Below are 114,792 nucleotides of genomic sequence, written 5' to 3'. Positions count from 1 at the left end.
ACAGCCTTCACATAACCGGCATTCTCTTTGTTCTCAACAAGGATGATATCGGGGTACCTGAGGGATATCGCCTCCTGAGAGCCGTCACTTGAGGCGTTGTCAATGACCATTACCTTATACCTGTCCCCGGGATAATCAATGCCGGTTATCGAGTCGAGGCACTCAAGCAGAAGGCCGTCCCTGCCGTTCCAGTTTATGATCACTGCAAGAACTGATGGAAATGAATTCAGCATCTTATCCCTTAAAGAGAAACTTCCTCACATCGCCTATTCGCATCGTTATCCTGTTGCTGTCGAGATACTCAAGAAAAGGAAGCGCGTACTTTCTTGATGTATCAAGAATATCACGGAACTCGCCTACAGTCATATCCGGTTTTTTAGAGTAAAACTCCTTCAGTTTATCCATCATCTTCGCATGGTTTGACTTTGAGATATAGACAGCGTCCTTTATCCTTACGAGGCTTCCCTCTTTTGCCATTATCTTTAAAAGCTCAACAGCCTGTTTGCTGTCCACCTTTACCGATGCCGCAAGCTCGTCAATTGCAGGAGGCTGAAAAAGAGAATCATCGATTGCCTTTAATATCTTATCTTTAACAGCCTTATTGTCATCGCTCAAAGAGAGATTAAATGCGCTTGACCTAACGATATCTTTATCAACCGTTATCCCTTTAACAAGCGCAAGCAGTCCGTCGAAAAATCTCTGGTCAGCCCCGCTGTAAGATGACCTCAGCTCCTCTTTTAACATGCCCGGCCTGAGCGGATTCTTAATGTGAAATTCTTTAAGGGATGACCTGATCCCTTCGGAAAAATCATCGAAGACATCCTTATGTATCAGCCTGTCTTCGCACCTTCTCACCTCACCGTTCTTTATCAGTGTTTCAATAGCTGATTTTATATTGGGCAGTTCAGCCTTTATCCACCCCTCAAGCTCTTCGCGCGCAATGCCGTAGATCCCCTTCTGATGCACCTTTGCAGCTATCTTCTCGCCAAGGCTCCCCTCCCAGAATATATTCTGCTCCTCAATATCCCCAAGCTTCTTCCTGCGCTTTGGCGAAGGGTCAAGCACCTCGCCTCCGCCGATCGTCTGCAGAGGTGAGAATCGCCTGATAATATATCTGTCCCCTGCAAGCAGGGCGACAGGTGTCGGGAACCTGAACTGGCAGAAGGCGCTGTCGCCGGGCTTAAGTGACTCGTTCTCATAGATAATTATCCTTGCAGTCATCTCAGAGGAACCAGCGTGAAAGTGGACAAGGCTCCTGTTCTTGAGCGCGGTTATGGAGGTATCTTTTAAGAGTTTCAACTCTGCATCAACGATGTAAGATGTCTTAACCTTTCCAGGCGTTGCCAGCACATCGCCTCTCTGTATCTCATCCTTTGAAACACCCTGAAGGTTCACAGCCACCCTCTGGCCTGCGTATGCGCTTTTGATAGTTTCGCCATGGCTCTGAAGCCCTCTGATCTTGCTTATCATCCCGCTGGGAAGTATCTCTATCGGCTCATCAACATTAATGCTCCCTGAGATAGAAGTGCCTGTGACAACTGTGCCGAATCCTTTGAGCGTAAAGACCCTGTCAACAGGCAGCCTGAATATAGCCTTCTCATGTTTGGGTTCAATACCTGAAGCAGCATCCTTTATCTTATCCTTAAGCCCCTCTATATTCTCACCTGTCTTTGATGAAACAGATATTATCCCGGCATCCTCAAGAAATGTCCCCTTAACAAAATCCCTCACCTCTTCTGTGACAAGCGCAAGCCAGTCCTTATCCACAAGGTCAGACTTTGTGATAACGATGATCCCCCTCTTCACCTTCAAAAGGTCGCAGATCGCAAGATGCTCCCTGCTCTGCGGCATTATCCCTTCATCAGCAGCTATCACCATGAGCACGATATCGATCCCGCCTGCGCCCGCAAGCATATTTTTGATAAGCCGCTCATGTCCCGGCACATCAATGATGCCCACCTTAAGCCCGTCAGGATATGAAAGGTCAGCAAAGCCGAGGTCGATCGTGATGCCACGTTCCTTCTCTTCCTTCAGCCTGTCAGGGTCTGTGCCTGTAAGCGCCTTTACAAGCGCGCTCTTTCCGTGGTCAATATGTCCGGCTGTGCCGAGGATAATGTATCTCATAAAATAAAGTTAATAATTAAAAGCAAAAAACTGCAGGCCTGTTATTTAGTTCAAGATAAAGCGGAAACAATACAGCTGACCAAACTCTTTATCTCCCTATCCAGCACCGTCCTTGCGTCGACAAGAAGCGCGCCGTCCTGTATCCTTGCGATCACAGGGGTGGTACTCTCTCTCAGCTTCTTTTCAAACTTATTGACAGACATCTTTAGAGGTTTAATAGATACGACAAAGGTTGGAAAGTCGGTCTCAGGGAGAGAGCCGCCGCCGGCGCGGGACTGATCAGAGATGATAGTGATATCGGCATGGTCAGAGAGAGGTTTCTTTAAAGATGTGAGTATCTTCTGCGCCCTCTTTTTGATGATATCCTTTTTCTCTGTAAGCATCCTGAGCGTCGGAATATCCCTGACAGCCTTCTCCTCGTCAAGGAACTGCATAAAGGTCGCCTCAAGTGACGCAAGCGTCAGTTTGTCGATCCTCAGAGCCCTGAGCATCGGATTCTTCTGTATCATTTGTATGTACTTTTTCTTTCCTATGATTATGCCAGCCTGAGGGCCGCCGAGGAGCTTGTCACCGCTGAATGTGACGATATCAACTCCTGACTTGATGACGCTCTGGACTGTAGGCTCGCCATAGACGCCGTACTTTTCAAGGTCTATCATGCAGCCGCTTCCGAGGTCTGCCATCACAGGCACCCTGAACTCTCTTCCTAAACCGGCGAGCTCCTCCATAGAAACCTCTTCTGTAAAACCTATAACCTTGTAATTGCTCGGATGGACCTTGAGCAGGAGGGCCGTATCGCCGCAGACTGCATTTTCATAATCCCTCAAATGCGCCTTATTTGTTGAGCCTACTTCCCTTAGCACTGCGCCGCTTGCCTCCATCACCTCAGGTATCCTGAATGACCCGCCGATCTCTACAAGCTCGCCTCTTGATACAACAACTTCCCTGCCCCTTGCAAATGTATTCAGGCAGACGAGCACAGCTGCCGCGTTGTTATTGACAACTATCGCATCCTCTGCTCCTGTCAGCTCAAGCACGATATCATTCAGATGTGAATACCTCTTGCCCCTTTTCGCGCTTGAGAGGTCATATTCAAGGTTTGAGTAGCTTGCTGCAACATTTGTTATATTCTTAATCGCCTCGTCAGAAAGTATCGCCCTGCCGAGGTTCGTATGTATGACGACGCCTGTTGCATTGATAACAGGCCTGAGTTTATAAGCTGAGAGTTCTTTTAATACTCTTTCAATGTCAGGAGAGAGAGCATCAAGGGAGAGGACCGGCGTGAGGCCGCTCAATATCTCTTTTCTTTTCAGGTCGAGAATATTCCTGACGGCTTTAAGAACAGACTTTCTCGGATAAGAGTCAAGCCATTTCAAGCCGTAAGAACTCTTGAGACATTCATCAACAGAAGGTATATCTTTAAGAGGATTAGGTTTATTCATCTGTGTTTTTAACACAAGGAAGGCAGTATGGTCAAGTGAGAGAGATACGTGAATTATTATTTATGTTTCAGCCTGACCCTGACCGAATTGCCGTGCGCCTCAAGCCCCTCGTTGTCTGCTATCTCGGCAACGGTCTTTGAAAGTGCGATAAATCCCTCTTTGCTCGCGTTTATCAGGCTTGTGCGTTTGATAAAGTCATATACCCCAAGCGGTGAGGAAAACCTTGAAGAGCCGCATGTGGGAAGGGTGTGGTTCGGGCCTGCTGAATAATCGCCGAGGCTTTCAGGGGTCCATTCTCCAAGAAAGATCGCTCCTGCATTCTTTATACTTGATAAAAGTTTCTCAGGTTTTTTTGTCATGACCTCAAGATGCTCAGGCGCTATGCGGTTTGCAATGCCTATCGCCTCAGCAATATCCGCTGTAATAATTATTGCGCCGTACTTAGTTATCGAATTCTCAGCGATCTTTTTTCTGCTGAGCTTTGCAAGCTGAAGCGCCAGCACTTTTTGAACTTCTCCGGCAAGTTCCTCTGAGTCGGTGAGCAGGATAGATGAAGCCATCTCATCATGCTCTGCCTGTCCGAGGAGGTCTGCTGCAATGAATGAGGGGTTGGCTGTCTTGTCAGCGATTATCAGGATCTCGCTCGGCCCTGCGATCATATCAATGCCAACATCGCCGAATACCATCTTCTTGGCGGTCGCAACAAATATATTTCCCGGCCCGACTATCTTATCAACCCTCTTTATCGTCTCAGTGCCGTAAGCCATGGCAGCGATAGCCTGTGCGCCTCCGATAGCATAGACTTCGCTTATCTTCAGCAGGCTGACAGCAGCAGCAACAGCCGGGTTGATCTTGCCGTCAGGGGTCGGCACGCAAAGGGCTATCTCTTTTACGCCTGCAACCTGCGCGGGTATCACATTCATCAGGACAGTTGACGGATAAGCGGCCTTTCCTCCGGGCACATAGACGCCCACCCTTTCAATAGGCCTTATCACATGGCCAAGCGTTATGCCTTTATCAGAGATGTACCAGGACTCTTCTTTCTGAAGGTCATGATATGCTTTTATTCTTCTGGCAGACTCCTTAAGCGCTTTGATCAGGTCTTTGCCTGCCATAGCCGCGGCGGATTCTATCTCTTCCCTGCTTACAGCGATGCTCTTCGGCTTTACTGAATCAAACTTCTCTGTATATTTTTTAACAGCGCTGTCGCCGTTCGTCCTGACATCATTTATGATCTTCTTAACAATAGATTCAAAATCTTCCCTGCCGTCTGAACCTGTAGTTGCCCTCAGGCTCAGTTCCTTTATGAAGATATCAACATCAGCACTCCTGATTATCCTCACTTCACCCTCCTGACATCTGCCCCAAGGTATCTCAACTTCTCCTCGATCTTCTCATAACCTCTGTCAAGATGATAGACCCTGTCTATGATCGTCTCGCCTTCAGCCGCAAGCCCTGCTATCACAAGAGAAGCGCTCGCCCTGAGATCAGTTGCCATGACAGGAGCGCCTGTAAGAGATCTGACGCCTTCCACAGTTGCGGTAGAATCTGACACCTTTATCTTTGCGCCCATCCTCCTCATCTCAGCAACATGCATGAACCTGTTCTCAAATATATTCTCAGTCACAATGCTTGTACCCTCGGCTACTGACATAAGCGCCATGAACTGCGCCTGCATGTCTGTGGGAAAACCCGGATAAGGCATCGTTCTTATATCAACAGCCTTCAACCTCTCAGGCCCCTTGACCTTAAGTACCCCGCCATGATATGCCATCTTTATCCCGGTCTCCTCAAGTTTCACTATCACAGGCTCAATATGCTCCATGCTGCAGCCCTGTATCTCAATCTCACCGCCGGTGATCCCGGCTGCTGCTATAAATGTTCCTGTCTCTATCCTATCAGGTATTACTCTATAGTCAAGCGGGGAAAGTGAGGACACCCCGTTTATCCTTATCATTCCGGTGCCTGCACCCTGTATGGATGCGCCCATTGATATCAATGCGTTTGCAAGGTCAACCACCTCAGGCTCGCATGCCGCATTCTCAAGCACAGTCTCTCCGTCAGCCAGGGACGCAGCCATCATAAGATTCTCTGTGCCTGTGACCGTCGGGATATCAAAGCAGATATGCGCGCCTCTTAACCTGCCTGACCTCGCATTGATATAACCGTCTGAAAGTGATATCTCCGCGCCCATCTTTTCAAGCCCCATTACATGAAGGTTTATCGGCCTTGCGCCTATTGCGCAGCCGCCCGGCAGAGAGACCCTTGCCTGCCCCATCCTCGCAAGCAGCGGGCCGAGCACAAGCACTGAAGCCCGCATCGTCTTGACAAGGTCATAGGATGCCTCGACATGATCTATATTCTCCGCCCTGAGCGAGACCTTTTTGTCCTGACGCTCAAAACCGATGCCGAGGCTCTTAAGCAGCTTGCCCATTGTGGATATGTCCTTCAGTTCTGGAACATTATCGATAAGGCTTTCACCCGAACTGAGAATAGATGCCACCATGATCGGAAGTGCGGCATTCTTTGCGCCGCTAATTGTTACGCTTCCCATTAATTTATTTCTGCCCTTAACTATTATCTTGTCCATTGCGCGCTCACTATCCTCTCTATGCCTGAATAATCCTTTATGGTTTCAATATTAATATATCCTGATTCTTTCATTATATGAACTACCTCATCAGCGCATCCGTCGCCAAGCTCAAATATGAGAATGCCGCTGTCATTCAAAAAAACCCGTGCAGCGGGAATTATCTTTTTATAAAAATCCAGCCCGTCCTCTCCTCCGTCAAGCGCGCTTAAAGGCTCCCATTCCCTTATCTCAGGCTGAAGCCCCTCAATATCGCTGGTCTTTATGTAAGGCGGGTTTGAGATGATAAGGTCGAAATATCGTCCTTCTTTAATAGGCTCAAAGAGATCGCCCTTGATAAATATGACATTATTTATCCCGTTCATCACGGAATTATTTTTTGCATAGGCGATAGCTTTATCTGAAATATCAACTCCGCAAACATCTGCGTCTTTGAATTCTTTAGCAACAGCCAAAGCGATACAGCCGCTTCCTGTGCATAGGTCAAGAATGGCCAACTGTTTTGTATCAACTTTATTTTGTAAGGTGTGAAGCCTCTTTATCGCTTCTTCCGCCAAAAGCTCCGTCTCAGGCCTCGGTATTAAAACACCCTCTCCTACTGATATCTTAAGCCCTAAAAATTCTTCTGAACCAAGTATATACTGAAGCGGCTCGCGCATTGATCTGCGTTCGGCAATTTCAGAAATGAGGTCATCCTCTTTATCCATCAATACAGGATCATCCCTGTATATCTTAACCGTGTCTATCCCAAGCCCATGCTTTAAGATAAGCTCAGCCTCTTTGCCTGCGGATTCCAGCCCGCGTGAGCTTAAAAGGTCTGTGATATCTTTTATTTTATTGACAGCCCTCATATCTTCTTTACGCCTCTTTTAACTTTTCAGCCTGATAATAATCATGAAGGTTCTCAACGACCTCATCAAGATCGCCCTCCATAATGATCGCAAGTTTATGAAGGGTAAGCCCTATCCTGTGGTCAGTGAGCCTGTTCTGCGGGAAGTTGTATGTCCTTACCTTCTCGCTCCGGTCGCCTGAGCCGACCTGTGATTTCCTGTCCTCTGCCCTCTCGGCGTCGACCTTCTGGCACTCAAGTTCATAGAGCCTCGCCCTGAGTACCTTCATCGCCTTCTCCCTGTTCTTTATCTGAGATCGGCTGTCCTGGCACTGAACGGTCAGCCCTGTGGGCACATGAACTATCCTGACTGCGGAATACGTCGTATTTACGCCCTGCCCTCCCGGGCCTGATGCGCAGTATGTATCAACCCTGAGATCGCTCTCCACTATCTTCAGGTCAACCTCTTCAGCCTCCGGAAGCACCGCTACGGTCACTGCTGATGTATGCACCCTGCCGGACGTCTCTGTCGCAGGTACACGCTGTACACGATGTGTGCCGCTCTCATATTTAAGCCGGCTGTAGACCTCTTTGCCCTGTACGGATGCCACAACTTCTTTTATCCCGCCGATGCCTGTGGCGTTGATATCCATTATCTCGACCTTCCACCTCATGCGCTCGGCATATTTGCTGTACATTCTGAAGAGCTCCGCCGCAAAGAGCGCGGCCTCATCCCCTCCTGTGCCTGCGCGGATCTCAAGGATAATATTCTTCTCATCCCTCGGATCTTTGGGGACCAGCATGATCTTTATCTGATTCTCAATCGCAATTTTTTCCTGCCTGAGTTCGGCAAGTTCGGCATCTGCAAGCTCCTTCATCTCATCGTCCTCGGATGAAGCGAGGATCTCCTCAGCCTCAGCGATACCCAAGAGGCATTTCTTGTATCTCTTTATCTGCTCCACAACTGCAGAGATTGCAGACTTCTCTTTAGAGTATGTCTGGCTCTTTGTGAAGTCTGAGAAGATATCAGGGTCTGACAATATCTCTGTTAACTCGGCATCCCTCTTCTCTATCTCTTCAAGTTTATCAAGTAACATTTCTAAAACATCTCCTGTTTAAAAAGGGTTTTGGGCATAAAAAAAGGAAACCCGCCTGAATAAATACAGAACGGGTTTCCTCTTATCGGTATCGTTACTTTTTTGCGTATTTCTTTCTGAACTTCTCAACCCTTCCTTCAGCATCCAGCAGCTTCTGCTTGCCTGTAAAGAAAGGATGACACTTTGAGCAGACATCTACATGAATAGTCGGTTGAGTGGACATAGTGGCAAACTTTTCGCCGCATGCGCAAACCGCTTTAGCCTCTTTGTATTCCGGATGAATTTCCTGTTTCAATGTAACCTCCATAAATAAAAACTTAGGTATAAACTATAACAAAGACAAAGACAATTTTGCAACATTAGCCCTGAAAACCGTTATCTTTCATATGAGTAGGTCTGATTTTTTCTTCATATGAGCTATCCGCTATCCATTTTTTAATTTATCTTTAATGCTTGCCATTACTTCTTCGTAAGAAAAAGTTTTAAGCTTGCCCTCTTTAGTATCTTTGGCCTGCCTCGTTAGCGCGGCCAAACTGCTTCTGATCTTGCTCTGAGTAAAACCCATAAAGGTCATCTCCCAAAGGCAGTGCGCTACTATTTCTTCCGTGGGCATCTTTTTAAGAACTTTTTTATCCACTTCATATCCAAGCCACTTTGACCATGGAGTATACTCGAGTGCGTATAATTGTTGAGCACCTTTTTCTGTGCACACTCCACTGACATCCAAATATGCGTTCTTCCCCCTGCCGACCTTCTTTATATCAATAACCATTCCTTCTTTGCTATATCTATGCCTCATATGTTTTAGAGTTTTAAAAACATACTCGTATCCCTTGATAATCTTTACCTGGTCTGGATAAAGCCTCAGCAGCGTCTCTTTAACATCTTTAACGGTGCATGCCTTTAGTATATCTTTGAACAACACTTTCTCTGTTTTGTTCTTTATCAATGCCCTCTCCTTTTCTTATGTTATATACCACATTATAACATTCAACTTTTCGCATCTTCTAATAGAGGCTTTTTTAGCTTGATTGTTTACATTATCAATCCCTATAATGATTAATGATTGAGGGAATACGACCGGCAGTATTAATTGTTAAACAAGAGAACAGATGAGAGATTTACCATCACCTTTTCAATTCAATGTATCCGAACTTGTCGGCAAGGCTCGACGTCACCTCAACAAGCGAGTCGATGGCATCATTATAAACCTTCCCTTTGTGAGCTTTGCAGTCAAACCAGACGATGTAGAGAAGAAAGTCGCCCGCGAAGTCGTTATCCGTCTCGCTGACAAACGGGTCTTAAACTCCTTTGAGTGTTGCGACAGTTGTGTTGAAAAAGCACTGACGTCCCTTCAAGACATTCGATCTCTCCTCGTTGATAAGCAGGTTGAACTTTTGGCCCAGACCGACGGAGGACTCTATCTAGTTATCGAGTTGATGCTTGACGGCATCCGGCAGTTTTTCACATTTGAAGAGAAACTGCGTACAATTAATCCCCATTCCCCAAGTAACATCCACACGAGATTCACGAGGCATGAACTCCAGCCTTACTTCGACGCATTGGAAATGCTCCGTGGCCATTTGTATCGCTGCCTTGCACAGGTAGCTGCTATTGCAGATACCAATATCCCGAAAATCTCAGATCACATGCGTTACGAAGATGCTTGGCAGCTTAATGCCTACAAAAAACCTGAACCCGTTGAACAATCCGACACCCAAAGCTATAGATAGCTAAATTACTTGAGCGGCCGGATATAACGACGCAGGGCGAAACTCTGAATGAACTTGAAGAAAATATGAACGAGGCGCACAACTTATCGTGAGAACTTAAAAATTAAAAACTGAAAATCATTTAAAGGAGTTTATGTTCAACAAAGACAAAAACAAGAAGCAACACCAAAGCACTTGGTCACTCAGTATGATTGAGGAGTTAAAAAAATACTTAAGTTACGGCCTCCAGCCTGGAGAAATATTATTTCTTATAAAAGAAAGAGAGACTTCAATATCATTTAATGTCACTACCATAGAAGAACATACTATTTATCGTGGGGGCATTCCTTATAAAGACCTTGAAGATATTTATGTTGGCTTAAGCACATGGGAGAACGAAGATTTAAAAGAAGAATACCAGAATTATCTTGGTTATATTGAAATATTAAATGGCGTATCATTCTTAAAGCAAGAGGAAAAGAATGTACCAATGATAAGGGGGTTTATTAAGAAAGATTTTTCTTTCTTTGAATCTATTAATAAAATGCTGATTGAATCCAGACTATTTAATAAGCAGCTAGCATTGAGCGTTATTATTGATTTTTCGGGGATAGATAATATCCCTTCTGATGAAATATATAATACGATTTGCGCAGAAAGAATATTAAATATAAAGTTGCCTATAAAGGAAATCGAAATCACTCAACGAGTTTCTTTTGATTGATCGAGCAATATGGCGACATAAATGACTATAAGTGACTAGCTTACAATGTACGCTGCAGTGCTTACACAAGATGAGCAATTGGAGGATGAACAATGACTGACAATAGCTTGGCCATTTTTGAGAGTAAAAAAATCCGCCGTCATTACGATGAGCAAACAGAAACATGGTATTTTTCGGTTATTGATGTTGTAGAAGCGCTTACCGTTTCAATCAATCCGACCGATTACCTGAAAAAGCTCAGAAAAAGGGATATAGAACTTGGCGCCTACATAGGGACAAATTGTCCCCAGGTAGAAATGCTGACAGAAACAGGCAAAAAAAGAAAAACTCTTGGAGGATCTGTTCAACATATCTTGCGGATCTTACGGTCATATTCAAAAGAACCATGGCGCGCCTGAATGCAGTGCTCGGCGGAGTTCAATATAATTTCTTCCTGCATTCACTTCCGCACGGGACAGAGTACTCAGGGAACACGGAGTCCTTTCACTGGCACATCGAGATCTGCCCGCGCACGAGCATACCGACAGGGTTTGAACTTGGTTCAGGCCTTTATGTGAATACGATCTGTCCTGAAACAGCTGCGGAGAAATTGAGGAATGTTGTTCTGCCTTAAAGTTAATGGTGCCGAAGGGAGGACTTAAACCTACCTTTTTAGCCTTCCTCAGAAAATATATATCTAATCAAATCAGTTCGTTAAGTCCCTGACATGTCTCAAAATCACTCGTTTTTACTTACTGTGAATTGTTTTTTTATTATATTTATCATCACATGTTAAAAAGTACTGTTGACTGTTTTGCTCTCAATAGGTTATTTTTTCTCTAACAATATATTTATTAAATCATCATGCTTAAAGTTAGACCTTTTAATTTATTAGTGATTGAATTAAAACTAGTATCAAGTGGATAAACTTTGGAGACTAACAATGAAAGAAAAAGTTAAGCCCGGAATTTCTAGCCTATTCGAATTTCATCATTATTCTCCAGATGAACAAAAAATCATTAAGAATGTAAGTTCTGAATGGTTAGTAACTAGTGGGGATAAAATTGCAGTAGGCAAAAGAAAGTATAGTTTCTTTATAGTAAAACCTACGGATATCTACATCGAGACTTTTAATTTACAAAAAGAACTTATTGTCGTATTCAGTCCAGATGATGTTTTTCTACCTAGAATACTTGATTCATTTGATAACATATACGATAAATTTCAAAGATTAAGGCTAGAAAAAATATGTACCATTTTGATTAGTAAAGATAAGAATATAGTTTCGAAACTTCAAAAGTTACTGACTAATGATATAGAGGCTCAAGCTGTCATTCCCTTTTCTTATGAAGAATTAATCAAAGATGAAAGGGATCCGTACTTCATGAGGGATAGATTCCAGTCATGTTTCTATTCACGTGATCTTTTCGCTTTCGAATCTCCCTTAAGAAAGGATACATTCTTTTTCGGCAGAAATGATCTTGTCTTGAATCTTGTGAATAGACATAGATCCTTCGAAAATTCTGGGTTATTCGGACTTAGAAAAACAGGTAAAACCTCCGTTATATTTGGCGTAGAAAGAGTTCTTCAAAAAATGAATGAAAACTCTATAAGGATTGATTGCCAAAACCCTTCATTTCATCAAAGGCGTTGGAATAAGGCATTGTTTTATATTATTAATGAGATAAAGCAAAAATATGTTATTAGTTCCACACTATCTAAAGAAGATGATTATACAGATGAAAATGCTGCAAGTTTATTTGAAAAAGATCTTAAAAAAATAATTAACAATTTTAAACTAAAAAGCATACTAATCATATTTGATGAAATAGAAAATATTACTTTTGAAATCTCACCATCATCCCATTGGTCTAGTGGGCTTGACTTTATATTTTTTTGGCAATCTTTGAGATCTATTTTTCAAAGAGAAAACAATCTTTTCACTTATCTAATAGTGGGAACAAATCCTATAAGTGTCGAAACTGCCTCAATAAAAGGCAAAGATAATCCTATATTTAATCAGGTTCCTTTTAATTATATATTTGGATTCAAAGTGGATGATACAAAAGAAATGGTAAATAGGATTGGTACGATAATGGGTTTGAGTTTTGACGATATTATTTGCAGTAAATTAACTGACGATTTCGGAGGGCACCCATATTTAATTAGGCATATGTGTAGTTTGATAAATCGCAATGTTTTAAAAAAGCGACCAGCACATGTTAATAAACTGATTTATGAGGACTCAAAAAAGACCTTTATTAATAAATATAGCAGTTATACCGAAATGATTCTGACAGTACTTATTGATTTTTATAAGGATGAATACGAAATGCTGAAGTATTTAGCTATTGGGGAAAACAGAACTTTCTTTGAATTTTCGAATTTGTCTCCTAACTACACAAATCATCTATTAGGTTACGGTATTATCGAAAAGCATGACGACGGTTATTGTTTTAAAATAGAAGCAGTAAAAGATTATCTTATGGGTAAACATAAATATGTAAACCTAGATCTTTCTCAAGAAGATATTTTAAAAGAGATATCAGAAAGAAGAAATAGGCTTGAACCATTAATAAGGCATATTATTCGAACACAGTTTATTGCAAATTATGGCAAAAAAAAGGCTTTGAATAATATTTTAAACATTATAGATACAAACAGAAGGGATAAATTTAAGTTGTTATCTTATGATGAGATATTTGACTCTAAGACTACGCCACTTTATTTCGAGGACTTAAGAAAAATAATAATTGAGCATTGGGACGTTTTTTCTAATATATTCGAGATAGAAAAAAGATACATTGATTCCATGATGAAAGAAGTAAATAAATATAGACCTGATGCACATGCAAAAACAATTGATAAAAATGAGTTGGATAACTTTCGAAAGTCTATCACTCAACTAGAGCAGTTGGTGGATAAATTCTTAGAGTAAAATGTTTTTTGCTAACACTATATTATCTGTCCTATTAAAGGAAGTTGTGATTACTCAACGATTTTCTTTTGATGCGCATTAACATTATTTAGGAGCCTATATATGAATAGTGAAGAACACAAAGCATTAAAAGATGCCCTTGCTTTAATTCAAGAGGAGATAGATAAAGGGAATTTAAGTTTAGAAGAGAAGGAAGCATTTGAAAGTACATCCGCACAAATAGCAGGACTTCTGTGCAGGGCATGGTTTCCCAGAGATCTCGGTAGAAGATTGATAATGTTACTTATTATGATCATAGGATTTATTGGATTAGTTTATGACCATAAATTACTTATGTTATGTTGGTTGGTGTTGCCACTGTTTTCGCCAAGACTGATGGGAGAGGTGCTATTTGCAATTGGTTCTGTTAAGAATAGTGGGAAGGGAGATTTATAATTTATTAACTTTTAAATATATCCAGGGAATCAGGGGCAGGTCTTTCATTTTGCTCTTTTCTTAAATTTATTTCTGAATCTTCTCTCCGTCATACAGAATACGGCTCACGTATCTCATCTTGCAGTAATCGCAAAACCCGTTTATGATAGAATATTCAAAAGGAGGTGCAAGGCAAATGTTCAAGACATTAGACCGAATAACGATTGACCCGGAGATTTTTCAGGGGCAGCCCTGCCTTAGAGGGATGAGGATGCCTGTAACGCTTATTCTTAAGCTTCTTGCTTCCGGCAAAACCCATGCGGAAATAATTGATGATTATCCTGAGATAGAAGATGATGATATAAAACAGTGTATTGAGTATGCGGCCTGGCTTGCAAGCGAAAAAAATGTAGCGATATCCTGTATCCATTAATGAAATTTCTTGCTGATATGCCTGTCTCACCAAAAACGGTCAATTATCTAAGAGATATTGGACATGATATCTATCGTATAAATGAAAAAGGGCTTCCTAAAGCAAAAGATTCTGAAATAGTTGACATTGCAATAAATGAACAGAGAATAATTCTTACAATGGATCTTGATTTCCCTGCAATAATTGCCAAGTCCGGTATGTCAACTCCGTCTGCCATTATCTTCCGGTTATCCGATGAGAGCCATGAGAATATCAATGCACTACTTACAAACATTCTTCCGCAGATCGAAAAAGAAGTTCTCAAGGGAGCTATTGTAATGATAGAAGATGACAGGTTCCGTGTCAGGGAATTGCCAATTGTGTAACCTGCTGTGAGGTGGATTAATATTTAATCATGGTCCAGAAACTCTTTAAGGCATTTAGTCCTTGAGGGGTGCCTGAGTTTTCTGAGGACATTGGCCTCTACCTGCCTGATCCTCTCACGGGTAACATTGAAATTCTTTGCCACCTCTTCCAGTGTTTCCGGATGACCGTTTCCTATGCCGAACCTTCTCTTTATGATATCCGCTTCCTTTGGTGTAAGGGTCAGCATGATCTTTTCGATCTCCTCCTGAAGGTTATGGTGGATTGCACATTCTAAAGGCGACAAGGCTGTCTTATCTTCCATAAGATCCAGAAGGAAGGTGTCTGACCCCTCTCCAACGGGAGTCTCCAGGGAGACAGGCTCCTTGGCTATCTTCATGATCTCCTTGATCTTTTCATCGGTGACGCCCATCTTTTCCGCGATCTCTTCCGTTGAGGGTTCTCTGCCGAGTTCCTGAACAAGCTCCCTTGATGCCTTTGCCAGCGCGCTTAGTGTGCCTACAATATGAACAGGTATCCTGACCGTTCTGGCACAGTCTGCAAGTGAACGCGAAATAGCCTGCTTTATCCACCATGTGGCATAGGTGCTGAACTTGTAGCCCCTTCTGTATTCAAACCTGTCAACCGCCTTCATTAAACCTATATTGCCTTCCTGCACGAGATCAGGCAGGCTTAGTCCACGGCCTATGTACTTCTTTGCCATACTGACAACAAGCCTGAGATTCGCCTCTATAAGCAGCCTCTTTGCTGAAAGGACTTTTCCTTCATGATGCGCAAGCAGCCTCAGAGCCTTTTTAGCCTCAAGATGACCAAGCCCGAGAGAAGACTCTATTACAGCTATCTCCAGTTTAATGTCTTGCGGGTTATTTAAAGGAATGTTTTTCCCCTTTTTGAGAATATCGATCCTGGATAATGCATCACAGAACTGCTCAATGAATATCCGCACCACTTCTTCTTCAAGGCGGAGTTCGGATATTTTTGCAAAGATTAGCCTCTTGTTCTCTTCCAGCTCGTTCTTCAGCGCGGCCCTCTTTTCAGCAAAGAGCCCTTTTTGATTGTATCGGCTGACTATTGTTTCCCTTGTGTCATAAAGGTTCTTAATATTCTCTATCGTCTTTATAAAATGTTCAGTGACGCTTGCCCTGTCTTTGTCTGAGATGTCATCGGCATAAGAGATGAAGTCGTCTATCATCGCCTCATCCTTATTGAATACCTCCTGCAATGCGATGATCTTCTTTATAATAAAGGGTATCGCAAAGACTATGCGCCTTTCTTTCTCCCTCTCTGTCTCTATCTTCTTTGCCGCTTCAGTCTCTTCTTCCTTGCTGAGCAGGGGAAGGGCGCCCATATCCCTCAGATATATTTTTATGAGGTCATCAGTCAAGAGCGCGCTGTTGGAAAAAGAATTATCTATTTCAGCGGACTCTTCTCCCTCATCGCTCTCTTCAGGCAGGTCTGTATCCTCTTCATCATTCGGCAGGAAGATATCAACAAAGTCGCTCATGTCAGATGCCTCCTGATTTCTGGAGGCTGTCCTGCTTCATCTGAAGTTCCCTCAGCAGATTACTGTCTTTTTTCATCTCAGCATCCCTTATTCTTTCCCTCAGCTCCTGTATCAGGAACTTGCGCTTCTTTTCTTTAATTCCGGCGACACAGTCTGACAGCACCTTGTCAGGGTCATCAAACTCAGCCTTAATCATGATCTCACTCAGTAATGCTTTCTCCTCATCATCACATTGTAGCATCAGCTTGTCAAAATCCCTAAGGCCTTTTCTTATCTTTTTAAGTATAGACCCAGTAACTATATCTTTGAAATCATCTTCAGTAATACTGGCGAAGACCACATCAGCTTTTCCAGGGAACTGAAGCAGCAGTTTAATTATATATGCCTCATCTAAAGGCTTGGGCTTTCTTGCCGATTCACGCCCGGCCTTCACATCAGGGCGCACCGGAGAACGCACTGCTTTGTTCTTCATCTTCTGTAACTCCTCAAAGATGAAGACCTCTTTTATGCTGAGCTTTTCTGATAACTCTTTGACATAACCATCCAGGAGAAGGCTGTCTGATATTTTGGAGACGGTATCAATGGCCTCACGTGCTATTGCGCGCTTTTCCTTCTTCTGCCTGACCAGAAAATCTATTATTGATAGAGGCTTCGCAATAAGGTCACTGAAGGCTTGTTTCCCATTTCTCCTTAAGAAACTGTCAGGGTCATCCTTCTCAGGCAGAGAGAGTACCTTTATATCAAGCCCGCATTCAAAGAGTGTCTCCGCAGCGCTTCTGGAAGCCTTAATGCCTGCCTGGTCGCTGTCAAAGACGATTATGACATTGTCAGTAAACCTCTTTATCAGCTTGCCGTGTTCTTGCGTGAGCGCGGTCCCAAGAGGCGCGACCGCGTTCGTGAAGCCGTTCATATGAGCTGCTATAACATCCAGGTATCCCTCCATTAATAAAATACGGTCTGCTTCTTTAATATGTTTTTTTGCGTCATTCAAACCATAAAGCGCTTTGCTCTTATTGAAGACAGGCGTCTCAGGCGAGTTAAGATATTTAGGTTCGGAATCATCCATCACCCTTCCGCCGAATGCTATGACATCGCCCCTTAGATCAAATATCGGGAAGACGATCCTGTGCCTGAACATATCAAAATATCCCTTTGGGGTCTTGCTTGCCAAGCCTGATTTCACTATCATCTCAGGCCTGAAGCCTTTGCCCTCAAGATATTTCTTTAGAGCATCCCAGGACTTCGGGGCATAGCCGAGATAAAAGAGCTTGCGTGCTTCCTCAGTGATGCCTCTTTTTTCAAGGTATGCAGATGCAATTGGACTCTTCTGGAGATTCTGCTGAAAAAAAGCGAGCGCGAGTTTCTGGATCTTCAGGATCGTCTCTTTTTCTCCTGACCTTCCTGCATCCTCACTCGACATCTTAAGTGTGACACCAGCTTTTTTGGCAAGGAATCTGAGCGCTTCCTTGAATTCGATCTTCTCATGCTGCATTACAAAGGTGAAGATATCGCCTCCGTTGCCGCATCCGAAACAGCGGTATATCTGCTTGGCAGGGTTGACTGTGAATGAGGGGGTTTTCTCGGCATGAAAAGGGCAGAGCCCCTTCCAGTTATGACCGGCCTTTTTCAGGGATACATATTCAGATATCATCTCAACGATATCTATCCTGCTCTTTATCTCCTCAAGGCTGCTGTCGTATGAAGGCATTGTCTGAAATTGATCAAAGATCCGGGGGGTCTTCTTTTTAATTGTTTTTTACATTTTGATATATATCGCCGCGTTTTTATTTTTCATTTACTATTTTTTCTTGAGCCTGCTGAATCTCTTAAATCCTGAACATTCGATTATCCTGAGACTGCCCTGCTTCTGTATCTCATCGAACAGAAGGTTCATGCCGAGATTGTCGCTTGATATGTGGCCTGCGATCACAACATTGATATGGTGATCTTCTGCCAGCTTCCGGTGGTCATCTCCTATATGCATTCCGACAACCGTTCCTACGCCTGAGGCTGCAAGCTTTTCATATATCTCCTTCGGCCCGCCTGTCCCGCCTGTCATATCAACAAATATCTTTCCCGCGCTCCTGTTCTTGTTGCCTGTAAAGAGCTTGGGCCCTGCATTGATCTTTGCGGACTCCTGGTATTCCGGTATCTCAAGAAGCAGGTCCAGCACTTCGCCTACGGTCTCAGGTTTTTTTGTGTCGATCATCTTCTGAAGATAGGTGACAACATGGTTGTCAGCCGGTGTGTGTGCAGACATTAATGGTATATCAAGCAGCCTCGCGGCATCTACAGCCTGTGTGTGGTTTGCCGGAGATATCCTTCTCTCGACCTCTTTCATCCTGCCTTCCAAAAGGCCTTCGGCGATATTGATCGGCACGCCGAACTTGTGGAATATATCCGCCTGCATTCCCATTACCTCATAGAGGCTGGCATATGCCCTTCCTCCGGGATGATGAGAAATGACAAGGTCAACCTTCTCACCTTTAGATGAAAGCCTGTCGGCAAGAAGCATCTCGCCTGTCCCTATATCTATGCCTACAAGTGCTGTCTTTATCTCTTCTTTCCCTGTGCCGTAAAGTATCCTGGTGTCGGCATAAGGGTTTGTCAGTCCATCTTTGTCAAAATATTTTTTTTCAGCCTCTTTCATTTCTTTATAACGCTTGTTAACTTTGTCGAGAGACTTTTGTACAGCCTTCCTGCCGCGCGGGTCAGCCTCCATACCCCTGTCTATTATTGCCTCGTATATATTTTTAAGCTTCATCTATGCCTCCTCAAGAAGTTTTTTTACAAGTGCGCTGACTAATTTCCCGTCAGCCTTTCCCTTTGTCTTTACCATCATCGCCTTCATCACATTCCCGAAGTCTTTAGCCCCTGATGCCCCTGTCTCTTTGATAGCCTCTTTGGCCATCTCTTTTATTTGGTCATCGGAAAGCTGTTCCGGCAGATATGACTGAACTATCTCCAACTCTTCACGCTCTTTGGCGGCAAGCTCTTCACGCCCTGCCTGCGCAAACTGTTCAACCGATTCTTTTCCCTTTTTCACAAAAGAGTTGAGAATCGCCATGACCTCATCATCATTTAATACTACATGCCCGTTATCGATCTCTTTGTTCCTGATGGCAGATTTTATCATTCGGAGGATCGACAATCTTGTCTTATCATTTGCTTTCAAAGCAGATTTGATGTCAGATGATATTTGATCAGAAAGAGACATTTCCAGCTATCCTTTTATCCTGTTCTTTTCGTCAAGCAGAATGATCTTTGGTTTGAAGCCTTTTATCTCTTCATCGCTGAGATACTCATATGAAAAGATAATTATCTGGTCGCCCACCTCGCCTTTTCTGGCGGTCGGGCCGTTAAGGCATATCACACCTGAGCCGCTCGGCCCCGGGATCACATAGGTCTCAAACCTCTCGCCATTATTGAGGTTGCTGATCTTGACCTGCTCATATGGAATTATGCCGGTCTCGGCAAGCAGCGACTCGTCAATGGTCAGACTGCCTTCATACTTAATATTCGCCTCTGTGACGGTGGCATTATGGATCTTTGCCCTGAGCATGCATCTATACATGATAACCTCTCAAATTTTACGTTCTGATAAATTTTACTCTATTATCTTGGGCACCCTGAAAAAACCATCCCTGCTTTCAGGCGCGTTCTGTAATATCTTCTCTCTGGGGAGCGAAGCTGAGATCTCATCATCTCTGAAGACATTCTTCAAAGGCAGTACATGCGATGTCGGGGCTACCTTCCCGGTATCCAGCTCATTCAGCGTGTCAATATATCCCATCACCTTATTCAGCTGGCCTTCAAAAAGTCCTTTCTCTTCATCCTTCAGCTTCAGCCTGGCAAGAGAAGAAACATCTTCGATATTCATCTAAACCCTCTCCAGATTCGCGAACTTCAGAGAGAGCCTCTTTATTCCGACAGAAGGGAAGTTGACCATGACCTTGAAATCATTGGTCTCGCCGTAACAGTCCCTGACAACACCCTCGCCAAATTTTGGATGGCGCACTCTGACGCCGGAAACAAAAGGAGATATGCTCCGTGGCTTAACAGGTATGCTGTGACTCTTGCTGAGCGCTCCGGTCCTCGGCCTCTTCTCTATATAACAGCAGCAGTCAGCAGGTATCTCACTCAGAAACCTTGAAGGCTGCTGGTCCTGAAGCGATGCATACAGCCTTCTCCTTTTTGCGCCTGACAGGAAGAGCATATCGCGCGCCCTTGTCATGCCTACATAAAAGAGCCTGCGCTCTTCCTGTATCTCATCATCTTTCTTAATAGAGTAAAAGTGCGGCATAAGCCCGTCCTCAACTCCGGCAATAAATACAACAGGCGATTCAAGCCCTTTAACAGTATGTATCGTCATTAAAGATACAGAGTCTTTATTCCGTGCCTCGTCCTGCGCGCTGAAGAGAGATGCGCTATCTAAAAACTCCTCCAGGCTGCTTCCCTCGGCAGAGCCCACGATATCCATAAGGTTTTTGGCCTTATCCTCTCCGGCAAACTCCAGATAATCGGTCTTTTCAAATACAAGAAAAATAAGCTTGGAGAGCTCCATCTCTTTATTGTCGATCAGACCGTCAATTACAGATATGAAACCCTTTACCTTATCCTTGAATGCAGAAGAGTATCCGTTGCCCTTGGAGACATGCTTCATGATCCCGTAAAGGCTCTTCTCCTTCTTTATTGCTTCATTGTTCAGCCTTGTAAGCGTTGTCTTGCCGATGCCCCTCGGCGGAGAGTTAATGATACGCTTCAGGCTTATCGAATCATGCGGGTTATTGATAACTTTGAGATAGGAGATAATATCCTTGACCTCTTTCCTCTTATAAAAACTGATGGAGCCGACCACCTGATGAGGAATTCCGTTGCTTCTCATTGCATCCTCAAGCACCCTTGCCTGCTGGTTCAGCCTGTAAAGAACCGTGATATCACTGTATGTGTAGCTGCCCTTCAGGTATAGCTCTTTTACGGTCTGTGCGATATAACCTGCCTCTTCCTGTTCATTGTTGGCGATGCAGTAGGATATCTTCTCTCCCTTGCCCCTGTCTGTCCAGAGTTTTTTCGCTTTTCTCAGGTCGTTCTGCGCTATGAGGCTGCCCGCTGCGTCAAGTATGTTCTGTGTCGACCTGTAATTCTGCTCCAGCCTTATCACCTTGGCCTTTAAGAAGTCCTTTTCAAAGTCGAGAATATTCCCGACCTCAGCACCCCTGAACTTGTATATGCTCTGGTCATCGTCGCCGACAACGCAGATATTCTTATGTTTTGAAGCCAGAAGCCTGGCAAACCTGTATTGAGAAATGTTCGTGTCCTGAAACTCATCTATCATCATATGCTCAAATTCTTCCTGATACTTCTTAAGCACTTCAGGATGCTTTTCAAAGAGCTTCACAGCGCACATGATAAGATCATCAAAGTCCAGGGCATTATTCTTTTTAAGGTCATCCTGATACCTGACATAGACCTTGGCAAGTTTTTCATCAAAACCAAAACTGTCCTCATTGGCAAGAAGGGCTTCAGAAGTTACAAGCGCAGCCTTGAGCGAAGATATCCTCGAAGCGATGCCCTTATACAGGGCCTCATGCATCTTGTACTCTTTCAGGATGGTCCTGATGAGGCTGCACGTATCGCCGTCATCATATATGCAGAAGTCCCTGCCGTATCCCAGCTTGTCGATCTCCTTTCTCAGGATCCTGCTGGAAAGTGAATGAAAGGTTCCTATCCACAGGCCCTTCGCGCTCTTTCCCGTGAGCGCCTCGATCCTCTCCTTCATCTCATTGGCAGCCTTGTTAGTAAAGGTCATGGCAAGAATGGATGACGGGGAAACCTTATGAACGCTGGTGAGATAGGCAAATCTGCGGGTAATTACCCTTGTCTTTCCGCTGCCGGCCCCGGCCAGCACGAGCATGGGCCCGCTTTTATGAGAGACAGCCTGCTGCTGCTGAGGATTAAGATCCTCCAGTAAAACATGTTTAGCCATTTTCTACCTCTTGCTTGTACACGATATATGTCATCTGATATTAAAAAAGGAGAATTAGAGGAATAGCCTGTTTTTTTCTTTTAGTACCTTATTATATCAGATTCAGGATAGAAAATTGTAAAGAGAAAGGCTAATCACTCAACAGTAACGCTTTTTGCCAGATTCCTCGGCTGATCCACATTACATTTCTTCAGAACAGCGGTGTGATAGGCAAGCAGCTGCATGGGTACGGAAAAGAGTATCGGAGCGAGGTAACGGTTTGTCTCCGGGACAAATAGAACATGGGATGCGTTGTATAAGACCTTTGTATCTCCCTCTATCGCAACTGCAATGACCTTGCCGCTTCTGCTCTTTACTTCTTCGATATTTGAGAGGATCTTCTCATATACCCTTTCATTGCGCTCAGGAATCAACGCAAGGACCGGCATATCCTTATCAATGAGCGCTATCGGCCCGTGCTTCATCTCGCCGGCAGGATAACCCTCGGCATGGATATATGATATCTCCTTTAATTTCAGGGCGCCTTCAAGCGCTATCGGATAATTTATTCCCCTGCCAAGATAAAGGAAGTCCCTTGCGCTGTAAAACTTTCTGGCGATCTTCAGGACAGAAGCGCTCAATTCAAGCGCCTTTTCAACCTGTTCAGGAAGCAGAAGTATATCCTTCAGCAGTGATTTTGCTTTTTTAGTATCAATGCTCTTCTTGGATTTTGCCAGAGCTATTGCAAATAAATAGAGCGCCGTAAGCTGCGTTGTGAATGCCTTTGTCGAGGCAACGCCTATCTCAGGGCCTGAATGCGTATAAAAGACGCCGTCCGCCTCTCGTGAAGATGTGCTGCCTATCACATTGCATATGCTCAGGACCTTTGCGCCCCGCTTTTTTGCCTCCCGCTGCGCAGCAAGGGTATCTGCCGTCTCACCTGACTGGGTAATAACTATGACAAGGCTGTTTGAAGGCAGGATAGGATCTCTGTACCGGAACTCAGATGCGATATCCACCTCGCATGGTGTTTTTGCCAGGTCCTCGATCATGTATTTCCCCACAAGCGCGGCGTGCCACGAAGTGCCGCATGCCACGAGAAAGACCTTGTTCAATTTGTTTATCTCATTTACGTTCAGCGAGAACTCCGCAAGGTTCACCTCTCCCTTCTCAATAGAGAACCTGCCCCTCAATGTGTCAGCAATCGCCTGCGGCTGTTCATATATCTCTTTTAACATGAAATGTTTGTACCCGCCCTTCTCAGCCATGGCAGGGCTCCATGTGATCTTTGTTATCCTCTTTTTAAAAGATTTATCGCAGACACCTGAGATGGAGATGCCTTTACGCGTGATCACCGCCATTTCATCATTTTCCAGAATGATGACGTCGCGCGTGTATTTTAGGAAAGCGGGCATGTCGGATGCTAAAAAGAATTCATCATTGCCAAGGCCGAGCACAAGGGGGCTGTCTTTTTTCACGGCGATTATCCTGTCCGGTTCAGCCTCGCTTATTATGCCGAGCGCGTACGCTCCATGGACATGCTCCAGCGCCTCTCTCGTCGCTCTTTCAATATCAAGCCCTTTTTTTGAATAACTGTTTATAAGATGGCAGATCACCTCAGTGTCTGTCTCAGACGTGAAGACATGCCCCTGCTTCTTTAATTTCTCTCTGAGTTCATAATAGTTCTCAATGATGCCGTTATGCACTACGACTATGCCGCCTGACCTGTGAGGATGCGCATTGCTCTCTGACGGCTTGCCATGCGTCGCCCACCTTGTATGACCTATCCCGATGGGGCTGCTGAATTTTTTGCCGCTGATGCATTGCTCCAGCTTCTTTATCTTGCCTTCGCAGCGCTGCACTTCTATCTTATCGTCCTTAAGAAAAGCGACTCCGGCTGAATCATATCCCCTGTACTCAAGCTTCTTCAGGGAATCCACAATTACAGGTATCGCATTCCTCTTGCCTATGTATCCGACTATTCCGCACATATTAAGTTATTTCGACCTTCTGCCTTTAGTTTTTAACCTGCTTCTGTTTTCCCAGTCAGCGATATTTTTCTGTTCTGCCCTGCTTATTGCAAGCGCGCCTGCGGGAACATCTTTGGTAACAGTGGCACCTGCTGCCACATATGCCCCTTTGCCTATGGTAACAGGAGCGACTATCTGAGTATCGCTGCCTATAAATACCCCGTTCCCGATAACGGTCTTATGCTTCTTCTTGCCGTCATAGTTGCATGTAATCGTGCCTGCGCCGATATTGACATCGTTGCCGATCACCGCGTCTCCGAGATAACTCAGATGGGATGCCTTTGTCCCGTCTCCGAGTGATGTCTTTTTAATTTCTACAAAATTCCCGACCTTGGCGTTCCTGCCTATGATGCTCTGGGGCCTGATATGCGCTAACGGCCCTATTGAAGCGCCCGTCTTTATCCTGCTCTCCTCGATCAGGGAATTGTCCTTAATGACCACATCCTCTTCTATGAAACTGTCCACGATCCTTGCGCCGGGATAGATAACGCAGTTGCTGCCGATGGATGTCTTGCCTTCGATATAGGTGTTCGGGTAAATGATCGAATCCTTTCCTATGGATACCCCAGGATGAACGACCGACCTGTGAGGGTCAATAAATGTGACGCCTTTTTTCAGCAGTTCTGATATTACCCTGTCCTGAAAAATTCGTGAAACATTATAGAGGTCTGCCCTGCTGTTGACGCCGAGTATCTCTTCCTCCGGGCAGATGTATGTGTCAACCTTCTTTCCCTCTTTTGACAGGATATTTACAAGGTCAGTCAGATAGTACTCTCCTGAAGAAGCATTCTTTTTTATCCTTCCGATGAAGTTAAGAACCTCAGGTTTCATCGCATAAACGCCGCCGTTCAATTCCTTACATTCTGCCTTCTCATGGCTTGACGCATGATTATCTTCAACAATGCCGATGATCATGTTGTCATCGCCCCGAACGGTCCTGCCGTAGCCTGAGACAGCTTCATTAAAGAAAGAGAGGTAAGAGAGACTATTGCCGCTGCGCCTGTGATTTACAAGAAAACCCCGCAGAGTTTTTGTTGTGATAAGGGGGCAATCCCCGTTAAGAACGAGTATAGCGCTACTGCCATTTAAAGCTTTTTTAGCTATGTCAAGCGCGTTTCCTGTGCCGAGGAGCTTCTTCTGTATGACAAAAGACAACCCTCTGTCATTCATCCGTCCCACAACATTATCAGCACCATTGCCGACAACCACTACTATTTTTGCGGGCTTGAGTGGCATTACAGCATCTATGACATGCCGGAGCATCGGCCTTCCGAGAATCTCATGAAGGACCTTCGGCTTAAGAGATTTCATCCTCTTTCCAAGACCTGCCGCCAGAATGACTACAGAAAGACCCATGGACATATATTAATAGTTTGCGCTTATGATTTCAATTTGGGACGGCTCTATCTGTTTCTATGAGATTCAAAAAGGATCTCTTCAACCATCTGGCAAAGGACATGGCCGAGAGTAATGTGGGTTTCCTGGATCCTGGGCGTATCAGAAGAGGGAACAGCAAATACATGATCCGCTATCGCGGCAAGCTTGCCGCCTTTTGCGCCTGTAAAGACTATAGTCCTTATTTTTCTCTTTTTTGCTTCTTCAATCGCCTTGATCACATTTTGGGAATTGCCGCTGGTGCTTATTCCTATCGCAACATCCCCATCCTGGGCATGCGCTTTAATCTGGCGGACGAAGATCTCTGAAAAATCGTAATCATTGGCGATCGCTGTGACAACAGCCATATTGGTATTCAGGTCTATCGCAGGCAGTGCGGGCCTTTCCATCTTAAACCTTCCAACAAACTCCGCTGCAATATGAGCAGCATCCGTAGAGCTGCCGCCATTGCCGAAAACCATGAGCTTGCTCCCGCTGTTAAAAGCCTCGGCAATAAGGTTCGATACTTCAATAACAGCATCGATATTAGCTTTTATGAACTCCCTCTTTACAGACGCGCTATCTTCAAACGCCTTTAATATCTTCTCTCTCATTTGGTTCCCTCACTTTCTTTATGATCGCTAAAAGCGGCTGACTTATCAGATGGTATTATTGGAACAGGATCGCCCTTCCTGCCGCAGGCAGAAGTAACGCTAAACATTATGAGTGCAATAAACAGTGCGAACAGACGATGCTTCACTTCTTCTTTCTCCCTTTTATATTCCTGAGGCACGCAGAGACATTTTTGCCTGATGTGCCGCCGTAAGATGTTTTATTAGCTACAGATGAAGCCACAGTTATATAGCTGAAAATATCATTGCCGATCAGTTTTGAAAAATCTTTCAGTTCCGCAAGCTCCAGTTCATCTATCTTTTTACCGTGCTCTACACAATGCCTTACTATCCTGCCTGTAACACCGTGAGCCTCTCTGAACGGCATGCCTTTTTTAACCAGATACTCGGCAATGTCAGTTGCTGTCAGATAGCCGCCCTCAGTTCCCTTCTCCATTGCCTTCTTGTTGAATATGATCCTGGGCAGCAGCACGGCAAGTATATTAAGGCAGGACTTCGCCGTATCAACTGTATCAAAGAGAGGCTCTTTATCCTCCTGCATGTCCCTGTTGTAGGCAAGAGGCAGCCCTTTCATAACCGTAAGTATTGCCATAAGATCGCCAAAGACCCTGCCGCTTCTGCCCCTGATAAGCTCAAGGATGTCAGGGTTCTTCTTCTGCGGCATTATGCTTGAGCCTGTTGAAAATGCGTCGGGCAGAGTGACAAAAGAGAATTCATCCGTATTCCACAGCACTATCTCTTCTGCAAACCTTGAGAGATGCACCATGATAATGCTTGCGGCAGAGATAAATTCAATCACAAAATCCCTGTCTGATACGGCATCCATGCTATTCTCAGATATCTTTGGGAATTTCAAAAGCCGCGCGACATATTGTCTGTCTATCGGAAGTGTTGTGCCTGCAAGTGCAGCCGAGCCGAGAGGAAGCACATTGACCCTTTCATAACAATCCTCAAGCCTCGTCCTGTCACGCTCAAGCATCTCGTAATAAGCAAGAAGGTGGTGCGAAAGCAGTACAGGCTGGGCCTTCTGCAGGTGTGTATATCCCGGCATCAGGGTTTTGATATGTTTCCCTGCAACAGATACTATCGCTTTCTGAAGGCCTTTTACCAGATTGATTATCTCTTTTATCTCATCTCTAAGAAAGAGCCTAAGGTCAAGCGCGACCTGGTCATTGCGGCTTCTTGCCGTATGAAGCTTGCCACCGACCGGCCCGACCTTTCTGGTAAGCGCGTCCTCGATGTTCATATGCACATCTTCAAAAGTGCTCTTGAACTTCAGCCTGCCGCTCTCTATATCTTCTCTTACACCGTTAAGCCCTTTGAGGATGGTTGCGGCATCTTTAGCGCTGAGTATCTTCTGCTTGCCGAGCATCTTCACATGAGCGATGCTCCCTTCAATGTCATATCTCCACAAACGGACGTCAAAATGCAGCGAGGATGTGAACTGCTCCACTACCTCTTCAGTATCTTCTTTAAATCTTCCTGCCCAGAGCTTTTTCATGAAAATAAGGATAAAACTAAAGCCTGATTGTAGTCAAGCATAGAATTGTTAAAAATCTTGGTTTATTTTTCTATATCTTTCATGCTATTCATAGCGCCATGAATTACAGCAAGAACATCTATTTGATCAGGTTTTATGTAATAAATAATCCTGTAGGATTCTTCTATGACTTCACGGAGTTGCTCAATATCAAATTCTGGAACAACACGGCCGGAAAGAGGAAATAGACTGATTTGTTGGGATCGGCGGGTTAATTTATCTACAACTATTTTTGCGTACTCCAGAGAGTTTCTGGCTATATAATCGTGAATAGCATCAAGATGCCCTTCTGCATTATCCGTCCAGTGAACCTTCATTTTGGGAGACTATATTTTGAACGAATTTCATTCACATCTTTTGTCCGGCCGGCTTTGCTGTCTTCCAATCCTTTTTCTATAGTTTCGCGCACGTAAACCTCATGAATAAAATCGTCCCATGTAGCGCCTTCTGGCATCTTTTCAATAAGTTTATGGGCTTCTTCTTTTGTCATTATCTTTGACATAACCATTCCTCCATTTATCTGTCTGATAATTTACTCTTTTACCTGTTTTATTCTAACACGATAAACCACTCTTTCGCACTCAAAATATCGAGGGGAAGTGTATGGTAGCTTAAAACCGGACATTTCTAAATTGGCTTGAAGGATTCATACTTAATCGCTATAATGGACTCATCAACAAACAAGCCTATTATTTTTCACAATGAATAAAATCTATTTTGGGGAGGGTACAAAAATGAGAAGTTTATGTATGTGCCTTACTGTCTTCTTGCAGTCATTAGTATTTGTTACCTTTTTATCGGGTTGTGCGGGACTTTCTAAACAATACAAAGCTACGACTGAAGGAATATCTGTAAATTACACCGTTAACAAAGAGCAGTTTGTTGATCCTAATGCGAAAGTATCTGTCATATCAAGCGATGAAAGACTTGACAAAGAGATTATCGGGGACGGAGCTAAACCAGCTGTGGGCAACCGGATTATTGGATATATTGCCTTTGGTGTTCTGTATGCTGCAACTGATGTTACTGGACTTAACAAACCAACCATTAAAGATCAAGAAGATCCAGTACGAATTTTTAAAACAGCCACAGAAGAAAGGCTGTCAAAGAATGGTATCACTATTACCGATGACAAAGAGAATGCGATAATCATTGATATACTTGTCAGACAATTCAAGCTTGATTTCAATTTTGGAAAATGGTCTGGAGAAGTGGGATATTTAGCAAAAGTTAAGAAGAATGGAGAGGTTATTTGCGAAAGCAGTATATATGAGAAGGCGAGTGCCTTTAACCTTTATGGATTTGGTTCAGGAGAAAAGGCTATAAACGAAGCTTTTAATAAGGCGATAAATAGCCTGGATATAAACAGTTGCTTTTCGAAATTACAGAAATAGACAAATGGTGTGTAATCACCTACCTCCTCCTTGTCAAGAACATCCTCCGGATAGTAAAGTATTATTATGATGAAAGATATCGACAGGCATGAAGCTTTTGAACTGGCATCACCTTTTCCTTACGTTCTTGCGGTAACGCTTGATGAGAGGGAGAGGCCGAATATCATAGGGCTTTCGTGGTGGACCTTTACATCATGGGATCCGCTGATGATAGCTATTTCAGTAGGGCACAATAGATACTCACACAAATGTCTTGAGGCTAACAAAGAGTTCGTGCTCTGCTTCCCTGCTGAAGATCAGGCAAAGGACGCCTGGTTCTGCGGGACAAAGAGCGGGAAGGATGTTGACAAGTTTCAGGAAACAGGGTTTAAGCCGGTGCATGCAAAAGTGGTGAAGCCGCCGATCATAGCAGGCGTGACTGTCGCGTATGAATGCAGAATAGTTAAAGAGGTCGAGACCGGAGATCACACGCTTTACATCGCTAATGTGGTTGAGATTCACGGCGACCATGACAGGGCAAAGCATCTTTACTCGATACACTACAAGAAGCTGATAGGGATCGACTGCAAAGGGAATGTTGATCTTGACCTGAAGTATTAGTTATGACTTACTAACTACTGCGCTGTCAGCCTTCTTCTCAAAAGCGGCATATATCGAACTAAAGCGGGTGTTCTGTTCTTTTATGTATCTGGATATCGATTCGAGGTTCTCTCCCGGGTAAGGCTCTCTTTTTGCTACCTCTGAACAGAAGTCAATGCTCGCCTCAAAATTCTCTTTAAACTCCTGAAGGCTTTTGATCTCCTTCGGCGTGTAACCGCAGTTGGATACCCTCTTCTCGAATTGGTCAACATACAGCTCTATCTCCTTGGCAAACATGTGCGGACGATCCGAAGATACAAGCGAAGACCCCCTTCCGTAAATATGATCTACCATCTCTTTAAGAGTATATATCTTATTAAACCAGGCTATGTTGGGCCCGGGACAGATGCACTGGGGGGCGTCCTTCTCATCGACAAGTCCAAGGGCGATGAGGCAGCCGTTCCCAAGCTGGTCGCAGATGCATTCTTTGTTAACAACATTTTCGATCATCTTATTTTTTTCTTCATCCGTTATCTCAAGCCCGGCGATCTCCTCAAGCTTCAGCTTTTCGTACTGCCTCGATGAAAGGCATATGGGCTTTTCAGTGAATTCAGTATTGAACTTCAGAAACCCCTTGCCGCAGGGAGAGCCGGCTCTTCCGTCCAGAACCCTCTGCCTGGTCCATATCTCCGCTCCTGTCCCGTGAATATTGCTGAACTGCACCCCAATTGGGGATGAATCACTTATATACAGATCCTTTTCACCGGAGCGCCGCAGCAGTTCAAGTGTTGTATCATCAATGCAGGTTGTTTCAGGAACCAGCAGAAAAGGCGTTCCCCATCCTGTCATGTCCATACCGAAGTCTTCCGTCAGCCTGCGCGTTTCAGCGTATGTGCCTATGCCGCCCTGTACTGTTATCAGAGGCTGCGCGCTTAATGCAGACTCAGGGTAATGCCACCCCATCTTTTCGTAGTATTTCTGTATCGGCAGATGAAAGTCTTTTGTCAGCGTCTCCCGGTTTTCCTTGAACTCCTGCAGAATACTTGGAAGAAGAACGCCGTTTGTCGGGAATACATGCCCGCCGCAGTTGAGGCCCGACTCAATGCGGAACTCGTAAACCTCAAGGCCTTTCTTGGCGAGAAACTTGCCCTGAATGATAGAGGAACGGAAGTCGCTCACCTTGAGTATTATCCTCTTCTTTATCCCGCCTTTTTCATCTCTGTAAAAGTCACGGAATTCTGTCATGTAATGAAAGAGCCGCTGGTTCATGCCTGCTGAAAGCTCTATGCCGGAACTCAAAGTGCTGTTGGCATAGCCCCTCAAGGCTGCCTTGGAGTCGCTGTACTCTTCAGGAAGCAGATCGCCCTTGCTGTCATAGTTTAGATTGTCGAGCTTGACCATTATGTTTACATCAATGGAACCGGGAACCATCCTGGCGGCAAGTTCTTTTTCAAGCGCTTCCCTTTCAGCGCCAGGCTTCATAGCCATAGCCCTTTCATAATCCTGTTTCAAAGGGCTGTAATCAGGGAGGAGTTCAAAATACTTGCACTTCTCGCTTCCCGGAGCAAACGGCTCCTTCCTTATCGCATCAAATTTGATCCTGACTATCTTGTCGACAAGATTAAGATAAGCCGTGGTCCTCTTTGCCCTTCCGTCTTCTTCTTTTACAGTTATTTCAGTGTAGGGCAGGCCGAACTTCTCGCAGTAATATTTGCGTACCGGCTCAAAAAGGATATCGTCAACAAGAGATATAACAGATTGTATCCCAAGATGCGCCACACGTATCGGAGTGTCAATTGAATGTCCGGTACCCATGACCGGGATATGAAATTTGTGATAGTAGTTTGTCATTTGATCTATTATATAAAAAATAAATTCGTTAATTATAGCACAGGAAGTCCAAATTGCGTGAAGGGGTATAATAGCCGGACAGCGGCACTTATTTATTCAAAACACTTGATACAAAAAGGCCCGGCGTTTAGCCGGGCCTTTTCAGATTTCCTTTTCCTTTGCCGCTTAGAGCTACTTAGTTACATCATCCAGCTTCTTCTTAGCATCATCAAGCGCTTTATCTACAGCCTTTCCGGCACGCTCTCCTGCTCCTTCTTTTTTACACCCGAAAACACCGGCTGTTAATGACACAGCAAGCATAAGCATTAAGGCCTTTTTGAATAATGACATTTTTGGTCTCCTTTCTTAAGCAGAGTTAGCCTCAATTATATATAAGTCAAAATATATTTAAAATATCCCCCTTGACAAAACTACTATACGTTTGTATAGTAGTTTCATGGCGCAGAAACTTAGACAGCCGACCGTGAAACAGCTTGCGGTATTTGATTTCATCAAAAAACATATTATTGACAACGGGTTCCCCCCAACTGTGCGGGAGGTGGCAGGCAGCTTCGGCTTTGCAAGCCCCCTCTCTGCGCAGCTCCATATAAACGCCCTTGTAAAGAAAGGCCTGCTCAAAAAATCGCCTTCCAAACAGCGGTCGCTTGAGATCTCAGGATTCAAAGCTAGCGAAGACAGCAAGATACCGCTCCTTGGAACCGTCAGGGCAGGCGCGCCGATACTGGCGGTGGAACACATAGAGGACTACGTAAATATCGATAAGAACCTATTCAAGGTTGAAGGTGGCTTTGCGCTCAGGATAAAGGGCGACAGTATGATAGATGCCGGGATATTAGAGGGCGATATTGCATTGATAGCGCCTGAGTTGGAACCGAAAAACGGCGATATCGTTGTGGCGCTCATCGGGGATGAAGCAACAGTAAAGAGGTTCTTTCTTGCAAAGAGCATAGTCAGGCTTGTGCCTGAGAATAAAGACATGGAGCCTATGGTCTTTTCTGCGGAAGATGTGAGGATCTTAGGCAAGGTCAAGGGGATAATGAGGAGCCTTTAATGCACCGGATAGGAGAGCAGATACGGGTCATAGCGGCGTTCTTGGGGGATTCAAAGTTGAAACCGCTCAGATTCAAATGGTCAAACAGGCAGATACAGGTCAAAGATGTCACATATGAATGGACAACATCAATAGGCAGGAGCAGGCTCTTGCATTTCTCAGTAACAGACGGCAATACGCTGTACGAGCTGAGCTTTAATACCGACTCAATAAACTGGATACTTGAAGGAGTGGAGACAGAGATATGAGAACGATAATGCTTATAGACATGGATTCATACTTCGCATCTGTTGAACAGCAGAGCAACCCCAGCCTGCGCGGAAAGCCGATAGCTGTTATCGGTTCAGGAAAAAGGACTGTGGTGACTACCGCGTCATATGAGGCAAGGGAGTTCGGGGTAAAGACAGGCATGAATATGTGGGAGGCAAAGCAGCTCTGCCCGCAGCTGATACTTGTAGTCGGCAACAACAGCAAATATACAGATACATGCCGGAGGCTGACGGAGATCTACTCACAATATACCTCAGAGGTCGAGGTCTACTCCATTGACGAGGCATTCCTGGACATAACAGACTCTCTGGAACTTTTCGGCAGTCCAATTGAGATAGGAAAGATGATAAAGAGAGAGATAAAGGAGAGGTTCGGACTTAACGCAACAATAGGAATAGGGCCGAATAAACTCATGGCAAAGCTTGCAAGCGATATCTCAAAACCAGACGGGCTCAGATTGGTGAAGCAGGAAGAGATCGCGGGCATACTTGAAGAACTTCCGGTGGATACACTCTGGGGCATAGGCAAAAAGCTTGCGCAAAAACTCGACGCACTCGGCATAAAGACATGCGGCCAACTCGGCAGAGCTCCGGTAAGCATGCTGAGAGACCACTTCGGTATAATCGGCGAGAGGATGAAGCTTATGGGTATGGGCATCGACACTTCGGCTGTAGTCAATAATGATGAGACGGCAAAGTCTGTAGGCCACAGCATGACCCTGCCGAATGATATATGGCATGAGAAAGATATAGAGGCTTATATGCTGAAGCTCTCAGAGATGGTCGGCAGGCGCGCAAGAAGGTACAAGCTGACAGGGGATGTTGTGACAGTGACTATAAGGTACAAGAACTTCAAGACATTCACAAAACAGCTTAAGATAAACAGATGCGTAAATGACACCCACGATATTCATAACACCGCCATGGAGATAATAAGAGGAATCGACCTCAGAGATGCGATACGCCTCCTCGGAGTAACTCTTTCAGGTATCAAAGGCTCAGAGGACCCGGCGCAGCTTAACCTGCTTGGAGACCATGTAAAGAAGGAGAACCTGCTTAAGACAGCAGACAGCATCAATGACAGACACGGCGACTCCACAGTCTCATGGGCAACATACATGTCCCACCGCTCCCGCCCTGCCGTGATCTCGCCCGCATGGCGTCCTGCTGGCGTGCATAGGACGAGTGTGTGAGAGATGGGAATTTTGTGCTTGTAACATTCATAGCAAACTAATATAATTTTCTTATTCCAGCAAATACGGACGGCTGTATTAATTGTTAGCTGAAAACTAAAATGAAAACATTAACGATTCAATGGCAAAGGCTCATAGATGAGGCTGGAGAAACCTGCAACAGATGCAGGGATACCGGTGGCACTGTTGAAGCCGCATTTAAGAAAGTTCAAAACGCGCTGGCAGAACTTGGCATAAGAGCAGAATTGGAATCAAAAGAAATAAGCCTTAAGGCATTTAAAAAAGACCCTCTTCAATCGAACCGGATCTGGATCAGCGGAAGGCCGCTGGAAGAATGGATCGGGGCTGCTGTGGGCCAAAGCCAATGCTGCGATGCCTGCGGCGACTCTGAATGCAGAACGATAACGATCAACAAGGATACGTTTGAAACCATACCGGAAGAATTAATTATCAGGGCCTGTCTTCTGGCAGCAGCAGAACTATTTAAAGATTAAAAAAAGAGTTCTTCTTTTGTTACTTCTTATAACTGCCCTTTGTCATGTAGTCATCCTTTAACTTCCGGACGAGCTTCTCTCGCTTATTAAGAAGTCCTGAATTTGGGCGGGTTTTGGATCTATTCAATATATAGCTGACAAACAAAGGCAGCATGAAGCTGCAGTCACCGTATGAGACTATGGTTTTGGAGAGCGCGCTCGGGTCTATCTTGCCCCATGAAACAGCCTCAGAAGGCGTGGCGCCGCTCAGGCCGCCTGTGTCAGGACGGGCATCGGTAAACTGGATAAAGAAGTCATGGCCTGCCTCCTCTAATCCGAGGACTTCCTGTATATGCGGCTCGGTCTGCAATACAAAGTTCTTGGGGCTGCCGCCGCCAAGAAGGAGCACCGCGCTCTTGCCGCCCTTCTGCTTTATGTCATATACATAGCTTGTCACTTCATTGATATCCAGATGCGTGTCGATATTGATTGCTTTATCTTCAAGCATCAAGGCCGCAACGTTCATGCCTATGCTTGAATCCGCAGGTGATGAGGTATGAATAGGAATGCCGCATTCATATGCAACAGCAAGAACGCTCTGATCCTTCATGGATGGCCTTAATTTCGCTATTTCCCTTCCGAGAACCGCATGTATCTCAGCGCTTGAGCAGGATGAAGCAAGGCCTGAAAATTCACGGCGCAATGTCTCGCGCACAAAATTATCAGTGTCCAAAAGCGCGTCATAGTCAAGAAAGATATCATAGATCCTGATGATCCCGTCATCCCTGAGCTGGGCATCATCAGCAACCGCATGCCCTCTACAGAATTCATAGCCGAGTGACAGATGAATGTCATGATACAGGTTTGCTCCGGTGGATACCATCCAGTCGATCATCCCTGCCTTCATCATGGGGATAAGACAGCTCCGTCCGATCCCGGCGGGCACAAGTGCGCCTGCAAGAGAAACGCCGATCCTTACATTCTTCTTTACTATATGTCCCGCAAAAAGCTCACATGCCTTTCTGAACGATCCGGCATTGAACGAGAACATTGAGCTCTCAATAACCTGATCTGTTGTCATCCCCGGCCTCAGAGGCTTCGGATTAAGCAATGAATGGCATTTAAAATGAGGGCGTTTCTTCTTGCTGTGTTTCATTAAATTCTCTTCCTTTTTAAAAGTTTCCCGGTAATTATATCACACCGCATAAAAACAAAACCGAGGTTATTCGCAACTATATTAATTTTTAACAAGCCGGAAGGTTGATTGTAAATTAAGAGACATTGCCGGGCGGCAATGTCTCTGTCAAAACTAGAAAATATCTTATGGTGGAGGCGCCGGGAATCGAACCCGGGTCCGAAAGCACTACATCGCAGCATCTACATGCTTATCCTGCCATTTGGATCTTCAGTTTCAGAATCGCCGGCAGGAAGGCTGCTCTGTCACCTATCTCTTTTTGTCTCGCCCAAAGCACAAGAGAAAAACACCTCAGGCCAGCCCGCTATCGGCGTCTCTTCCGGCCCGCAGGCACTTACCGGAGAAACGTCACCGCTTATTTAAGCGGCAAGAGCCAATTCAGTGTTGGCGTTTGTGTTTGTTTGCCTTTTAACGTGATGGCACACGGCATGCAACCCCGACTTCATAACCCCCGTCGAAGCCTGTCGCCCCCTCTGACATTTCCTGATTTATTATAACATTAATACCGTAACAGTTACGAGTTACAAGAAAACCATTTCAGCAATAAATTCAGCCCTTTGATAGAATAAAAAATGATCTTAATAAGCGCATGCCTTGTGGGCATAAACACAAGATACGACGGCACTAACTGCGGGGAAAAACGTTTCAGAGACCTTGTCGCCGAAGGCAAGGCTATTCCCATATGTCCTGAACAGCTTGGGGGACTGCCGACTCCGAGAGAACCTGTTGAGCTTATCGGAGGAGACGGTGACGCGCTTTTAAATAATGATTCAAGGGTGATTGGAAAGGAATCAGGCAAGGATTACACACATAATTTCCTTAGAGGGGCCAATGAGGTGCTTAAGATCGCTCATATGCTGAAAATAGAAAAGGCCATCCTTAAAGACGGAAGCCCGTCATGCGGCAGCACATATATTAAAAGAAACGGAAAAAAGGCAAAGGGCATAGGTGTGACTGCGGCTGCGCTTATAGCGGCAGGGATAGAAGTTGAATCAGATGAGATGAAGAAGCCTGCTATCAAAAGATGATACCGTATAAAGACGACAACCCTACCAGCACCTTCCCTTTTGTAACGATAATGTTGATCGTTGCGAATATCTACATATTCTTCTATACAATTACCCATATGTCGAACCCTGAAGAGTACAAGAACATCGTGTATTCCTATGGAGCGATCCCTTCATACCTTCTCTCATTTGATAAATTGCAGCCCATCCACCCGTCGCTCACAGTCTTCACCTCAATGTTCATGCATGGCGGCTTCCTCCACCTTGGAAGCAACATGCTCTACCTGTGGATATTCGGGAATAATATAGAAGATACCCTCGGCCATTTCTGGTTTTTGATATTTTATCTCATGTGCGGCATCGCTGCTGCATATGCCCACGCTTTTACCGCGCCCTCGTCTCTCATGCCGATGATCGGGGCCAGCGGCGCAGTCTCAGGAGTACTCGGGGCGTACATTCTAATGTTCCCCCGGGCAAAGGTCTATACATTGATATTCCTTGGTTTCTTCATACAGGTCATAAGGCTTCCCGCCTACTTTGTGATCGGCTTCTGGATAGTAATTCAGCTGTTAAACGGGCTGGTCAGCAAGGGGGTTGCAGGCGAAGGCGGGGTCGCATGGTTTGCCCATATCGGTGGATTTCTTGCCGGCTTGGCTCTGATAATGCTCTTGCCTAAAGTTAACCGAAGCAAAAGATATTCTCTTTAGGCATCGTTGTATAAAAGTATCTTGCCTTGTAATATTCCATTGATTTTGCTAATATCTTACTTGTCTTTTGGCACTCAATTATAAAGAGTGCCAGCAATACCCGCCAACGGTATTGAAAACACAAAAAAATAGTTGTATAACTTTTTTAACTAAAAGAAAGGAGAAACAGACATGAAGTTCAAACCGCTTAAAGACAGGATATTAGTTAAGTATTCTGAAGAACCGACAAGAAGTGCAGGAGGCCTTTACATACCTGATTCAGCTAAAGAGAAACCCCAGAAGGGTGAAGTCATAGCTGTAGGCCCGGGCAGGGTCACAGATGACGGCAAGCTGCAGAAGATAGAGGTCAAGAAGGGCGATGTTGTTCTTTTTGATAAATACTCAGGTTCAAAGATCAGCATGGACGACGTTGAATACCTTATTATCAGAGAAGATGACGTACTGGGCATCTTAGGATAATCCCGCACAAAAACAACTTAATTATGATATCAGGAGGAATAAATGGCTAAGCAGTTAATATTTAATGAAGAAGCAAGAAGATCGTTACTCAATGGTATAACCATATTGAGTGATGCTGTTAAGGCAACACTTGGACCAAAAGGAAGAAACGCGATTCTTGACAGGAAGTTCGGCGCGCCGACGATCACAAAGGACGGCGTAACAGTCGCTAAAGAGATCGAGCTGAAAAACCCATTTGAGAATATGGGCGCCCAGCTTGTCAGAGAAGTTGCCAGCAAGACATCCGATGTCGCAGGTGACGGCACAACAACCGCTACCGTGCTCGCCTATTCAATATTCAAAGAAGGCATGAAGCATATGGTATCAGGCGCAAATCCGATGGAAGTAAAAAAGGGCATTGAAAATGCCGTTGCCGTGGTTGTGCAGGAACTCCAGAAGCTCAGCAAGACCGTCAAAGACAAAAAAGAGATAGCGCAGGTAGGCACGATCTCCGCAAACAATGACTCTGAGATAGGCGACCTGATAGCCGATGCCATGGACAAGGTAGGCAAGGACGGCGTCATAACTGTAGAAGAAGCAAAGGGGCTGGCAACAACCCTTGAGGTTGTTGAAGGCATGCAGTTTGACAGGGGTTACATATCTCCTTATTTTGTGACCGATGCAGAGAGGATGGAGTGCGTTCTTGAAAACGCCCTGATCCTTATCCATGAAAAGAAGATAAGCGCAATGAAAGACCTGCTCCCTATCTTAGAGCAGACAGCCAAACTGGGACAGCCGCTTCTCATTATCGCAGAAGATGTCGAAGGCGAAGCGCTTGCCACACTTGTTGTGAATAAACTCAGAGGAACACTTCATGTATCAGCAGTAAAAGCTCCCGGTTTCGGCGACAGGAGAAAGGCGATGCTTGAGGATCTCGCGATTCTTACCGGCGGAAAGATGATCACTGAAGACCTCGGCATGAAGCTTGAGAAGGTCCAGTTATCAGACCTCGGCAAGGCAAAGAAGATCACCATTGACAAAGAGAACACCACCATTGTTGAAGGCGGCGGCGATGTAAAAGCGATAAAGGGCCGCGCAAGCCAGATAAAGGCTCAGATAGAAGAGACAACATCTGACTATGACAAAGAGAAGCTTCAGGAGCGCCTCGCAAAGATAGTCGGCGGAGTTGCAGTGATCAACATAGGCGCCGCAACAGAGACCGAGATGAAGGAGAAGAAGGCACGCGTAGAGGATGCGCTTCATGCTACGAGGGCAGCGGTTGCAGAAGGCATAGTCCCGGGCGGCGGAACAGCTCTCCTGAGGGCGCTTCCTGCGCTTGAGAAGATGAAGGTAGAGGGCGATGAGAAGATCGGCCTTGATATCATTAAGAGGGCTATTGAAGAACCTATCAGGCAGATCGTGGCAAATGCCGGGCTTGAGGGCTCTATAATAGTTGAGAGGGTTAAAGCAGACAAGAATAAGAATTTCGGCTTTGACGCTAATTCTGAAAAATATACTGATATGCTGGAAGCAGGCATCATAGACCCGACAAAGGTCACCAGATTTGCTATCCAGAATGCGGCATCAGTTGCAGCCCTTATGCTTACCACAAGCGTTATGGTGGCTGATATGCCTGAGAAAGAAGGCGCACCGGCAATGCCTGATATGGGCGGAATGGGCGGCGGAATGGGTGGTATGGGCGGAATGTACTAAACCCATCAATCTATAATTAACAAAAGAGGAGCAGGAAATATCCTGCTCCTCTTTTTTATTTCATCAGAAAAGAGACGTTATATTTTATTCTTATTCATCTTTGAATAATATTCCATCTCAAGAAGCCGCACCTTCTTTTCAACACCTGCGGAATATCCGCCTATGGAACCGCTTGATTCAACTACCCTGTGGCATGGCAATACTATCGGTATGGGATTCTTTGAAAGCGCCTGGCCTACCGCCCTTACGGCAGACGGGCTCCCTATCTTCTCAGCGACCCATTTGTACGGCCTTGTTTCCCCGTACGGGATATCCTTGAGTGAGAGCCAGACACTCTGCTCAAATTCAGTCCCTTTTAGAAACTGTATCTCTTGGCGGAATTCGGTCTCCACTCCGCTGAAGTAAGATCCCAATTCCTTAAGAAAACTCTTGGGTGCAGCCCCTTTTTTGTAAGCAACCTTCAAGGGTTTATTAAAAGATATCTCAATAAGAGATCTTCCGGAAAAAAGCAAAAAGATATTTCCTATGGGAGTTTTAAAAATGTCATAGAATATGGAAGGCTTTTGCATGTAACCTATTTTGAACTGGTCCTCTTTGCCTCAAGAACTCCATTCACCCCGGACAACTTTTTAATCACGCTATCGAGCTGGACCTTGTCCTTTACCTCAAGAGTAAAGTTGAAACGCGCCCTCTTCTCATGAGTTGTGGTGGCATCGATGTGGCTTATATTAACGTTGTCACTTGAGATGACCGCGCTCATATCTGCAAGCACACCCGGCTTGTCAACAGTGTACACAACAACCTTGACAGGGTAAGATATCGAATCATCTCCTGACCACTCGACATCCACAAGACGATCCACGTCGATAGAATTTACATCAAGGGTTGCGCAATCTGCCGAATGTATAGATACCCCTCTGCCCCTTGTGACAAAACCCGCGACCTTCTCTCCGGGTAATGGATAACAGCATTTGGCGCGGTTGAACATTATGTCATCAATGCCTTTGACACTTATGCCGGCCGCCTTCTTAGGCTTCTCGTCTGCGATCTTTTTAGAGACATTTTCATCCTTCACCGGCTCCGGCAGAAACCTGTTGATAGCCTGAACCGCTGATATCTTGCCGTAACCTATGGCAATAAAAAGATCCTCATGGGTCTTGATCTTATACTGTTTGGCAGCTTCTAATATCTCTTTTGATTTTAAAAGATCTTTGCTGAGCCCATGCTTCTTGAGTGTCTTTTCAAGAATTTCTTTTCCCAGCTCAAGGCTTTTCTTCCTCTCCTCTGTCTGGACCCAATGCCTTATGCTTGCCTTTGCCTTCTGGCTCTTGGCAAACTTAAGCCAGTCCCTGCTCGGATTCTGAGATGCGGAGGTTAACACCTCGACCGAGTCGCCGTTCTCCAGCCTGTGCCTTAATTGAACTATCTTGCCATTGACCTTGGCGCCGGAGCATTTGTTGCCTACCGCTGTGTGTATGCCGTATGCAAAATCAACAGGAGTTGAGCCCTGGGGAAGCTCGATGATGTCTCCCTTTGGAGTAAAGACATAAACAACATCCGGCAGGATATTGCCCTTGACAGCCTCAAGAAACTCCCTTGCGTCAAGAGTATCCTTCTGCAGCCGCACAAGCTCCCTCAGCCATGCAATGTACTCTTCATCCCTCCTTCTTGAAGACCTTGCATCCTTATACCTCCAGTGGGCGGCGATACCTCCCTCTGCTATTCTGTCCATGTCCTCTGTCCGTATCTGAAACTCTATCTTCTCACCCCTCGGGCCGATTATGGTTGTGTGAAGAGACTGGTAGAGGTTTGATTTGGGAGCGCCTATGAAATCCTTGAACCTGCCGGGAACCGGAGTCCAGAGAGAATGTATGAGCCCCATTATCGTGTAGCAGTTCTGCTTGGTGTCAGTGATGATCCTGATCGCGATAACATCATACACCAGCTCAAAAGGTATCTTCTGTTTCTGCATCTTTGTGAATATCCCGTAAAGATGCTTCACCCTGCCGAGCACCCTTGCCGGAATTCCCGACTCTTTCAGATGGGCTTCAACTATCTTGGCTATCTCATCGAGATACTCTTTCTGCTCCTTGCCTTTTTTGCTGACCTTCCGTTTCAGTTCCTTATATGTATCAGGCATAAGGTACATGAAGCTCAGATCCTCAAACTCGGTCTTAAGCCCGCCCATACCGAGCCGGTTTGCGAGCGGGGCGAATATCTCAAGCGTCTCCTGCGCTATGCTCAGCCTCCGTGCTTCCGGAAGGTGCTCGAGCGTGCGCATATTATGAAGCCGGTCGGCAAACTTTATAAGCATGACCCTGATGTTCTCAGCCATCGCGAGGAACATCTTTCTGAAGTTCTCTGCCTGCGCCTCGTCCTTATTCTTCAGCTCCATCTTGCCGAGCTTTGTAAGGCCTTCAACAAGAAAGGCTATGTCATCGCCGAAGAGCTCCTTTATCTCTTCAACAGTTGTTTCCGTATCCTCTACGGTATCGTGAAGCAGCCCGGCGGCAAGTGTGTTGCTGTCAAGGCGCATGTCGCTTAATATGGCTGCGACTGCAAGGGGATGTTCGATAAAAGGCTGGCCGCCTTTCCTTTTCTGTTTCAGGTGAGCTTCACAGGAAAAGGCGTACGCCCTGCGCAGGATATCAAGGTCTGCCTCAGGGTTATACTGAAAGACCTTATCTATGAGGCCATTGATAGTACTTACTTCCTTTGATGCAGTCATGGTTTTATTATAGCAAGATTTAGCAGTAAGCAGTAATGCGTGTCACATATACCGCATTACTGCTTACTGCCTTTTTAAACACTATACCCCAGCGCCTTGAGTTTCATAAGTTATTAACCACAGCCACTATATTTTGTATTGTATTATAATTGTCACACTAATATAATTATCTTATTCCAGCAAATACGGCAAGTCGTGCTAATTGTTATGCGGTTTGAGCAGCGATCAAAAAGGATTGTGAAGAAGGCCCTATGAAATTAGATAAAGATTCTTTTGAAAGGATCATTGAAAGACTCCATGACGGTTTATATTTTGTAGACCGAGATAGGGTTATAACATATTGGAATAAAGCTGCTGAACAGATCTCTGGATTTACTGCTAATGAGGTTGTTGGCAGATCTTGTTCTAATAATATACTCACTCACGTCGACAGCGAAGGCAATAGTCTTTGCTTCGGGATGTGCCCTCTTGCTGAAACCATTACTGATGGAAAGCCGCGCGATGCTGAAATATACATGCACCACAAGGATGGTCACAGAATCCCGGTTTCTGTTCGTGTCAGTACATTAACCGACGGAGACGGTAATATAATCGGTGGGATAGAATTATTCACAGATATCAGCAATCAGGCAACCAATAAATTGAGGGTAAAAGAACTTGAAAAATTGGCTCTTCTTGACAACCTTACTCACTTAGCAAACAGACACTATGTTGAGAAAGAAATCCAAAGCAGATTCGACGAGGCAAAACGTTTTAATATCCCATTTGGTATTTTATTCATAGATATCGACCATTTCAAAATATTCAATGACATCTATGGACATGATGTGGGTGATGAGGTCCTTAAATTTGCAGCAAATACTTTTGTTTCCAACTCCAGACCGTTTGACCTTTATGGGCGCTGGGGAGGTGAAGAATTTATTGGTATTATACGTAACATAAACGGCAAAGAGCTTGAGGTGCTGGGGAATAAACTTCGTTTACTGATAGAAAATTCATACATAATGCATGAAAACGAAAAGTTACACGTCACAATTTCAATTGGGGCTACACTCGTTAATGAAAATGACACTATTGATAGCCTCATAAAAAGAGCCGACTCATTTTTGTATGAAAGCAAGGCAGCTGGAAGAAATTGTTTAACAATAGGCTGAATATTATCCACGAACAATAAAATCCAGCGGATGCGGAATAACCCTGTTTTGTTTTACATTGGCAGTTGCTTGCGCTGCTGCTTTAACTCATCACCCCCACCCGGCCTCAGCGCCTTGAGCTTCAACTGAAGGATCAAAGACCGCCCGTTTCTTCAGGACGGCAGAATATTGCTCCCAAATATCGGTCAGAAAACGTCAATGTATTTTTTTATTGACCAAATAATCAAATTAATGCTACCTTTATTTAGCCGTTCAGATAATAACTGGTTGAGCGACAATTCACCTGCAAGGAAGATAGGGGATAATTATGACAACTGAATTCACCGAAAGAGATAAATGGACGAGCGAGCAAGTAGCGCAGTTCAAGGAAAAAGCGCGAGTTAAAAAAATCGCCACGACTCAGCAGAAAGCCTTTCAATTAGATGCAACTGCACACCAAGATGTGATTGTTGCTGAGGGAGATTCATGGTTTTTTTATTTGCCTGGGACAGATGTTATTGACTGTTTAGAAAGTGATTATAGTTATTCAATTAATAGCTACGCAAAAGCAGGCGATACATTGGAGAACATGATTTATGGAACTAATATAAACAGGCAATTCGAACGTATTAGTCCATCAATCAACATTGTTTTATCTGCACTGGGTGAAATAAAACCAAAGATATTCTTATTCTCTGGAGGTGGCAACGACATAGCCGGTGACGAGTTCGAATCTTATTTGAACCATAAGGATTCGGGACTGCCCGGAGTACGTGTCGGTTTTATGATTGAAATGATAAACGTGGTGTTTCGCAAATACTTTGTGGATTTGATTGCAAAAGTAGCTGCGGTTTCGCCGAATACTCATATAGTGGTTCATGGATATGGGCATACTGCCCCAACTGGTGAAAGTGTTGATTTTCTGGGTTTTACTTTCGCTGGTCCGTGGCTGCGACCCGCCTTGGCCAGGAAAGGGATATTTGATCATGTCGAACAGCGCAAAGCCGTATTCACATTAATTGATAAATATAATGAGATGTTGGGCGATTTAGCTCACACCCATAACAAGTTTCACCACGTTGATTTACGAGACATGCTTGATCCTGATAAAGATTGGGTTAATGAATTACACTTGCGAAACAGTGCCTATGCCCGTGTAGCAACACGAATACACGATGCAATTAAAGCAATATAGTTAGAACGTTGCAGAAGGGAATGGGGTAAGGCTGATAAAAAATAAATAACCGATCTTCCAGCAGTCAAGTAGCGAAAAAATCGTTATACGGAGGAAAAGAAAATCATGAAACATGTGCTCCAGGGAATGGTGACAGACACAAACGGCAACCCGGTGCCCAGAATAGAAGTTCGCCACGAGAACTGTAACTGCAATTCTAAGCCTGTAAGCCCGGTACGCACAAATGCAAGCGGTACATACTCAATTGGCATTCAGACGTTTGGAAGCATTGTTATCCCGCACAATTTGAATTTCTATCAGAATGGTAATCAGGTTGGAAATCAGGTAAGCCCGGGAAATCCTCCGCAAGACCCCGACCAGCCTCCACAGCCGCCTGTTGTAATGCCCAATTCGCCTGGCGGAGGATACAGGAACAGCAACATGGATATTATAATACCCGCTCCTGAACAACCCGAACAGCCGGAAGATCCGCCGCAGAACTCGCCGGATGATGAAGACGAAGATGAAGATGAAGATGAAGAACAGGGCAATGCAGGCGGAAATCCTAATCAAACCATAGCACATCACTGCGGCTCAAAATGCAGAACAAAAGAGGGCTTATGTACCAGGCACACCACTAGCGATGGTTTCTGCTGGCAGCACAGAAGTGCGGTTGTATAAAACGTCATTGCCACTGTTGCATGGATTGAAAATAGGGTAAAGCTGATAAAAAATAAATAACCAATCGTTCCAGCGGATTGGCCGCTGAACTAATTGTTGAGTACCAACACTATGCCTGCTCCACTTCCTGACTAATATAAAAGGAGATACTCAATGCGCAATATGATTATTCTGTTGGTGATTATGCTGTGTAGCAGTTGTGCACATGTACCTGCTAATATCCCTGATGCCTTAACCAACCAGCCACAAGCCGTTATATTTGATATTGACGGAACGCTGACTCCAAGTCCATTTGCTTTTTTTACAGTACGCGAAGATGCCGCAAACGCCGTGCGTTTATTCGCCGACAAGGGCTATACGATCATCTACCTAAGCGCCCGTTTCCCATTCTTAAAAATAATGACCCTTAACTGGCTGAAGAGTCATGGCTTTCCTGACGGCATTGTCCATGTCGGAGATACATCTGGGGATGTCATTAATCCATATCAGTTCAAGAAACGCATTTTGAATGACTTCATTAAGCATAAATGGAAGATCGAGTTTGCATACGGGGATTCATGCACGGATTTTGAAGCCTACGCCAAAGTTAATATTAGGAAAGATCATGTCTACGCACTTAAACGCGTAGTAGAGCCTTGCCAAGGCAACGAAAAGGAAAACTGGAAAGAATGCTTGAAAGGGTGGACTGAGCACATGGACTTTATTGAGAAATCTGTGCAGCCTGCACCGGCAAGATGACTATCTCGTTTGTCATGCGCTGGTTATGTCAAACGTCACCCACCCGGCCTCAGCGCCTTTAGCTTCAACTGAAGTATCTTTGTCCCGTTCCATTCATTGATCGACGGGGTAAAGGCGCTGTCGAAAACAGATGAAGCTTCTATATCCTTGATCAGGCCGCCCTTGTTAAAACCTATCGTATCCATGTATATCTTCTTCTGCTTGGTCCTCACCTTAAGGTGATTATTGCCTACGATCCTTGGATCTATGAACTCAACGCCTTTTGCGCCCAGCACAGGCTCACTGTTTGTGGCGCCAAGCGGTTCAAGAAGGCTCAACTCTCTTAGAAGGTTGAAGTTGATCTCAGAAAGCTCCACGCCTGCGTCTATCTCAAGCATCGGTATCATATCTTCATCACTGAGTGTTCTCCCAACGACCTGATTTATCTTTTCTTTGAAAAGAGGAAGGTTCGCAAGATCCATTTTTATGCCGGCTGCCTGTTCGTGGCCTCCGAAATCGATAAGATGATCAGCGCATTCGCTGATCCCGTTGTAAAGATTAAAAGGAGGGATGCTCCGTGCTGAACCTTTGGCGATAGAGCCCTTTACGGCAAAGAGCAATACCGGCCTGTAGAACCTGTCAACAAGTCGGGATGCCACTATGCCGATAACGCCGGGGTGCCAATCTGGAGATGCGAGAACAATGGCATTGCCTGGTTTGTCAGGATCTATCATAGCAAGCGCGGATTCCAGAACATCTTTCTCTATCTTCTGCCGCTTCTTGTTATGCTCCTCAAGAAGGGCCACTGTCTCATCAGCTTTTGACCTGTCATCTGTCAGCAAAAGCTCAACAACTGCTCCTGCGTCACTAAGCCTTCCTGCTGCGTTTATCCTCGGGATCAGAGTGAATGAGAGCATGACTGAGTGAAGTTCCGTATCTGCTCTGAAAGCATCCTTCATCGCCTGAATGCCGATCCTGCATAAAGGCTTGTTTATCTCCTTAAGGCCGTAGGCAACAAAGATCCTGTTCTCTCCGATAAGCGGAACAGAGTCAGCAACTGTGCCGAGCGCGACAAGGTCAAGAAAATGTTCCGGCAGAATATCCGTTTTATAGGTTCCGATATCTTCAAGCAAAGCCTGGACAAATTTATATGCTACCCCTACCCCTGCAAGGAACTTAAAAGGATACTGCGAGTCTTTTCTGTGAGGGTCTATGACAGCAATAGCTTCAGGCATCTTCTCTGGAACCTCATGATGGTCAGTGATGATGACATCTATGCCTGATGCATTTGCTGAGGCAACAGCCTCAATCGAACTTATGCCGCAGTCAGCTGTAATTATAAGACTGGCTCCGCATGCCTTTGCCTTTTCAACGCCTGTATTGCCGAATCCATAACCTTCTGTCTCTCTGTTGGGGATATGATAGAAGGCCTTTATTCCGAGCTTTCTGAATGCGGATACAAGAAGCGCTGTTGATGTCAGGCCGTCAGCATCATAGTCGCCGTGAATGAGTACAGTCTCTCCCTTAGACATGGCAGCCTTGACCCTTTCAATAGCCTTCTTAATATCAGGCAGCAGCATAGGGTCGTGAAGATTATCAAAGGAAGGGTTGAGAAATTCTTTTATCGCGTCAGGGTCTTTTATTCCCCTGTTTACAAGGATCTGGGCGAAGGTTGTTGATATGGATGCTTTATTTGAAAGGTACCTGAGAAATTCAGGATTGGTCCTGTTTACAAGCCAGCGTCTATTCATTATATTTTTGAGAGAAATATAGAATGCAGAAACCAGCTATCAGGAATGATAAAACTATATGATTTATTTACTGTCCTAAATCCGGTACCCTGCCTGTTTATTTCTTATTGCTGAACGATTTGTCTTTCCCCAGCATCACCACGACCGGACTTGCGACAAATATTGAAGAGAATGTGCCGATTATTACTCCAAGCATGATCGCAAAGGCAAAATCGTGGATCACCTCGCCGCCGAAAACAAAAAGCGCCACGGCAGTGATAAAGACTGTGAGCGATGTAACAATGGTTCTTGAAAGCACCTCGTTTATACTGTCGTTGACGATCTCAAAGGTATGTTTCTTGAACCTGTCCTTCATATTCTCCCTTATCCTGTCAAATACAACCACCGTATCGGTAAGTGAGTATCCAGCGATTATGAGAAGGGCGCTTATCAGCAGGAGGTTTATCTCCTTGCCTATGAGATAAAAGATACCGAGAATGGCGAGGACATCATGTAATGTAGCGATAGTGGCGCCGATACTGAATCTGAATTGAAATCTGAATGTTATATAGACCAGGATGCCCAGCATCGCAGCCATAACAGCCCATAAGGCATCCCCTCTCAGCTTAGAACCCACCTTGGGTCCTATCTCTGTTGTTGAATCTACCACTATATTGCTGTGGGAAAATTTCTGCGACAGAACGGATATTATCTTTCCGGAAAGTTCACCGACCTTCTCGTCGTTCTTTTTTACGCGGATAAGGATCTTTCTTTCAGTCGGCAGTTCCTGGAGGTCAAAGTCCCTGATGCCGCCTTCTTCAAGCGCCTTTCTCACATCATGAAGCACAACCTGTGTATTGAATTTGATCTGCACAGATGTGCCGCCTGCCAGATCAATGCCGAGATTGGCGCTTCCCCTGGCGACCTGAACAGCTGCTACCAGCCCGAGTATTGTCAATATTGCTGAAATAGTCAGGGCGATGAACCTCTTGCCCATAAAATCGATCTTCGTATTTTTAACAAGTTCCATCATATGCTGAGCCTTTTTATATCATATTTTGAAGTGATTATATCAAAGATAGTCTTTGTCCCTATGAGCGCGGTAAAGAGATTTATTAGAACGCCCCATCCGAGGGTGACGGCAAATCCCTTTATAGGCCCTGTTCCGAACTGGAAAAGGACAACAGCTGTTATAAGTGTTGTGACATGAGAGTCAAAGATGGTCCAGAAGGCCTTGTCATAACCTGAATCTATCGCAGACCTCGGGGTCTTGCCAAGCCTTAATTCATCGCGCATCCTTTCAAACATCAGGACGTTACTGTCAACAGCCATACCAATCGCCAGGATTATACCCGCTATGCCCGGCATCGTAAGTGTCGCTTTGAATACGGAGAGAACGCCGATAAGAAATACTATATTCAGCACAAGCGCAAAGTCAGCGATCAGGCCTGAAAGTTTGTAATATACGATCATGAATATAATGACCATCAGCGCTCCGATCAGGCCTGCCTTGATGCCGGCATCGATGGAGTCCTTTCCAAGAGATGGGCCGACAGTGACATTCTGAAGCATCTTAAGCGGTGCAGGAAGTGAACCTGACCTCAGCACGATAACGAGGTCCTTTGCCTCATCCATAGTGTAGCTGCCGGTTATCTGAGCGCTGCCGCCGGCAATAGGCTCATTGATGGAAGGGGCTGAGTAGACATTATTATCAAGGATAATCGCAAGCCGCTTTTTAACATTGTTTGTTGTTATCTGTTTAAATATCTCTGCGCCGGTTGAATTAAAAGATATACCAACATACGGCTGGTTCTGTTCGATGTTCACACGCGCCTCAGTAAGAAAGTCTCCGGTCATCATCGACTGCTTCTTAACAAGGTATACCCTTTTGATAGTATTCCCTAAATCGTCAGAGACCTTTTCAAAAAGTATCTCATCGCCTTCAGGTATCCTGCCGGCATATTGAGCAAGCAGTTCCCCTTCTTTATCAGCTTCGATAGAGCCAGGCAGTTCAAGCGCAAGAGGATTCTCTTCATCAAGCAGCTTAAACTCAAGCACAGCTGTCTTTCCGACAAGCTCGATAGCACGGTTTGCATCTTTCACGCCCGGGAGCTGAACAACTATCTCGGATGCGCCCTGCCTCATTATGGTCGGCTCAGACACGCCGAATGCATCTATCCTGTTCCTTATCGTCTCAAGCGCCTGGTCAGCAGAGAGATCCTTTATGCTGCTGATCTCCTTGTCGCTCAATTTGTAAACAAGCATCCCTTCTGTCTTTGTGACCAGCTCCAGGTTAGGATAGCTTTCATTTATTACCTTCTCTGCTTTATCGCCGCCGGGCTTTACATTTATCTCAAGATTGAGAAGCTCTGCCTTTGCATCAACCCCTTTCTCCTTAAAGATATTTGTCAGGCTTCCAGCTATCCTCTCTGCGGTTATCTCAGCAGCCTTGTCTCCATCCACTTCATATACAAGATGGACACCGCCCTGAAGGTCAAGGCCGAGTATCAGGCCGTAATCCTTCAGCCATTCAGGCATTGATGAACGCAATGATGTTGACGGAAGAAAGAAAAGTATTGAAAGTACCGTTGCAGATAATATTAATGAAACACGCCAGAAAAAATTCTTCTTCACTTGTGCCTTACTCCTTTTCCCTTAATCCTGCTATGAAATTCCTGCTGACCTTAACCTTTGTATCGTCCTTTACACCCACCTTGAGCGTCAGCACATCACCGTCAATCTCCTCGACGATTCCATGGATGCCGCCGCTGGTTATGACCTTGTCACCCTTCTTAAGGTTATCAAGCACCTCTTTATGCTCTTTTGCCTTTTTAGACTGCGGCCTGATGAGAAGGAAGTAGAAGATGGCAAAAATAAATACTAACGGCAGAAACGATGTCAGCATACCAGTCACTCCCTGCTGCTGTGCCCCTCCTCCCGGCGCTCCTCCCATTGCATACGCTATATCTGAAAACATTATTGCCTCCGTTATAAAACTGCCCTATCAATTTTAAAAGCTTATTAATATACCTTTTCAGAGACATTTATTCAAGATACTTTTTGAAAACAATCTTTATTTTTATGATGTACTGATTATGACCTGAATCATATACGGAACAAACCTTATGTGGCATAATAATAAAAAGCGGAGGAGATAAATGTTAAAGGATAGCTGCCCCGGAAGCAATGAAATAAAACAGCCTAAACCTGAAGATATAACATGCAGCAGCTGCGGCGGGATAGTCGAGATATGGAGTGATGAGACCGAGGCTAAATGTAAAAAATGCGGCATCGTTAACTCGCGTATATTAGGCCCGTCATGCATAGACTGGTGCGCGTTCGCAAAAGAGTGCTTAGGGGAAGATAAATATAAGAGATTGAAATCCGGGCAGACAGGCAAGAATTAACAACTATTCATTAATCAGTTTTCTTCTTTATATTTAGCAGAACAGACGCCCAGATCCCGATCTCATACAAGATTATTATCGGAACAGCCATAAGTGTCTGGTTAAATGCGTCCGGCGTAGGCGTAAGGAATGCTGCGAGGATGAATGCTATAAGGATCGCGTACTTCCTGTTCTTCCCGAGGAACTCTGTTGTCACTATACCCATTTTTGTAAGAAAGACCAGAACCACCGGCAATTCAAAGACAACACCAAAGCCCAGGATGAATTTCATGCAGAAGTCTATATATTTCCCGACTGAAAGCATCGGCTTCAGATTCTGCGTCTTATAAGTAAGCAGGAAGTTCATTGCAAACGGAAGGACGATTATAAAACAGAAGAGAGCGCCTGCTGAAAAAAGAAAGGTGGTGACTAAGACGAACGGCAGGGCATACCTCTTCTCTTTTAACAAAAGGCCGGGAGAGATGAACTTCCAGACCTGATAAAATATAACAGGCGAAGATAATATAAACCCGGCGATGAATGCTATCTTAAAGTGCATCCACAAGGCTTCCGCAGGCTCAAAAAAGAAGAGCTCGATTCCCTGATTGCCGGTAGGTTCAAATGAAAAATAAGGCTCACTTAAAGAAAACTTCAGAATGTTATGCAGCGGCATTGTAAGGATGCTGAAGATGTTTTCAGAATAATAAAAACATACGCTGAAAGCTATAGTAAGAGCGGCTAACGAAGTAACGATCCTTTTTCTCAGATCTCCCAGATGCTCTGCAACCGGCATCTTATCCATTCCTGCCGGTACCTGACTCTTCTTTATATTTTGAATCACTTGAATCCTTCAGCTCTTCCCCGGCTTTTACAGGCTCTTTACCCTCCCCTTTTTCTCCCAGGTCGAGTTTGCCCTCTTTCATAAGGCTGTTCACAACATTCTCACGCGCCTTCCTGATCTCTTCCTCTACCCCGTCCACATCTATGCTCTCTGTCACGCCGCTTAAGGCTGACTTCAGCTCCCTTATCCCTTTCCCAAGCGTCCTGCCGAGTTCAGGCAGCCTCTTCGGGCCGAATACAATGAGGGCGACTATAAAGATTATTATCAGTTCCTGAGTGCCGATATCAAACATAATTAAGTTTAAAGGTATCAGAACTAATGAGCCGGTGTCAATTTTTCAGCTTGACCTAACTCGGAAAATTCCTTAAACTTAATGACCAAATTAAAAAAGAGGTGAATTAAATGTTTAAAGGCTCTATTGTTGCAATAGTTACACCGTTTAAAAATGGCAAGGTCGATGAAAAAGCCCTGGGCGAACTTATAGAATGGCATATAGCTGAAGGCACTGATGCAATAGTCCCCTGCGGCACTACAGGAGAGTCGGCCACGCTTGAATATGATGAGCACTACAGGGTTATTGAATATACTGTTCAAGTAGTCAACGGGAGAATTCCGGTCATAGCCGGCACCGGCGCCAATTCAACAGACGAAACGATCAAGATGACTGCCAAGGCAAAAAAGCTCGGTGCTGATGGAGCTCTTCTCGTTTGCCCTTATTACAACAAACCCACTCAGGAGGGCATCTTCCAGCACTATGAGAAGGTGGCAAAAACGGTTGATATCCCAATAATCCTATACAATGTCCCGGGACGCACAGCTGTTAATATCATGCCGGAGACCGTTGCAAGGCTGTCTGCGATCGAGAATGTGGTCGCTATCAAAGAGGCTACCGGCAATATGGCGCAGGCCAGCGATGTGATACGCCTGTGCGGAGACAATATCACGGTCCTTTCCGGAGATGACTTCACAACTTTTACATTGCTGGCGTTAGGCGGCAAAGGCGTAATATCCGTTGTTGCCAATATAGCGCCCAAAGATGTTTCAGACATGATCAAAGCATGGAATAACGGGAAGCTGGAAGAAAGCAGGAATATCCACTTCAGGCTTGAACCCCTTAATAAAGCCATGTTTATTGAGACAAACCCCATACCTGTTAAGACCGCCTTAAGCATGATGGGCAGGATACAGGAGGAGTTCAGGCTGCCTCTTTGTTCTATGAGCAGCGCCAATAAAGAGAAGCTGAAAGAGGCACTAAAGAGTTACGGACTCATATAAGCTATATAGATATATTAATGCTGTTTATATGATATAATATTTCAAAAGGCAAGTTGCCTGCCTTGTTCGTGAAAGGAATAAAAACTTGTTCCGACAATTTTTCTTTTTTGGGAGCCAGCGTAAGGCAAGTGTGAGCGGCCCGGATTTCCGGGAGAGTATGCCTGATCCTGCCTTCAAGGCGCCCACCTGTAATAAACAGGGAGGCAAGTTTACTCCTGCACGGCAAGGTGGGTCTTAAAATCTCGCAGAAGCGGGATATATTAAATTTTTTGGTCTTGACAGTTAAGGTTTCCCGGGTATGTGTTATATAAAGCTTTTCAGCCTCTTAAATATTTTATTGACTTGTTGCAATCTTTCGAAAATCAACCATTTGGAGAGAGATTTAACAGGGGCTGATACTATAGAATCTAAAGCTACTGATATATTCAGACCACCCGTGTAACACCCTTCTGTCACAGGCCATCTTTGAGTCCCTGCGAATGAAACTTTAATACCGCAGGACTGGTTTATAAAGATGGACTTATTCCGGTCAGACAAGACATCTCCTCTTGCATGGAGGATGCAGCCTGTTACCTTAGAAGAATTTCTGGGGCAGTCCCATATCCTCGGCAAAGGCAAGCCGCTTAGAGAAGCTATTGAGAAAGACTCTATAGTATCCCTCATTCTATATGGCCCTCCCGGAACAGGAAAGACCGCGCTTGCTCATATTATTGCTAAAAAGACCAATGCCCTGTTTATCGCGCTGAATGCTGTCACTTCAGGCGTCAGCGATATTAAAGACGCTTTAAAAGAGGCCAAAGGATCCGGAAAGACAATCCTCTTTGTTGACGAGATCCACAGGTTTAATAAACTCCAGCAGGACGCTCTTCTACCTGATGTGGAAAGCGGGAACGTAAGCCTTATCGGGGCCTCCACACAGAACCCTTTCTTTTCAATAATTCCCGCGCTTTCTTCAAGGTCGATGATATTCCAGTTTCTGCCTTTAAGCAAAGACGATATAAAACAACTCGTCACAAACGCCGTAAATGACAATGAAAGAGGCATAGGAAGTTTCAATATAAAGATCGAGCCTGATGCCATGGACTTCATTGCTGAAGCTTCAGAAGGAGACGCGCGCAAAGCGCTTAATATAGTTGAACTCGGGGCATTTGTATTAAACAGCAAAGAAATATCCAGCTTTGATTTAGGGCTGGCCAAAGACTTATTACAGCGCAAATCCATATATTACAGCGAAGATGAGCACTACAATACTATTTCCGCATTTATCAAGAGCATGAGAGGCAGCGACCCGGATGCTGCGCTATACTGGCTTGCCAAGATGATAGAGGCAGGCGAAGACCCTTTATTCATTGCAAGACGGATCATGATATGCGCGTCTGAGGATGTAGGAAACGCCGACCCCAGAGCGCTCCAGCTTGCTGTTGCCGCAAAACAGGCGGTAGAATCGATCGGCATGCCGGAAGGACGCATCCCCCTTGCTCAGGCAGTTATCTACATATCGACCGCGCCTAAAAGCAACGCCTCTTATCTGGCGATAGAAAATGCACTTGCAGATGTAAGAAAGGAAAGGCTTGCACCTGTGCCTGACCATCTTAAGAGCGCTAATTACAAAGGCGCAGCCAGGATCGGCGCCGGTGCAGGATACAAATATCCGCATGATTTCGAAGGGCATTTTGTTGAACAGGAATATGTCTCAAAGGAAAAGGCCTTCTTCCGCCCAAGTGAAGAAGGCTATGAAAAAAACATTAAAAACAGACCACAGAAAGGGGGATTAGATAATGGCTAACATCATCATGTACGTTGTTGCTGCTCTTGCTGCCGGGCTTGTCACTGGAGCGGTTGTATCTGCCGCATTCCAGAAAAAGAGCTCCGAGAGCAAGATAAAAGATATCGAAAACAAATCCAGTAAAGCTCTGGAAGATGCGCTCAAGGAAGCAGGCACAATAAAAAAAGAGGCTCAGCTTGAGGCCAAGGATATTATTCTCAAGGTAAAGTCCGATTCTGAAAAAGAAGAGCGGGAACGCCGTCTTGAACTTAACCAGCTTGATAAAAGATTACACCAGAGGGAAGAGACGCTGGACAGAAAACTGGATCAGATGGATAAGAAAGAGATAAGGTTCAATCAAAGGGAGACTGACCTTAGCAACAAAGAAAAAACGATACAGAAAAAGCATGAAGACTTAGAGAAGATGACCTCCCAGCAGACCGAAGTACTGGAGCGCATCGCAAATATGAGCGCTGATGAAGCTAAAAAAGAACTCTTTCAAAAAGTGGAGGAAGAGTCAAAGTTCGAGATCTCAAAGCTGACCAAGAAACTTGAAGATGAGGCTCTCGAAGCTTCCGATAGAAAATCAAAGAAGATAATCTGCACAGCTATACAGCGTTATTCAAGCGACTATGTGAGCGAGAACACCGTCTCCACAGTCGCCCTTCCCAGCGACGAGATGAAAGGAAGGGTCATAGGCAGAGAGGGAAGAAATATCAGGGCTCTGGAAGCGGCCACAGGCGTGGAGTTCATTATTGACGATACACCCGAGACCGTACTGCTCTCATGCTTCGACCCTGTAAGAAGAGAGATCGGAAGGATATCACTTACACGCCTTTTGGCAGACGGAAGGATACATCCTGCAAGGATAGAAGAAATAGTCTCAAAGGTAGAGAAGGAGATCGCTACCACGATAAAAGAAGAAGGGGAAAAGGCGGTCTTTGATCTCGGGCTGCACGGCATACACCCTGAACTGATCAAGCTGATCGGCAGGCTGAAATACCGTACATCCTACGGCCAGAACGTGCTTCAGCACTCCAAAGAGGTCGCACATTTTGCAAGTATAATGGCTGCCGAACTCAAGGGTAATGTGAAGCTTGCCAAGAGGGCCGGCATCCTTCATGACATAGGCAAGGCGATAGATCATGAGATCGAGGGGTCGCATCAGGTCATCGGCGCTGATTTCGCAAAGAAGTACGGTGAGAACGAAAAGGTAGTTAACGCTATCCTCGTCCATCACGAAGAAGGCGACCCGATAACGATTGAGGCCACACTTGTAGCAGCTGGCGACGCTCTCTCTGCCGCAAGGCCGGGTGCAAGAAAAGAGTCTCTTGAGGGCTACATAAAGAGGCTGGAACGGCTGGAGGAGATTGCTACATCTTTTGAAGGGGTAAGTAAATCCTATGCAATACAGGCAGGAAGAGAAGTAAGGATACTGGTCAAACCCGAGGACATAAGTGACGAGCGTTCAGCGCAAATATCAAGGGAGCTTGCCAAAAAGATAGAGGAAGAACTGACTTATCCGGGCCAGATAAAGGTCACTGTTATAAGAGAATCAAGATTCGTGGAATACGCGAAATAAATATGATGTTAAACGTGATGCGTTATGGACTCATTACTCATAACGCATCACTGGTAACTCATTACGGTTTTTTATGAAAATATTGTTCATAGGCGACATTGTCGGAAAGCCGGGCAGAACGGCATTGAAGAAAGGCCTGCCGCAGCTCAGAAGCCAATTCGATATTGACCTTGTTATCGCCAATGCAGAGAATGCTGCAGGAGGCTTCGGAATTACAGAACAGGTCGGCAAAGAGATATTAGCTCTCGGAGTCGATGTGATGACATCAGGCAACCACATCTGGGACAAGAAAGACGCTATCGAATATATAGCAAAGGAGAACCGTCTGCTGAGGCCTGCCAATTATCCTGACGGCGTGCCGGGCCACGGCACAATAATCGTAAAAACGAGTAAAGGCGAAAAGGCGGCGGTTCTGAATATTTCAGGCAGGGTCTTCATGAACCAGCTTGACTCGCCTTTCACCATTGCCAAAAAGCAGGTTGCCCTCCTTAAAAAAGAGACAAATATCATCATCGTTGATATTCATGCTGAAGCAACCTCTGAAAAGCTGGCTATCGGTTTTTATCTCGACGGCGAGGTCAGCGCTGTTATCGGGACACATACTCATGTGCAGACAGCGGATGAACAGATATTGCCCAAAGGCACAGCCTATCTTACAGATGTGGGCATGACCGGCCCGACAGACTCAATTTTAGGAGTAGAAAAAGGCCTGGTGCTCAGCAGGTTCCTGACGCATATACCAGTCCGATTCGAGACGGCAAACGGCGAATCGGTATTGTCATGCGCATTGATTGATATCGATGCCGCAACAGGAAGATCAACAGCCATAGAACGGATACAGCTCAAATTCCCATAAGATCTCTTCTCAAGGGACTCTATAGAAAGAGCCCTTGAGAAGAGATCTTTCAGACGGTTATTGTATCGCCTGCTTTAAGGCCTTGCCGGCAGTAAATTTAGGTGTCTTTGATGCAGCAATATCTATTGCATCGCCTGTCCTTGGATTACGGCCCTTCCTTGCCTTACGCTCTGTAACCGCAAAAACACCAAAACCTACAAGAGTCACCTTCTCTCCTTTTTTCAGCGCGGCTGTGATCCCGGCTATCACAGAATCAACTGCTTTTGAAGCATCTGCCTTTGAAAGATCGGCAGTATTTGCCACTGATTCGATTAGTTCAGCTTTAGTCATTAGTAGGTCTCCTTGTCTTGAAAATATAGGCTCAAAAAATAAAGTAGATATAGAGGATACCAGCAGGAGCAAATTTTAGTCAACAGCTCTGTTTATTAAATGTTCTGATCTCACTTCTTCTTGCTTTTGGCCTTTTGTGCAGTTTTTCTTTTTGCTGGTTTTGCTGCAGGCTTCTTTGTTGTTTGCTTTGCGGCATTTTTTTTCTTTATTGCTGTTTTTTGTATTACTTTTTTCTTTGTAGCAACCTTTTTCTTTTCAACTGTCTTCTTTATTACCGCCTTCCTTTCAACAGTCTCTTCCGGCTTGGCCGCAGTAGAGACTTTTTTATGCAGCTCATGCTCCATTAATGAGTGCGGCAGCGTCTTATCCAGTATCCTTTTAAGCTCCATAGCATTCTGAGGGGCATATGCATTTGCATCATTGTTAAAGAATATATAAACATCCTTACCCTTCTTAAGAAATTCCTTTATCTTATTTGCATCATCTTTGATCTGTTCCGGGCTATAGCTTAAAGCATAATTTCCACCTGGGCCATGCCGTTGAATATAGACAAAATCAGCAGTTACAGGCAGATCATTAAGAAATTCCGGCGAGTCAGCCATACATACAGCTATATTTGATTCAGAAAGGAGTTTTATAACCTTTTTATTAAGCCAGCTCGCCTGCTTGAACTCAAAGACATGCCGTACAGGGTATTTACTTATAACTTCAATAAAGCCCTCAAGGTTTTTTATATTAACCTTAAGATTAAGCGGAAACTGCCAGATAACAACCTCGAACTTCTCATGAAGAGGCAGGGTGACATTGAAAAAAGTTTCAAGGGGCAGAGTAACATCCTTCAGCTTCTTGATATGAGTGACAAATCTGCTTCCCTTAAGGCAGAAAGCAAAGCCGGGAGGGGCCTCTGAATACCACCTTTCAAATGCCTCTTTCTTCAGGAGCCTGTAAAAAGTGATGCTAAGTTCAACGGAATCAAGCTTTTTTACATAATATGAGAGCCATCTTTTCTGCGTCAGGCCCTCAGGATAAAAGGTATCCTTCCATGAATCATATAAGAATCCGCTGCAACCTATTTTACATTTCGGCATAGTAGGATGATTATACACTGAAATCTTCTGAAAGGGAACAAAAATCCGAAAAAATGCTTATTTTTCATTAATTCAGGAGATTATTACTGTTCGGGATTAAGCCCACTTTTATGCTGTATGACCCCTCCGCCTATAACAGTGTCGCCATCATAAAAGACCGCGCTCTGTCCCGGAGCAGGAGCCCACTGCGGCTCATCAAATTCAACCTTAACAGAATCACCGTCAGGTATCAGCGTTGACTGAGCCTCTGTCATGGTGGAGCGGACCTTTACCCTTGCCCTTAAAGGTTCTTTCAGTTGGTCTATAGAGATCCAGTTCAGGCCGTTCACCTTAAAACTCTTCCGCAATGCATCCTCTCTTCCCCCAATCGTTATGATATTTTTTTTAGGATCAATATCAATGACATACGAAGGCATTAAAGACTGTATGCCCAGCCCCTTTCTCTGCCCTATCGTATAAAAGGCGATGCCCTTATGCTCTCCCAGAACCTTGCCTTCCATATTCAATACCTGCCCCGGAACCAGCGTTCCGGGCGCATATTCCTTTATGAAATCAGCATAATGGCCATCACCTACAAAACATATCTCCTGGCTCTCTGCTCTTAATGCGTTCGCAAGCCCAAGTTCTCTGGCAATATCCCTTGTCTTATCCTTTGTCAGGCCGCCCAATGGAAATACAGTATTTGAAAGCTCCTTCTGAGTCATTGCGTAAAGAACGTAAGACTGGTCTTTTTTAGGGTCAATGCCTTTAAGCAATAAGTGACGGTTAGCGGACTCTGAATTTTTAATTATTCTTGCATAATGGCCTGTTGATACTATATCAGCACCAAGCTCCTCAGCCTTTTTTGCAAGAAAATCAAACTTAATAAACTTATTGCACAGAATACACGGGTTCGGGGTCAGCCCCTCAATATAGGAGGCGCAGAAACTTTTAATAACATTTTCGTAGAAACTGTCTCTGACATCAACAGTGTGATGTTCGATCCCGAGGCCCTGAGCAACCTTCCTTGCGATATTGATCGTCTCAACAGAACAGCATGCGTCAAGATTCGTTACATCTCTTTTGTCCCAGAGTTCAAAGCTCAGGCCGATAACCTCATACCCGTCTTTCTTAAGCAGATATGCTGCAACCGATGAATCCACGCCGCCGCTCATCGCGACTATAGCCTTTTTATTTGATTTGTTCATCCTATTAATGGTTATTAAAATTATAAATTGTTCATTCATATTAACATATACGGTTCATTGGCCACTCTTTTTTCATCATCAGTTGCCTGCTGCTGATTTATCATGCGTAACCATACTGATTTATGTTATATTTTCATGTATGAGCAGCAAGACAATAGACGAATCCAGGAAATATCTGATGAATACATACGACCGTTCTCCTATCATCCTCAGGAAAGGCAGAGGAATGAAGGTATGGAGTGCAGACGGTAAAGAATATCTCGATTTCGTCGGAGGCGTAGCTGTCAACTGCCTCGGGCACTGCTATCCGAAAGTAGTGATAGCGCTGCAGAAACAGGCTCAAAGGCTGCTGCATGTCTCAAATCTGTATCACATAGAACCGCAGATCAAACTTGCAAAACTGCTGGCAACAAACTCATTTGCCGACAAGGCATTTTTCTGCAACTCAGGAACTGAGGCTGTCGAAGCTGCCATCAAGCTTGCCAGAAAATATTCAAAAGACCATACCCTCCCTGATAAATATGAGATCATTACTGCTGAGAACTCATTTCATGGAAGAACGCTCACATCACTAAGCGCTACAGGACAGGAAAAACTTCAGAAAGGTTTTGAGCCTCTAACCCCCGGCTTCAAGCATGTGCCGTTCAATAATATCGGCGCACTGAAGAACGCGATCACAAAACACACATGCGCTGTTATGCTCGAGCCTATCCAGGGAGAGGGCGGGGTCAGGGTGCCTGATAAAGACTATCTTAAACATGTCCGGGAGATATGCAACGACCACGGGCTCCTTCTGATACTTGACGAGGTTCAGACCGGCATGGGCAGGACAGGAAAGTTATTCGCGTATGAACACTTCAATATGGAACCTGACATAATTTGCCTTGCAAAAGGGCTTGGCGGCGGAGTGGCGATCGGCGCCATACTTGCGAAAGACCATGTAGCTGCTTCATTCGGCCACGGCTCGCATGGGTCTACCTTCGGCGGCAACCCGCTTGCCTGCACCGCTGCTGTTGCTGTGATTGAGGCGATACTGGAAGACGGCTTCATTCTTGATAACTGCAGGCGGATGAGTGAGTACTTCATGAAGAGCCTTGTACAACTTAAAAAGGAGTTTCCGTCAACTGTGCTGGATGCAAGAGGCATGGGGCTTCTTCTCGGGCTTGAGATAACAAGGTCAGGCAGCGAGATAGTAAGGGCATGTGCCGAAAGAGGGATACTCATTAACTGCGTCCGGGGCAATGTGCTCCGTTTCATTCCTCCTTTAATAGTAGTAGAAAAGGAGATCGACCAGCTTATGGATGTGCTCGCGGAAGTTTTAGAAAGGATATGATATAAGGCAGTTCTCGCCTGAAGATCAAAACAGATCATTATGAAAAGAGATTATCTTACATTTCTGGACATCACGGCAAAAGAGGTTGAAGCCCTTATCAACAGGGCTATTGAACTTAAGGCCGGTAAAGACGCATCAGCCTGCCCCCTCATCGGCAAGAGCATAGGGCTCCTCTTTGACAAGGCATCTACAAGAACAAGGATATCCTTTCAGGCAGGCATCTATCAGTTAGGCGCGCAAGGTATCTATATCAATGCATCTGAACTCCAGCTCGGACGGGGAGAATCGATAGAAGACACAGCAAGGGTCCTGTCGAGATATCTTGATGCCATCGTTATAAGGACATTTGCGCATGAGACGATTGAAAAGTTCGCGTCTAACGCAGCAATACCGGTGATCAACGGGCTGACAGACCTGCACCATCCCTGCCAGGCGCTTGCGGATATCATGACGATCAAGGAGAAGAAGGGAAGCCTCGCCGGGATAAATATCGTATACATCGGAGACGGCAACAATGTCGCAAACTCACTAATAGAAGCCGCGATGCTTACAGGCATGGAGCTTACAATCGCCTGCCCTGAAGGCTATGAGCCTGACAGTAATATATTTAAAAATGCGGTCTCCAATAATGCAAAGGTAAAAGTCACCAATAACCCCAAAGACGCGGCCAGGGATGCTGACGTGCTTTACACAGACGTATGGGTGAGCATGGGCCAGGAAGAAGAATCTGAAAAAAAGAAGAATGTCTTCTCTGATTATCAGATCAACAGCAGCCTGCTGTCTGTAGCAAAAAAAGATGCGATAGTAATGCACTGCCTGCCTGCCCACAGGGGGGAAGAGATAACCGATGATGTTATAGAATCCGGCCAGAGTGTTGTATTCGATCAGGCAGAGAACAGGCTCCACACGCAGAAAGCGCTTCTTGAGACATTGTTGAGATGAAGCCTACGGTCCTCATAGTCCTTGACGGATGGGGCATAGGAAGCGACCCGGAAATCAACGCTCAGGAAAAAGCAGACATACCTTTCTACAAAAAACTCCTCAAAGAATATCCGCATACATCTCTAATATGTTCAGGAGAAGCTGTCGGGCTGCCTGAAGGCACGATGGGCAACTCTGAGGTCGGACATTTAAACCTCGGCGCGGGCCGTGTTGTATATCAGGACCTCACAAGGATAAACAAGGCGATCAAAGACGGCTCTTTTTTTAATAACCACGCGTTCAACTCCGCCGTTGATACAGCAATTAAAAACGGAAGTGCGCTTCATCTTCTCGGCCTCCTCTCTGACGGAGGAGTGCACAGCCATATAAGCCATCTATACGCGCTGATAGATCTTGCGCTTAATAAAGGATTAAATAAGATATTCATACATGCATTCATGGACGGCAGGGACACACCTCCGGAGTCAGGGATAACCTACATAAATGCGCTCGAGTCCTTTATCAAAGATAAACCATCTGTAAAGATAGCCACTGTCATCGGCAGATACTGGGCGATGGACAGGGATAAAAGATGGGAGAGGGTTGCGCTTGCGTACAAGGCGCTTGCGAAGGGCGAAGGAAAAAGATCGGCATCTGCAAAAGAAGCTATCAAAGAAAGCTACAGGATAAATGAGTCCGATGAGTTCATAAAGCCTTGCGTGATCGTTGACAAGAGCGGCATCATCGGAAATATAAAGGATGGAGATTCTGTCATATTCTTCAACTTCAGGGCAGACAGGGCAAGAGAGATCACCATCGCGCTCACAGATAAAAAGTTTAATGGCTTTAAAAGAGAGAAGATGCCTGAGCCCGGCTCTTTCGTAACGATGACGAAGTATGAAGATGACTTTCCGTTTCAGGCTGCGTTTTCGCCCGTCAGGCTCACAAATATATTAGGCAGCGTCCTGAGCAGAAATAACATGAAACAGCTCAGGATAGCTGAGACAGAGAAGTACGCGCATGTCACCTACTTCTTTAACGGCGGGGAAGAAGAGCCGTTCCTTGGCGAAGACAGGGCGCTTATCCCTTCTCCAAAAGAGGTGGCGACCTATGACCTGAAGCCTGAGATGAGCGCGTATGAAGTTACAGATGAAGTCTTAAAGAGGCTCGGCACAAATACATACGACTTCATCCTGCTGAACTTTGCCAATCCTGATATGGTAGGGCACACCGGCATCATGAAGGCGGCTGTGAAGGCGTGTGAGACGATAGATAAATGCCTTAAGAAGATCGTCGAAAAGGTATCCTCTGACGGAGGGCTTGTCATGATAACCTCAGACCATGGAAACTGCGACCGGATGATGGACGGCAAAACTCCACACACAGCGCATACCACCAACCCTGTCCCTTTTATCCTCTTAAAGCAGGGCGTCAGGCTCAGGGAGAAAGGCATGCTCGCTGATGTTGCTCCCACAGTACTTGAACTCATGGGGATTGTAAAGCCTGAAGAGATGACAGGCGAGAGCCTGATTGTAAAATAAAGAACAATTACCGATGCTCAACAAAATCCTGAATATCCTCTTCCCTGAAACCTGCCCTGTTTGTCAGAAGCCTTCATCAGACCATAAAACCGCCCCTATCTGCAATAACTGCTGGGGAACTGTCATGCCTTATGAAGGCCCGTCATGCAGCAAGTGCGGAACGCCGCTTGTCTCTGACCTTTCATTAACCTGTGGAGAGTGCCATAAGAATGAGCCGGCCTTTGATAAGGCGCAATGCTTCGGCCTTCATGAAGGCGCTCTGCAAAAGGCTATCAGCCTTTTTAAATTTCACGGCATAAAACGCCTATCCTATCCTCTCTCAGAAAAGATATTGCTCAAACAGCTCCCGCAGGCCGACATGCTCCTGCCTGTGCCTCTGCATAAAAAACGCCTCAAGTACAGGGGCTTCAACCAGTCCGCGCTTCTTGGAAAATATATCGCGCAAAGATCGGGTATGCCTTTAACGCTGAACACGCTTGTCAGAATAAAGAACACCATACCGCAGGTCGGTCTGAGCGCTGTTGATAGAGAACTCAATATCAAAAACGCCTTTGATGTGATATCAGAGGAAAAGGTTAAGGGTAAAAAGATCATGCTCGTTGATGATGTCTTCACAACAGGCGCAACCGTGCGAGAATGCTCAAGGGTCTTAAAAAGAGCCGGAGCAGAAAAAGTTTATGTCGTGACACTGACACATGGAAAATTGGATTAAAGAAATCCCTCGCCCTTGAGGGGAGAGGGCATGGGTGAGGGTGAATAAACTTCTTCAATGTCATTCCCGAAGGTCTTAATCGGGAATCTAGTTCCTTTTTTATTCCTCTCTATCAAGAGGCCTGCCTGCCGGTAGGCAGGGGTGTGTTACTCCCCCACTTTAATAAAGGGGGGCAAGGGGGGATTTTATGATCATTAAAGATTTTTGTTTACAATCTGCATAGAAATACAATATATTTACTTCAATGATATAGCTCAACATGTTTCGTCGGCAATGTTTCGGGCACTGCCTTAAAACACTTTGCGTGTGGAAAACAGAAGGAAGGACTATGGCTGAGTACAATATAGAATTTAGCGAAAATCTGATAGATGCAGGAAACTTAATTTTAATAGGGGATCCTCATTCTTTTGATGCACATCAAACCGTATTATATCTCAGTCTTCTTTCATGTGAAATCACTTTAAAAGCTTTGCTGGAAAAGTCTGGTATGCAGATAAATATTATCAGGAAACGGTCTCATAACTTACATGAATTATTAGTAGATTTGGGCAAGTGCAAGGTTCCTTTGGAAATAGGTAATACAAAAAGGTGGGTATCGGCATCTAAAATAAGAGGACGAGTAGTAGATAAAAGATATGCAAATGCTACAATTGGGACCATGCTGGAAGCCGAAAGTAAGGGTGCATCAAAATATCCGAATGGGATTAGATATGGAGATAAATTTTTCTATTATCCACCTTCACTGATGTTAAAAACGGCCATAAAAACAATGCAGTGGGCAAGAGAACACTGGGATACAATAAGAATATGAAATGCTGAATTAACCAGACTGGGAATATGCCGTAATAAAGTTATGCCATGACAGATAGTTTTAGCATTAGTTTTAATTGGAGGTCGTTATGGATTATGTGATTCATGGTCTTATCAATTTCCTAAGCTACATTTCAATTCCGATACTTATACGATATGTAATTCTTAGAAGACCAATTGAAAGTAAGTGGATTGCGATTAGCATTTTAGTAATTATATATTTTGTTTTTGCTACGCTTATTAACATTTCAAAAGATGAACTTCAGAGGGCACTCTCCGAAGCTAACGGCCTGACCTATAAACCAGCCCATCATATGTTCGGCGCGCCAATACTCGATATGACTATGGTGCTTTCATACTTTATTTTGCGTAGAAGACGTAAGGAATCAGGGCCACTTGACTGGCAAGAATCAAAGATGGGGGAATCGTCCATCAGTTCTTTATTCTCTAATATCGACAGCTTTGTCACCAACGCCTCCCTAAAGGACATAATAATTAAAGGGTTAATAATAGCTGTCCCTCTGTTTGTTATAGCAATGTTTTTAAAAACATCCTTGTCCACTGTTGATGATTCTTCAACTTCAAAGCAGTCGGCTGTGAAAGCTCCATTTAAGATGGCTGACCCTTTTGAAACAGGATCTGTGCAATCATCAAAACCTGAGTCTATTATAAATATAGGGATCATCGACCCATTTGAAACTAAAGTTCCTGATCCCGCCCCTGGATTAATTGATCCGTTTGAAAAAGATGTTTTGTCAAAGCCAAAGATAGTTCTGGATGTTCCAGACCCATTTTACAACGTCACAACATCCCGGACAAAGTCCCCAACAAGGACGGACTATGTTAATACCCTACTTCAATTGGTTCCAGATTTAGTGAGTATTCGTGATAATCCGCAATTTGCACAATTTCTTGCCCAAAGAGATTCTGCCACAGGCAAGTCATACTTTGATCTTGCTAAAGAAGGTGATGCCAATTTAGATGCATATCGCGTTGCGAGCTTTTATTTGTGTTTTAAAAACCGGAGAGCAAATTAGAAGGGAACAAACAAGGACATGCCTTTCTATTGATATTTAAAACAAAAAACAGAATAATAAAGTGCAGGTCTTTCTTCATGCTAAAAGCTTTATGACATAAGATACGATTGCATCGAAAAATATATTTAACGCAGGTTGAGGTTGCATGTGAGAACTAATAAATCGGATAATGATTCAGAATCAGCCTTAATGATTGGATATATTATCTTTGGAATATCAATACCAATTGGTCTTTTTATTGCTATTAATTTTGGTAGTAGGATAGAAGCATTAAGAGAAGATTCTTCCTTTACTGCAGGAATTATATTATGGGTTTTAGAATGGTTTTTTATACTTATTGGATTAGCAATTCCTTGGATTACATGGAAGAAACTTGTAAAACCTTATAAATAGAATTACTCCATTGATCAAACAAAAGAATTAGGGTCAGGTCTTTACCTTTGCTATTTCCCTTTATAATCCACCATTGTCATAATGATAATAGGAATTTATAATTAATTGTGAGTGAAACATTCAGACCAATCTATCTGGTCAGACGATTTTATGGAGAGAATAAAATAAAAAAAAGACACCATGTAAAACTTATTCATGAGGGTAATTATGTGGCTGAAGTTGACATCGAACTGATTGAAACAGGTGAAAGCTGGTCTCCTTATTTATCTCTTGAAGACGCAGGAAAGCTTGATGATGTCAGAGAAGCTCTCCGCCGGAAAGAAATTGATTCTGTGAGCAGGATCGCTAAAGTTTATCGTCTTACCCCAGTGATATAGTCCATAATGAGTCAATATGATACATAAACTTAATGCAATTATAGAGAAAGAAGGCAACGCATATGTATCGCTCTGTCCTGAACTTGATATAGCCAGCCAGGGCGATACCATTGAACAGGCGCGGGATAACCTTAAAGAAGCATTAGAACTCTTTTTTGAAACTGCATCTCATAAAGAAATACAATCCATCATCCGGCAGTCCGGCATCCCACGTACAGCATTCGAGTCATAAAACCTAAATGGAAGCCCTAATCATATCAACTTCAGTCGTTGCGATTGCAGAGATGGGGGACAAGACCCAGTTGCTGGCGTTTGTTCTTGCTGCGAAGTTGAAGCATAGGATGGCAATCATTACGGGCATCTTCGTTGCCACGCTCGCCAATCATTTTTTCGCAGGGTCTGTGGGCGTATGGCTTGCAAGTCTCATATCTCCTCAAACACTAAGATGGGTTGTGGCTGTATCTTTCTTTGTATTTGGCGTGTGGGCACTAAAGCCTGATGAGCTGGATGAAGATCAGAATCTCAGAGGCACAGGTGTATTCATCACCACTCTCATCGCCTTTTTTATTGTTGAGATGGGCGACAAGACACAATTGGCAACTATAGCGCTCGCGGCTCGATACCATTCATTATTCATGGTAGTTACCGGAACAACACTTGGTATGATGATCGCAAACGTGCCTGCGGTATTGATAGGTGAAACTCTGGCTCATCGGGTCAATATGAAGGTGATGCGCTGGATTGCGGCGGCGTTATTTATTATCCTTGGAATTGCAGCGCTCTTCGCACCGATCTCAAAGGCTTAACTTCGAAAATATCTCCCCTGCCGTTTCCTGAGAAACATCTGTATCAGAGTAAGCGTTAATGACAGTCTCCGCCTCAAGGCCCTCAAGAATATACGGAGAGCAGAATCCTATGACAATGGAATACTTCGAGGCCTTGATGCTCTTTTTGAGGATATCCATTAACTCCGTGCTTATACTGCTTCTGCCCTTCCATGCGGCTACGCTGGAAAATACTGAGGCAATGAGGATCGTGTCTTTGATGGATGGAGAAAGTTTTTTATTCTTGTTGTTAACGTAAAAATAACTCACATTCTTTAAACGGCCTTTTACGGTTTTGACAAATTCCTTCCCTGACATTTTGTCGTCGTCATCAATGACGAGCAGAGATATCTTCTCACCGGAGAGAATCTTAACTTTTATATCATTGACTGCCTTCTTTGCGAGTTCATGCGCTATCTTGCGATTCTCTCTACTGCCGACAGTTCTGATATTTTGTGATGAAGCTTTGTGAAATTTATTTTTTGTCAGCAGCACCTTCTTGTAAGACTCATCAAGCCTTTTTACTATAGCCTCAGAATGGGCAGACAGATGATCAATAACATATTCAGGATCAGACGGGTGAAGGATCATGTCCGCGCCTGCGAGAAGGGCCTTCATACATGCCTCACCTTCAGACTCCTTTGTCTTGCCGCTTACAGCCTGCATGTTCATCGCGTCTGTGATCACAAGCCCTTTATATCCCATCTTCTTCCTTAAAAGGCCTGTCACAGTCTTATGCGATAAACTTGAGGGGAGGTCAGGGTCGATAGCCGGAACCATCAAATGGCCTATCATAACCATCTTCACATTTGCCTTTATCGCCTCTGCAAAGGGATAGAGTTCGACCTTATTGAGCCTCTTCATGTTTGCCTTTAAGACAGGGAGTTCTTTGTGAGAATCAACCGAGGTATCACCATGCCCCGGAAAGTGCTTTGCGCAGGCGATGATGCCTGCATTTTGAAATCCCTTAATAAACTCTTTGCCAAACCATGCGGCCTCTTCAGGTGTATCTGAAAAAGCCCTTGTGCAGATTATCGGGTTTTTCGGATTTGTATTTACATCCATAACAGGAGAGAAGATGGTGTTGATGCCGACAGCCTTTGCCTCTTCTGCCATCACCTTGATAGCCTTTTTTAAAAGCTCGATATCAGATATCTTCTTTCTGTTGACGGCATGTGCGATAGCCATCGCATGAGGGAAGAGTGTGCCGCCATCTATATGCTGCCCAAGCCCGCGCTCAAGGTCAGAAGATATAAAGAGAGGAGTATCAGCGCTCTTCTGAAGCTTCCTGACCCCGTCTCTGACATCTTTCGCATCACCGCCGAAGATTATGAAACCGCCGATGCCTTTTTTAACAAGAGAATGATAGTAGCTGAACCTTTTCTTAATATCGTTGCCGTCAAGCCTGGCGATTATGAGTTGGGCTGTCTTCTTCCTGTCCATGAGCATAAGGTAGCATCAGGCTTCATGAGTTGTCAAAAGATATTTGAATTTTCTGTATGAAATCGTTTAAAGTTTCTCATCATAAAAAAGGAGTTAATCAGTGGTTACTGTCGGGCCGGACGGACTTGTAATTTTATTGCTTGTATTTTTCATAACTATCGCAATTCCTGCATGGGTCACCCTGTTTGTGAAGAAGAAGATGCCGGGCAAGCTCTGGGCAGGACTGGCGTTAAGCTTTTTCTTTCCTATGATAGGCCACCTCTACATTGACGGGTCAGCTTTATATATCTTCATACTGTTCGGTATTGCAGTTATCATCAAGAAAGCCACCGAGAGTCTGAACATATGGCTCATCATGAGTTTCATATCTGCGCTGACAATGTATATCCGGTTCAGAAAGCTGCCCGCTTCAACTATGACGCCTAAAGACCCTGCCAAGAAATAGTCCCTGCCGTTTGCAATCTCATCTTAAATGAATTATATTTATTTTGTAGCTTTTGGATTTTCCAGCTTTAACGATATGAAAAAGAATACGCTGATATCTTATGCCCTGATCATTGCGACGGTCTTCATGGCCGGATGCACATCCCTTCTTCCAAGTTCCAAAACAATTACCGAATCTCCGTGGGAAAGCTTTGATGACGCAAAGAAGAACTTTGACAGGATAGTGCCGTACAAGACAACAAACGAAGACCTCAAGGCTCTCAACTTCCATCCCTACTCAACAGAGAATGTTGAGATACTCACCTACCTTGATATCATACAGCGTTTCATGCCCAACCCTTCCATACAGATGAAAGACCTTGACCCGGGGCTGCAGGAGTGCCTGAAGTTTAAAGAGCTCTGCTACGCTTATGAGATCAACATCAAGAACATGAAGAGTAAACGCTTCGGCAATGTCGTGCTTGACCTCTTCAGCTTCAAGAGAAAGAGGGAAGATTACGGGTGGAACTTCAAGGCGCTCATCGTTCTTAACGAAGACCTTATTATTTATAAATTGTGGGGTGGCAAGCCCAATACGCATGAGTTTTATGAGAACAAAAAACCATTGGGCCCGCTGCAGGAATCAGAGTCTATTCTACGCGGAGTGATCCCGACCCCATAGCGGCCTGCCGGCTTATCCGGCGCCTGCTGCAAAATATCAAAAAAAGTATTTTTATCTTATAATACCTTTCAAATGAACAATCTTTGGGGAAACATATTCAAGAGGCAGAAAAAAGAAGGGGTTCGGGACATCCTGAAGAAGATCCCTGTCTTTGAAGGCCTGAGCAACAATGATATATCGCATATTGAACGCATACTGCATCGCAGAGAGTATCAGCCGGATGAGGTTGTCTTCAGCCAGGGAACTCCGGGATTCGGTATGTACATTATTGAAGACGGCTCTGTAGCTATAGTAACCGAACCTTGCATGAAGATCCTTGCAGAACTGCAGGGCGGGGATTTCTTTGGAGAACTTGCCCTGCTTGACGATTCTCCGCGAAGCGCGACCGCTATGGCAAAAACATCATGCAGGATGCTCTGCTTCTTTCAATCCGACCTCTTCGAACTTATAAGCAGAAAACCGCAGATAGGCGTTAAGATCCTTCAATGCCTTGCCAGGACGATCGGTGAACGTTTAAAAAGAGCTAACGAAGAGATACACGCCCTGAATAAAAGATCCGAAGCTCAGGTTTGATGGTATAAAATTGGAGAGTCAGGAAGAAAATAAAGGCGCGCGCTGGTTCAGAATAATCGTCATACTTGTAGTCCTGATCGCTGCGGCATCTCTCCTTTCATTCATCAGCGATGTAGTAAAGATCCTTATCATCTCAGCATTGCTCGCCTTTGTCCTTGACCCGTTAGCCCTTTTGCTGGAATCACGCGGTATGAGCCGCACACTCGCGACAGTGGTCCTCTTTTGTACGATAATAGCAGCCGGCGTCATCGCAGTCCTTCTTCTGATACCTCTATTTTTTGGAGATATCACCGCGATCCAGATCAATCTGGATTCAGCTCAGACAACCGCTCTGATCGAAAAGATCGAACACCTCATTGAGAAAGACCTCTCCTTTCTGGGCATGAAAGATATTCATCTGATGGAGAAGATCCAGAAGAGTATCGGCAGCCTGGGCGAATGGTTTGTCAATCATCTGCTTGATATGGCATCTCTCATGATCGACGTATTCCTTATCCCTTTTATAACCTTCTTTTTTCTGAAAGACGGGAGGGCATTCAAAAAGGCATTTGTCAGCATGGTGCCTAACAAGTACTTTGAATTCACACTCCGCCTGATCTCCAACCTGGAAACTCAGGTCTCAAACTTTCTGCGCGGCCAGTTAATGGACGCGATGTTCGTAGGAGTACTCTCTACGATAGCGCTCTGGATATTGGGCGTGAAATACTTTTTATTCATAGGGGTCTTTGCCGGTCTTGCGAACTTCATGCCTTATTTCGGGCCGATAGTTGGCGCTGCGCTGGCTGTGCTTGTCTCACTCCTGAATAACGGCAATTTTGAAACGGTGTTTTCTGTGATCCTTGCATTTGCGGTTGTAAAGCTTATAGACGATATGGCTGTGCAGCCGTACATCGTCGGCAAGAGCGTTAACATGCACCCGCTGATAGTATTGCTCGTGATCATCATCGGCGGCAAATTCTTCGGCATACTCGGCATGTTCCTCTCTGTGCCTGCAGCCGGTTTCATAAAGGTCGTTCTGCAGGAGAGCATCGTTAATCTGCGGAAGTATAAAGCTATCTGATCAAGCTGCCGTCACTCCTGCCGCTTTTTTAAATAAAATCTTCTCTCCCTCTATATCCGCCTCGATAAGGTCGCCCTCGCTGAAGCTTCCGTCAAGGAGCTTTGTGGCAAGAGGATTGAGTATCTCCTTCTGTATCGCCCTCTTCAACGGACGCGCCCCGTATAACTGGTCATACCCCACATCCGCAAGATATGCTTTAGCCTTATCGGTGAGCACAAGGTCAACATGCCTCTCTTTAAGATAACGCTTCATCTGCTCAAGCTGAATATCCACTATCCTGATAAGCAGATCCTTGCTGAGCGGATGGAATATTATCGTCTCATCCACCCTGTTCAAAAACTCAGGCCTGAAGAACTTCTTCAGGTCATCCGTGACGCTCTTGCGCATCTGGTCTTCATCGCTCCACTCAGTCAGCATCTCCTGAATATGCTGGCTCCCTATGTTCGAGGTCATGATAACGACCGTGTTCCTGAAGTCAACGGTGCGTCCGTGCCCGTCAGTGAGCCTGCCGTCATCAAGCACCTGCAGAAGGACATTGAATACCTCCTGGTGCGCCTTCTCTATCTCATCAAAGAGTATGACCGCGTAAGGCCTCCTCCTTATCGCCTCGGTAAGCTGTCCGCCCTCATCATACCCGACATATCCCGGAGGCGCGCCTATGAGCCTTGATACGGTATGCCGCTCCTGATACTCGGACATATCTATACGTATCATTGAATTCTCGTCATCAAATAGAAACTCTGCAAGAGCCTTTGCAAGCTCTGTCTTTCCAACGCCCGTAGGCCCGAGGAAGATGAATGAACCTATCGGCCTGTTCGGGTCCTGTATGCCTGCCCTCGCCCTGCGTACCGCATCTGAGACAGCGTTTATCGCCTCCTCCTGCCCCACAACGCGGAGCTTCAGCCTCTCTTCCATCTTAAGAAGCTTCTGCACCTCGCCCTCAAGCATCCTGCTCACAGGGACTCCTGTCCACTTTGAGACTATCTTTGCGATATCCTCATCATCCACCTCTTCCTTGAGCATCCTGTTCTTGCCATCCTCTTCCAGTGACCTCTTCTGCTCTTCATTAAAAGATTTCTGAAGTTCGATAAGTTTTCCATATTTCAGCTCAGACGCCTTGCTCAGGTCTCCCTCGCGCTCAGCCTTTTCCGCTTCTATCTTTACCTTCTCTATCTCCTGCTTGATAGCGCTTATCTTCTTGATAGCATCTTTCTCACGCATCCACTGTGTCCTAAGCATATTGCGTTTCTCTGTGAGGTCGGCTGTCTCCTTGTTCAGCTTTTCAACCCTCTCCTGCGAAGCCTTGTCCTTCTCTTTCTTCACAGCCTGCTTCTCCATCTCATACTGCCTGAGCTTCCTTTCGATCTCATCAAGCTCAACAGGCATGCTGTCTATCTCCATCTTGAGCCCTGATGCTGCCTCATCTATCAGGTCGATCGCCTTGTCAGGAAGGAACCTGTCTGATATATACCTGTTGCTCAAGACCGCGGCTGCTATGAGCGCTGAGTCCTTAATCCTTACGCCGTGATGAACCTCGTAACGTTCTTTCAAACCTCTTAAAATAGAGATCGTGTCGTCAATGCTCGGCTCCTGAAGAAAGACAGGTTGGAATCTTCTCTCAAGCGCAGGGTCTTTCTCAATATATTTTCTGTACTCATTCAGCGTAGTCGCGCCGACACATCTGAGGTCTCCCCTTGCAAGAGCAGGCTTGAGCATGTTGGATGCGTCTATCGCGCCCTCTGCCGCGCCTGCGCCTACCACTGTATGAAGTTCATCTATGAAGAGTATGATCCTGCCCTCTGCATCTTCAACCTCCTTGAGCACAGCCTTGAGCCTCTCCTCAAACTCTCCCCTGTATTTCGCGCCCGCCACAAGCGCGCCCATATCAAGTGCAACGACCCTCTTGTCCTTAAGTGAATTAGGCACATCGCCTGAAGTTATCCTCTGTGCAAGCCCCTCTGCCGCTGCTGTCTTGCCGACCCCGGGCTCTCCGATCAGGACAGGATTGTTCTTTGTCCTTCTTGAGAGCACCTGTATCACCCTTCGTATCTCATCATCCCTTCCTATAACAGGGTCAAGCTTTCCTTTCCTTGCAAGTTCTGTCAGGTCTTTGGCGTATTTCTGCAACGCCTGGTATTTGTCTTCAGGCGCAGGGTCTGTGACACGCTGTGTGCCCCTTATATCACGCATCTTTTCAAGAATGCCTGCTTCGGTGATCCCGTATTTGGTAAAGAGCTTCTCTGTCCTGCTTTTTGACTTAATGACCGCCAGAAGCAGATGCTCAACGCTTACATATTCATCCTTCAGATGCTCTGCCTCTTTATGCGCCTTCTCAAATATATTCTTAAGTTCCTGCGTTACATAAAGCTGCCCCATTGGCGTGGAACCCAGAACCTTTGGGAACCTCTCTATCTCAGCTTCAACATCCTTTCTCAGCGCATTCACATCCACGCCAAGCAGCTTTACCAGCTCAAAAGCTATCCCCTCATCCAGAAGAACATATAGCAGGTGTTCAACATCAACCTGCTGGTTCCCCTTCCCCTCGGCATGCTGCTGCGCCTTTTGAACAGCCTCCTGGCTTTTAACTGTGAATTTATCGAATCTCATCTATCCCTCCAAAAATATATCATGTTTATTACAGGCGCACTGTCGAACAAACTTTACTGCGACACATATTTTGCTCCTGTAGTTATATTGACAGCGTATAGTTCTTCTGAAAGAGCCCTATGATTTCCGTCGCATTGTAAAGTTTGTTCGACAGTGCGCCTTTTATATAATTTGATAATCACTCTTCCTCCTCAAATATCTCTCTTATCCTCTTCTCAAAATCGCTCCTCATGCTGCTTTCTATATGGCCCATCATCTCATCCATCTCCCTGTGCAGCGCTTCCATCCTGTGCCTCATCCTGAGGATTATGTCAACCCCGGCCCTGTTCACGCCGAGGTCCTTTGTAAGGTTCAGTATCCTTCTGATACGGTCAACATCTTCAGCTGAGTAACGCCTTGCGCCTCCTACCCTCTTCGGATGTATCAGCCCCTCTCTCTCGTAAATGCGGAGCGTCTGCGGATGTATATGGAACATCTCGCATACAACGCCTATCATAAAGAGCGGGTGCTTCCTGTCATCCATCAGAATATCTCCTTACTTTTTATACGCCTTCTCAATCTCTTTCAACGCCTCTTTTGTCTTGTCATCAACAGACTTCGGAACAACTATCTTTATGACCGCAAACTGGTCGCCTTTATTCCCTGTCTTCTTATTGGGGATTCCCTTGCCTTTTAGTTTGAACTTCTTGCCGCTGTCTGTTCCTGAAGGAAGCGTCATCGTAACCGAACCGTCAAGCGTCGGGACCTTTATCTTTCCGCCGAGTATAGCTTCGCTGACAGTCACTGGAACATCCGCATAAAGGTCGTCATGCTCCCTCTTGAATACCGGGTGAGGACTTACAGTCAGGTCTATATATAGGTTTCCCGCAGGGCCGCCCTTTATGCCTGCGCCGCCCTTGCCCCTGATCTTCAGCCTCATGCCTGTGTCAGCGCCGGGCGGGACCTTTACATTCAAAGATTCAGTGACCATTGTGAGACCGTTGCCGCCGCATGCGCCGCATGCTTTTGTAATTATCTTTCCAGTGCCTCTGCATGACGGACAAGGCTGATTCATATTAAACATTCCTCTTCCCTGTTTTATAACGCCTGTGCCTTTACAGCTTGAGCATGTCTGTGAAGACTCAGCCCCGCTCCCTCCGCAGCTATTGCATGCCGCCTCTCTTCTTAATGAGATAGGCCTTGTCACTCCCTTGTATGCGTCTTCAAGAGTTATATCAAATGATGTAACAAGGTCATGGCCCATAGCGGGCCTCTCCCTCTGCCCAAATCCTCCGCCGCCAAAGAGGTTTGCAAAGATATCCTCTGCGCCTTCGAATCCCTGTCCGCCAAATCCCTGATTGCCGAAGCCCTGAAAGCCGTGAGCCCCTTCAAATCCGGCCTCGCCGAACTGGTCGAACTGCTCCTTCTTCTTGGGGTCGCTCAGAATTTCGTACGCCTCATTTATCTCTTTGAACTTCTGTTCAGAACCCTTGTCGCCGGGATTGACATCAGGGTGAAATTTGCGCGCAAGTTTCCTGTATGCCTTCTTTATCTCTGCGGCTGAGGCATCCTTTTTAACTCCGAGTAATTCGTAATAGTCTTTTGTTCCTGTTGCCATTTAACCCCTTTTACCTGTCAGATGTGCGCCTGATTCTATAATAAGACTTGACATGAGTCATGTCAAGTTACTTTAAGCCATTTCTTTTAGCTACGATTGATAGTTATAATACTACGCCCTTTCTCTCCGGATTTCAATAGTGAAGTTTGCCATTATATTTCAATGTGTTATAAGCTTTAAAGCTGGACATTTTTTATCTCATCATTTATAATCGCATGATGCTGCTCCGTATGATCCCATTACTACTCTCCTCCATAATAATATCAGCGCATTTCTACAGGCACTACAATTATCCCATGATGATTGTTAGCATCCTTGTGCCGTTATTACTTCTGATAAAAAAGAGGGGAATATTGATATTGATCCAGCTCTTTGCTTTAGCAGGCGCGGGTGTCTGGATAAATACTATCGTTGTCATAGCCAATGAAAGAATGCGTTCCGGAGAGCCGTGGATAAGGATGGCTGTCATACTTGGAGCAGTGGCGGCCTTTACACTTTTTTCAGGACTGCTGCTGAATTTAAAGAAGGTTAAAGAGAATTATCATTGAACAGCAGAAAAAAGTTAAAATCATTTAATAGATGACTGGATTCACGTCTTCACCAACAGTAGGTGCCTTAAGCACGGAAATGACATAATTAATGCGAGGTAACAAATTGGGCAAGAAAGATAAGAAACAAAAAGAGGCTCTGAATAAATCATCTGTTGTAGAAGAAACTCAGATACAGGAAGAGCCGGCTAAAAAGAAGAAATTTAAAAAGCCGCAGATACCGAAATATCTCGATAAGCCGAACTGGACGCTGACCGGGCTTGCAGCCGCAGGCATGATCCTTACCGCCTACCTCTCCCTTATCCACTGGTTCGGACAGAAGCCGCTCCTCTGTAATGAGGGAAGCACATGCAGTATCGTTCAGGGAAGCAGATGGGGAACCTTTCTACTCCTGCCGACAGCATTCTGGGGTTTTCTCACATACACCGCGCTCGCATTCATCGGTTTCAAGATCCGCAACCGCGCCTCGCACTGGAAAGCGGCATGGACAGTCTCACTCATAGGATTTGCATACAGCATCTATCTCGTCTCCATCTCCATCTTTGTCATCAAGGCCACATGCATCTACTGCCTCGCCTCCTTCTCTATCATGACTATCATTTTTATAGTTATGACCTCACAGCGTTCATGGCTGCCCAACCTTAACTTTGCGTCATGGGCAAGACAGGCGGCGATAGTGGCAGTGATCATCATAGGCGGAATGCATCTGCACTACAGCGGCATCTTTTATTCAGGAGCCGGGCCTGAAAAGCCATATCTGCAAGGACTGGTTGCGCATCTCGTAAAAGAGGATGCGAAGATGTACGGCGCATTCTGGTGACCAGCCTGCGTGGAACAGAAGTCTCTGTTCGGGGCATCAAAAGAGAGCCTGCCGTATGTAGAGTGCTCACCAACCGGACGCTCAGGCCCGCCGTCGGCTGCGTGCATTAAAAACAATATCAAGTCCTTTCCCACATGGATCATAAATGGGAAGAGGTATGAGGGAATTCAAAAACCTGATAGACTGGCTGAGATTACAGGGTATACGGGGAAGTAAATAAAAATAACCCCTCTGTGTCTCCCCTTGTTAAGGGGAGAATTAATAATCCCCTCCTTAGTAAGGAGGGGCATGGGGAGGTTGAAATAGATTTTTCTTAAGTAAGCATTCTAACCTTAACCCTACTCCCCTTCTTCACCGTATCAACATCCTCAGGAACAATGATAAGGCTGTCAGCCTTGACCATTGAACTGAGCATGCCTGAGCCCTGCTGGCCTGTGGTCTTTGTGACGTAGCCGCCGTCTTCCCATCTCGTCTGCGCCCTTACAAAAAAGGTCAGCCCCTTCTTTGTCTTTACATCTTCCTCAAGCAGAGCTTCAACCTCTCTCCTCTCACCGCCTTTACGGCCAAGCATCTTCATGATGGCAGGCCTTACAAAGACCTCAAAGCCTATCATTGTTGAGACTGGATTGCCGGGAAGGCCGAAGAAGGGTTTGCCGGCAATGGTGCCGAAGAGGTTTGGTTTGCCCGGCCTCATCGCGACCTTCCAGAACTTCTCATCCATGCCGAGCTCATTCATCACTTCCTTAACATAATCATACTCGCCCATTGAGACACCTCCTGAAGTGACAATGATGTCGCATTCGAGACAGGACTTGAGCCCCTCGCTTAGGCTCATCTTATTGTCCTTGGCAACGCCCTTATTAACCGGCATAGCGTAGCTTGCGATCACCTGAGTGAAGAGCGAATACGCGTTTGAGTTCCTGATCTTGCCGGGCAGCAGCTTCTCTTCAATACTTAGCACCTCATCGCCAGTTGTGAGTATCGCAACCTTCGGCCTCTTTGAAACATTCACTATCGCTATTCCCATTGAGGCAAGCATTCCGATATGAGCAGGGCCTATGAGGCTGCCCTTTTCCAATACAAGGTCTCCCTTTTTAATATCCTCACCTGCAAGCCTGATGTTATCGCCTTTCTCAACCTGCTCAAAGACCTCTACAAAACCGCCTGCCTCTTTTGTATTCTCAACCATCACAACCGCGTCAGCGCCTTCTGGGATCGGTGCGCCTGTCATTATCTTTACAGCCTCGCCTTTACTGACCTTTGATGATGTATCACCGCCTGCCCTGAATTCGCCTGCTATCTTGAGCCTGATGCCTGATGCTAAAGACGCGTCTTTTATATCAGAATGCTTCACAGCAAAACCATCCATTGCGGAGTAATCAAAAGCCGGAAGGTCGCTGCCGCTGTGAATGTCCTCTGCGAGGACTCTGCCGAGAGATTCAATGATCCCGACACTCTCTGAGCCGAGCGGGCCTTTGACTGAATCAAGAACTGTCTTTAACGCTTCATCAACGCTTATCATAATTGATCCTTTCTATTTGGAATCTGTTTTTTTAATTCCCCCTTAGAAAAGGGGGGATACAGGGGGATGTTGAAATAAAACACACCCCTAACCCCTCTTATTAGAGGGGAAGATTCCGGACAAGCCGGAATGACAGACAAAAAACACTCTCTATTTCTTCTTCAGATACTTCACATGCCTTTTATAAAAATTAAGGTCATCTATATTATCCACATCATACCAAAATGGAAGTAGTGAGAATTTAACTCTGCCTGAATAGAGCTTATCAAGGGTCTTGTTCAAGACATCAGAAGAGTCCCATGGGATGCGTTTGAAGACATTGCTGAAAAGTTTCTTCATGCCGACAAGATAGTAGCCTCCGTCAGTGCACGGGCCGAGGACAAAGTCCTTTTTGTCGAGTTCATCGAACGCCTGTTTTATAAAATCAACAGGTATCGTCGGGCTGTCGCTGCCTATGACGATCACCTTGTCATATCCTTCTTTGAACTTGTCGCTGAATGCGTTTATGAACTTCTCTCCGAGGTCTTTTCCTCTCTGGTTGAACTCGCCTTTGAATTTATGTTTCCTGCTCAGGTTCTTAAGAAAGGCGTCTTCATTCGTAGGGAAACATCCGAGAAATTTGTCAGCCTCTTTTAGTCCGTCGCATACCTTCATCGTATCAGCCACAAATGATTTGTACGCCTTGAGCGTCTTGTCGCTGCCGAGGTCTTTCATCAGCCTAGTCTTGACCTTTCCTGCCTCAGGCGTCCTTACAAATATAATGAACGCGTTCTTCGTATCGTTATATTCATCCTTAAAGAGTTTAAATCTCTTGCCGGTCCGCTTTGCCTTGCGCTCGCGTTTGCGCGACTCATCCATGTACACCTCCCTCTCCTCGGGATAGTGCTCAAAAAGCTCTTTCCAGAACTTTATGGAGTTAGAGATATATTTCGGGTTGTATGTTTTTTTAGGTTTGCCGATCAGGCTGCAATTGATATCACTGCCGTTCAGATATGAGAGCCCGGCTATCTCCCCGTCTTTCTTTATATGCGGCTCAAACGGGAATGTCATGCAGTTGAAAGAGCGCTGATCCCTTATACACCCTTTCGGCCCCGGGCATGATGAGAAGACATAATAATCCTCGCACTCCTTGATGTACTTCTTAACCTCTGCTGTCTTTTCCGCCGGCTTCCAGAAGCTGCCGTTGCGGCGGTGCATTTTATACTCCTCATGAAAGAGGATCGGCACTACAGAGTCGTTCTCGCAGCAGCTCGGGATGCCGCCGTTTTTAGGCGCGCAGAGCTTGCCGCAGTCAAAGTCAATCATGCTTACTGAGAGCAGGTCATGAAACCTCTTCATCTCTCTCTCTGTTATGCGCTCTTTCATGGAATATTATGGTACATCTTGTGACCCGACTTTGGCAAAGAGGGCCTGCCTGCCGATAGGCAGGGGATTTTATAATTACTTGCCGCTGCCCGCGGCTTCTTCCTTCTTCATCTGATCCACAGCCTCTTTATTCTTCTTGTTATAATCACTAATAGTATTCACAGCCTTGTCATATGTCTGCACGGCAACGCCCTTATCCTTAGCAGCCTTCTCCTGCGCAGATTCCTTCTTATCGCAGGATACCAATAATAATCCTGAGATCAAAAAAAGCCCGGCAAATAAAACATTCCATCTCTTCATCCTTCCGCCTCCTCTGGTTACTGTAATGAATACTCAAAAGTTTGCTTCATTGTTATAGCATATGCCTTCAGCCATATCAAGGCAATAAAAAAAGGGCTGCCCCGAAGGACAGCCCCTTTGCAAATTTATGATCTTAAAACTTATATCAATGGAACGATAAGCAGCGCAACGATATTGATGACCTTGATCATCGGGTTGATCGCCGGGCCTGCGGTGTCCTTGTAAGGATCGCCGACCGTGTCGCCTGTGACAGATGCCTTGTGTCCGTCGCTGCCCTTCTTATGAACTTTCCCTGTGGAATCAGTAACGCCGTCTTCAAATGACTTCTTTGCGTTGTCCCATGCGCCGCCGCCTGATGTCATGGCGATAGCCTGGAAAAGTCCGGTTAAGATACTTCCGATAAGAACGCCTCCAAGTGCTTCCCTGCCGAGCGTAAAGCCGACTAAGACAGGAACTACAACCGGGAGAAGCGCCGGGAGCATCATCTGCTGTATGGCGCCCTTGGTCACAATGTCAACGCACTTGCCGTACTCAGGCTTGCCGGTGCCTTCCATGATGCCCGGAATCTCTCTGAACTGTCTTCTGACTTCATCAACAATACTGCCTGCAGCCTTACCAACGGCCTCCATCAGAAGTGAGCCGTAGTAGTAGGGGAGCAGCCCGCCGATAAAGAGTCCTGCCAGCACCAGCGGGTTTGAAAGATCAAAATAAAGTGTCTCTGTGAACGATCTTGAATACTCTGCAAAAAGAACAAGTGCTGCAAGAGCAGCTGAACCTATCGCATAACCCTTGGTAACAGCCTTTGTGGTGTTTCCGACTGCATCAAGCGGATCTGTTATAGCGCGGATCTCTTCAGGCATTCCTGCCATTTCCGCTATACCGCCTGCGTTGTCTGTGATCGGGCCGTAGGTGTCAATTGCAACTACGATACCGGTCATTGAAAGCATGGAGACCGCTGAGAGTGCGATTGCAAAAAGGCCGCCTGTCGCATCACCGTCAAACCCGCCGCCTAATGAATAAGCGCCCAGGATCGAGGCTACGATAACTAAAACAGGGGCTGCGGTTGACTTCATGCTGACCGCAAGGCCTGCTATAACGTTTGTGCCATGGCCTGTCAAACTTGCCTGCGCAATGTGCTTGACCGGGGGATACTGTGCAGCAGTGAAGTACTCAGTTATAACCACGATAACTCCGGTCAATCCAAGCCCGATAAGCGCCATAAGGAAGACATTCAGCTGTGTGAATGACGGATGAGAGATCATGGAAGATGGATCAACGCCCTTCAGAAATTCGCCGGTCACAACATAAAAAGCTACTGCCGCAAGAACACCGGCAACAGCGAGTCCCTTATACAGGGCGCCCATGATATATCCGCTCTTGCCGAGCCTTACTGCAAATGTTCCGATAATGGAAGCAATGATCGAGATTCCGCCGAGCATAAGAGGAAACTCAACCCATGCGCTCTCTGCGCCAAAAACAGTCTTTGCAAGAAGCATTGCAGCGACGAGCGTAACTGTGTATGTCTCATAAAGGTCAGCTGCCATGCCTGCGCAGTCGCCTACGTTGTCACCGACGTTGTCTGCGATAACAGCAGGGTTTCTCGGGTCGTCTTCAGGAATTCCTGCTTCAACCTTTCCGACAAGGTCAGCTCCTACGTCAGCAGCCTTTGTATAGATACCGCCAGCGATACGTGCGAACACGCTCATAAGCGAGCATCCGAATCCAAGGCCCACAAGCGCATGGAATGCCATCTCAGGCGCTGACTGTTTTGCAATAAAATAAAATCCTGCAAGGCCGATAATTCCAAGGCCGACGACCATAACTCCGGTAACCGAACCGCCCTTGAAAGCAAGGCCGAGTGCAGCCTGAATGCCCTTGTGTGCTGCCTGTGCTGTCCGAACATTGGCACGTACTGATACCATCATGCCGATATATCCGGCTACTGCTGAACCAACTGTGCCGATTACGAACCCTATAGCCGTCCAGATCCCGAGAAAGGACAGAAGAACTGTTAAAGGCACCGCAACAATAGCGACCGTTTTGTACTCACGTGCAAGGAACGCCATTGCGCCCTCTTTTACCGCATTTGAGATCTCCTGCATCTTTGCATTACCAGCATCCTGCTTTGATACCCATGCTGCTGTCAACAGAGCGTATATAACGCCCAGCGCGCCGCAACCAAGCGCAAATAAGATTGTACTACTCATACGTTACTCCTCCTTTTTGGTTTAATTTAAAACCGAAATTTATATAAATGTTATTGCTGCCATTAAAACACCCCCCTTTAATTCCCCCCTTAGCAAGGGGGGACACAGAGGGGTCGTCTTTATTTCTTCTCTCTTCCTGAATACTTGTTAAAGCAAATCGCTGCGCTCCTGTAGTATATGTGCGCGAGCTTTGAGTACGGAAGATAGATAAACAGTGATAAGATAAATACAAGGTGAATAAAATAAACAGAGTAAGCGATCTCCCTGATGCCTGCTACCCTGGTGACCCATGAAAGTATGCCCGATGCCATGATGACGCCAATGATCGTTATAAGGATCCAGTCAAAATAGCTTCCAAGCCCAACCTTTGCGGCATTTGCATATCTGTTCTTTATCATAAGAGCAACGCCTAAGAAAAGGCCTATTGCGCCGGCAAGACCGAAGACCTTGACAGGGGCGCCTGTTCCAAACAATTCAAAAGGAGAATCTATATGCAGTACATCAATATAGAGAACCCCGATGGTTGTGGCGATCCCAAGCAGTATAAAACTGAAAAAGACAAAAAGGTGAGAGAGGTACCTGTCCTTGCTCACATCGCATGATTTGAACTTGCTGTGGCTTAATATATCGCCTGCCATCGCCATGATGCTGCCCATGAGATCGCCTGATGATACGCCGTTTGCCTTCTTCATATCGCTGAAGAAACTCATCATGCCGAGCAGCCCTACTATCGCGCCGAACATAAAGGCAGGCACAAAGACCATCTGTATCTGAAAGGTCGAAGCAAAGCTGCTGAATATAAGCTCTCCTTCAGTCGGGATAAAAGTCCCGTCTGCTGAAAGTACGAGCCCGAGCAGTAAGGCGGGTATAAGGAATATGAGCCATACAAGCGCCTTGTTGTTTACGATATTGACAAGAAAGCCGGGCTTTGAATACTGAGAAATGGTCTGCTTCCTTATCGCGCCGAGCACCTCGCCGGGTTTTGCGCCCCTCGGGCAGAATGCGGTACAGTCATTGCACTGGTGGCAGAGCCATACGTCAGGGTTGCCTATGAACTTTTCTTTCAGCCCCCACTGCGCCCAGATCATCTCTTTTCTCGGGAACGGGTTCTTGTCAGGGGTTACATTGCATACGACCGAGCAGGTCGCGCACTGGTAGCACTTCTTCAGTGACTCGCCGCCTGAGGCCATGATGCCTTTTACAAAATCAAGATCAGGTTTTATTAAAGTTGCTTCTGACATTTATTCCCTCCTAAAATTCCTTAAACGGATTCGGATCAAAACCTTCAAGCTTCTCCACATAAGTATTCAATATCTCAGGAAGCCTGTCATAGTCTGATATTGAAAGCTGAACGAGTTCAACCCTCTCAGGCTCAAGCTGAAGCCTTCCGAGCGTCTCCTGAAGCTTTCCGAGCCTCTCATTTGCAAGCTCGCTGCCCTTTATAAAGTGGCACTGGTAATTCTCGCCGAACTTGCAGCCGAGAAGAAGCATGCCGTCAATTCCCTTTGATAATGCATCTGCTATCCACGCAAGGTTCAGGTTGCCGAGACATCTTACAGGGATAAACCTTATCGCCGGAGAGATCCTCTTCCTCTGTTTTGCGATCGCGTCAAGCGCAGGATATGCGTCATTCTCACATACAAGCGCAAGCAGCCTAAGCCCTTCTTCAGGCACATCCACATTCTTCATCATGTTTGATATCATCTTGATGCTGAAGTCCTTGAAGTTGATAACGCGCTCAGGGCAGGATCCCAGACATGTGCCGCATCTGCGGCATCTGGACATCTTGTGGAACGGAGTTCCCTTTGCGTCTTCTTCAATAGCTCCGAACGGGCATTCCTCTGTACACCTCTTGCATGAGGTACACTTCTGAAGGTTTACCTCAGGGTATGTCTGATCCCATGATCTCGGGTGAATGGCATGGCCTGTCGCAGTAGCCTCGACACACTGTACCGCCTTCATTGCAGCGCCAAGCCCGTCTTCAATGCTTCCGAGCATGTTCATGGGCTGCCTTATGCTGCCTGCGGTAAAGATGCCGGTCCTGCGCGTCTCATACTGGAAACAGATATAGTTGGAATCCGTAAATCCATAAGCCTCTTCAAGCAGCGGAAGCTCAGGGCCCTGTTTGTAATCAAGACGAAGTATGTTAGGTATCTTGTGCGGTTCAATCTTGGCATTCGGGTCGGCCTTGCCGCCTGATGCAACAAGCTTCTCGTCAGACCTGACCTTCCAGTCTGCAAGCTCTTCAACATCTATCCTCGTGTTCGGAACCATGCCTGTTGCAAGCACGACAAGGTCAGCCTCGATCCTCACGTCCTCGCCAAGCAGGGTGTTCTTAACATCAACATAAAGCTTGCCGCCTGACTCGCTCACGCCCGTGACATCTCCCTTTGTGAGCATCACTCCGGGATCGTTCTGCATCTTCTTGTAAAAGAGCTCGTACTGGCCCGGTGTCCGGATGTCTTTATATAAAATATATGCTATCGCATCCTGGTTGCTCTCCCGTACATAAGCCGCCTGTTTGAGAGAGGTCTGGCAGCAGTAGGATGAACAATATTTAAGGTGGTCAGCGTCGCGTGAACCTGCGCACTGTATGAATGCCACCCGGGTTGCCTCTTTTCCGTCAGATGGGCGTACTATCTTGCCCTTCTTTGCCATCGCCTCCATCTCAACATTGGTTATGACATTCGGATTGCCGTAACCGAGATGGCTGAGCTTGCTTGCGTCATACGGCCTCCAGCCTGCTGCCATGACAACAGAACCTGCCTTCTTCTGTGTAGTTCCGCCTGCTGTCTTTATTGAAACGTCATAAAGGCCGGGGAAGCCTGCTATCTTCTCTATCTCTGAGGATGTAAATACCTCTATATTTCCGTGTGATTTTACCCTGTCAATAGTTGTCTTGATGCCGGACTCTTCAAGGTCTTCAAAAGGCGAGGTCTGAGGGAGCTGTTTGTGCATCTTTGCAGCCCAGCCTCCAAGCTCTGCCGCCTTCTCAACAAGCGTGACCTTGTATCCCGCATCAGCAGCTCCAAGAGCGGATGACATGCCTGTGACGCCGCCGCCGATAACAAGGATATCCTTATTAAGCTCCTCAAGCATGAACGGCTCAGCAAGCTCGCTGTTCTGCGCCCTTGTCACGCCCATTCTGATATAGTCTTCAGCCAAAGCCTGCGTCTCTTCTGTCTTATGCTCCTGTGTCCATGATACAAACTCTCTGATATTCGCTCTCTCAACAACGGTGCCCGGGAATGTGAACTCTTTATGCTTGGCACGCGGTGAGCAGGCAGCGATAAGGACTGTATTTACGCCCTCGCCGCTTATATCATTCTTTATAGTGTCGATACCTTCCTGGCTGCAGAGGATATCATGGGTCTTTATTACCGGTACCTTGTACTCCTTCTCACCTACTTTAACAAGCTTATCTACATCTACAGCATCGGCTATTTCGCAGCCTTTGCATATATATAATCCGATCTTCTTTTCCATCAGGAGTTCCTCCTTATTATCTGGATGGCCTTGAGCGCTGCGGCAGTGGAATCCTGAACAGACTTTGCTACATCTGCCGGATTTTTAGAGCAGCCCACTGCAAAGATGCCGTGCTCATCCTTCCCCGGGACTACGAAACCGTGCTCATTGACGGTCACAGAATCAGGAAGTTTAACATTTCCAACGGTCGGGACCATTCCTGTTGCAAGCACACATAGGTCAACCCGAACCTTGACCTTGCCTCCGGCAAGGATATCTTCAGCAGTTACTATGATGTCGCCTGTGGCGGGATCTGACTCCACCTTTGCGACCTTGCCCTTAATCAGAGAAATATTCGTATCATCCTTTATCTTATTCAGGAACCTCTCGTATGATGTTCCCGGTGTGCGTATGTCTATATAGAACATGTATGCCTTTGAGTCGGGATACTGCTCCCTCACATATGTTGCCTGTTTGAGCGATGCCATGCAGCAGACAGCTGAACAGAATGCGAGGTGGTTCTCATCTCTTGATCCTGCGCACTGTACAAAGGCTACTGACTTTACCTCTTTGTTATCTGAAGGCCTGAGCAGTTTGCCCTGGGTAGGCCCTGTAAATGAAGCAAGCCTCTCCATCATCACATTGGTAATGATATTGGGGCTTGTGCCGAAACCGAGATTCTCTATCTTCGAAGCGTCGTACGGATCCCAGCCTGTTGCAAGGACTATTGCACCGGCGTTGACCTCAATGACCTTAGGCTTCATGTTTATATCGATAGCGCCATATTTGCAGACATCGGCGCATTTTCCGCACTCAGCCTTTTTGCAAGAAGCGGCATCGATAGCGTACTGGAACGGGAATGACTGTTCAAACGGGATGTATATTGCCTTCCTCTTGTCAAGGCCGGCATTAACATCATTCGGCACTTCAACAGGACATACTGCAACACACTCATTGCACGCTACGCATTTGTCATTGACATAACGGGGGTTGAGCTGTACCGACACATTGAAGTTGCCTGCGGTTCCTTCTATGCGCTCGATCTGCGCGAGTGTGTAATAGGTGATCCTGGGATTGAACTTGAGCCTTCTGTAGTTGATCTCAAGGCCGCATGACGGGGGGCAGAGCTTTGGAAAGTACTTGTTCATCCTGGAGACCCTGCCTCCGAGATACGGTGACTTTTCGACTATAACAACATTATAGCCGGCCTCTGCCGCCTCGGTAGCTGTCGTGAGCCCGCTGATCCCGCCTCCGACAACCAGAATTGTATTTGCTTGTTCTGACATATTACTCCTCCTAAAACTTAGAGAGTTTTTTTAAACTATTAACCAAACAATATCGGGATTGAGTTTATAACATTAAGACAAAAAAATTCAAGATATTTATAAGGCAGAAATTACTAAATAATAAATTCTTATAAATCGCCAAAATGCAAAGATCGTTTCAATCCGGTTCAATAGCTTAAAAAAACTCAGGGCGCTGTTTCCAGCGCCCTGAGCAAATCTACCTGTGTTCTGATTAATCTGCGAACAGATTCTTGTGATCCGTCTTTGACATTGTGAACTCACCGGTCTCCATGCTGTATGTGGAGAGGGTAAATACCTTCCAGTTAACATCATCAATGAAGTCATGGTCGCCTCTGTAGTAGTAACCAGGGTACCTGGTCTCCTCTCTGTAGAGGATGTGGCGGGCATGCGCTTCAAGTGAGAGTATCCTGTGATAGTTCTCCCAGCATCTCATCAGCTCATGAAGGTTTGCAGCGCCCATCTTTGCTGAGTCCTCTTTGAGCATTGTGAGCTGCTTCAATCCTTCGTCAAGCATGGTCTTGGATGTCATGTACCATGTTGAGATTCCGCCCATGTACTCATCAGCTATTTTTTGAAGCCTTGTCTGAAGCATGTCAGGCTTGATGTAGTTCGGGTTGATCTTAGGATCTGTTGAGTATGTTTTGTGCTTCTCATAGACCTCAAAAGGCATATAAAGCTCTGCTGCCATCTCGTCAGCTGTACGCCTTGTTACAGGTGTATAACCCGGATTGTCGATGAGGTATGCTATTGCAGCCTTTGCTGCTATCCTGCCCTCTGCATGAGAACCTGATGAGAACTTGTGGCCTGACGCGCCGCAGATATCGCCGCACATAAAGAGGCCCGGAACGGTTGACATCCTGTTGTAGCCCCAGGACCATGACTCAGGAGTTCCCGGTATGTCGCCGGGGCCTGAACACCAGAATCCTGCACAGCCTGCATGAGAACCGAGAAGATACGGCTCGGTCGGCATGATCTCTGAAGGGGATTTGTCAGGCTCAATGTTCTTGCAAGCCCAAAGTCCGGCCTGTCCGATACACATATCGAGGAAGTCTTCCCATGCCTCAGACTCAAGATGCTTGACCTTCTTCTTGCCTTCTTTCTCGCCAAGCTGGTCAATAAAGGTCTTGTTGATAGCTGCCATCGCCTCATCAGTTCTCATGATGATCGGGCCCTTGCCTGCCTTCATGTCTTTCATCATCAGGTGATTTCTGATAGCGGTGCCCATCTTGTCAACGTACTTGCCGTATTTTGCTCTTGCCTCAGCAAGGTACTCCTCATTTAAACAGTAATCTTCACCAAGGCTGTTTGTAGCTTTAGCCTTGAAGAAGAGGAACCATGCTCCAACAGGGCCGTAACCATCCTTGAATCTCGCTGGTACGAATCTGTTCTCCATCAGGGTAAGCTGTGCGCCTGCCTGCATACCGAGCGCGTAACCTGAACCTGAGTTCCATACCGGGTACCATGCCCTGCCCTGGCCTTCCTTGGTAGATCTCGGCCTGAAACAGTTAACAGCTCCGCCTGCGGCAAGAACCATAGCCTTTGCCCTGAATATGTACATCTTGTTCTCTCTTACGCTGAAACCAACTGCTGCCGCAACCCTCTTGGGGTCGTTCTTGTCTTTGAAGAGCCTGACTATGAATACCCTCTCAAAGTGATTCTGTGCAACGCCGGTTGCAACCCTGTTGATCTCAAGCGCCTTCTTGGCTGCCTCAGCAACGATAGCCTTGTAAGACTCGCCGTTGATCATGATCTGCCATTTGCCTGATCTTACTGGTGTGCCGCCGTCCTTTAATGACTTCTTTCCTGCATCTTTTGCCTGAAAGCCGTCAAGTGAAAAGCCGTCATCGCCCTTCTTCCATATAGGAAGTCCCCACTCCTCAAAAAGGTGAACGCTGTCATCAACGTGCCTTCCAAGGTCATATACGAGATCGTCTCTGGTGATGCCCATAAGGTCAGCCCTTACGTATCTGACATAGTCTTCACATTTGTTCTCACCGATGTATGTATTGATAGCTGAAAGGCCCATTGCAACAGCGCCGCTTCTGTCTGTCGCTGCCTTGTCGACCATTGTGACCTTGAACTTGTTTGATGCAGCCCATTTTGTAGCTTCATAAGCTGATCCGCAGCAAGCCATACCGCCGCCGATAAGGAGCAGGTCTGTATCATGCTCTACAATTTCAGGTTTTGCGCAATACGAAAATGTACAAGTCTCTTTTTCCATTTATCCTTCCCCCTTATTCCTTTCTGGCTTCGTAGTTAAAGAAGCCGATATTTTTAATCTTTGACATGTCAACTTCAGGTTTGCCGGCATACGGATCAATAGAAGACTCTTCTGTTGTCCTGATCGGGAACTTGAACCTCTTGAGAAGCCCGTTCCTGAACTTTACCGTCCACATGATAGAGTCAGTTCCCCTCATCGGTATAACATTACCTCCGATTGGACAGAAGTCCTGGTAACCCCTGATCTCGATCGCCTGTTGTGGGCAGATCTTTACACAGTTGTAGCACTCCCAGCACTGTTCCGGCTCCTGATTGAAGGCCTTCATGAGATCCCTGTTAAGGGCCATGAGGTCATTAGGACAGATGTACTGACATGCTGTCTTATCCTGCGCTTTGCATCCATCGCATTTCTCAGCAATAACAAAACTTGGCATTTTTTACTCCTCCTTTAAAGAATTAACCGTTTTGGTCATGTTGGCTTAAATTAAGCCTTTGTAACTTGTCTTTAATAAGACATTAATTTATTTATCAATACTCTGGTAATATTTGATCAGAATGTCAGCTACTTCAGGGCGTGAAAATTCTTTAGGCGGTGCAATACCCTGGCCTAACATTTCACGAACTTTAGTGCCTGAAAGCAGAACAAAGTCTTCTTTCTTATGATCAGGAGCCTCACACATCATCACAACCTTGTCCAGTTTCTTCGAGTATGCGGTGTGGTCAGCTTTGAATATTTCGATCTTAAGAGCGCCTGCAGGAACCTCATTATCAAAGATGGTCTGCGCATCAAATGCACCGTAGTGATCACCAACGCCTGCATGGTCACGTCCGACTATGAAGTGAGTTGCTCCCATGTTCTGACGGAATACAGCATGAAGAACGCCTTCACGCGGGCCGGCATAAAGCATATCAAAGCCGTAACCGGTGACCATTGCGCTGTTCTTCGGGAAGTACAGCTCAACCATTTTACGGATAGCAGCATCACGAACAGGAGCAGGGATATCTCCCTTTTTCAATTTACCAAGCAGCATGTGAATGACCAGGCCATCGCAGCCTAAGCGCTTCATTGCCATGTGGCAAAGTTCTTCGTGGGCCAGATGCATCGGGTTACGGGTCTGGAAGGCAACAACCTTCTCCCAGCCGCGCTCTTTGATCTCGTTACGAATTTCAACTGCGGTACGGAAGGTGTCCGGGAACTCACTGCTGAAATAAGAGAAATTAAGAACCTTGATCGGCCCTGAAAGGCAGACTTTGCCCTCGGCGTTGAATGCATCAACACCCGGATGTGCTTCCTTATGATTAGGACGGTAAACTTTTTCAGATATAAGCTCCATATCCGCATCGCTGAACTCTTCAACCGCTTTCACATCCATAACAGCCAATACAGGATTGCCTTCAACATTCGGATCTTTCAGCGCAATGCGGTCGCCTGCCTTTATTGAACCTGCGTTTTTAACCAGGTTTAAGACCGGGGTAGGCCAGAACAGGCCGGATGCTGTTTTCATATTGTTGGCAACAGACAACGCATCAGCTTTATTCATGTAGCCTGTTAACGGGTTGAAGTAACCAGCCCCCAACATAACTGCATTAGCTGCGGCAGCTGAGCTCACAACAATAGAAGCCAGTCCTTCAGCCTCTTTCTGCAGGGCTTCATTTTGAGCCGAGTCATATACAAATAGCGGGTTCAGCTCGTCTGAACCATGTGGTTTGATCAATGCCATTTCTTCCTCCTTATTTATTTAGTGGGTCAACTATTTCACAGATGCCGTTGAATATATCGTCAATGCTTCCTGAACCTTCAATGCTCTTCAAAATCCCTTTGCGGGAATAATAGTCAATAAGAGGGGCTGTCTGCGCATCATATATTTCGAGCCTGTTCTTGATCGTCTCTTCCTTATCATCATCCCTCTGATAGAGGTCTCCGCCGCACTTGTCGCATTTGCCCTTCATCGGAGTTGAGAAGTAGATATTATACATTTGCTGGCAGTCTCTGCAAGTCCTCCTGCCGGTAAGCCTCCTCAGCAGATCATCCCTGTCAACATCTACGCTCAGTGCAAGATCAAGCGGGGCCATATTGGCAAGAACCTTATCAAGCTCTTGAGCCTGTGACGTGTTTCTCGGGAAGCCGTCAAGGATATATCCCTTTTTACAGTCGTCCTGCGCAAGCCTGTCCTTAACAAGGCCGATAACTACTGAATCGGGCACAAGTTCGCCCTTGTCCATATATGATTTTGCTTCTTTTCCAAGAGGTGTTCCGTCTGCTACGGATTTTCTAAGTATATCGCCTGTAGAGATCTGAGGAATTCTATACTTTTCAATGAGCTTCTTAGCCTGAGTTCCCTTTCCTGCACCCGGCGCGCCTAATAATACAAGCCTCATCATGACCCCCTATGCTTTATCAAGAAAGATTAATAATCAAAAAATACATAACGCAGAGCGACGAGTGACTATAATATTCAAGTGGGGTTTTTAGAGTCAATACAAAAATTTAAATTGAAATATAATCATTGCTTATATTTGCGGATTGGGCAGACAAACCTGAATCCGCAAAGCATAGTACCTGACTTATTGATTTTAAGGTATAATCACATTATCTGAAGGGAGGCAATTTATGAACAATGAATATACGGCTGTAGTAAAACAGGAAGGTGATTGGTGGATTGGATGGATAGAGGAAATTACAGGGGTGAACTGTCAGGAACGTACTCGTGAAGAGTTAAAAGAAAGCCTTCGCCTGACTCTCAAAGAGGCTCTTGAATTCAACACGCCACTGCCTCAACAGCAGGATAAACTACATCCCCTTTCAAAACTTCAGCGGCAAATGCCATAGCAGCCAGAATTCCTTCTCGAGTTAAACGTGGATGAGCTTCGACTATCTGTTCCACTGTTTCCCCTGCCGCCAGTTTATCTAAAATGATTTCGACAGTTATCCTTGTCCCTTTAATAACAGGTTTTCCCATCATTATATTGGGATCTGACACAATTAAATCAGTCTGCATTTCACCCTCCTTTTTTTCTGATATTATTTTATCATTATGGCTTTTAAAGTTTCACATAGATTATTTATAAATCACATTGAACAATTTATCCGCCATTTCTTTATCAAGGTCTTTGAGGATCTTATATTCTTCAAGTGCAGAACCTTTATCACCTAATGCTGAATAACTAATACCAAGACCTAAATGTGCAATTGCATAATCAGGCTTGATTCTGATAGCTTGTTTGCAGGCATCAGCCGCTTCCTGATATCTGTTTAAGTGAGAATATGCTGCACCAAGATAATAATACGCCTCTGCATAATCGGGATTGATTCTAAGGGCTTCTTTAAAGGCATCAACCGCTTCCTGGTATTTGCCCAAGGTCCCCTGAATCTTGCCAAGCCAGAACTTATTTTCAGCTTCCTTATTAGAATCACTAAAAGCATTGGCAGGGATGAGAGCAACTAACAGCAAAAAAATAATAATGACTGAACGCCTTGTAAATAAACAGGATATCATTGAGCATCCTCGCCAAATTATATTCATATTATTGAGAAAGAGAAGGAATGTTTTCAAAAGGATAAGACCCCATTTCCTTCCCGACGCTATTAAATACTTCAATTTTCTTTGGGAATGTATGATTATTAGATTCAAACAGATATCTAATTGTCACAAGTACTGCGGTTGTCTCATTGTCTTCACAGGAATCAGTATTAAGATAAAGCTTAAATGCTGATTTATTGTATTTCCATGATTGTACACAGTCGCTCTTGCTCAAGTTTTTTTGTAGAGCATCATCAACACCTGCAGCCTTATCAACCTTTCCTGGAGAAAAAATAACACTATCAAATGTGCGGTGAAGTGTTATGCTGTTGAAGTTACGCATCTCATCGCCTGGATAAAAAGACATCTCATCGCCTATTTTAATCTTAGCCTCAGGTATAGCGACCCATATCTCTTTACCATCCTTTACCAGCTTCACATATGTATAACTGGAGGCGTTCATTGTCTCAACAACCTTCCCTGATATGATAGGCCTGGTATCAGTGGTGATAGGGTCTGCATGAGGTGAGGTGTTCTGCTGATTGGTCTGCTCCTGCTGTTTAGTCTCAGCAGGCTTCTTTTTGCTGTTGCACGCCGTGTTGACTGCTGCTATTGAAATAATAAGTAGCAATAAAGCAAATAATTTTAAAAATCTTTTCATTTTCGTTCTCCTTACTGTTTTATGAATATATTTCTCTTCATTCAAAGATCACTGGCTTCTAGTGATTCAGTTGTTCAACGCGTTATACTTCATAGCACTTTCAACGGATCTCTAATTTTGTTAATGCTATTGCAAGCAATACATACTTCCTCGTGGAATATACGAGTGTTTATCCATTTCTGGTAAATCGATTCGTCTTCGCATTTTTCAGCCTCCGTAGGCTCTTCATGGGAATGTGACCATCTCAGGTTGAAGCTCTTGTGAATTCCTTGAGTCCAATCAACTACAAGTTCACTACAGTGAACGTCTTTCTTCTGTTTTTTAAGAGGAGCTGGGTACTTACAGACCCACCATTGAAACCGTTCACCTGTCATTTCTCGCTCAGGTAAGCGTTTCGCAGCACTATCAGTAAGTGCGGCTCCAGCCCATTGTTGTGCTTGTTCAAGATTATATGCCTCAACGATTGCAGGGCCAACGAAGAGTTGGTTCTCAGGTTCTGCGAAGAACTCACCATAGGCAACCCCACACCGAAGCCTCGTCCTTGTTGGCATAGTAGTGAACAATAGCCAGCCGACTGTCTCCAGGACGTTCCGACAAGATAGGTCTTCATCATCTTTTGCATAGATTAGAAGAGTATCGGAAAACCATGTAAAGCCGACCCTCCCTTGATCTCTGATTTCCTTTAGTTTAGGAGGTAATTCAGGCACTGCACCATGGTTTACCGAGAAGCCAACGAGTCGTTGGAACAGAGACAGCTCTCCATCAATTAATTTGCGCAGGTCTTTCTCTATCAATTTTTCAAAACCAAGAATGTCACAGACAGCCACAAGCCTCTTCTCAATCAACAATTTACCTCTTTCAGTTTGACATAGCAATGTTATTAATTATTTCTTAACCTTTACAAATGTCGCAGTTTTTCCGTCAATTTTTAAACTCAACTTGTCATCTGCAATAGACTGTATTGTTACGATAAAAGAACGATCTAAAATACCCGCACGATAATCAATTCTTATTTTGTCCTTGTCGATGAATTTATAATTACCTACTATGGATATTTCATCACCAGCGATATTAATCGTCCCATCCTTAAAAAACTCCCAGGTTGGAGATGATGTGGTTTGATAGCTCTCTCCGGCTTCATTTGTATAATAAAGGTCATTCTCTATTATTATTCTTCCTTCGTAAAGGATGTATTTAGTCCATTTGCCTATAATTGCATTCTCTTCAGATGAACATGAGACCAATAACGGTACGGCACAAACAATAGCAAACCAACATATTAAATGCATAAGGCATCGTTCAGTTTTCTTCATAATGCTCTCCTCGTTCAAACGACCTGCTTATTATAACGATTTTATTTAATTAATAAGTCAGTAAATTTGCTAACAATATCCTCAAGTTCTTTAATAGTTAAAGTCGCTTTCCACGTTATTTTCCCAATTCTCCCATTATCTTTGTTCCATATAATTAAGCCATTAACGTGACCACCGGATGAAGTGAAGTCCAGGTTAAAATGTGATATTCCGTTTCTCAAATATCTTGCAAGCTCTTTAAGGTCTTTTGCTTGAGGATAATTGCCATCAACTTTTGGTATTTGCCATCCTGCTTGTTCCAGTTCTTTTATAGGCGTTTTGGGTATTTTGTTGTAAAATTCCTGCTGCGGAAAAACAAAAAGGCCAAGCATTGAGTTAATTAACTGGGTAACTTCATATGCTTCCTTTCCTTCCCCTCCTTCCTTTACTTTATCTGCTTCTTCCCTAATTAATTTTAAATTTGCTTTAGTACGAGTGGAGAAATCTTTTACTTTATCCATATATTTCATTTCTCATTGCCCCCTCAAAATTCATATTCGCAATACGCCATTGCTTTTAGATGAATCCATTATAGCGATTAAGCATTAATCCAGCAAGCAAAATAAACACCTTACATTCTGTGAAGTATTCTGAAATATTTGATATATTATTGACATGCCGACAGTTAAAGATATTTCTGGATCTTATCGGTTTTTCTTTTATGCAGGTGATAAGGACGAACCTCAGCATATTCATGTTGAGCGTGATGACAAAATTGCCAAATTCTGGCTTGACCCTGTCAGGCTGCAAAGTAGTGGAGGATTTAGTAGAATAGAAATCAGTAAAATCCACAAACTTATTAATGAGAAGCATTCAAAATTATTGGAGGCGTGGAATGAATACTTCGGTAGTTGAAATAGAAGTGCCAAAAGCAGAACATGTAAAAGTAACAAAAGATACCCTGAATGTAGACCTAAGTGATGGAAGAACAATTTCAGTTCCTCTGGAATGGTTTCCTCGTTTGGTATATGCTACTCCAAAGGAGCGAAGTAACTGGAGATTGATTGGCAGGGGCCATGGTATTCATTGGGAAGATATTGATGAAGATATAAGTGTTGAAGGATTGTTAACCGGGAAACCGTCAGCGGAAAGCCAGAAATCTTTTAAGAAATGGTTGATTCAACGTCAATCTCGCATAACAAAACATTCCAGCGGACCGGCAGTTGCCAGCCGCTGAATTTTGTATGGAATATGTCATGAAAAGAACGACTATTATCGCAATCTGCTTTTTTATACTGTCAGCCTCTGATGCTTATTCATTATGTGTCACTGCTGACACGGCGAATCTCAGGTCAGGCCCAAGCGCAAAAGATGAGATAAGCTGGCAGGTGTTTATGTACATGCCGTTAAAAAAGATCTCCAAAAAAGGCACCTGGTATAAGGTTGAGGACCTGGAAGGAGATACTCACTGGATAGCGGAAAATCTTGTGACAGAGGATTTGAAATGCGCTGTTGTCAAAGTTGATGAGGCAAATGTCAGGAGCGGGCCTGGGGAAGAGTATAAAAAGACAACCCTTAGCCCTTTATATCAGTACGAATCTCTGAAGGTTTTAGAAATAAAAGAGCCATGGGTCAACGTAATGTACGAATCCGGGGATACCGGCTGGATACTTAATGACCTCTTGTGGATTCAGTAAAAAAAATATATTATTCTATATGCCTAAAATAAATCATTTACTACATCGCTTTTCTATCAGCATAGTTATTTTGCTCTTCACAACATTATCTTTTCTTGTAACTTCATGCGACAAAAGTGATAAAACCACGCAGAAGAACAGCAGCAGTACTGCAGTAACAGGCCCTATAATTGATACGAACCTGGGAAACGGCGGCGTCATGGCAAGGCTTGATACGGAAGGCAAGAGCCCTGAATCACTCTCGCTTATGGGCGACAAATACTTTGAAAACGGCCAGTATGTTCAGGCTATTAGTGTTTACAGAAAAGTAATTGAACTTAACCCGAAAGATGTTGACACTTATAATGACCTGGGACTCTCCCTTCACTATACAAGACAAACAGACGAAGCTATTGACGTCCTGAGGAAAGGCTCACAATTGGATCCCAACTACCAGAACATATGGTTAAGCCTCGGTTATGTACTTGCTCAGTCAGCAAGAAATGATGAAGCAAAGATAGTGCTGCAGCATACTGAAAAGATCAACCCCAATTCGCCCCAAGGGCAGGAAGCCCGCAACTGGCTTAATAATTTAAAATAGCACCGATTATTTTTCAGGTATTAAACTTCAGAAGTATCCTCTTAATCAACAGGCTATTCAACAATATCAAGCTTGATACTGAGATCTCTCAACTGCTTATCATCAACTGCGGATGGGGCGTTGCTTAAGGGGCATACAGCCTTCTGTGTCTTCGGGAATGCTATAACGTCCCTGATCGACCTGGCATTTGCAAGCAGCATTACCAGCCTGTCAAGGCCGAGCGCGATGCCGCCGTGGGGAGGCGCGCCGAATTCAAGCGCCTCAAGTAGAAAACCGAACTTTGCGTCAGCATCTTCTTTTTTCATATTAAGAAGCTCGAACATCCTGTCCTGAACCTCTTTTCTGTGGATACGTATGCTTCCGCCGCCGATCTCATAACCGTTCAGGACTATGTCATAAGCCTGAGCCCTGACATCTTTGACATCATCATTACCGCGATTGAGAAAGAGTTCCATATCCTCTTCCATAGGGCTTGTGAACGGATGATGCATCGCGTCATAACGCTTTTCATCAGGGTTCCATTCATAAAGCGGGTAGTCGGTTATCCATACAAATTTATATGCACCGTCTTTTATAAGTTTAAGCCTTGATGCAAGCTCATCCCTTAGTTTTGCGAGCGTGGCATTTGTGGACTGCACGCTGTCAGCTACGAATAAGAGCAAGTCGCCCTCTTCCGCCTCAAGCCTCTCTGCAAGAGCTTTGAGAATATCTTCAGAAAAGAACTTTGCGATAGGTGATTCAAAACCATCCTTTATCTTTATCCAGGCAAGGCCTTTTGCCCCATAGGACTGCGCCTCTTTTGTGAGGTCATCCATCTCCTTTCTTGAGTAACCGGCAAGGCCTTTTGCGTTAATGCCCTTTACAATACCTCCGCCTGACAGCGCGCCAAGAAAGACCTTGAACGATCCATCCTTCACAATATCGCTTACATCCTTGAGCTCAAGCCCGAACCTCAGGTCAGGCTTGTCGCTTCCATACCTTTGGAGCGATTCATTATATGAAAGCCTTTGAAACGGCTCGCTGAACTCCATACCTTTCAGATCCTTCATGATCTTCTTCAGGAGAGTCTCAATAAGTCCCATTATGTCGTCCCGTGTTACAAAGGACATCTCAAGGTCAAGCTGTGTAAATTCAGGCTGCCTGTCAGCTCGCAGGTCTTCATCCCTGAAACATTTTACTATCTGGTAGTACTTCTCCAAACCTGATACCATGAGTATCTGCTTGAATATCTGGGGCGACTGCGGAAGCGCATAAAAATGGCCGGGGTTCAGCCTGCTCGGTACAAGATAATCCCTTGCGCCTTCAGGAGTGCTCTTTGTAAGTACAGGTGTCTCAATATCCAGAAACCCTTTTGCATCAAGATATTCCCTCATCGTCCTTGTGACCTGATGCCTCAGGATCAAGTTCTTCTGGATAATAGGCCTTCTAAGGTCAAGATACCTGTGCCTGAACCGCAGCTGCTCAGAGGCATCTGTGTCGTCTTCAACCATGAACGGAAGAGGTTTTGATTCATTGAGCACAATAAGCTCTCTGACTATTATTTCTATCTGCCCTGTAGGCAGCGATTTATTTTCTGTTTCAGGCGGCCTCTTAGAAACCTCACCCTTGATCTGAAGCACGAACTCGTTCCTTATCTTTTGGGCTGCCTTAACTATTTCAGCGTCAGTCTCAGGATTAAAGACAAGCTGCACAACTCCGCTCCTGTCCCTGAGGTCGATAAACACAACACCGCCGTGGTCCCTCCACCTGTGTACCCATCCGGCAAGCGTCACCTCAGCGCCGATATTCTCTTCTCTTATCTCTCCGCAGTAATTAGTTCTCATGTTTTACCTTTTCAGGAAAGACCAGTTCTTTCAGCTTTACTACCTCATCATGCGTAAGATAGCGGAATACGCCTTTAGGCAGTTTGCCAAGGTCTATTCCTGCGATCCTGGTTCTCCTAAGTTTAATAACATCATGGCCGAGCCTCTCCATCATCCTTCTTATCTGCCTCTTTCTGCCTTCATATATTGTTATCTCTATCCAGGAATTGGCCTCAGTCTTTCTGACCCTCTTTACCTTGGCAGGAGCGGTCAACCCGTCATCAAGCCTTATGCCTTTCTGGAGCTTCTGTATGTGCTTATCCTCAAGAAACCCCTCGATCTTAACAAGGTATGTCTTAGGTATCTTATTCTTAGGCTGAAGTATCGCGTTTGCCAGTTCCCCGTCATTTGTAAGTATAAGAAGGCCTTCAGAATCATAGTCAAGCCTGCCTACGGGAAATACGCTTATCTTTACCCCTTTTAAAAAATCCTTGACAGTAAGCCTGCGCTGTGGGTCGCTCAAAGCAGTGATGCATCTTTCCGGTTTGTGAAAGGCCATGTAAACCTTGGGCCCTGATAATTTAAGGAGCTTGCCGCTGACCTTTATATGGTCTACGTCAGGGTCTGCCTTCATTCCAAGGCTTGCGATCTTTCCGTTTACAGTCACCTTCCCTTCAGAGATCAGCTCTTCAGCCTTTCTTCTTGAAGCGATGCCTACCATTGCGATGATCTTTTGAAGACGTTCTTCCATAATATTAATCCGCCATTTTCAGCGACATTAATCTTATCACAAAGGCCCTTTCATTGTCACAAGAGATTAGATATCGTGAACTACCTCTGAACTACCCTCAGCTATAGTGCCATTATAAGTTAGAGTTTTCCAGTAAGATTTTTCTTCCTTCTGTGCAAATTCCTTTGGCGTAAGAAAGCCTAGCGAGCTGTGGGGCAGGGTTTAGGATAGACTACTCTGAGGCAAATTATTCAGCATTTTTATAAGACTTAGGCCAAAAACATGTTCGGATAACATCACGAGGTTTTTTAAAATCACTGTGTTCAATTATATTTACATTGTATCTGCAGTTTGGGTTGTCTTTTATTACCCTATTAAAGTTTTCTTTAAACTCAGAAAAAGTCATTTTATCAATTTTGTTTGCTGATACACCAAGTTGAGATAGTAAGGTATCAAATTCTTTTGTCTTTCCATCAACAGTTATGTAGTTTTCATATGCATGGAATGTAACAATAGCCTTTTTATCTGGTAGGCATGATTCATAACCTTGCCCCCCACTTTTTTTTAGAATATTTTTTGCCTCATCAACACCTCCAACTTTAGCAACTAAGTTTTCTAATTCTTTTCCCAATTTGAAGAGACCTGGAGCAGATTCAGCAGGTCCGAGTGTTTTTATCGGGCCTAATTTACTCATATAATCTAATAACTCCTCAACATTCATACCAGAATCTTTAGCTATTACTTCAAGTTTGTTTGCATTGTTTTTTGACTTATCATCCTCAGTTTGTGAAACAGCGTACACTACTCCAACAACCAATCCAATAAAAATAATCTGAATTAAAAAATCAATTAATGTTATGTATAGTGCTTGCTCAGACTGCTTCAATTAATACCCCTACGAATCATTTGCTTGTTGGTCAAGAGTAATAGACCTTAACATCTCAGACACTCGATTTGTAAGTAAACCTTCATCTTGACCTATTTTAATTTCAAAATTCTGAATTTTCTCCTTAGCTGATATGAGTCCAGGAACGATATCATTTGAAATAATTGCTCCATTTAAATTGTTAATCGTATCACTTAATGATTGCAGTCGTTCATGAAAAATGTTCATTTGGTTTTTTAATGGCATTGCAACAGAAGAAAATGACAAAGTCATAGCTTCAGTTGTTGATCTCATTTCCGCAAATGATGTTGTTACCTCTTTCAAAACATCATGTATCGTAGATGAATTAACTGGATGTATAATTTTATCACTTATACTCGTGCTAGCCTGTTTAATGCTTGCTTCCATAGATGATAAAGCCTTTTCAGATGCAACTGCTGACTGAGACATAAGATCAAGTGCAACAACAATATTACTTGCCATATTAACTAGGTTATCTAATGACTGTAAAGACTCGGCACTATCAGTAATTTGACTAGCAAGCTTCAGCATTTTTCTAGCAGCCTTAGTCAGTTGAGTAATAGCTTCATTAGTCTCATCACCTATTTTAGTTGCTGTGTCAGCAATCTTTTTCATTGAAATATTCAATTCGCTTGAGAATAAAGCTATTTTTCCTGATGCAAGCGAAAAACTGATTGATTCAGCTTCAGTCTGAATTCTCCCTATTTCCTCCATAACAGAAGAAATAGCCTCAGAAAATTGTTGTGTAGACTCTTTAATTGTTGAAGAAGTGCTTGTCAAGATAGATGAGCAACTATTATCGAAATTCCCTTTCACTTGATTGAAGCTCAGTTCCGATAGATCAATAAAGCCAGTAATTTGATACTGAGCTCTAGTTAATTCAGAAGTTATACTATCAATTCTGTCTGACAAGTTTTTTGTTGAGGTCAGAATGTCGGCTTCAGAAAAACTGTTAAGTTTTGTTAATAATTGTAACCGGGCAAATAGTGCGTATCCAGTTGCAGCAAGACCAAATCCAAACTGAAGCATGATTGCTTTAAGATCAGGTTTGCTGTCATTTTTCAAACCCATTGAAATTGCAGTAGTCACTAAAATAACGATAGTAACTAAAAAACCAAAATAGTAAATGCTGTCGACTTCATTAGGGGTGAGAGGAGGTTCCTTCTTGCGCAAAAGGATAGAATGATAGATTGCTATCGGTAGCAATCCACATAGAATTGGGATGAAATGTGCATTCCCACTGCTAAAAAAGGTAGCGATTATTATGATAATAAATGTGATTGCAAAAAGAGGAAAAAAAGATTTATGCATAATTTATAATTAACCTCCCCCCATGTAATCTATTATTATATGGGGATTGTCCACTTCGCCGACACATGTATTACCCTCACTATCGCCAAAAAACCAATTCCAAAACATAGCACGACAGCTTAAAGTTTGTTGTGTAATATCTGCGTTATTTGTTCTTGGAATAATATTCATTCTAATGCAAATATTCTTAAACTTAGGGCGCTCAACAGCACCGACTCGACAGTTACGGAATTGTTTTATAGCCGCCTGTCCATCAAGGCAATTTTTATACATTGAAAAGCAGGAAGTATTCTCAAGAAAATCTGAAAAAATTAGCACATCCGAAATATCAGAGGATCGGAAAGAGTTGTCATCAAGACTTAAATCGATCAATCCCTGAGCAAGTGGTGTTTCATTTTCACTGCCTATTGGGGCCGATATAACGAGTCTGAGAGGTTCCTCGAAATTTATCTTGAAACGTTCATTAACTTTCTTTGCATTTTCAAAGAATCTATTGCCATTTTTTCGAGGTTTACACATAGAGAAAGCTGGTTTGAGATTCTTCTTGGAACCCTCCGTTATCGAGAAAACAGAAACTTTTTCCCCTTCTTTCACTTTATTAGAGATAAAATCCCATGCACGATCCACGATTAAATCAGCTGTTTGAGTTGCTACTTCTTCAGTACGATCAATAATAATTAATGTCTTAGCTTTTACATCAGGATTACAATCGGGCTTAGGAGTGATAAATATTTTACTAATGAATATTAATAAAATAAAAGAAGCCGAACCTATAATAGTTAACCAAGCTTTTCTACGATTGTTCATAATTGGAACGCCCCCTAAATATATTACAAATATTTTTATTCGTGAGAATTCTTGGCAATGTTAGCTTCCGCATCAGACACTATTCTTGCAAAGAATTTAGGTATTCCATTCGTATATAGTTCTGTTATTTCCTGCTGTCTATTAATCTTAATGTCGTTGAGTGACTTGCCATGAGCGTCTTGCATTTGTTTTGACTGCAAGGTTACATCATCAATCTTTTTAATTAATGCATTCAGTTTTTCCGAATAGTCAGTTTCTGGAAGTACGCTAACCCTTTCTGTGAAATAACTCGGTTGAGATACTGACCTTACTGCACTATTAGAATCCCTATATGCCTTTATAAGTAAATCGAGCTCACTTTGTATTGTATCTATATTTGCACTGTATTCTGCTTGAGAGTTAAGAGCCTCAGCCTTAAGAGCTGCAACTTTTCTCTGAAGATCCAAAACATTGGTAAGTAGTTTTTCAATATCTCTTATTTTTTGATCCAGAGAACGCTTTAAATCATTTATAGCAACTTCTCTTTTTGCTTCAAACTCATTCTTGGCCTCTTTATATCTCCGATCCAAATCACCATAACCTGGGCAAGAATCATCTATAGTGTAACCTTTGTAGAAACCAACCACGCAACAGCCTAAACCAACAAAGAAAAGAATAAAGCTCATAAAGTCAACACTCGGAAAATGCAATGTAAATACTCCAAATGCTTCCTTAGTAGATATAAGGAAAGCCTTTCCAAGCTGCACTTGATCTGATGAGTCCGCAATTAAAGCAAACTGAACTCTGAAGGTTGAGAAAATTAGATTAAGAACAACTGCTAACATAATAAAACTAAGTATCGAACTATATCCAATTAACTTTTGTTTGGAATCATTGAGGTGGACATGTCTAAAAAAAATACCAAAAAATACGGCAATCCCCATATTGACAACAGAGACAGCTAGTGCAATAACAGCACCACCAAGCAAGCCTCCTGATTGAGCCTCATAAAAAAAAGCATTTACTGCTGTTTCAATTGCAACAAATAAAATAAGCAGTGAGAAATGATGCAAGTTGTCTTCTGGGTATTTTGCAGACCTCTGTAACCCATGTTTATGCTTAAATCCTTCCAGTTGTGCTCTTGCTATTAACTCTTCCTCTTGAACTGATATCAGGCTATTACTATGATTGGCCAATATAGCATTGAAGGATGGTTCGATTGTATTTTGCTCTATCTCTGCACTACATGTAGCTTTAACATTATCTATTTCATTAGTAAAGTTATTGGCTTGACGGTCAATATTTGCAAGATTTGCTAAATAACCACTAGTCGATTCGTTAATATAACCCCTAGCATCTGTAATAATTTCAGTTTCATTGGTATCTGGCACAATGGCAGTCGAAGCAGGAAGATTTCTAGCTGCTTGAGCAACCCCCTTCTTTTTAAATTCCTCAAGTTGCTTTACAAGCATACCTCTTACAAAATTCCCCATTTCTCCTCCCTTAATTAGTCACAGCGCATTATAATAACTGACTTAACTATTTAATTTTTCTTTTTTATTGAAATCATTTTAACACTTTTAACGCTGTTTTTATCAAAAAATTTACCTACAGTTTCGCTAATGGGACTGGCTGATTGGATCTCTTGAATAAATCCGTTCAATATTGATAAAATCCATCATTAATATAGGAGGACATTCAACATGAATCGAGGTGGCTTTTCATGGAAAAGACTTGTAGGAATCTCTGCAGCTAAGTCTAAGATCTCCCGATCCATTGGCATTCCGCTAACCAAAAGCGGACGAGAGAGAAAGATTGGCAAAATGATTACAGGGGGAGGATGTCTTGTGGTTATTGGCATCGGGATTACTATTCAGATCGCCCTTGCAATGTTCCTAATCCACACATTGATGTAGCTGAGAGACTCAACTGCCGAACCATAAGACGGAGTGACTAAAGGAACACTATTTCTCACTCATGAAACTGGAAAAGGAGTTGTGGGGAAAGCATCATGTTTAGCAGTAAGCTCTATTGCCGAAAGATTCCGGACAAGCCAACAGTAGGCGGAATTCAGCCGCCGGAATGACCATTTTAAGCCGTGTTATCAATTGCCAGCTCAACTTCCTGTGAATGTATCTTTAAATGATTTAGCGCCGCAGATAATTCTCCCAATATCTCTTCTCTCTGAACTTCTGTCAATTCTTTAATCTTGAGAGCTTCAATAAGGCTTGTAACATGCAGGCATTCATCTTCTAACTCGTCAAGGAGAGATTTTAGGGTTCTATCAATATTGATTTCCTTTATCAAAGCCAGTGTTTTCATTTATTCAGATTAAATGCTCTATATCAGGGTAGAAATCTGATGAGCTATGCCCTTGCGGTGCTGGACATCTCAATGACAGGAACATGAATAGTTCTCTTCCCTTTTTTCTTTTCTGCTACATACTTATCAAACAATTTTAATGTATCAGGACGAAAGAAGATTTCTCCGCATTGTTTACAAACCTCAGCCTCTGTATTTTCAAAAAGATAAAATTCTGAGCCCCATTTGTGCATATGGTCGATTTTATGAGTCTCAATGTTACCCTTACAAAATGGACATGTCTTCATTTCTTCTCCTTTCTTGTTCTCCAGTTAATCCATAACTCCTGATCAGGCCTGTATACTGTTATTATAACTAAAGTATCCTCATGAATCGAGCAGACTGCATGAACAGGTTGATTCTGTGATAAAAAACCAAGCAATAAAAAAGAATGCCCCCTCTGATCGTCAGGATAATTTTCAATCAATTCGCATGAATCATTAGTCAAAGCTTCTTCCAGCTCAATAATGCTTATACAGTCAGCGTCTCTTTCTATTTCAGCATGAAAGGTTAGTCTATAGTCCGCACTATTTACCAGCTCTTTACATCGTCTAATCAAATCCATATGACAGTTTAGCATAAGAGAAAATCTGCCGCTAATAAGCAAAAAGGGCTGCGTCGCCGCAGCCCTCATAGATTATGCCTTATTACAAAAACCTGTGTCTTTAGTATCTCTGCTCTGTCTTGTTACCTTCGCAGACTTCCCTAATCTGGTCTTTTACTATCCTGCCGTCTTCCCATACTGTTTCGTGCACCTTATGGCAGTTGGTCTGGGCGTTATAGTCAACAGGGTCGGCACGATATACTCCACGGCCGTCTTCAGTCTTGTACTGTACAGGCTTTCCTGTTGCCGCTGCTTCCTGTGAAGCCTTCATTGAAATATCAGTGATGGTTGCCCCGAGGATTGCGCCTAATGCCGCGCCTATTATGCCGCCTTTCCACGGGTTCTTATGGTCAAGAAGAGCTCCGGCAAGGCCGCCTGCCGCGCCTCCGACTGCCGCGCCCTGTGTATGATACTGTGTGCAGCCTGATGCCAATGCAAAGAATGAAATTAAAGCTATGACTGAAACAAACTTCTTCATGATCCCCTCCTTATTAAATGATTACACCTATTTTGATATTCTACTTATATATACCACCTATCAACTTCATCTGCAAGTCAAACCTTTTGTGTAATTACGATAAAAGAAATGTGTGAAGTTATTATGAAACGCGGGGGATGAAGGTCCCTACTCCCACTCTATCGTTCCGGGAGGTTTTGAGCTTATATCATATACAACCCTGTTAACGCCCTTTACCTCGTTGATTATCCTGTTGGAAATTATACCCAGAACATCATAAGGGATCTTTGCCCAGTCAGCTGTCATCCCGTCGACACTAGTCACAGCCCTTACGGCAATAACATTCTCATACGTACGCTCATCTCCCATGACACCAACGGTCTTGATCGGAAGCAGGACTGCAAAGGCCTGCCAAATATCATGATAGAGGCCGGCTTTCTTTATCTCTTCAAGCACGATCGCATCTGCCTTGCGAAGTATCTCGGCTCTCAGGTGTGTAACCTTGCCGATGATCCTGATCCCAAGGCCCGGACCCGGGAAGGGCTGCCTGTTTATAACCTCATCAGACATGCCCAGCTCCCTGCCTAACGCCCTGACCTCGTCTTTAAATAGCTCCCTCAGAGGCTCAACAAGCTTGAGCTTCATATTTGCAAGAAGGCCGCCTACGTTATGGTGGCTCTTGATCACTGCGGACGGGCCTTTAAATGAGGTGCTCTCTATTACATCCGGGTATAAAGTGCCCTGCGCAAGGTACTTTGCATCCTTTATCTTTTTAGCCTCTTCCTGAAATATCTTTATAAATTCATTGCCGATGATCTTACGCTTTCTCTCCGGGTCAACAACCCCCTTCAGCTTGTTGAGAAATCTGTCAACTGCATCCACGTGTATCAGGTTTATACGGAAATTCCTCTTCAGCATCTTAACGACTTTATCAGCCTCTCCCATTCTGAGAAGCCCGTTATCCACAAAAATGCAGGTCAGCTGTTTTTTAACAGCTCTATTCAGCAGAACAGCTGTGACTGAAGAGTCAACACCGCCGCTTATGGCGCATATTATCTTGTCATTCCCAACCTTCTTCTTTATCTCTATTGTGGTAGCATCGATGAAGGAACCCATAGTCCACTCGGGTTTACATTTAGCGATATTAAAGATGAAGTTCTTTAATATGCTGACGCCATATTCAGTATGCGCTACCTCGGGATGGAACTGAAATGCGAAGAGGCCCCTCTTTTTGTCAGCCATTGCCGCAACCGGTGAATTATCAGTGTGAGCGATAGATTTGAAACCGGAAGGGTACTTCAATATCTTGTCGCCGTGGCTCATCCATACGACCTTGCCCTGAGGGATACCCTTGAAGATATCATTCTTATCGTCTATCTTAAGCACAGCCCTGCCGTACTCTCTCTTGATGCTCTTTGCTACCTTGCCTCCGAATACATGCGCCATTAACTGCATGCCATAGCAGATGCCAAGTATCGGGATGCCGAGTTCAAATATCCGCTTATCCGGCATGGGGGCGTTCTTTTCGTATACGCTTGAGGGGCCGCCTGAAAGGATTATCCCTTTTGGAGAAAAAGACTTTATCTTTTGGAGATCGGCATTATATGGGAGTATCTCGGAATATACCTTGTTCTCCCTGATGCGCCTTGCTATAAGCTGGGTGTATTGTGAACCAAAGTCCAGGACTAAGATATTCTCTTCATGCATAGCGCTATTCCGTGGTGTAGTTCGGGGCTTCTCTTGTTACAACCACATCATGCACATGGCTCTCTCTGAGGCCTGCCGGTGTTATACGGATAAAACGCGATTTCTTGCGAAGCTCTTCAATGTTCCTGCAGCCGCAGTAACCCATGCCTGACCTTAGGCCGCCGACAAGCTGATGCACACTGGCAGCCAACGGCCCTTTATACGGAACCCTTCCCTCAACGCCTTCAGGCACAAGCTTCTTTGACTCGACCCCTGCCTGAAAATACCTGTCTTTTGAACCTGACTCCATAGCCCCAAGAGAGCCCATGCCCCTGTAGACCTTGTAGCTTCTGCCCTGGAAAAGCACAAGCTCACCTGGACTCTCATCAGTGCCTGCAAAGAGTCCGCCTATCATAACGCAGCTTGCGCCTGCTGCTATCGCCTTTGTAACATCACCTGAAAATTTAATTCCGCCGTCTGCAATTATCGGTATGCCGGCGGCATCCGCTACCCTTGCGCACTCCTTTATGGCGGTCATCTGCGGCACACCGGCTCCTGCCACTATCCTTGTGGTACAGATAGAGCCCGGGCCTACGCCCACCTTTACAGCGCTGACACCGGCCTTTATCAGGTCTCTGGTCGCCTCTGCAGTTGCCACGTTCCCTGCGATGATCTCAATATTTCTGTACTTCTTCTTCAGCTCCTTTACCATCTCAATCACAAACTGTGAATGTCCGTGAGCAGTATCAACTACCAGCGCATCCACACCGGCCTTGATAAGGAAGTCTGCAGATTCCAGCGTCTCCGGCCCTACACCAAGCGCGGCTCCAACTCTCAGCCTTCCGAATTCATCCTTGCATGCATTTGGGTACTTTCTTCTCTTTTCAATATCCTTTATGGTGATAAGGCCTACCAAATTGAAATCATCATCAACTATAGGCAGCTTCTCTATCTTATGCTTATGAAGTATATCTTCGGCAGAGTTAAGGCTTGTACCGACAGGGGCTGTAACAAGCCCCTTCCTTGTCATGACCTCAGAGGCTTTTTTCTGAAGGTTTGTCTCAAACCTCAGGTCCCTATTGGTAAGGATGCCGACCAGTTTTTTCCCCTTAACTATCGGCACACCTGATATCTTATACCTCTTCATAAGGTCACGCGCCCTAACTATCTTGTCATCGGGGCTGAGGGTTATAGGATCCAGGATCATCCCGCTCTCGGATTTCTTTACATTATCAACTTCAGAAGCCTGCCGGGCTATCGGCATTGCGCGATGAATGATGCCGATCCCCCCCTCTCTGGCAATAGCAATAGCAAGAGAGGTCTCTGTAACAGTATCCATTGCCGAACTTACAAGAGGGATATTAAGTTTGATCTTCTTTGTAAAACGCGCGCTGACATTGACATCCCTCGGCAGCACGCCTGACTTTGCGGGAAGAAGCAGAACATCATCAAATGTAAGTCCTATCTTTATATCGTCTTGCAGCATATGCGCACCCCTTAACTTATTATAAATTGACCTCTATATAAGCATTCTCCCTGAGCATCTTGATCCACTGGTCATACATCATATTGTATTTTCTCTGGAAGATGATATCCTTTACATTTTCTTCAGACTCTTTTGATGCACCGCCCACCCTTGTCTCCTCAACCTTTACGATGTGAAGTCCTGCCGGACTCCAGAATGGGGCGCTTACCTCACCGGTCTTAAGGCTGAAGGCAACGTCCTCAACCTCATTCAGAATAGTCCCGTGGCCTATAAAACCAAGGTCACCGCCAAACTCCTTGCTTGCATCCTCTGAGAATTCAATGGCAAGAGAAGCAAAATTCTCACCTGCTTTTATCCGCTGCATCACTTCCTCAGCCCTCTTATTAAGAGCTGCCTTCTGTTCGTCGCTCTCAGGCATTGAAAAGAATATCTGCCTTATCCTTACCTCTGCGCTGCCTTCCCCGGAATTGTAATATTCCTTTATCTCAGCGTCAGTGATAAGGATATTGTTTTTGACCCTGTAGTTTGAAATCTTGGAAAGCAGTATCTGTTCTGAAAGCCTCTTTTTATACTCTTCAAGCGTAAAGCCCTCTAATTTCAGAGAGGTTATTAACGCCTCAGAAGACAGGTTGTACCTCGTTTTTATATCAGCAATTGCAGACTCAAGCTCATTGTCAGATACATCAAACCCCAGTTTCTTCGCCTCCATCAGCTGCAGCTTTACATCTATCATGCTGTTAAGCAGATACTTCGCGATCTCACCGGACTTGGCCTCCCTCTCTTTGCCCTCAAGGCCCTCAAGAGACTTTGCTCCCTCAACCTCGACAACACTCATAAGCTCGCTCCAGGTGATAAGCTCACCATTGACGGTTGCGACGACCTTGTCAAGAAATATGGCGCTGTAAGCCCCTTTAGGAATAAGGATCTGCCCTATAAGTATGAGCAATATAACGGCCTTAAAAGCAAGTGATAATGGATTTCTCATTAATAAGCCTCTGTTTGATACTGAATAATAATGTTAGAAGAGTATAAATCTGACATATGATGCAACACTTCCCTGAGAAGTGACAATTATGCCATTCTTTCAAGTTTAAATCAAGATAATCAAAAGGTCTGCCATAAAGAATATTATATATGTAAAAATCGTTAATATAATTAGAAAATTAACCAGGAAACCATTATATTAAATAATGTATAAGCAGATATTTTTTCCTTTTAATACACCGTTAACAGGTTATGAATGCCTTATAAAGCATATTGGCCGGCCTTGAAAAATGATTAACAAATCAGCAATCACACCATCTATCGCTTCAATAAATCAGATCCTTCTATATTCTCTTCTGATCTTTACGCCACTGGCATACGGATCTGTAGAGATCTGGTCTGTCACGGTAATGCATACTTTATCAATCGCCATGATTTTTCTCTGGATCCTTTCGATGATACTCGAAGGGCGCATAACCATACACCGCTCTCCGGTAGATCTTGCCGCGATAATATTTCTTTCTATTTCCTGTCTTTCAGCGTTGCTCTCTGTATATCCCTACGCAAGCCGGATCCAGCTTTACAAACTAATCAATTACATGGCTCTCTTTTACTTTGTTTTTTACTCAATAAGAGACAGGGGGAATCTCTTAAGAATCGTATGGGTACTGATCATATTCGGAAGTACCTTTGCGACCGCCGGATTAGTACTGGCTGGCGGAGAGCTAACCGGTCTAAAAATATTTTCCCTCAACCATCACATGATTTCGCTTACATTTGTAAATCACAACCATTTCGCCGGTTATCTGGAGATTATTACCTGGCTCTGTTTCGGTCTGGCACTGGCAAGCAGCGGTGCAAAACGTATCTTGCTGATATTGCTCGGCGTATATACTGCAACCGCAGTCTTGTTCTCCTTATCCAGAGGAGGGACTATAGGCCTTCTTGCCGGAATGTTCTTTCTATTGACAGTTTTAACACTCAGTAATAGTCGCCGTAAGACTGTATGGCTGCTGGCAGGCTTCTCCATGCTCATCCTGCTGGTTTCCACATGGCTTGGCCTGGAACCCGTTCTAAAGAGGATGTGGACACTTGAAGACCCGATGCTTGCCGGCAGTGGGAGACTGGAAATCTGGAAAAGCACGCTAAATATTATCTCAGACAATCCATGGTTCGGCACCGGGCTCGGCACATTCAAAGACACTTTCCCGCGTTATCAGACTGAAAATTTAATGAGGAGTTTTATTGATCATGCTCATAACGATTACCTGGAACTCACAGCAGAGACAGGAATCATCGGCATCATCTCAGCTGTTTTATGTGCAACGGCGCTTTTTTTTAATGTATTCAAAAAGTCTGCCGCTCTTCCGGATAAGCATTTGCAAGCAATTGGATTGGGGGCTCTCACAGGCTGTTTCTCTCTTCTCGTACATGGAATTACCGACTTTAATTTTCAGATACCTTCAAATGCCATACTCTTTTCCGTATGTGCTGCCATTGCTCTGGCTTCTGCCAATCACCTGCCCTCTGATAAACGATCCGGAATATGTTCCTTTTCATTAAACAAAAAATGGAGAATCCCGGCTATTATCAGTATCTCCTTATTGAGTCTAATAATATTTGTAATTGTTATTTCGCCTCTTCTTGGCAATATATATCTGAAACAAGCAAAGAGACATATAAATAATAAAGATTATGAATTCGCAACCGCGGCTATCAGTAAAGCCATTTATCTTGACCCGGGAAATGCATTGCATTTAATAACTATGGGCGACGTAATGGCAGCAAGATCAAGTGATTCCAACAATATGTCTGAAAAAAAGTCATTCCTGATAAAATCCCTCAAATATTATGATGACGCTATAAATGAATCACCCTCAAGAAGCTATTACTATTCAAAAAAAGGTTTTATTCTGGAGAAGTTAGAAAGATTTAAAGAAGCTGAAGACTCATATGAAAATGCTATTTATTTTGCACCGGCAAGCGCTTATGCACATTATGACCTTGGCACATTCTATCTTAAGAAAGGTTCCCTCAGCAGCGCATTCAAAGAGTATCAAGAGTTCCTCAGGCTGGATAGCCTATATTCAAATATATTCATGGTGCTTGATGAGATATGGGAGGTTACGCAGGATTATGACAAGATCAAAAATGCGATGCCGGAAATCGCAGATGCCAGAAACAGGTTTGCGACATACCTCTTCAATAAGGGGAAGAAACAGGCTGCCTTAACTGAGCGGTCTTATGCGTTCTCTCTTCAGCCGACAGTCATGAACGCCGTTACACATCTTCGCGGTTTATACGATGCTGAAGAGTATGCTCAGGCACTTAAAACCGGCAATAATTATCTGAATAAATTTGGCAATGAACCATCCCTCTTAATACAGATGGCCGACAGCTATGAAAAGACAGGAACCCATGAAAAAGCCATATCTATCTATCAAAGATTGATAGCTGAGAAGCCTGAAGATATTGCACTTCATGTAAAACTTTCCGAACTTTACCGCAGATCAAGGCGTATGGCAGAAGCTGTAAGCACTTTACAGGCGGGACTTCAGTACAAAGCAGACAGCGCGGAATTGTTTTTCAATATATATATTTGTTACCATGGGATGGGTATTTCCGAAAAAGCCCTCGAAGCGATAAAAAAAGCCGTATCCCTTAAACCTCTGGACATGAGTTATCGTTATCAGTTAGGATTGAGCTATAAACAGATGGGGTTGTATCAGGAGGCCGTTGACACGTGGAAAAAATGCCTTGAGATCAATCCTGAATATATTAGTTGTAGTGATGCCATACATGAAATTTATGAAGCACTTGGCATATAGCTTTTTTACCTGATTTGATAATATTGACATCTTTGTATCACTATATAAAAATAGATTAACCTATAACAATTATATTATTGTGAGGTTCAGATGAAAATAAAGCTATTTATATTATTTCTTTCCATAATGCTCCTCATCCCTTCCTTTGCCAACGCTGCTGAGAATGTCGGAACCGTCGCAAACGTAACCGGGAAAGTCAATCTCCTAAGGCAAAATGAAACAATACCTGCTCAAAAAGGAGACATTATATTTAGTACAGATATTATTGAGACCTCCGGCTCATCCCGTGCAAGACTGAAATTCAATGATGCCAGCATAATAACTCTCGGTGAAAACTCAAAACTTGCCATCAAAGAGTATCTTGAAGGCAACGGCAATAAAAAAGGCCGCGCTGTATTTGAACTTTTAACCGGTACATTAGAAGCCACTTCAGGCAAAGGTAAATTTGAGATACACACTCCCAATGCGGTCGCAGGAGTCAGAGGCACTAAGTTCTTAGTCTGGTATGTAAATAAAGAAACCGGATTGGCTGTTCTTCTTGGCGAAGTTGACATTTCTGCAATAGGACAACCTCAATACAGTAGAACTGTAATTCAGGGATATATGAGCATTATGCAGAGAGATGGGCAGACAACAGAACCTGTTCAAACCCCTGAGGATCTATTAATACAACTTACACAAGATACAATTATATGCGAAGCATGTAGCCGGCCTGAGGGCGGGATCTGTGTGCCGGATAATACCCAAGACCCCGGCTCTTGCCAGAAGTGTGAGAACGGTGCTGCGGTTATTGATAACTCTGAAGACCTAGGTTCTTGCCAGAAGTGTGAGAACGGTGCTGCGGTTATTGACAACTCTGATGACCCAGGCTCCTGCCAGAAGTGTGAGAACGGTGCTGCGGTTATTGACAACTCTGATGACCCAGGCTCCTGCCAGAAGTGTGAGAACGGTGCTGCGGTTATTGACAACTCTGATGATC

121 protein-coding genes, 2 other RNA genes and 1 pseudogene (1 of these 124 only partly in view) are annotated in these 114,792 nt (G+C 44.7%); 53 read left to right on the top strand and 71 right to left on the bottom strand.

Features of this window, described 5'->3' with window-relative positions:
* From Q7U10_11855 to Q7U10_11815, 9 genes are all read right to left on the bottom strand, one after another.
* Positions 1 to 233: the start of a glycosyltransferase family 2 protein gene (locus Q7U10_11855; protein ID MDO8283294.1), read on the bottom strand. It extends 658 nt beyond the left edge of the window; only the first 233 of its 891 coding nucleotides appear in the window; the start codon lies at positions 231 to 233; its stop codon lies off the left edge, out of view.
* Position 234: 1 nt separating this feature from the next.
* Positions 235 to 2,124 (bottom strand): selenocysteine-specific translation elongation factor, encoded by a 1,890-nt coding sequence (gene selB / locus Q7U10_11850; protein MDO8283293.1) that lies wholly within the window; start codon positions 2,122 to 2,124, stop codon positions 235 to 237.
* 50 nt (positions 2,125 to 2,174) lie between these two features.
* The gene (gene selA, locus Q7U10_11845; protein MDO8283292.1) at positions 2,175 to 3,566 is read right to left on the bottom strand and encodes an L-seryl-tRNA(Sec) selenium transferase; all 1,392 of its coding nucleotides are present in this window, start codon (positions 3,564 to 3,566) and stop codon (positions 2,175 to 2,177) included.
* Between the two features lie 56 nt (positions 3,567 to 3,622).
* A complete protein-coding gene (gene hisD, locus Q7U10_11840; GenBank protein ID MDO8283291.1) occupies positions 3,623 to 4,909 on the bottom strand; it encodes a histidinol dehydrogenase in 1,287 nt (428 codons plus the stop codon).
* Positions 4,906 to 6,156 carry a UDP-N-acetylglucosamine 1-carboxyvinyltransferase gene (gene murA / locus Q7U10_11835; protein MDO8283290.1) on the bottom strand — a complete coding sequence of 417 codons (1,251 nt, stop codon included), beginning with the start codon at positions 6,154 to 6,156 and terminating at the stop codon, positions 4,906 to 4,908. The genes hisD and murA overlap by 4 nt, the downstream gene beginning before the upstream one ends.
* Positions 6,144 to 7,007, bottom strand: coding sequence for a peptide chain release factor N(5)-glutamine methyltransferase (gene prmC, locus Q7U10_11830; protein MDO8283289.1), 864 nt, complete (start codon positions 7,005 to 7,007; stop codon positions 6,144 to 6,146). The genes murA and prmC overlap by 13 nt, the downstream gene beginning before the upstream one ends.
* A gap of 7 nt (positions 7,008 to 7,014) precedes the next feature.
* Entirely contained in the window at positions 7,015 to 8,082 is a 1,068-nt protein-coding gene (prfA, locus tag Q7U10_11825) for a peptide chain release factor 1 (GenBank protein MDO8283288.1), read from the bottom strand.
* A 94-nt stretch (positions 8,083 to 8,176) separates the two neighbouring features.
* Positions 8,177 to 8,377 (bottom strand): 50S ribosomal protein L31, encoded by a 201-nt coding sequence (rpmE, locus tag Q7U10_11820; protein ID MDO8283287.1) that lies wholly within the window; start codon positions 8,375 to 8,377, stop codon positions 8,177 to 8,179.
* 129 nt (positions 8,378 to 8,506) lie between these two features.
* The gene (locus tag Q7U10_11815; protein MDO8283286.1) at positions 8,507 to 9,031 is read right to left on the bottom strand and encodes a hypothetical protein; all 525 of its coding nucleotides are present in this window, start codon (positions 9,029 to 9,031) and stop codon (positions 8,507 to 8,509) included.
* A 163-nt stretch (positions 9,032 to 9,194) separates the two neighbouring features.
* On the opposite strand from Q7U10_11815, the gene Q7U10_11810 reads away from it, so the two are divergent.
* The 8 genes and pseudogenes from Q7U10_11810 to Q7U10_11775 all read left to right on the top strand — a co-directional run bounded on the left by Q7U10_11810 (position 9,195) and on the right by Q7U10_11775 (position 14,647).
* A complete protein-coding gene (locus tag Q7U10_11810; GenBank protein ID MDO8283285.1) occupies positions 9,195 to 9,815 on the top strand; it encodes a hypothetical protein in 621 nt (206 codons plus the stop codon).
* A gap of 133 nt (positions 9,816 to 9,948) precedes the next feature.
* The gene (locus Q7U10_11805; GenBank protein MDO8283284.1) at positions 9,949 to 10,518 is read left to right on the top strand and encodes a hypothetical protein; all 570 of its coding nucleotides are present in this window, start codon (positions 9,949 to 9,951) and stop codon (positions 10,516 to 10,518) included.
* A 92-nt stretch (positions 10,519 to 10,610) separates the two neighbouring features.
* Positions 10,611 to 10,889: pseudogene (locus Q7U10_11800) on the top strand (hypothetical protein).
* A 14-nt stretch (positions 10,890 to 10,903) separates the two neighbouring features.
* Positions 10,904 to 11,131 (top strand): hypothetical protein, encoded by a 228-nt coding sequence (locus Q7U10_11795; protein MDO8283283.1) that lies wholly within the window; start codon positions 10,904 to 10,906, stop codon positions 11,129 to 11,131.
* A 309-nt stretch (positions 11,132 to 11,440) separates the two neighbouring features.
* The gene (locus tag Q7U10_11790; GenBank protein ID MDO8283282.1) at positions 11,441 to 13,435 is read left to right on the top strand and encodes a hypothetical protein; all 1,995 of its coding nucleotides are present in this window, start codon (positions 11,441 to 11,443) and stop codon (positions 13,433 to 13,435) included.
* Between the two features lie 102 nt (positions 13,436 to 13,537).
* On the top strand, positions 13,538 to 13,870 hold the full coding sequence (locus tag Q7U10_11785; GenBank protein MDO8283281.1) for a hypothetical protein: 333 nt from the start codon (positions 13,538 to 13,540) through the stop codon (positions 13,868 to 13,870).
* A gap of 175 nt (positions 13,871 to 14,045) precedes the next feature.
* Positions 14,046 to 14,282, top strand: a complete 237-nt coding sequence (locus Q7U10_11780) for a DUF433 domain-containing protein (GenBank protein MDO8283280.1) — start codon at positions 14,046 to 14,048, stop codon at positions 14,280 to 14,282.
* Positions 14,282 to 14,647: a DUF5615 family PIN-like protein gene (locus Q7U10_11775; GenBank protein MDO8283279.1), complete on the top strand. Its 366-nt coding sequence runs from the start codon at positions 14,282 to 14,284 to the stop codon at positions 14,645 to 14,647. Before Q7U10_11780 ends, Q7U10_11775 begins: the two co-directional genes overlap by 1 nt.
* Before the next feature lie 23 nt (positions 14,648 to 14,670).
* Here Q7U10_11775 and Q7U10_11770 read toward each other — a convergent pair whose 3' ends face one another.
* The 13 genes from Q7U10_11770 to Q7U10_11710 form a co-directional block, all read right to left on the bottom strand.
* Positions 14,671 to 16,149 carry a sigma-70 family RNA polymerase sigma factor gene (locus Q7U10_11770; protein MDO8283278.1) on the bottom strand — a complete coding sequence of 493 codons (1,479 nt, stop codon included), beginning with the start codon at positions 16,147 to 16,149 and terminating at the stop codon, positions 14,671 to 14,673.
* A gap of 1 nt (position 16,150) precedes the next feature.
* The gene (dnaG, locus tag Q7U10_11765; GenBank protein ID MDO8283277.1) at positions 16,151 to 17,857 is read right to left on the bottom strand and encodes a DNA primase; all 1,707 of its coding nucleotides are present in this window, start codon (positions 17,855 to 17,857) and stop codon (positions 16,151 to 16,153) included.
* A gap of 90 nt (positions 17,858 to 17,947) precedes the next feature.
* Positions 17,948 to 18,913 (bottom strand): NGG1p interacting factor NIF3, encoded by a 966-nt coding sequence (locus Q7U10_11760; protein ID MDO8283276.1) that lies wholly within the window; start codon positions 18,911 to 18,913, stop codon positions 17,948 to 17,950.
* Positions 18,914 to 19,366, bottom strand: coding sequence for a GatB/YqeY domain-containing protein (locus Q7U10_11755; GenBank protein ID MDO8283275.1), 453 nt, complete (start codon positions 19,364 to 19,366; stop codon positions 18,914 to 18,916).
* Positions 19,367 to 19,372: 6 nt separating this feature from the next.
* Complete coding sequence (locus Q7U10_11750; GenBank protein MDO8283274.1) at positions 19,373 to 19,723, bottom strand: aspartate 1-decarboxylase; 351 nt, start codon at positions 19,721 to 19,723, stop codon at positions 19,373 to 19,375.
* Between the two features lie 33 nt (positions 19,724 to 19,756).
* Positions 19,757 to 20,029 (bottom strand): Asp-tRNA(Asn)/Glu-tRNA(Gln) amidotransferase subunit GatC, encoded by a 273-nt coding sequence (gene gatC / locus Q7U10_11745; GenBank protein MDO8283273.1) that lies wholly within the window; start codon positions 20,027 to 20,029, stop codon positions 19,757 to 19,759.
* Entirely contained in the window at positions 20,030 to 22,135 is a 2,106-nt protein-coding gene (locus Q7U10_11740; protein ID MDO8283272.1) for a UvrD-helicase domain-containing protein, read from the bottom strand.
* Positions 22,136 to 22,269: 134 nt separating this feature from the next.
* A complete protein-coding gene (gene glmS, locus Q7U10_11735) occupies positions 22,270 to 24,105 on the bottom strand; it encodes a glutamine--fructose-6-phosphate transaminase (isomerizing) (GenBank protein MDO8283271.1) in 1,836 nt (611 codons plus the stop codon).
* A 6-nt stretch (positions 24,106 to 24,111) separates the two neighbouring features.
* Entirely contained in the window at positions 24,112 to 25,500 is a 1,389-nt protein-coding gene (glmU, locus tag Q7U10_11730; GenBank protein MDO8283270.1) for a bifunctional UDP-N-acetylglucosamine diphosphorylase/glucosamine-1-phosphate N-acetyltransferase GlmU, read from the bottom strand.
* 47 nt (positions 25,501 to 25,547) lie between these two features.
* Positions 25,548 to 26,132 (bottom strand): D-sedoheptulose 7-phosphate isomerase, encoded by a 585-nt coding sequence (locus Q7U10_11725; GenBank protein MDO8283269.1) that lies wholly within the window; start codon positions 26,130 to 26,132, stop codon positions 25,548 to 25,550.
* A 142-nt stretch (positions 26,133 to 26,274) separates the two neighbouring features.
* Positions 26,275 to 27,657, bottom strand: coding sequence for an argininosuccinate lyase (gene argH / locus Q7U10_11720; protein MDO8283268.1), 1,383 nt, complete (start codon positions 27,655 to 27,657; stop codon positions 26,275 to 26,277).
* A 56-nt stretch (positions 27,658 to 27,713) separates the two neighbouring features.
* On the bottom strand, positions 27,714 to 28,007 hold the full coding sequence (locus Q7U10_11715) for a type II toxin-antitoxin system RelE/ParE family toxin (GenBank protein ID MDO8283267.1): 294 nt from the start codon (positions 28,005 to 28,007) through the stop codon (positions 27,714 to 27,716).
* Positions 28,004 to 28,192 carry a hypothetical protein gene (locus Q7U10_11710; GenBank protein ID MDO8283266.1) on the bottom strand — a complete coding sequence of 63 codons (189 nt, stop codon included), beginning with the start codon at positions 28,190 to 28,192 and terminating at the stop codon, positions 28,004 to 28,006. Before Q7U10_11710 ends, Q7U10_11715 begins: the two co-directional genes overlap by 4 nt.
* Before the next feature lie 199 nt (positions 28,193 to 28,391).
* On the opposite strand from Q7U10_11710, the gene Q7U10_11705 reads away from it, so the two are divergent.
* Positions 28,392 to 29,084, top strand: coding sequence for a hypothetical protein (locus Q7U10_11705; GenBank protein ID MDO8283265.1), 693 nt, complete (start codon positions 28,392 to 28,394; stop codon positions 29,082 to 29,084).
* 66 nt (positions 29,085 to 29,150) lie between these two features.
* The gene (locus Q7U10_11700) at positions 29,151 to 29,684 is read left to right on the top strand and encodes a flavin reductase family protein (GenBank protein ID MDO8283264.1); all 534 of its coding nucleotides are present in this window, start codon (positions 29,151 to 29,153) and stop codon (positions 29,682 to 29,684) included.
* Here Q7U10_11700 and Q7U10_11695 read toward each other — a convergent pair whose 3' ends face one another.
* The gene (locus Q7U10_11695) at positions 29,685 to 31,514 is read right to left on the bottom strand and encodes a hypothetical protein (protein MDO8283263.1); all 1,830 of its coding nucleotides are present in this window, start codon (positions 31,512 to 31,514) and stop codon (positions 29,685 to 29,687) included. It lies immediately after the preceding gene.
* Between the two features lie 171 nt (positions 31,515 to 31,685).
* Positions 31,686 to 31,844 carry a hypothetical protein gene (locus Q7U10_11690; protein MDO8283262.1) on the bottom strand — a complete coding sequence of 53 codons (159 nt, stop codon included), beginning with the start codon at positions 31,842 to 31,844 and terminating at the stop codon, positions 31,686 to 31,688.
* A 106-nt stretch (positions 31,845 to 31,950) separates the two neighbouring features.
* On the opposite strand from Q7U10_11690, the gene lexA reads away from it, so the two are divergent.
* The 4 genes from lexA to Q7U10_11670 all read left to right on the top strand — a co-directional run bounded on the left by lexA (position 31,951) and on the right by Q7U10_11670 (position 34,521).
* Positions 31,951 to 32,565 (top strand): transcriptional repressor LexA, encoded by a 615-nt coding sequence (lexA, locus tag Q7U10_11685; GenBank protein ID MDO8283261.1) that lies wholly within the window; start codon positions 31,951 to 31,953, stop codon positions 32,563 to 32,565.
* Complete coding sequence (locus tag Q7U10_11680) at positions 32,565 to 32,813, top strand: hypothetical protein (GenBank protein ID MDO8283260.1); 249 nt, start codon at positions 32,565 to 32,567, stop codon at positions 32,811 to 32,813. The genes lexA and Q7U10_11680 overlap by 1 nt, the downstream gene beginning before the upstream one ends.
* The gene (dinB, locus tag Q7U10_11675) at positions 32,810 to 34,027 is read left to right on the top strand and encodes a DNA polymerase IV (protein MDO8283259.1); all 1,218 of its coding nucleotides are present in this window, start codon (positions 32,810 to 32,812) and stop codon (positions 34,025 to 34,027) included. Before Q7U10_11680 ends, dinB begins: the two co-directional genes overlap by 4 nt.
* Positions 34,028 to 34,128: 101 nt before the next feature.
* Positions 34,129 to 34,521 carry a DUF2703 domain-containing protein gene (locus Q7U10_11670; GenBank protein MDO8283258.1) on the top strand — a complete coding sequence of 131 codons (393 nt, stop codon included), beginning with the start codon at positions 34,129 to 34,131 and terminating at the stop codon, positions 34,519 to 34,521.
* Positions 34,522 to 34,540: 19 nt separating this feature from the next.
* Here Q7U10_11670 and speY read toward each other — a convergent pair whose 3' ends face one another.
* Both speY and ssrA read right to left on the bottom strand, forming a co-directional pair.
* Positions 34,541 to 35,656, bottom strand: coding sequence for a deoxyhypusine synthase (gene speY / locus Q7U10_11665; protein MDO8283257.1), 1,116 nt, complete (start codon positions 35,654 to 35,656; stop codon positions 34,541 to 34,543).
* 168 nt (positions 35,657 to 35,824) lie between these two features.
* Positions 35,825 to 36,167: a transfer-messenger RNA gene (ssrA, locus tag Q7U10_11660) on the bottom strand.
* 100 nt (positions 36,168 to 36,267) lie between these two features.
* Here ssrA and Q7U10_11655 point away from each other — a divergent pair.
* The 4 genes from Q7U10_11655 (at position 36,268) to groL (ending at position 39,560) form a co-directional block, all read left to right on the top strand.
* The gene (locus Q7U10_11655) at positions 36,268 to 36,723 is read left to right on the top strand and encodes a DUF523 domain-containing protein (GenBank protein MDO8283256.1); all 456 of its coding nucleotides are present in this window, start codon (positions 36,268 to 36,270) and stop codon (positions 36,721 to 36,723) included.
* The gene (locus Q7U10_11650) at positions 36,720 to 37,409 is read left to right on the top strand and encodes a rhomboid family intramembrane serine protease (GenBank protein ID MDO8283255.1); all 690 of its coding nucleotides are present in this window, start codon (positions 36,720 to 36,722) and stop codon (positions 37,407 to 37,409) included. Before Q7U10_11655 ends, Q7U10_11650 begins: the two co-directional genes overlap by 4 nt.
* Before the next feature lie 171 nt (positions 37,410 to 37,580).
* A complete protein-coding gene (locus tag Q7U10_11645) occupies positions 37,581 to 37,868 on the top strand; it encodes a co-chaperone GroES (protein MDO8283254.1) in 288 nt (95 codons plus the stop codon).
* 42 nt (positions 37,869 to 37,910) lie between these two features.
* Positions 37,911 to 39,560 (top strand): chaperonin GroEL, encoded by a 1,650-nt coding sequence (gene groL / locus Q7U10_11640; GenBank protein ID MDO8283253.1) that lies wholly within the window; start codon positions 37,911 to 37,913, stop codon positions 39,558 to 39,560.
* 77 nt (positions 39,561 to 39,637) lie between these two features.
* Here the strand turns inward: groL and Q7U10_11635 are convergent, their stop codons facing one another.
* Both Q7U10_11635 and Q7U10_11630 read right to left on the bottom strand, forming a co-directional pair.
* A complete protein-coding gene (locus tag Q7U10_11635; protein ID MDO8283252.1) occupies positions 39,638 to 40,129 on the bottom strand; it encodes a methylated-DNA--[protein]-cysteine S-methyltransferase in 492 nt (163 codons plus the stop codon).
* 5 nt (positions 40,130 to 40,134) lie between these two features.
* Positions 40,135 to 42,288, bottom strand: coding sequence for a bifunctional (p)ppGpp synthetase/guanosine-3',5'-bis(diphosphate) 3'-pyrophosphohydrolase (locus tag Q7U10_11630; GenBank protein ID MDO8283251.1), 2,154 nt, complete (start codon positions 42,286 to 42,288; stop codon positions 40,135 to 40,137).
* A 251-nt stretch (positions 42,289 to 42,539) separates the two neighbouring features.
* On the opposite strand from Q7U10_11630, the gene Q7U10_11625 reads away from it, so the two are divergent.
* From Q7U10_11625 to Q7U10_11610, 4 genes are all read left to right on the top strand, one after another.
* On the top strand, positions 42,540 to 43,442 hold the full coding sequence (locus Q7U10_11625) for a GGDEF domain-containing protein (GenBank protein MDO8283250.1): 903 nt from the start codon (positions 42,540 to 42,542) through the stop codon (positions 43,440 to 43,442).
* Between the two features lie 307 nt (positions 43,443 to 43,749).
* Positions 43,750 to 44,616 carry an SGNH/GDSL hydrolase family protein gene (locus Q7U10_11620; protein MDO8283249.1) on the top strand — a complete coding sequence of 289 codons (867 nt, stop codon included), beginning with the start codon at positions 43,750 to 43,752 and terminating at the stop codon, positions 44,614 to 44,616.
* Positions 44,617 to 44,721: 105 nt separating this feature from the next.
* Complete coding sequence (locus Q7U10_11615) at positions 44,722 to 45,276, top strand: carboxypeptidase-like regulatory domain-containing protein (GenBank protein ID MDO8283248.1); 555 nt, start codon at positions 44,722 to 44,724, stop codon at positions 45,274 to 45,276.
* Between the two features lie 153 nt (positions 45,277 to 45,429).
* Positions 45,430 to 46,014 carry a hypothetical protein gene (locus Q7U10_11610; GenBank protein MDO8283247.1) on the top strand — a complete coding sequence of 195 codons (585 nt, stop codon included), beginning with the start codon at positions 45,430 to 45,432 and terminating at the stop codon, positions 46,012 to 46,014.
* 35 nt (positions 46,015 to 46,049) lie between these two features.
* Here the strand turns inward: Q7U10_11610 and recJ are convergent, their stop codons facing one another.
* From recJ to yajC, 4 genes are all read right to left on the bottom strand, one after another.
* Positions 46,050 to 47,744, bottom strand: coding sequence for a single-stranded-DNA-specific exonuclease RecJ (gene recJ, locus Q7U10_11605; protein ID MDO8283246.1), 1,695 nt, complete (start codon positions 47,742 to 47,744; stop codon positions 46,050 to 46,052).
* Between the two features lie 97 nt (positions 47,745 to 47,841).
* Positions 47,842 to 48,756 carry a protein translocase subunit SecF gene (gene secF, locus Q7U10_11600; protein MDO8283245.1) on the bottom strand — a complete coding sequence of 305 codons (915 nt, stop codon included), beginning with the start codon at positions 48,754 to 48,756 and terminating at the stop codon, positions 47,842 to 47,844.
* Positions 48,753 to 50,357: a protein translocase subunit SecD gene (gene secD / locus Q7U10_11595; GenBank protein ID MDO8283244.1), complete on the bottom strand. Its 1,605-nt coding sequence runs from the start codon at positions 50,355 to 50,357 to the stop codon at positions 48,753 to 48,755. Before secD ends, secF begins: the two co-directional genes overlap by 4 nt.
* Positions 50,358 to 50,364: 7 nt before the next feature.
* On the bottom strand, positions 50,365 to 50,700 hold the full coding sequence (gene yajC / locus Q7U10_11590; GenBank protein ID MDO8283243.1) for a preprotein translocase subunit YajC: 336 nt from the start codon (positions 50,698 to 50,700) through the stop codon (positions 50,365 to 50,367).
* A 181-nt stretch (positions 50,701 to 50,881) separates the two neighbouring features.
* Here yajC and Q7U10_11585 point away from each other — a divergent pair, with 181 nt between their 5' ends.
* Complete coding sequence (locus Q7U10_11585) at positions 50,882 to 51,130, top strand: phosphohydrolase (protein MDO8283242.1); 249 nt, start codon at positions 50,882 to 50,884, stop codon at positions 51,128 to 51,130.
* Positions 51,131 to 51,140: 10 nt separating this feature from the next.
* Here the strand turns inward: Q7U10_11585 and tatC are convergent, their stop codons facing one another.
* Complete coding sequence (gene tatC / locus Q7U10_11580; protein MDO8283241.1) at positions 51,141 to 51,911, bottom strand: twin-arginine translocase subunit TatC; 771 nt, start codon at positions 51,909 to 51,911, stop codon at positions 51,141 to 51,143.
* Entirely contained in the window at positions 51,904 to 52,242 is a 339-nt protein-coding gene (gene tatB / locus Q7U10_11575; protein MDO8283240.1) for a Sec-independent protein translocase protein TatB, read from the bottom strand. The genes tatC and tatB overlap by 8 nt, the downstream gene beginning before the upstream one ends.
* Positions 52,243 to 52,352: 110 nt before the next feature.
* Between tatB and dapA the strand changes: the two genes are divergently transcribed.
* From dapA to Q7U10_11550, 5 genes are all read left to right on the top strand, one after another.
* On the top strand, positions 52,353 to 53,225 hold the full coding sequence (gene dapA, locus Q7U10_11570; GenBank protein ID MDO8283239.1) for a 4-hydroxy-tetrahydrodipicolinate synthase: 873 nt from the start codon (positions 52,353 to 52,355) through the stop codon (positions 53,223 to 53,225).
* Between the two features lie 51 nt (positions 53,226 to 53,276).
* Positions 53,277 to 53,463, top strand: a non-coding RNA gene (gene ssrS / locus Q7U10_11565) — 6S RNA.
* Between the two features lie 276 nt (positions 53,464 to 53,739).
* Positions 53,740 to 55,011, top strand: a complete 1,272-nt coding sequence (locus Q7U10_11560) for a replication-associated recombination protein A (GenBank protein MDO8283238.1) — start codon at positions 53,740 to 53,742, stop codon at positions 55,009 to 55,011.
* Positions 55,001 to 56,572, top strand: a complete 1,572-nt coding sequence (rny, locus tag Q7U10_11555; GenBank protein MDO8283237.1) for a ribonuclease Y — start codon at positions 55,001 to 55,003, stop codon at positions 56,570 to 56,572. The genes Q7U10_11560 and rny overlap by 11 nt, the downstream gene beginning before the upstream one ends.
* Positions 56,573 to 56,645: 73 nt before the next feature.
* Positions 56,646 to 57,428, top strand: coding sequence for a TIGR00282 family metallophosphoesterase (locus tag Q7U10_11550; GenBank protein ID MDO8283236.1), 783 nt, complete (start codon positions 56,646 to 56,648; stop codon positions 57,426 to 57,428).
* Positions 57,429 to 57,485: 57 nt separating this feature from the next.
* On the opposite strand, the gene Q7U10_11545 is transcribed toward Q7U10_11550, so the two are convergent.
* The 3 genes from Q7U10_11545 to mnmA all read right to left on the bottom strand — a co-directional run bounded on the left by Q7U10_11545 (position 57,486) and on the right by mnmA (position 60,072).
* On the bottom strand, positions 57,486 to 57,758 hold the full coding sequence (locus tag Q7U10_11545) for an HU family DNA-binding protein (GenBank protein ID MDO8283235.1): 273 nt from the start codon (positions 57,756 to 57,758) through the stop codon (positions 57,486 to 57,488).
* A 110-nt stretch (positions 57,759 to 57,868) separates the two neighbouring features.
* Positions 57,869 to 58,846 carry a DUF72 domain-containing protein gene (locus Q7U10_11540; GenBank protein MDO8283234.1) on the bottom strand — a complete coding sequence of 326 codons (978 nt, stop codon included), beginning with the start codon at positions 58,844 to 58,846 and terminating at the stop codon, positions 57,869 to 57,871.
* A gap of 83 nt (positions 58,847 to 58,929) precedes the next feature.
* Positions 58,930 to 60,072 carry a tRNA 2-thiouridine(34) synthase MnmA gene (mnmA, locus tag Q7U10_11535; GenBank protein ID MDO8283233.1) on the bottom strand — a complete coding sequence of 381 codons (1,143 nt, stop codon included), beginning with the start codon at positions 60,070 to 60,072 and terminating at the stop codon, positions 58,930 to 58,932.
* A 100-nt stretch (positions 60,073 to 60,172) separates the two neighbouring features.
* Between mnmA and Q7U10_11530 the strand changes: the two genes are divergently transcribed.
* The 10 genes from Q7U10_11530 (at position 60,173) to Q7U10_11485 (ending at position 67,963) form a co-directional block, all read left to right on the top strand.
* Entirely contained in the window at positions 60,173 to 61,366 is a 1,194-nt protein-coding gene (locus Q7U10_11530; GenBank protein MDO8283232.1) for an aspartate aminotransferase family protein, read from the top strand.
* A 39-nt stretch (positions 61,367 to 61,405) separates the two neighbouring features.
* Positions 61,406 to 62,308, top strand: coding sequence for an ornithine carbamoyltransferase (gene argF, locus Q7U10_11525; protein ID MDO8283231.1), 903 nt, complete (start codon positions 61,406 to 61,408; stop codon positions 62,306 to 62,308).
* A complete protein-coding gene (gene gpmI, locus Q7U10_11520) occupies positions 62,305 to 63,828 on the top strand; it encodes a 2,3-bisphosphoglycerate-independent phosphoglycerate mutase (GenBank protein ID MDO8283230.1) in 1,524 nt (507 codons plus the stop codon). The genes argF and gpmI overlap by 4 nt, the downstream gene beginning before the upstream one ends.
* A gap of 13 nt (positions 63,829 to 63,841) precedes the next feature.
* Positions 63,842 to 64,540 (top strand): ComF family protein, encoded by a 699-nt coding sequence (locus Q7U10_11515; protein MDO8283229.1) that lies wholly within the window; start codon positions 63,842 to 63,844, stop codon positions 64,538 to 64,540.
* A gap of 328 nt (positions 64,541 to 64,868) precedes the next feature.
* Positions 64,869 to 65,351: a hypothetical protein gene (locus Q7U10_11510; protein MDO8283228.1), complete on the top strand. Its 483-nt coding sequence runs from the start codon at positions 64,869 to 64,871 to the stop codon at positions 65,349 to 65,351.
* A gap of 88 nt (positions 65,352 to 65,439) precedes the next feature.
* Positions 65,440 to 66,387 carry a hypothetical protein gene (locus tag Q7U10_11505; protein MDO8283227.1) on the top strand — a complete coding sequence of 316 codons (948 nt, stop codon included), beginning with the start codon at positions 65,440 to 65,442 and terminating at the stop codon, positions 66,385 to 66,387.
* A gap of 147 nt (positions 66,388 to 66,534) precedes the next feature.
* On the top strand, positions 66,535 to 66,780 hold the full coding sequence (locus tag Q7U10_11500) for a hypothetical protein (GenBank protein ID MDO8283226.1): 246 nt from the start codon (positions 66,535 to 66,537) through the stop codon (positions 66,778 to 66,780).
* 164 nt (positions 66,781 to 66,944) lie between these two features.
* Complete coding sequence (locus tag Q7U10_11495; GenBank protein ID MDO8283225.1) at positions 66,945 to 67,157, top strand: hypothetical protein; 213 nt, start codon at positions 66,945 to 66,947, stop codon at positions 67,155 to 67,157.
* Positions 67,158 to 67,173: 16 nt separating this feature from the next.
* Positions 67,174 to 67,389, top strand: a complete 216-nt coding sequence (locus tag Q7U10_11490; protein ID MDO8283224.1) for a type II toxin-antitoxin system HicB family antitoxin — start codon at positions 67,174 to 67,176, stop codon at positions 67,387 to 67,389.
* A 7-nt stretch (positions 67,390 to 67,396) separates the two neighbouring features.
* Entirely contained in the window at positions 67,397 to 67,963 is a 567-nt protein-coding gene (locus tag Q7U10_11485; protein MDO8283223.1) for a TMEM165/GDT1 family protein, read from the top strand.
* On the opposite strand, the gene Q7U10_11480 is transcribed toward Q7U10_11485, so the two are convergent.
* A complete protein-coding gene (locus tag Q7U10_11480; protein MDO8283222.1) occupies positions 67,952 to 69,430 on the bottom strand; it encodes a glycoside hydrolase family 3 protein in 1,479 nt (492 codons plus the stop codon). The genes Q7U10_11485 and Q7U10_11480 overlap by 12 nt on opposite strands.
* Positions 69,431 to 69,524: 94 nt before the next feature.
* Between Q7U10_11480 and Q7U10_11475 the strand changes: the two genes are divergently transcribed.
* The 4 genes from Q7U10_11475 to Q7U10_11460 all read left to right on the top strand — a co-directional run bounded on the left by Q7U10_11475 (position 69,525) and on the right by Q7U10_11460 (position 72,162).
* Positions 69,525 to 69,869 carry a hypothetical protein gene (locus Q7U10_11475; protein MDO8283221.1) on the top strand — a complete coding sequence of 115 codons (345 nt, stop codon included), beginning with the start codon at positions 69,525 to 69,527 and terminating at the stop codon, positions 69,867 to 69,869.
* 75 nt (positions 69,870 to 69,944) lie between these two features.
* Entirely contained in the window at positions 69,945 to 70,529 is a 585-nt protein-coding gene (locus tag Q7U10_11470; GenBank protein MDO8283220.1) for a hypothetical protein, read from the top strand.
* Between the two features lie 72 nt (positions 70,530 to 70,601).
* Entirely contained in the window at positions 70,602 to 71,102 is a 501-nt protein-coding gene (locus Q7U10_11465) for a cyclic nucleotide-binding domain-containing protein (GenBank protein ID MDO8283219.1), read from the top strand.
* 10 nt (positions 71,103 to 71,112) lie between these two features.
* Positions 71,113 to 72,162, top strand: coding sequence for an AI-2E family transporter (locus tag Q7U10_11460; GenBank protein ID MDO8283218.1), 1,050 nt, complete (start codon positions 71,113 to 71,115; stop codon positions 72,160 to 72,162).
* Here the strand turns inward: Q7U10_11460 and clpB are convergent, their stop codons facing one another.
* The 3 genes from clpB to dnaJ all read right to left on the bottom strand — a co-directional run bounded on the left by clpB (position 72,163) and on the right by dnaJ (position 76,366).
* A complete protein-coding gene (clpB, locus tag Q7U10_11455; protein MDO8283217.1) occupies positions 72,163 to 74,769 on the bottom strand; it encodes an ATP-dependent chaperone ClpB in 2,607 nt (868 codons plus the stop codon).
* Positions 74,770 to 74,947: 178 nt separating this feature from the next.
* Entirely contained in the window at positions 74,948 to 75,292 is a 345-nt protein-coding gene (locus tag Q7U10_11450; protein MDO8283216.1) for a MerR family transcriptional regulator, read from the bottom strand.
* 12 nt (positions 75,293 to 75,304) lie between these two features.
* Positions 75,305 to 76,366, bottom strand: coding sequence for a molecular chaperone DnaJ (gene dnaJ / locus Q7U10_11445; protein ID MDO8283215.1), 1,062 nt, complete (start codon positions 76,364 to 76,366; stop codon positions 75,305 to 75,307).
* A gap of 230 nt (positions 76,367 to 76,596) precedes the next feature.
* Between dnaJ and Q7U10_11440 the strand changes: the two genes are divergently transcribed.
* The 3 genes from Q7U10_11440 (at position 76,597) to Q7U10_11430 (ending at position 77,950) form a co-directional block, all read left to right on the top strand.
* A complete protein-coding gene (locus Q7U10_11440; GenBank protein ID MDO8283214.1) occupies positions 76,597 to 76,914 on the top strand; it encodes a hypothetical protein in 318 nt (105 codons plus the stop codon).
* A 106-nt stretch (positions 76,915 to 77,020) separates the two neighbouring features.
* Positions 77,021 to 77,734, top strand: coding sequence for a vitamin K epoxide reductase family protein (locus Q7U10_11435; protein MDO8283213.1), 714 nt, complete (start codon positions 77,021 to 77,023; stop codon positions 77,732 to 77,734).
* A gap of 9 nt (positions 77,735 to 77,743) precedes the next feature.
* Positions 77,744 to 77,950, top strand: a complete 207-nt coding sequence (locus Q7U10_11430) for a hypothetical protein (GenBank protein ID MDO8283212.1) — start codon at positions 77,744 to 77,746, stop codon at positions 77,948 to 77,950.
* Between the two features lie 97 nt (positions 77,951 to 78,047).
* On the opposite strand, the gene Q7U10_11425 is transcribed toward Q7U10_11430, so the two are convergent.
* The 11 genes from Q7U10_11425 to Q7U10_11375 all read right to left on the bottom strand — a co-directional run bounded on the left by Q7U10_11425 (position 78,048) and on the right by Q7U10_11375 (position 92,499).
* Entirely contained in the window at positions 78,048 to 79,256 is a 1,209-nt protein-coding gene (locus Q7U10_11425; GenBank protein ID MDO8283211.1) for a molybdopterin molybdotransferase MoeA, read from the bottom strand.
* A 150-nt stretch (positions 79,257 to 79,406) separates the two neighbouring features.
* The gene (locus Q7U10_11420) at positions 79,407 to 80,621 is read right to left on the bottom strand and encodes a TIGR04282 family arsenosugar biosynthesis glycosyltransferase (protein MDO8283210.1); all 1,215 of its coding nucleotides are present in this window, start codon (positions 80,619 to 80,621) and stop codon (positions 79,407 to 79,409) included.
* Between the two features lie 75 nt (positions 80,622 to 80,696).
* Entirely contained in the window at positions 80,697 to 80,921 is a 225-nt protein-coding gene (locus Q7U10_11415) for a hypothetical protein (protein ID MDO8283209.1), read from the bottom strand.
* A 140-nt stretch (positions 80,922 to 81,061) separates the two neighbouring features.
* Entirely contained in the window at positions 81,062 to 83,128 is a 2,067-nt protein-coding gene (locus Q7U10_11410; protein MDO8283208.1) for a sodium-translocating pyrophosphatase, read from the bottom strand.
* Between the two features lie 119 nt (positions 83,129 to 83,247).
* Positions 83,248 to 84,369: a quinone-interacting membrane-bound oxidoreductase complex subunit QmoC gene (gene qmoC / locus Q7U10_11405; GenBank protein MDO8283207.1), complete on the bottom strand. Its 1,122-nt coding sequence runs from the start codon at positions 84,367 to 84,369 to the stop codon at positions 83,248 to 83,250.
* A gap of 10 nt (positions 84,370 to 84,379) precedes the next feature.
* A complete protein-coding gene (locus Q7U10_11400; GenBank protein MDO8283206.1) occupies positions 84,380 to 86,614 on the bottom strand; it encodes an FAD-dependent oxidoreductase in 2,235 nt (744 codons plus the stop codon).
* Positions 86,614 to 87,879: a CoB--CoM heterodisulfide reductase iron-sulfur subunit A family protein gene (locus Q7U10_11395; protein ID MDO8283205.1), complete on the bottom strand. Its 1,266-nt coding sequence runs from the start codon at positions 87,877 to 87,879 to the stop codon at positions 86,614 to 86,616. Before Q7U10_11395 ends, Q7U10_11400 begins: the two co-directional genes overlap by 1 nt.
* A 232-nt stretch (positions 87,880 to 88,111) precedes the next feature.
* The gene (gene aprA, locus Q7U10_11390) at positions 88,112 to 90,121 is read right to left on the bottom strand and encodes an adenylyl-sulfate reductase subunit alpha (GenBank protein MDO8283204.1); all 2,010 of its coding nucleotides are present in this window, start codon (positions 90,119 to 90,121) and stop codon (positions 88,112 to 88,114) included.
* 13 nt (positions 90,122 to 90,134) lie between these two features.
* Entirely contained in the window at positions 90,135 to 90,554 is a 420-nt protein-coding gene (gene aprB / locus Q7U10_11385) for an adenylyl-sulfate reductase subunit beta (GenBank protein MDO8283203.1), read from the bottom strand.
* A gap of 87 nt (positions 90,555 to 90,641) precedes the next feature.
* Complete coding sequence (gene sat / locus Q7U10_11380; protein ID MDO8283202.1) at positions 90,642 to 91,835, bottom strand: sulfate adenylyltransferase; 1,194 nt, start codon at positions 91,833 to 91,835, stop codon at positions 90,642 to 90,644.
* A 16-nt stretch (positions 91,836 to 91,851) separates the two neighbouring features.
* Positions 91,852 to 92,499, bottom strand: a complete 648-nt coding sequence (locus Q7U10_11375) for an adenylate kinase (GenBank protein MDO8283201.1) — start codon at positions 92,497 to 92,499, stop codon at positions 91,852 to 91,854.
* Between the two features lie 232 nt (positions 92,500 to 92,731).
* Here Q7U10_11375 and Q7U10_11370 point away from each other — a divergent pair, with 232 nt between their 5' ends.
* Complete coding sequence (locus Q7U10_11370) at positions 92,732 to 92,950, top strand: type II toxin-antitoxin system HicB family antitoxin (protein ID MDO8283200.1); 219 nt, start codon at positions 92,732 to 92,734, stop codon at positions 92,948 to 92,950.
* Here the strand turns inward: Q7U10_11370 and Q7U10_11365 are convergent.
* The 6 genes from Q7U10_11365 to Q7U10_11340 all read right to left on the bottom strand — a co-directional run bounded on the left by Q7U10_11365 (position 92,880) and on the right by Q7U10_11340 (position 96,115).
* Positions 92,880 to 93,119: a DUF433 domain-containing protein gene (locus Q7U10_11365; GenBank protein ID MDO8283199.1), complete on the bottom strand. Its 240-nt coding sequence runs from the start codon at positions 93,117 to 93,119 to the stop codon at positions 92,880 to 92,882. The genes Q7U10_11370 and Q7U10_11365 overlap by 71 nt on opposite strands.
* Before the next feature lie 60 nt (positions 93,120 to 93,179).
* The gene (locus tag Q7U10_11360) at positions 93,180 to 93,617 is read right to left on the bottom strand and encodes a tetratricopeptide repeat protein (GenBank protein MDO8283198.1); all 438 of its coding nucleotides are present in this window, start codon (positions 93,615 to 93,617) and stop codon (positions 93,180 to 93,182) included.
* Positions 93,618 to 93,645: 28 nt separating this feature from the next.
* Positions 93,646 to 94,302: a hypothetical protein gene (locus tag Q7U10_11355; protein ID MDO8283197.1), complete on the bottom strand. Its 657-nt coding sequence runs from the start codon at positions 94,300 to 94,302 to the stop codon at positions 93,646 to 93,648.
* Between the two features lie 89 nt (positions 94,303 to 94,391).
* Positions 94,392 to 95,147, bottom strand: a complete 756-nt coding sequence (locus tag Q7U10_11350) for a hypothetical protein (protein MDO8283196.1) — start codon at positions 95,145 to 95,147, stop codon at positions 94,392 to 94,394.
* 39 nt (positions 95,148 to 95,186) lie between these two features.
* A complete protein-coding gene (locus Q7U10_11345; GenBank protein MDO8283195.1) occupies positions 95,187 to 95,615 on the bottom strand; it encodes a hypothetical protein in 429 nt (142 codons plus the stop codon).
* Positions 95,616 to 95,656: 41 nt separating this feature from the next.
* On the bottom strand, positions 95,657 to 96,115 hold the full coding sequence (locus Q7U10_11340; protein ID MDO8283194.1) for a HEPN family nuclease: 459 nt from the start codon (positions 96,113 to 96,115) through the stop codon (positions 95,657 to 95,659).
* 154 nt (positions 96,116 to 96,269) lie between these two features.
* Between Q7U10_11340 and Q7U10_11335 the strand changes: the two genes are divergently transcribed.
* The 4 genes from Q7U10_11335 (at position 96,270) to Q7U10_11320 (ending at position 97,871) form a co-directional block, all read left to right on the top strand.
* Positions 96,270 to 96,509, top strand: coding sequence for a DUF4160 domain-containing protein (locus Q7U10_11335; protein ID MDO8283193.1), 240 nt, complete (start codon positions 96,270 to 96,272; stop codon positions 96,507 to 96,509).
* Entirely contained in the window at positions 96,490 to 96,831 is a 342-nt protein-coding gene (locus Q7U10_11330) for a DUF2442 domain-containing protein (GenBank protein ID MDO8283192.1), read from the top strand. Before Q7U10_11335 ends, Q7U10_11330 begins: the two co-directional genes overlap by 20 nt.
* Positions 96,832 to 96,850: 19 nt before the next feature.
* The gene (locus Q7U10_11325; protein MDO8283191.1) at positions 96,851 to 97,291 is read left to right on the top strand and encodes an SH3 domain-containing protein; all 441 of its coding nucleotides are present in this window, start codon (positions 96,851 to 96,853) and stop codon (positions 97,289 to 97,291) included.
* A gap of 70 nt (positions 97,292 to 97,361) precedes the next feature.
* Positions 97,362 to 97,871: a tetratricopeptide repeat protein gene (locus Q7U10_11320; GenBank protein ID MDO8283190.1), complete on the top strand. Its 510-nt coding sequence runs from the start codon at positions 97,362 to 97,364 to the stop codon at positions 97,869 to 97,871.
* Positions 97,872 to 97,924: 53 nt separating this feature from the next.
* On the opposite strand, the gene aspS is transcribed toward Q7U10_11320, so the two are convergent.
* The 6 genes from aspS to Q7U10_11290 all read right to left on the bottom strand — a co-directional run bounded on the left by aspS (position 97,925) and on the right by Q7U10_11290 (position 104,900).
* Positions 97,925 to 99,694, bottom strand: a complete 1,770-nt coding sequence (gene aspS, locus Q7U10_11315; GenBank protein MDO8283189.1) for an aspartate--tRNA ligase — start codon at positions 99,692 to 99,694, stop codon at positions 97,925 to 97,927.
* Positions 99,684 to 100,424 carry a pseudouridine synthase gene (locus Q7U10_11310; GenBank protein ID MDO8283188.1) on the bottom strand — a complete coding sequence of 247 codons (741 nt, stop codon included), beginning with the start codon at positions 100,422 to 100,424 and terminating at the stop codon, positions 99,684 to 99,686. Before Q7U10_11310 ends, aspS begins: the two co-directional genes overlap by 11 nt.
* A 226-nt stretch (positions 100,425 to 100,650) precedes the next feature.
* On the bottom strand, positions 100,651 to 101,289 hold the full coding sequence (locus Q7U10_11305) for a hypothetical protein (GenBank protein MDO8283187.1): 639 nt from the start codon (positions 101,287 to 101,289) through the stop codon (positions 100,651 to 100,653).
* A gap of 9 nt (positions 101,290 to 101,298) precedes the next feature.
* Positions 101,299 to 102,621 (bottom strand): hypothetical protein, encoded by a 1,323-nt coding sequence (locus Q7U10_11300; protein ID MDO8283186.1) that lies wholly within the window; start codon positions 102,619 to 102,621, stop codon positions 101,299 to 101,301.
* 9 nt (positions 102,622 to 102,630) lie between these two features.
* Positions 102,631 to 103,428, bottom strand: a complete 798-nt coding sequence (locus Q7U10_11295) for a hypothetical protein (protein ID MDO8283185.1) — start codon at positions 103,426 to 103,428, stop codon at positions 102,631 to 102,633.
* A gap of 35 nt (positions 103,429 to 103,463) precedes the next feature.
* Positions 103,464 to 104,900 carry a hypothetical protein gene (locus tag Q7U10_11290; GenBank protein MDO8283184.1) on the bottom strand — a complete coding sequence of 479 codons (1,437 nt, stop codon included), beginning with the start codon at positions 104,898 to 104,900 and terminating at the stop codon, positions 103,464 to 103,466.
* Positions 104,901 to 105,110: 210 nt separating this feature from the next.
* On the opposite strand from Q7U10_11290, the gene Q7U10_11285 reads away from it, so the two are divergent.
* Positions 105,111 to 105,323, top strand: a complete 213-nt coding sequence (locus Q7U10_11285) for a hypothetical protein (protein ID MDO8283183.1) — start codon at positions 105,111 to 105,113, stop codon at positions 105,321 to 105,323.
* A 175-nt stretch (positions 105,324 to 105,498) separates the two neighbouring features.
* Here the strand turns inward: Q7U10_11285 and Q7U10_11280 are convergent, their stop codons facing one another.
* The 7 genes from Q7U10_11280 to Q7U10_11250 form a co-directional block, all read right to left on the bottom strand.
* On the bottom strand, positions 105,499 to 105,729 hold the full coding sequence (locus Q7U10_11280; protein MDO8283182.1) for a hypothetical protein: 231 nt from the start codon (positions 105,727 to 105,729) through the stop codon (positions 105,499 to 105,501).
* 44 nt (positions 105,730 to 105,773) lie between these two features.
* On the bottom strand, positions 105,774 to 106,016 hold the full coding sequence (locus Q7U10_11275) for a YgiT-type zinc finger protein (GenBank protein ID MDO8283181.1): 243 nt from the start codon (positions 106,014 to 106,016) through the stop codon (positions 105,774 to 105,776).
* The gene (locus Q7U10_11270; GenBank protein ID MDO8283180.1) at positions 106,013 to 106,333 is read right to left on the bottom strand and encodes a DUF4258 domain-containing protein; all 321 of its coding nucleotides are present in this window, start codon (positions 106,331 to 106,333) and stop codon (positions 106,013 to 106,015) included. Before Q7U10_11270 ends, Q7U10_11275 begins: the two co-directional genes overlap by 4 nt.
* 100 nt (positions 106,334 to 106,433) lie before the next feature.
* Positions 106,434 to 106,850, bottom strand: a complete 417-nt coding sequence (locus Q7U10_11265) for a glycine zipper 2TM domain-containing protein (protein MDO8283179.1) — start codon at positions 106,848 to 106,850, stop codon at positions 106,434 to 106,436.
* Between the two features lie 147 nt (positions 106,851 to 106,997).
* Positions 106,998 to 108,536, bottom strand: a complete 1,539-nt coding sequence (guaA, locus tag Q7U10_11260) for a glutamine-hydrolyzing GMP synthase (GenBank protein ID MDO8283178.1) — start codon at positions 108,534 to 108,536, stop codon at positions 106,998 to 107,000.
* Positions 108,537 to 108,540: 4 nt separating this feature from the next.
* Positions 108,541 to 110,001, bottom strand: coding sequence for an IMP dehydrogenase (guaB, locus tag Q7U10_11255; protein ID MDO8283177.1), 1,461 nt, complete (start codon positions 109,999 to 110,001; stop codon positions 108,541 to 108,543).
* A 19-nt stretch (positions 110,002 to 110,020) separates the two neighbouring features.
* Positions 110,021 to 110,986 (bottom strand): peptidylprolyl isomerase, encoded by a 966-nt coding sequence (locus Q7U10_11250; protein ID MDO8283176.1) that lies wholly within the window; start codon positions 110,984 to 110,986, stop codon positions 110,021 to 110,023.
* A 289-nt stretch (positions 110,987 to 111,275) separates the two neighbouring features.
* Here Q7U10_11250 and Q7U10_11245 point away from each other — a divergent pair, with 289 nt between their 5' ends.
* Positions 111,276 to 113,813, top strand: a complete 2,538-nt coding sequence (locus tag Q7U10_11245; GenBank protein MDO8283175.1) for an O-antigen ligase family protein — start codon at positions 111,276 to 111,278, stop codon at positions 113,811 to 113,813.
* Positions 113,814 to 113,903: 90 nt separating this feature from the next.
* Positions 113,904 to 114,792, top strand: an 889-nt coding sequence (locus Q7U10_11240; protein MDO8283174.1) for a FecR family protein, incomplete at its 3' end; no start/stop codon positions are given.

This window comes from Thermodesulfovibrionia bacterium (genome assembly GCA_030646035.1).
In the GTDB taxonomy this organism is placed as follows: Bacteria; Nitrospirota; Thermodesulfovibrionia; order UBA6902; family UBA6902; genus JACQZG01.
The sequence above is the reverse complement of the archived record's forward strand: the minus strand, read 5'-3'. Positions and strand labels throughout refer to the sequence as shown.

Coding starts and splice junctions, on each gene's coding strand:
- selB (MDO8283293.1), bottom strand. CDS start 2,124: ATGAGATACATTATCCTCGGCACAGCCGGACATATTGACCACGGAAAG.
- selA (MDO8283292.1), bottom strand. CDS start 3,566: ATGAATAAACCTAATCCTCTTAAAGATATACCTTCTGTTGATGAATGT.
- murA (MDO8283290.1), bottom strand. CDS start 6,156: ATGGACAAGATAATAGTTAAGGGCAGAAATAAATTAATGGGAAGCGTA.
- prmC (MDO8283289.1), bottom strand. CDS start 7,007: ATGAGGGCTGTCAATAAAATAAAAGATATCACAGACCTTTTAAGCTCA.
- prfA (MDO8283288.1), bottom strand. CDS start 8,082: ATGTTACTTGATAAACTTGAAGAGATAGAGAAGAGGGATGCCGAGTTA.
- Q7U10_11810 (MDO8283285.1), top strand. CDS start 9,195: ATGAGAGATTTACCATCACCTTTTCAATTCAATGTATCCGAACTTGTC.
- Q7U10_11805 (MDO8283284.1), top strand. CDS start 9,949: ATGTTCAACAAAGACAAAAACAAGAAGCAACACCAAAGCACTTGGTCA.
- Q7U10_11795 (MDO8283283.1), top strand. CDS start 10,904: ATGGCGCGCCTGAATGCAGTGCTCGGCGGAGTTCAATATAATTTCTTC.
- Q7U10_11790 (MDO8283282.1), top strand. CDS start 11,441: ATGAAAGAAAAAGTTAAGCCCGGAATTTCTAGCCTATTCGAATTTCAT.
- Q7U10_11785 (MDO8283281.1), top strand. CDS start 13,538: ATGAATAGTGAAGAACACAAAGCATTAAAAGATGCCCTTGCTTTAATT.
- Q7U10_11780 (MDO8283280.1), top strand. CDS start 14,046: ATGTTCAAGACATTAGACCGAATAACGATTGACCCGGAGATTTTTCAG.
- Q7U10_11775 (MDO8283279.1), top strand. CDS start 14,282: ATGAAATTTCTTGCTGATATGCCTGTCTCACCAAAAACGGTCAATTAT.
- Q7U10_11770 (MDO8283278.1), bottom strand. CDS start 16,149: ATGAGCGACTTTGTTGATATCTTCCTGCCGAATGATGAAGAGGATACA.
- dnaG (MDO8283277.1), bottom strand. CDS start 17,857: ATGCCTTCATACGACAGCAGCCTTGAGGAGATAAAGAGCAGGATAGAT.
- Q7U10_11760 (MDO8283276.1), bottom strand. CDS start 18,913: ATGAAGCTTAAAAATATATACGAGGCAATAATAGACAGGGGTATGGAG.
- Q7U10_11755 (MDO8283275.1), bottom strand. CDS start 19,366: ATGTCTCTTTCTGATCAAATATCATCTGACATCAAATCTGCTTTGAAA.
- Q7U10_11750 (MDO8283274.1), bottom strand. CDS start 19,723: ATGTATAGATGCATGCTCAGGGCAAAGATCCATAATGCCACCGTCACA.
- gatC (MDO8283273.1), bottom strand. CDS start 20,029: ATGAATATCGAAGATGTTTCTTCTCTTGCCAGGCTGAAGCTGAAGGAT.
- Q7U10_11740 (MDO8283272.1), bottom strand. CDS start 22,135: ATGGCTAAACATGTTTTACTGGAGGATCTTAATCCTCAGCAGCAGCAG.
- glmS (MDO8283271.1), bottom strand. CDS start 24,105: ATGTGCGGAATAGTCGGATACATAGGCAAGAGGAATGCGATACCTGTA.
- glmU (MDO8283270.1), bottom strand. CDS start 25,500: ATGGGTCTTTCTGTAGTCATTCTGGCGGCAGGTCTTGGAAAGAGGATG.
- Q7U10_11725 (MDO8283269.1), bottom strand. CDS start 26,132: ATGAGAGAGAAGATATTAAAGGCGTTTGAAGATAGCGCGTCTGTAAAG.
- Q7U10_11715 (MDO8283267.1), bottom strand. CDS start 28,007: ATGAAGGTTCACTGGACGGATAATGCAGAAGGGCATCTTGATGCTATT.
- Q7U10_11710 (MDO8283266.1), bottom strand. CDS start 28,192: ATGTCAAAGATAATGACAAAAGAAGAAGCCCATAAACTTATTGAAAAG.
- Q7U10_11705 (MDO8283265.1), top strand. CDS start 28,392: ATGAATAAAATCTATTTTGGGGAGGGTACAAAAATGAGAAGTTTATGT.
- Q7U10_11700 (MDO8283264.1), top strand. CDS start 29,151: ATGATGAAAGATATCGACAGGCATGAAGCTTTTGAACTGGCATCACCT.
- Q7U10_11695 (MDO8283263.1), bottom strand. CDS start 31,514: ATGACAAACTACTATCACAAATTTCATATCCCGGTCATGGGTACCGGA.
- Q7U10_11690 (MDO8283262.1), bottom strand. CDS start 31,844: ATGTCATTATTCAAAAAGGCCTTAATGCTTATGCTTGCTGTGTCATTA.
- lexA (MDO8283261.1), top strand. CDS start 31,951: ATGGCGCAGAAACTTAGACAGCCGACCGTGAAACAGCTTGCGGTATTT.
- Q7U10_11680 (MDO8283260.1), top strand. CDS start 32,565: ATGCACCGGATAGGAGAGCAGATACGGGTCATAGCGGCGTTCTTGGGG.
- dinB (MDO8283259.1), top strand. CDS start 32,810: ATGAGAACGATAATGCTTATAGACATGGATTCATACTTCGCATCTGTT.
- Q7U10_11670 (MDO8283258.1), top strand. CDS start 34,129: ATGAAAACATTAACGATTCAATGGCAAAGGCTCATAGATGAGGCTGGA.
- speY (MDO8283257.1), bottom strand. CDS start 35,656: ATGAAACACAGCAAGAAGAAACGCCCTCATTTTAAATGCCATTCATTG.
- Q7U10_11655 (MDO8283256.1), top strand. CDS start 36,268: ATGATCTTAATAAGCGCATGCCTTGTGGGCATAAACACAAGATACGAC.
- Q7U10_11650 (MDO8283255.1), top strand. CDS start 36,720: ATGATACCGTATAAAGACGACAACCCTACCAGCACCTTCCCTTTTGTA.
- Q7U10_11645 (MDO8283254.1), top strand. CDS start 37,581: ATGAAGTTCAAACCGCTTAAAGACAGGATATTAGTTAAGTATTCTGAA.
- groL (MDO8283253.1), top strand. CDS start 37,911: ATGGCTAAGCAGTTAATATTTAATGAAGAAGCAAGAAGATCGTTACTC.
- Q7U10_11635 (MDO8283252.1), bottom strand. CDS start 40,129: ATGCAAAAGCCTTCCATATTCTATGACATTTTTAAAACTCCCATAGGA.
- Q7U10_11630 (MDO8283251.1), bottom strand. CDS start 42,288: ATGACTGCATCAAAGGAAGTAAGTACTATCAATGGCCTCATAGATAAG.
- Q7U10_11625 (MDO8283250.1), top strand. CDS start 42,540: ATGAAATTAGATAAAGATTCTTTTGAAAGGATCATTGAAAGACTCCAT.
- Q7U10_11620 (MDO8283249.1), top strand. CDS start 43,750: ATGACAACTGAATTCACCGAAAGAGATAAATGGACGAGCGAGCAAGTA.
- Q7U10_11615 (MDO8283248.1), top strand. CDS start 44,722: ATGAAACATGTGCTCCAGGGAATGGTGACAGACACAAACGGCAACCCG.
- Q7U10_11610 (MDO8283247.1), top strand. CDS start 45,430: ATGCGCAATATGATTATTCTGTTGGTGATTATGCTGTGTAGCAGTTGT.
- recJ (MDO8283246.1), bottom strand. CDS start 47,744: ATGAATAGACGCTGGCTTGTAAACAGGACCAATCCTGAATTTCTCAGG.
- secF (MDO8283245.1), bottom strand. CDS start 48,756: ATGATGGAACTTGTTAAAAATACGAAGATCGATTTTATGGGCAAGAGG.
- yajC (MDO8283243.1), bottom strand. CDS start 50,700: ATGTTTTCAGATATAGCGTATGCAATGGGAGGAGCGCCGGGAGGAGGG.
- Q7U10_11585 (MDO8283242.1), top strand. CDS start 50,882: ATGTTAAAGGATAGCTGCCCCGGAAGCAATGAAATAAAACAGCCTAAA.
- tatC (MDO8283241.1), bottom strand. CDS start 51,911: ATGGATAAGATGCCGGTTGCAGAGCATCTGGGAGATCTGAGAAAAAGG.
- tatB (MDO8283240.1), bottom strand. CDS start 52,242: ATGTTTGATATCGGCACTCAGGAACTGATAATAATCTTTATAGTCGCC.
- dapA (MDO8283239.1), top strand. CDS start 52,353: ATGTTTAAAGGCTCTATTGTTGCAATAGTTACACCGTTTAAAAATGGC.
- Q7U10_11560 (MDO8283238.1), top strand. CDS start 53,740: ATGGACTTATTCCGGTCAGACAAGACATCTCCTCTTGCATGGAGGATG.
- Q7U10_11550 (MDO8283236.1), top strand. CDS start 56,646: ATGAAAATATTGTTCATAGGCGACATTGTCGGAAAGCCGGGCAGAACG.
- Q7U10_11545 (MDO8283235.1), bottom strand. CDS start 57,758: ATGACTAAAGCTGAACTAATCGAATCAGTGGCAAATACTGCCGATCTT.
- Q7U10_11540 (MDO8283234.1), bottom strand. CDS start 58,846: ATGCCGAAATGTAAAATAGGTTGCAGCGGATTCTTATATGATTCATGG.
- mnmA (MDO8283233.1), bottom strand. CDS start 60,072: ATGAATGAACAATTTATAATTTTAATAACCATTAATAGGATGAACAAA.
- Q7U10_11530 (MDO8283232.1), top strand. CDS start 60,173: ATGAGCAGCAAGACAATAGACGAATCCAGGAAATATCTGATGAATACA.
- argF (MDO8283231.1), top strand. CDS start 61,406: ATGAAAAGAGATTATCTTACATTTCTGGACATCACGGCAAAAGAGGTT.
- gpmI (MDO8283230.1), top strand. CDS start 62,305: ATGAAGCCTACGGTCCTCATAGTCCTTGACGGATGGGGCATAGGAAGC.
- Q7U10_11515 (MDO8283229.1), top strand. CDS start 63,842: ATGCTCAACAAAATCCTGAATATCCTCTTCCCTGAAACCTGCCCTGTT.
- Q7U10_11510 (MDO8283228.1), top strand. CDS start 64,869: ATGGCTGAGTACAATATAGAATTTAGCGAAAATCTGATAGATGCAGGA.
- Q7U10_11505 (MDO8283227.1), top strand. CDS start 65,440: ATGGATTATGTGATTCATGGTCTTATCAATTTCCTAAGCTACATTTCA.
- Q7U10_11490 (MDO8283224.1), top strand. CDS start 67,174: ATGATACATAAACTTAATGCAATTATAGAGAAAGAAGGCAACGCATAT.
- Q7U10_11485 (MDO8283223.1), top strand. CDS start 67,397: ATGGAAGCCCTAATCATATCAACTTCAGTCGTTGCGATTGCAGAGATG.
- Q7U10_11480 (MDO8283222.1), bottom strand. CDS start 69,430: ATGCTCATGGACAGGAAGAAGACAGCCCAACTCATAATCGCCAGGCTT.
- Q7U10_11470 (MDO8283220.1), top strand. CDS start 69,945: ATGAAAAAGAATACGCTGATATCTTATGCCCTGATCATTGCGACGGTC.
- Q7U10_11465 (MDO8283219.1), top strand. CDS start 70,602: ATGAACAATCTTTGGGGAAACATATTCAAGAGGCAGAAAAAAGAAGGG.
- clpB (MDO8283217.1), bottom strand. CDS start 74,769: ATGAGATTCGATAAATTCACAGTTAAAAGCCAGGAGGCTGTTCAAAAG.
- Q7U10_11450 (MDO8283216.1), bottom strand. CDS start 75,292: ATGGATGACAGGAAGCACCCGCTCTTTATGATAGGCGTTGTATGCGAG.
- dnaJ (MDO8283215.1), bottom strand. CDS start 76,366: ATGGCAACAGGAACAAAAGACTATTACGAATTACTCGGAGTTAAAAAG.
- Q7U10_11440 (MDO8283214.1), top strand. CDS start 76,597: ATGATCCCATTACTACTCTCCTCCATAATAATATCAGCGCATTTCTAC.
- Q7U10_11425 (MDO8283211.1), bottom strand. CDS start 79,256: ATGATAAGCGTTGATGAAGCGTTAAAGACAGTTCTTGATTCAGTCAAA.
- Q7U10_11420 (MDO8283210.1), bottom strand. CDS start 80,621: ATGAAAGAGCGCATAACAGAGAGAGAGATGAAGAGGTTTCATGACCTG.
- Q7U10_11415 (MDO8283209.1), bottom strand. CDS start 80,921: ATGAAGAGATGGAATGTTTTATTTGCCGGGCTTTTTTTGATCTCAGGA.
- Q7U10_11410 (MDO8283208.1), bottom strand. CDS start 83,128: ATGAGTAGTACAATCTTATTTGCGCTTGGTTGCGGCGCGCTGGGCGTT.
- qmoC (MDO8283207.1), bottom strand. CDS start 84,369: ATGTCAGAAGCAACTTTAATAAAACCTGATCTTGATTTTGTAAAAGGC.
- Q7U10_11400 (MDO8283206.1), bottom strand. CDS start 86,614: ATGGAAAAGAAGATCGGATTATATATATGCAAAGGCTGCGAAATAGCC.
- Q7U10_11395 (MDO8283205.1), bottom strand. CDS start 87,879: ATGTCAGAACAAGCAAATACAATTCTGGTTGTCGGAGGCGGGATCAGC.
- aprA (MDO8283204.1), bottom strand. CDS start 90,121: ATGGAAAAAGAGACTTGTACATTTTCGTATTGCGCAAAACCTGAAATT.
- aprB (MDO8283203.1), bottom strand. CDS start 90,554: ATGCCAAGTTTTGTTATTGCTGAGAAATGCGATGGATGCAAAGCGCAG.
- Q7U10_11375 (MDO8283201.1), bottom strand. CDS start 92,499: ATGAGGCTTGTATTATTAGGCGCGCCGGGTGCAGGAAAGGGAACTCAG.
- Q7U10_11370 (MDO8283200.1), top strand. CDS start 92,732: ATGAACAATGAATATACGGCTGTAGTAAAACAGGAAGGTGATTGGTGG.
- Q7U10_11365 (MDO8283199.1), bottom strand. CDS start 93,119: ATGCAGACTGATTTAATTGTGTCAGATCCCAATATAATGATGGGAAAA.
- Q7U10_11360 (MDO8283198.1), bottom strand. CDS start 93,617: ATGATATCCTGTTTATTTACAAGGCGTTCAGTCATTATTATTTTTTTG.
- Q7U10_11355 (MDO8283197.1), bottom strand. CDS start 94,302: ATGAAAAGATTTTTAAAATTATTTGCTTTATTGCTACTTATTATTTCA.
- Q7U10_11345 (MDO8283195.1), bottom strand. CDS start 95,615: ATGAAGAAAACTGAACGATGCCTTATGCATTTAATATGTTGGTTTGCT.
- Q7U10_11340 (MDO8283194.1), bottom strand. CDS start 96,115: ATGGATAAAGTAAAAGATTTCTCCACTCGTACTAAAGCAAATTTAAAA.
- Q7U10_11335 (MDO8283193.1), top strand. CDS start 96,270: ATGCCGACAGTTAAAGATATTTCTGGATCTTATCGGTTTTTCTTTTAT.
- Q7U10_11330 (MDO8283192.1), top strand. CDS start 96,490: ATGAATACTTCGGTAGTTGAAATAGAAGTGCCAAAAGCAGAACATGTA.
- Q7U10_11325 (MDO8283191.1), top strand. CDS start 96,851: ATGAAAAGAACGACTATTATCGCAATCTGCTTTTTTATACTGTCAGCC.
- aspS (MDO8283189.1), bottom strand. CDS start 99,694: ATGAGAACTAATTACTGCGGAGAGATAAGAGAAGAGAATATCGGCGCT.
- Q7U10_11310 (MDO8283188.1), bottom strand. CDS start 100,424: ATGGAAGAACGTCTTCAAAAGATCATCGCAATGGTAGGCATCGCTTCA.
- Q7U10_11300 (MDO8283186.1), bottom strand. CDS start 102,621: ATGCATAAATCTTTTTTTCCTCTTTTTGCAATCACATTTATTATCATA.
- Q7U10_11295 (MDO8283185.1), bottom strand. CDS start 103,428: ATGAACAATCGTAGAAAAGCTTGGTTAACTATTATAGGTTCGGCTTCT.
- Q7U10_11290 (MDO8283184.1), bottom strand. CDS start 104,900: ATGGGGAATTTTGTAAGAGGTATGCTTGTAAAGCAACTTGAGGAATTT.
- Q7U10_11285 (MDO8283183.1), top strand. CDS start 105,111: ATGAATCGAGGTGGCTTTTCATGGAAAAGACTTGTAGGAATCTCTGCA.
- Q7U10_11280 (MDO8283182.1), bottom strand. CDS start 105,729: ATGAAAACACTGGCTTTGATAAAGGAAATCAATATTGATAGAACCCTA.
- Q7U10_11275 (MDO8283181.1), bottom strand. CDS start 106,016: ATGAAGACATGTCCATTTTGTAAGGGTAACATTGAGACTCATAAAATC.
- Q7U10_11270 (MDO8283180.1), bottom strand. CDS start 106,333: ATGGATTTGATTAGACGATGTAAAGAGCTGGTAAATAGTGCGGACTAT.
- Q7U10_11265 (MDO8283179.1), bottom strand. CDS start 106,850: ATGAAGAAGTTTGTTTCAGTCATAGCTTTAATTTCATTCTTTGCATTG.
- guaA (MDO8283178.1), bottom strand. CDS start 108,536: ATGCATGAAGAGAATATCTTAGTCCTGGACTTTGGTTCACAATACACC.
- guaB (MDO8283177.1), bottom strand. CDS start 110,001: ATGCTGCAAGACGATATAAAGATAGGACTTACATTTGATGATGTTCTG.
- Q7U10_11250 (MDO8283176.1), bottom strand. CDS start 110,986: ATGAGAAATCCATTATCACTTGCTTTTAAGGCCGTTATATTGCTCATA.
- Q7U10_11245 (MDO8283175.1), top strand. CDS start 111,276: ATGATTAACAAATCAGCAATCACACCATCTATCGCTTCAATAAATCAG.